We start from the raw sequence: 113,670 nt of genomic DNA on the forward strand, positions 1-113,670 counted from the left end.
TGTTCGGATGAATCATGCCCGAACCTTTGGCGATACCGGTCGCGCGGACTGTGTGTTTCTCGCCGACCAAGCCTGTGCGTGAAGCAGCTTTCGGTACAGTATCCGTCGTCATGATGGCACGAGCCGCGTCCGACCAGAATGCAGGGCGAACTTGCGGCAAAGCGGCCACGATTTTATCCACAGGCAATGGCTCTAAAATCACGCCGGTTGAAAACGGCATAATCTGATTGGATTGGCAGCCGACCTGTTCTGCCGCCGCCGCGCACACTTTAATCGCGTCCAGACGGCCTTGTGCGCCGGTACCCGCATTGGCATTGCCCGTATTGATGACTAAGGCACACACGCCGTCTTGGTCAAACAGATGCGACTTGGCGATATGCACCGGCGCGGCGCAGAAACGGTTTTGCGTAAACACCGCGCCCACCGTATGTCCGCCGCCCAACACCATCAGCGTCAAATCGTCGCGGTCTTGTTGCTTGATGCCGGCACGACCTGTAAACAGACGGATGCCGTCGATTTCCAACAATTCGTCTGCACGTTTTTCAGTCAAATTTACAGCCATATCATTTTCTCCTGTTTACACTATTTTCAGACGGCCTAAACGCTATACGCCCAATAAGGGAATCAAGATAGGCACCAATATCGCCGTCAACACACCGTTGAGCGTCAAGCCCAAGCCGGCATATGCGGCCATACGGCGGCCGTATTCCAAAGACGCCGCAATACCCATCGCATGTGAGGCTGTCCCCAAAGACATTCCCACTGAAGAAGGCATATACAACGCCCCTTTCAACACTTTATATCCGGCCATCTGTCCAAAAAGCCCGGCAATAATCACCGTTGCCGCCGTAATCGCCGGAATACCGCCGATAGACGCCGTGATTTCAATCGCAATCGGGTTAGTCACTGATTTGGGAGCCAGCGACAAAATCACTTCGCGCGAAGCACCCAGCCATTTGGCAAAATACACGCCTGTAACAATGCCTGTCACGCTGCCCGCCAACTGCGACAACACCACCGGCAACCACTGGCTGCGGATACGGTCCCAATTTCGATAAAGCGGCACGGCCAGCAACACGACTGCCGGTTTCAACCAAAAATCAATAAATTGCGAAGCAGAATGGTATAGCTCGTAATCGATGGCAAATACCTTCAAATACCCCATCAACACCAGCGTACTGATCAATACCGGATTACACAGCACATTCCCCGTACGCGCCCGAATCTGCACCGCCAAAGCATATACGGCCAAAGTCAGGAACAGCATGACCGAGGGCATGCGCAACAACCCGTCTATATTCATCACATCCGCCTCCTGACCCACTCATGCACTTTGCCGGTCACCAACAATACGCAGATCGTACTGCCGATGGTGGCCGTCAAAATCGAAAACCTGTCGTTTGCAATCACATCCAAATAGCTGATGACGGCCACGCAAGGCGGCACCAAAAATAAAGTCAGGTTTGCCATCAAAATGTCTGCCAGTTCTCCCACCCAAGACAATTTGACCCAGCCGGCCTGAAGCGCGGCAAACAGCAAACCCATGCCGACAATGCTGCCCGGCAGCTTCAACCCCAAAATCCAAACGGTTGCCTCGCCCAAAGCTAGGCAACCCAATACCACCAATAAGGCACGAATAATATTCATTAAGCCGGTTTCTCCTTATCCTTTTTCAGACGGCCTCAAAAAATTTATTAATCATTGAATCATATCGTGCCACAGGCCGTCTGAAAAGGGCAGAAACGCCTTCCTTCAAGTTTAATGAAAGATAAGTATGATTACTCTAGCGGATTGGCTTAGGCAATGTCGAAACCCCTACCCTGCTTTTTGTCTTTAACGGCCGCTGCAAACCGGGCATTCGGGATTGTGTCTCACCCCGTATTGCTGCCATTTTCCGCTCAATGCGTTATAGGTAGAAAGTTTGCCGTGCGACGGCGTACCGATACCAATCAGCACTTTAAGCGCTTCGGCGGCTTGGGTCGTTCCGATAACGCCGACCAACGGCGAAAAAACGCCGAACAATGCACAAGCGCCGTCGCTGGCTTGTTCGCCGTCAAACAGACAGGCATAGCAAGGCGTATCGGGAAGATCGGGACGGTACACGGCGATTTGTCCGTCAAAGCCGACGGCCGCGGCGGAAACCAAAGGCGTGCGCGTGGCAACGGCGGCGCGGTTGACCGCCTGGCGCGTGGGATAATTGTCGGAACAATCGAGGATGATGTCGGCGGCGTTTGCCAATTCGACAAGCCTGACCTCATCGAGAAATTCGGCAATGGCTGTAATGTGTGTTTGGCTGTTGATCTGTTTCAGACGGCCTTGCATGACCAAAGCCTTGTTTTTACCGATGTCGGCTTCGGTAAACGTGATTTGGCGTTGAAGGTTGGTCTCGTCGATGGTATCGGCATCGGCAATCGTCAGGCTGCCGATACCGGCGGCGGCAAGATACGGCAAGGCCGCCGCACCCAGCCCGCCGCAACCGACAACAAGCACATGGGCGGCCAAGAGTTTTTCTTGGCCTTCGATACCGATTTCGTCAAGCAAGATATGGCGGCTGAACCGCAGGAGTTGTTGATCGTTCATCATATAAATAAGGCCGTCTGAAACCCAATGTTCAAACGGCCTGAATGGTTTAGAAATTAATATTTTCGTATGCGTTGTCAAACAGGAAAGGACGGCCTTCGCTGCTGGTTTCGGATTCGAGGCGGATGCCGCTGAGCATCATATTGCGGTCAACGTCTTTCATCATGTCGTAAACGCTCAAGAGCGCCAAATTGAGGCCAGTCAGGGCTTCGGTGGCAATGCTGCCGTTGCTGTTCGCTTGGACGGTCAGCGTGGCCTTCAGACAGGCCAGCTCAACGTTAATATCGAAATCAACCTGCACGCCGATGATGCGACCGGGCAGGTGCAGCGGAATCAGGTTGGCGGTCTGTTTGATGCTCTGAATGGCGGCAACGCGGGCGATGGTCAGGATACTTGCCTTTTCGGTGGCATTCTCTATCAACACCCGTATCGCCTGCTGGCTCATGTTGACGGTACCGACGGCGACGGCGGTGTGTTGCTCAGGAAAATCGGGCTGGTTGGGGAATTCGATCATGGGGTTCTCGCCTCTGTTTTGACAGTCAATATTTTACGGCATTTTACAGACACCGGCCACGCGGCGGATACGGACGGCTGTTTTCTGGTTTGAAATGTATCGGACGGCAGCATTGGCAGTTTACAAAAATTTGCTATACAATGGATTCAGGACAAACCCAAATTAACATTTAAATAAGAGAAAAATCATGCAACTGCATATCTTAAATAATCCAAAAGATGCCGCTTTGGCAGCGGATGCGGAATTTTTAAAACAGTCTCTGTTCAATCTGCTGCATGAGGAAGCGTCGCCTTTGGTGGTCGAAACCGTTAAGTTATTATCGACTTCAGACGACAGCGCTGCCTTGATTGAGAAGGTGTTGCCGCAATTGGACGAACAACAAACCCACGATTTAACCTTGGCCTGCGGCCTGTTCGCACAGATTTTGAACATCGCCGAAGACGTGCACCACGAACGCCGCCGCCAAATCCACGAAGAAGCCGGACACAACAGCGCCGAAGGCAGCCTGACGGAAACCGTGCGCAAACTCAAAGCCGGAAAAATCAATGGCAAAGCGGTGCAACAACAACTGGACAATACAGTCGTTACCGCCGTTTTGACCGCGCACCCGACCGAAGTGCAACGCCAAACCGTCTTGAGCTTCAACCGCCGCATCCGCGCGCTGCTGCCGCAACGCGAACGCTGCACCAACCCCGAAGCACTGGCTCAGTTGCGCCGCGAAATCGACACCGTGCTTTTGGGCCTGTGGCAGACCAGTGAAACGCGCCGCCACAAACTCAGCGTCAACGACGAAATCAACAACGGTGTATCCATCTTCCCAATGAGCTTCTTTGAAGCCCTGCCCAAGCTCTACCGCACAATGGAACGCGATTTTCAGACGGCCTACCCCGGTGTCCGCGTTCCGAATATCCTCAAAATCGGCGGCTGGATCGGCGGCGACCGTGACGGTAACCCGTTCGTTTCTGCCGAAACCTTGCGTTTTGCGTTCAGACGGCATGCCGACGCAGTGTTCCGTTTCTATCGCGGCGAACTCGACAAACTTTACCGCGAATTGCCGCTCTCCATCCGCCGCGTCAAAGTCAACGACGACGTGATGGCACTGGCAGCCCTCTCGCCTGATGAAGAAATCGCCCGTACCGAAGAACCCTACCGCCGCGCCATCGCCTACATCATGGCACGCGCCATGGGCAAAGCGCGCTCACTCGGTTTGGGCATGGGCTGCAAATTCGGCTTCCTCGAGCCTTATGCCACGGTTGAAGAGTTCCTCAACGACCTGAAAAAACTGCAACGCTCGCTCCAGGAAAACGGCAGCCAACTGCTGGCAGAAGGCCGTCTGGCCAATATTATCCGCAGCGTGTCCGTATTCGGCTTCCACATGATGCCGCTTGACCTGCGCCAACACGCAGGCAAACACGCCGATGTGGTTGCAGAGCTTTTCCAACACGCAGGCTTGGAAGACTACAACAGCCTGAACGAAGAGCAAAAACAAGCCGCCCTGTTGCGCGAATTGAGCCATCAACGTCCGCTGTACAGCCCGTTCATCACATACAGCGACCATACCCGTCACGAATTGGCAATTTTCAACGAAGCGCGCAAAATCAAAGACGAATTTGGTGAAGATGCCGTTACACAAAGCATTATTTCCAACTGCGAACAACCCAGCGACCTGCTCGCCTTGGCATTGCTGCTGAAAGAAAGCGGCCTGTTGGTGGTGGAAAACGGCAAACCGCACAGCCGCATCAATATCGTGCCTCTGTTTGAAACCATTGAAGCGCTCGAAAACGCCTGCCCGGTCATGGAAACCATGTTCCGCCTCGACTGGTATGATGCCCTGCTCGAAAGCCGCGGCAACATCCAAGAAATCATGCTCGGCTACTCCGACTCCAACAAAGACGGCGGCTACGTTACCAGCTCATGGTGTCTGTATCAGGCAGAGTTGGGCTTGGTCGAACTCTTCAAAAAATACGATGTCCGCATGCGTCTGTTCCACGGCCGCGGCGGCAGCGTAGGTCGCGGCGGCGGCCCTTCTTACCAAGCCATTTTGGCGCAACCTGCAGGCAGCGTTGCCGGACAAATCCGCATTACCGAGCAAGGCGAAGTCATTACCGCCAAATACGCCGACCCGGGCAATGCCCAACGCAACTTGGAAACCTTGGTTGCCGCGACGTTGGAAGCCAGCATCCTGCCGGATAAAAAAGACCCTGATGCCAAACTGATGCAGGATTTGTCGGACGTATCGTTCAAATACTACCGCGAACTGATTACCCACCCCGACTTCATCGACTACTTCCTGCAAACCAGCCCGATTCAGGAAATCGCTACCCTCAACCTCGGCAGCCGTCCCGCCAGCCGCAAAACCCTGGCGCGGATTCAAGACTTACGTGCAATTCCGTGGGTATTCTCATGGATGCAAAACCGCCTCATGCTGCCGGCTTGGTACGGTTTCGGCAGCGCAGTGGAAACCTTGTGCGAAGGCAATCCCAACACACTGGCCGCCCTGCGCGAACACGCCCAAAGCAACCCGTTCTTCCAAGCCATGCTCTCCAATATGGAGCAAGTGATGGCGAAAACCGACATCACCTTGGCGGAAAACTATGCCGGCTTGAGCGAATCGCCCGATAAAGCAAAAGTCATCTTCGGCATGATTAAGGAAGAATACCAACGCAGCCGCAAAGCACTGCTCGACTTGTTGCAAACCGAAGAGCTCCTGCGCGACAACCGCAGCCTCGCCCGTTCGCTTGCCTTGAGGATTCCATACCTGAACGCCCTCAACGGCCTGCAAGTCGCCATGCTCAAACGCCTGCGCAAAGAGCCCGATAATCCGCACGCCCTGCTGATGGTTCACTTGACCATCAACGGCGTGGCGCAAGGTTTGCGTAATACCGGTTAAGGCAGTACGGAAAAAAGGCCGTCTGAAACAATTTTCAGACGGCCTTTTATCATAAAAACACACCAGCATTGCGGCTGTTTTGAGTACCTCCACAATATGCTATAATCCGCCGTTAAACTTTTATCTTTTCAGGAAAAACCATGAGCTTGAAATGCGGCATCGTCGGTTTGCCCAACGTCGGCAAATCCACCCTCTTTAACGCGCTGACCCAATCGGGTATCGAAGCGGCAAACTATCCTTTCTGTACCATCGAACCCAACGTCGGCATCGTTGAAGTCCCCGATCCGCGTATGGCTGAATTGGCAAAAATCGTCAATCCGCAAAAAATGCAGCCTGCCATCGTCGAGTTTGTCGATATTGCCGGTTTGGTTGCGGGCGCGAGCAAAGGAGAAGGCTTGGGCAACCAGTTCCTCGCCAACATCCGCGAGACTGACGCGATTGTTAACGTTGTACGTTGCTTTGACGACGACAACATCGTTCACGTTGCAGGCAAAGTCGATCCGATTGCCGACATCGAAACCATCGGCACCGAATTGGCACTGGCCGACTTGGCCAGCGTCGAAAAAGCCATCGTCCGCGAAGAAAAACGCGCCCGTTCAGGCGACAAAGACGCGCAAAAACTGGTCGATCTGTGCAAAAAACTGCTGCCTCATCTGGACGAAGGCAAGCCTGTACGCTCCTTCGGTTTGGACGCAGAAGAACTCGCCATGCTCAAACCGCTGTTCCTGCTGACTGCCAAACCTGCCATGTATGTCGGCAACGTTTCCGAAGACGGTTTTGAAAACAACCCGCACCTCGACCGCCTGAAAGAATTGGCTGCAAAAGAAAACGCGCCGGTTGTGGCCGTTTGCGCCGCGATGGAAAGCGAAATCGCCGAATTGGAAGAGGACGAAAAAGCCGAATTCCTCGCCGAAATGGGCTTGGAAGAACCGGGCCTGAACCGCCTGATTCGTGCAGGCTACGACCTCTTAGGCCTGCAAACCTACTTCACCGCCGGTGTCAAAGAAGTCCGCGCTTGGACCATCCACAAAGGCGACACAGCCCCACAAGCTGCCGGCGTGATTCACACCGACTTTGAACGCGGCTTCATCCGCGCCCAAGTTATCTCCTACGAAGATTTCATCGCTTTAGGCGGCGAAGCCAAAGCCAAAGAAGCAGGCAAAATGCGTGTGGAAGGCAAAGAATACGTCGTACAAGACGGCGATGTGATGCACTTCTTGTTTAACGTATAAACTCAGCGTACCGCTTTTTTCAGACGGCCTTTTCTAAGATTAAGGCCGTCTGAATTTATTTTCAGACGGCCTCATGTCTTGAAATATCAACAAAACATCATCTCCATAATAAGTGCGGGCATAGCCCGTAATTTTTCTTTCTTAAAATCTCTCTTTTCTTACCGACACCTTACCTAAAAATAGCGCAAGATTACATCATCAATAACAATACCATTGATATGACAATAAACAATTAAACAATACCACATCGTATTGATTCATTATAAAAACAACATATTAAATATTGTATTGAAACTATCAACTGTATTTCTACTCTAATCCATTACTATTCAAACGCATATCACCAGCAATCATTCCAAGAAGGCAAACAAACTGCCCAGTACTGACAAACGATGGCCGACCTCCGAAATGCTGCCATTCTCAGCAGGAATCACTTTTCAGACGACGCCATTAAAATAAAAATTTTTAAAATCAAAATATTATGAGCAAAGTTTTATCTTACCGCCCAGATATTGATACATTGCGTGCCGTTGCTGTTCTATCCGTTGTCGTTTTCCATATTGAAAAAAACTGGCTGCCTGGCGGCTTTCTTGGTGTTGATATCTTTTTTGTCATTTCCGGCTTTCTGATCACAATGATTATCCATCGTGAAATGAGCAGCAGGATTTTTTCGTTCAAAAAATTTTACATCCGCCGTATCAAGCGGATACTGCCCGCATTTTTTACCGTATTGACGGTAACGCTGGTATGCGGCTTTCTTTTATTCACCAAAGATGATTTCTTCCTTTTATGGAGGACAGCCCTGTCCACCTTGGGATTCATCTCCAATATCTTTTTTGCAAAGGGTCAGGGCTATTTCGACCCCATACAAGAAGAAAAACCTTTGCTTCACATTTGGTCTTTATCGGTCGAAGAACAGTATTATTTCGTCTTCCCGATATTGCTGTTACTGGTTGTCCGCAAAAGCTGGCGCACTCAGTTTGCCTTTCTCATCACGCTATGCATATTCAGCATTTTGGCTTCTTTTATGCCGACTACACTGGATAAATATTACCTTCCCCATCTGCGCGCCTGTGAAATGCTGATCGGCTCGTTGACGGCAGTGTGGATGCAATACCGGCAACAACAAGGGCTGGATACCGGCAAACAATATGCAGCGGCAGGCGCATTACTTTCCGTATGCGTACTGTTTGCCTGCCTGTTTACCTATACGGAAAAAACCGCCTATTTTCCGGGGCCAGCCGCCATCATTCCTTGTTTAGCCGCCGCCGCATTCATTTATTTCAATCAATTTGAACACCGGCTGAAAAAATTTTTCCAATGGAAGATTACTGTCGGCATAGGCTTGATTTCCTATTCGCTGTATCTGTGGCATTGGCCTGTATTGGCTTTTATGAGATACATCGGTTCAAATAATCTGCCTTCGTATTCGACTGCGGTCGCGATTGCCATCATGCTCGCACTCTCTCTGCTTTCTTATTATTTTGTCGAGAAGCCGTTTAAACACTGGAAAGGCTCTTTTGCCCAATCTGTGACATGGGTTTATGCCGTCCCCATGCTTGTTTTGGCCATTACGCCTTTTCTTGCCATGAAGCTCCCGTTTATGCAGCAATACGACCGTATGGGATTGGCACGTTCCTACACTTCTTGTCACAACAATACCGACAAACAGTGTGTGTGGGGCGATACCGACAAACAGCCGGAATTACTGATTCTAGGCGATTCGCATGCCGACCAATATAAAACGTTTTTTGATACCGTCGGCAAAAAAGAAAACTGGTCGGCAGCGATGGTTTCTGCCGACAGTTGTGCCTATGTAGAAGATTATGCCGCCCCCGTATTCAAGCAAAACGCCTCCTGCCGTGCCGTTTATCAGTATGCCAAAGAGCATCTGTCCCAATACTCAAAAGTGCTTTTGGCCATGCGCTGGGGCAGCCAAATGCCTGAAAACAGCCACTCCCTTGCTTACGATGCCGATTTTTTCAAAAAATTCGACCTCATGTTGCAAAAATTTTCTTCGGAAAAACAAGCGGTTTACCTGATGATAGACAACCCTAATCTGTCATACAACGGCTTGCGCGCCTATATTCTGTCTTACCGCATACCGGGATTTAGTCAAAATCTTGCCATTGATGAAACAGTCACTTCAAAAGGAAATGAACGCATCAAAGAATTGGCAGAAAAATATGCCAATGTGCACATTATCGATGCCACTGCCTATATTCCGGAGAACTTCAAAATCAACGGATTGCCGGTTTATTCCGATAGAGACCACATCAACCCTTACGGCGGCAGAGAACTGGCCAAGCGTTTTTCTGAAAAACACACGCTTCTTCAATAAGCCATAGCCATTCATCCGATGAAATTTGTTACAATTAGCAGTTTGTAAAACTGCTAATTTTTTTGGAAGATATCAATGAGCGTCATCAAAGACCTACAATCGCGTGGCTTAATCGCGCAAACTACCGACATCGAAGCCTTAGACGCTTTGCTAAACGAACAAAAAATTTCCCTCTATTGCGGTTTTGACCCGACAGCCGACAGCCTGCACATCGGCCACTTGCTGCCTGTATTGGCATTGCGCCGTTTCCAACAAGCCGGCCATACGCCGATTGCTTTGGTGGGCGGTGCGACCGGCATGATTGGCGACCCAAGCTTTAAAGCCGCCGAACGCAGCTTGAATTCTGCCGAAACCGTTGCCGGCTGGGTAGAAAGCATCCGCAACCAACTGACCCCTTTCTTAAGCTTTGACGGTGATAACGCGGCCATTATGGCCAACAACGCCGACTGGTTCGGCAGCATGAACTGCCTCGACTTCCTGCGCGACATCGGCAAGCATTTTTCCGTCAACGCCATGCTGAACAAAGAATCCGTCAAACAGCGTATCGAACGCGACGATGTGGGCATTTCCTTTACCGAGTTCGCTTACTCCCTGCTGCAAGGCTACGACTTTGCCGAGTTGAACAAACGCCACGGCGCGGTTTTGGAAATCGGCGGCTCCGACCAATGGGGCAACATCACCGCCGGTATCGACCTGACCCGCCGCCTGCACCAAAAACAAGTATTCGGCCTGACCCTGCCTCTAGTAACCAAATCAGACGGCACCAAATTCGGCAAAACCGAAGGCGGCGCGGTATGGCTGAACGCGAAGAAAACTTCTCCGTATCAGTTCTACCAGTTCTGGCTGAAAGTCGCCGATGCCGATGTGTATAAATTCCTGAAATACTTTACCTTCCTGTCCATCGAAGAAATCGATGCCATCGAAGCGAAAGACAAAGCAAGCGGCACCAAGCCAGAAGCGCAACGTATCCTCGCCGAAGAAATGACCCGCCTGATTCACGGCGAAGAGGCCCTTGCCGCCGCCCAACGCATTTCTGAAAGCCTGTTTGCCGAAGACCAAAGCCATCTCACCGAAAGCGACTTTGAGCAGCTGGCACTCGACGGCCTGCCGACTTTTGAAGTTTCCGAGAGCCTCAACGTGGTGGAGACTTTGGTAAAAACCGGTTTGGCGTCTTCCAATAAAGAAGCGCGCGGTTTTGTAAACAGCAAAGCGGTTTTGCTCAACGGTAAACCTGCTGAAGCCAATAATCCGAACCATGCCGCTGAAAAACCTGACGATGCCTACATGCTGACCGACGAACACAAACGCTTCGGCAAATACACCATCGTCCGCCGCGGCAAACGCAACCACGCTTTGTTGGTTTGGAAATAATCTTTAAACATTAAACACATTGTTTAAAAACAATCATGCCGTCTGAAATTAGCCACGCTTTTTTCAGACGGCATTTTCTATTGATGATATTCAATATTTCCAAAAAGAAAGGACAGGTATTACACCTGCCCTTCTATTAAGCCAATTTCCTGAAGAAACTTTTATCCCGTGCTTACTGCAAACGCTCATTTTCTTGACGGACGGCATTCACCACATCCGCGCCAAACAAAGCGTTGACATCAGTTTCATCAAACACATACTTGGTATGGCAGAAATCGCAATCGATTTGAATGCTGCCTTGTTCTGCCACCACGCCTCCGACTTCCTGACCGCCAAGCATCAACAGCATATCGCTGACTTTGCCGCGAGAGCAGGTGCAGGCAAATTCAATGGTCTCAGGTTCAAAAACGCGAGGCGGGGTTTCATGGTAAAGGCGGTAAAGGGCGTGATGCGCATCCAAACCGGTCAATTCTTGCGGAGTAAGCGTTTGCGCAAGCGTAGTCACATGCTCCCACGCGGCATCATCCAATTCTTCTTCCGGCAGACGTTGCAGCAATAATGCGCCTGCAGCTTGGTCGTCGGCGGCAAGCGTAATATAGGTATCGAGCTGCTCGGAACGTTTCATATAGTTGACCAACATTTGCGCAATGCTGTCGCCTTCCAGCGGCACAACACCTTGCCAAGGGTCGGCATCTTTAGGCTGATGGGTCAAAACGAACACGCTGTTTTCGCCCAACAGCGCAGTCAGGCTTTCGTCATCATGGATTTCAGCGGTTTCGTCCCAACGCGCGGTAGCACGGACAGTATTTTCAGAAGTTGCTTCCACCACCAACATTTTCAGACGGCCCTGACCTTGAACTTGAACAATCAGCGTGCCTTCGTTTTTAAGATTGGCAGACAATAAAGAACCGGCAGCCAACAATTCGCCCAATGCGCGACGGATGGCGACAGGATAATGTTTTTGGTTGACGATGTGGTGCCAAACCTTTTCAAGGCGGATGTGCATACCGCGGATAGGCATATCGTCGAAGATAAAGCGTGTACGGATATCGCTGTGATTTTGTGTCATGTCAGTCTCTGAAAATAAATCAATGAATGCCACTTATATGGTTGCAGCGTCGGATAAATCAAGCGAAACCGCATTTAATGTTTTTCTAGTTTGTTTGGAAACAAGGGTTTAACGCAAAATAACAGCAGTTTTTTTGCCAAAAAGACGGTTTTTGAATACAATCAAGCAGATAACAAGAGAATGATACGGGATAACATCTCAGAAACCGGCAATGTGCCTGCAATCGGCAGGGAATGCCTTCTGAAACGGAAGTTTTTATAATGAATTTTTTACTCCGGCTCGCAGCAGTTTGGACTTCGGTCGCCATGCTCGCGAGCGTCAATTTTTCTTACGCCGATGATTTGGAAAACCTGATTACCACCCGTCAGCATGTTTTAAACCAATTCAACGACAATGCCAACGTTTACGGCAATACGCGTCAGGCAACCCCTGTCCACCCCGTCAATACACGTCCAGCCCCAAGCAACAATACGCGCGCACCTTCAGGTAATTCAGACGAATTGATCGGCAGCGCCATGGGCTTACTCGGCGTGGCCTACCGCTACGGCGGCACATCGGCCTCTACCGGCTTTGACTGCAGCGGCTTCATGCAACACATCTTTAAACGCGCCATGGGCGTGAACCTGCCGCGCACATCTGCCGAACAGGCGCAAATGGGCGTTGCCGTGAGCCGTTCGGAATTACAGCCGGGCGACATGGTCTTTTTCCGCACCATGGGGCGCGGCCGCATTTCCCACGTCGGTCTTTACATCGGCAACAACAATTTCATTCATGCGCCGAGAACGGGCAAACGTATCGAAATTACCAGCCTCAGCCACAAATATTGGAACGCGAAATACGCCTTCGGCCGCCGCGTGAAGAAAAACGATCCATCCCGTTTCTTGAATTGAGGTGCATAATGGCGATGCCGCAAATGCCCAAATGGTATGACGACGACGGTCAGATTGTTTCCTGCACCGAAAAAGTTAAAGTCATGACCGAAAACTTGAACGAACTGTACCAAATAGCGCAGGACGCATTTGAAGATGCGCTGCTGATGGGTTGCTCCGAAAAACAGTTGCGCGAATACTTCCGCGACTTAATGGCCGGACTGGAAAACCCTTATCAAAAAAACGGTTAGTTATTCGATCCATACAAAAAAAGGCCGTCTGAAAGTTTCTCAGACGGCCTTTTTTTATCGGGCATATCCCCTACCCTATTGCTAACATTCCACCACGCGCACGGATACTGGTATGGCTTTTTTCTGCAAGGTGATAGCCAGGCCTGCGAGTGAGGTTTCTTTGTAGGTTGCCTTCATATCGCGGCCGGTTTGCAGCATGGTTTGAATCACTTCATCAAGTGAGACTTTTTTATCTGTGCCGTCTTCCAAAAGCGCGAGGGTGGCGAGCTTGAGGGCTTTTTCGGCGGCGATGCCGTTGCGCTCGATACAGGGGATTTGCACCAAGCCGCCGACAGGGTCGCAGGTCAGGCCCAAGTGGTGTTCCATGGCCATTTCGGCGGCGTTTTCCACTTGTTTGGGCGTGCCGCCGATAACTTCGGCGTATGCGCCCGCCGCCATGGAACACGCTACGCCGACTTCGCCTTGGCAGCCGACGTCCGCGCCGGAAATAGACGCGTTGGTTTTATACAAAATACCGATGGCACCGGCAGTCAGCAGGAAATCTTCGACACGCGATTGGTTGGCGTGCGGATTAAATTTGCGGAAATAGTGCAAGACGGCAGGAATAATGCCTGCCGCGCCGTTGGTCGGTGCGGTTACAACGCGGCCGCCGGCGGCGTTTTCTTCATTGACCGCCATAGCGTACACCATCGGCCAAAGTTGGGTATTGACGATTTCGCTCTCGCGCAGGACTTTGAGTTTGGCTGCCAATTGCGGCGCGCGGCGGCGGACATTCAAGCCGCCCGGCAGCTGCCCTTCCGCACCCAAGCCGCGCTTGATGCAGTTTTCCATCACATCGGCCACAGCAGCCACTCGGCGGCGCACTTCCACCTCATCGCAACCTGCCAACGCCGCTTCATTGGCCAACACAACTTCGGAAATATTCAACTGGTTCTGACGGCATTGTGCCAGCAACTCGTCACAGTTTTTGTAAGGATATGGCACGTCCGAATTTTCCTGGGCTTCTTGTGCAAACCCTTCGTCTGTTACGATAAAACCGCCGCCGACCGAATAATAGATCTGTTCTTTCAGCTTCAGGCCGTCTGAATTGTAGGCGATAAAGTTCAAACCGTTCGGATGTTTGGGCAACACTTTGTCGCCGCGAATATCCAAATCTTTTTCGGGATTGAAGGCCATTTCACGGCCGTTGAGTTTTAAAACGTGCTGCGTGCGGATGCGTTCTAAGCGCTGGGGGATGTCCGCAAGCGGGATATCGTGCGGCAGGCTGCCTTCCAAACCGAGCAGCAATGCGTCAAATGTACCGTGTCCGATGCCGGTCAAAGCAAGCGAGCCGTACACTTCAATGACAATGCGCGCCACTTGTGTATCCAAGTTTTCGGCATGCAGCAAATCGGCAAAAGCGGCCGCGGCCTTCATCGGGCCTACGGTGTGCGAGCTGGACGGGCCGATGCCGATTTTGAAAATATCAAAGATACTGATCATAAGGTTTTCCTATCATTGTGTGTGCGGGCTGGCTGTTTTTCAGACGGCCTTAAGTCCTAAAGAGGAATCTTTCGCGCCGCTTGCCAATGCAAGTACCAAATGTCCGACAACCATCAAAGGATCGCCTGCTTCCGGCGAGGTGTATTTCAGCGTCAGCGGTTTTTTACGCAAGGGTTCGTAATGACTGACTTCACACTGTGAAGCCTCTAAACTTGTAGAACCGGCACGGTATTTGTACGCCAACAGCCGTAAATTGTTCAAGTCCATCTTCATGCCGTTATCCAGCAATTCGCGCAATTGGTTTTCCCAGGCAATATCGGTGCTTCCATCTTTAATGGCAATCAGGATGGACTTTTCAAGGATTTTTTTGATGTGCTGATTCAAGGAGCGGATTGGGAAATGCCCCAGCCACAACAAATCGGTTTCTGCAAATTGGGCGGAAAACTGCTCTATAAACCAAGAATGTAAGCCTCGATAATCCGGCGAATGAAACAGGGTTGATTTAACCTTATTGCCATCTTTATCCAACATATAATGGCTGCCGATAATCATGCTGTAAGATTCAGCAGCCCATCTGGGAATAATGACTTTGGGGGTAAAGAGCGTTTCGAGGCGTTGCTCGGTAAATTGTGTGGTGAAATCGGGGTTGTATTGCAACGATGTCGGCAAATAGCCGCGCCAAAGGTACATACCGATCCTGTTTTCTCCGATGACATCCAAGAGTTGTTCCAGCATGGTACGGCTAGGACATGAAATAAATTCGTCCGCATCCAGCGGAAAAACGAAATCTATCGCTTCATCTTTTGCGACAAGCTGCTTCATAAGCAGGTTTACCAATTGCTCATGATTGAACTTGAGCGCTTGATATTGATAGATAAATATCGGTAAACCTTCTTCTTTCAATTGAATCAGAATTTCCCTTGTACCATCGCTGCTGCCATGATCGATGATGTGCATTTCATCCATCAGCTCGAGATTATGACGGACAAACGATTCGATAACGTCGTTTTCGTTGCGCACCATACTGATGCTGATTAATTTTTTTCTCATAAATTACGCAATGTATTGATATGTTTTCATATTTTTCAGATGGCTTCTATCCAACCGGCAATGCGTTTTTCAACGGCTTCGGCATTCAGCCCCAGATCGGCTAAAAGTTTTTTCGGATCGCCGTGTTCGGTGACTTTGTCTTCTACACCCAGCAGCAATACCGGTTTACAAATGCCGTGTTTCGCCAACACTTCCAACACCGCGCTGCCTGCGCCGCCTTGTTCGGCATTTTCTTCGGCGGTAACGATGTAATCGTGGCTTCGGGCAAGACAGACGATAAGTTCTTCATCTATCGGTTTGACAAAGCGCATATCGGCAACGGTCGCATTCAGCTTGTCGGCGGCGGTCAATGATGGGGCAACCATGCTGCCAAACGCAATAACGGCAATTTTCTCGCCTTCGCGACGGATGATGCCTTTGCCGATTTCAACGGTTTCCAGGCCGTCTGAAACGGTTGCGCCCGTGCCTGTACCGCGCGGATAACGGACGGCGGACGGCGAATTTGCCTGATAGCAGGTTGAGAGCAGCAGGCGGCATTCGTTTTCGTTGCTGGGAGCGGCAATAATCATGTTCGGCACGCAACGTAAAAAACTCAAGTCGTATAAGCCGGCATGGGTCGGGCCGTCTGCACCGACAATACCTGCGCGGTCGATGGCGAACAAAACAGGCAGGTTTTGCAAGGCAACATCATGTACCAACTGGTCGTAAGCGCGTTGCAGGAAAGTGGAGTAAATCGCCACGACAGGCTTAATGCCTTCGCATGCCAAACCGCCTGCAAAGGTAACGGCGTGTTGCTCGGCGATGCCGACGTCGAAATAGCGGTCGGGGAATTGCTGTTCAAACTCAACCAAGCCGCTGCCCTCGCGCATGGCAGGCGTGATGGCAACCAAACGTTCGTCCGCCGCCGCTTGGTCGCACAGCCATTGGCCGAATACTTGCGTATAAGTCGGTTTCGCCGCGGCAGGTTTAACTTCCGGAGCAGGTACTTCGCTCGGCAGCTTGGCGACAGCGTGGTATTTGACGGGGTCGTTCTCGGCGAATTTGTAGCCGTTGCCTTTTTTGGTGATGACGTGCAACAACTGAGGGCCTTTTCGGCCGCGCAAGTCTTTTAATACGTCCACCAGATTTTCAACGTTGTGGCCGTCCACCGGGCCAGTATAACGGAAACCAAAGTTTTCAAACAAAGACAGCGACTGCTTGGCGTGCTCCGCTTCGCCTGCCAAGGTTTTGATTTTGTTTTCGACTTTTTGGGCAAGCTCCATCGCGCCGGGTAATTTGTCCAACACTTTGCTCGATTGGGCTTTGATGGTGCTCAACAGGCCGTGCATATCGCGCACGACGTTGCTGGCAAGGTATTTCGGCAACGCGCCGACATTGGGGGAAATCGACATTTCGTTGTCGTTAAGGATAACCAGCAAATCGACATCCATATCGCCTGCGCAGTTCAGGGCTTCAAATGCCTGACCTGCCGTCATGGCTCCGTCGCCGATGATGGCGACGCTGCGGCGGTTGTTGTCCAACTGTTTGTCCGCAACGGCCATGCCCAATGCCGCGCCGATGGATGTGGAAGAATGCCCCACGCCGAAGGCGTCGTATTCCGACTCGCTGCGTTTCGGAAAACCCGCCAAACCGCCGTATTGGCGCATGGTGTGCATTTGATTTTTGCGGCCGGTCAGGATTTTGTGCGGATAGCTTTGATGGCCGACATCCCAGACCAGATGGTCTTCGGGCGTGTCGTACACATAATGCAGTGCCACCGTCAGCTCGACCGCGCCCAAGTTACTGGCGAAATGGCCGCCCGTCTTACCGACGGAATCCAACAGAAATTCGCGCAATTCGGCGGCGACTTGCGGCAGCTGTTTTTTCTCCAGACGGCGCAAATCCTGAGGCGTATCGATAATATCGAGCAAAGGGCTTGGGTTCATGATTTTTGGCGGTGATTTTTTGTGTAACGGACGATTATATCAAGAGATTGCACAACTTGTTACAAATGCTTTCAGACGGCTCGAACCTTTATCCTTTATAATACTGCCAACTGAAAACACAAGGCCGTCTGAAATGACCCAAAACGCAAACAATCTCTGCTGGCTCGATATGGAAATGACCGGCCTCAACCCGGAACACGACCGCATTATCGAAGTCGCCATGATCATTACCGACTCCAATTTGAACGTACTGGCGCAATCGGACGTTTACGTCATCCATCAAAGCGACGAATTGCTCGACAGCATGGACGAATGGAACACCGCCACCCACGGCCGTACCGGCCTGACCCAACGCGTGCGCGAATCCAAACTGACCGAAGCCGAAGTCGAGCAAAACCTGCTGGACTTCATGTCCGCATGGATACCCGAGAAATCCACGCCCATGTGCGGCAACTCCATCCATCAAGACCGCCGCTTCATGGTCAAATACATGCCGCGCTTGGAAGCCTATTTCCACTACCGCAACTTAGACGTATCCACGCTGAAAGAATTGGCCAAACGCTGGAATCCGGCCGTCGCCAAAAGCGTGGTCAAACGCGGTTCGCACAAGGCATTGGACGATATCCTCGAAAGCATCGAAGAAATGCGCCATTATCGCGAGCATTTCCTCAAACTCCCTTCCGAACAATAATCCCAAGGCCGTCTGAAACCGGTTTGACACCGTTCAGACGGCCTGATCGGCTTCCCTCATCTCATGAAAATCACCAAAATCTTTACCTTCGATTCTTCTCACATGCTCGACGGGCATGACGGCAAATGCCAAAACCTGCACGGCCACACCTACAAACTCGAAATCACCGTCTCCGCACCCGTTATCCAAGGCGGCGCAAAAGACGGCATGGTGATGGACTTTACCGACCTGAAAGCCATTGTCAAACAACACATCACCGACCCGTTCGACCATGCCTTCATCTATCACGGCAACAACGAACGCGAAAGCCAAATCGCCGCGCTTTTGGAAGGCTGGAACATGAAAACCCTGCGCCTGCCCTGCCGCACCACCGCCGAAAACATGAGCGTAGAAATGTATGGCCGTCTGAAAAACGCCGGTGTCAAAGTGTGCAGCGTGAAATTATGGGAAACGCCGACTTCGTGTGCGGAATATGAAGGGGAATAAACCGGCATTTTGTATTTTTCAGACGGCCTGTTCCCCAAACACGCCCATCCGCTAAACATCAAAAGGAATCTTCATGAAAATCATCTCCACCCTCCTCGTCCTCTTCGTCGCTGTCGAACACTTCTACATCGCTTGGCTCGAAATGACGCAAATCCCAAGCGAAAAAGCGTCAGAGCTGTTCAACATGCCTTACGAATTTATGGAACAAAAACGCGTACAAACCCTGTTTTCCAACCAAGGCCTGTACAACGGCTTCCTCGCCATCGGCTTGGTATGGGCGCACTTTGCCGCACCCGACAACGCCGTTTACGGCGCGACCATCCTGTTCCTCGGCTTCGTCCTCATCGCCGCCGCATGGGGCGCGTTTTCATCCGGCAACAAAGGCATTCTGCTCAAACAAGGCTTGCCGGCATTTTTGGCCGCCGCAGCCGTCATTAACGCTTAAACACACCAGCCATTCTTTCCCCTCGAACTAACAGAAAGAATGGCTGCCTCAACCGATTTCTCAAAACGCTTCACCACAACAATTAAAACCCGCACACCCAATATTCATGACCATTCAAATCACACCAAACAATCCCCAATACCGCATTGTCGAAATCTTTGAAAGCCTGCAAGGCGAAGGCTGGAATACAGGCATGCCCGCCGTTTTCATCCGTTTGGGTAAATGCAATCTCGCCTGCAGCTGGTGCGATACCGACTACCTTAAATTCGGCATGATGAGCCTGTCCGATATTTTAGGCCGTCTGAAAACCTACACGGCGCGCAACATCATCATTACCGGCGGCGAACCCACCATTCAACCGCATTTGGATACCCTGCTCAATGCACTCAAAGCCGAAGGCTATTTTCTGTGTATCGAAACCAACGGCCTCAACCCCGCGCCGCCGCAAATCGACTACGTTGCCACCAGCCCTAAAGCCTGCTATGCCGCCAAATATGAATCTAGCTGCATTGAGAAAGCCGACGAAGTGCGCATTGTTGCCGACGGCGATGTCGTTGCGTTTTGCCAAGAGATGGAACGCAAAATCCGCGCCCAACATTACTACCTCTCACCTTGCGAGCAAGACGGTGTGATGAATATCTACGACACCATCCGCCAAATCGGCGTATTAAACAGCCGACCAGACGCTCCTGTTCATTGGCAACTGAGCGTACAAACGCATAAATGGGCAGGAATAGAATAATTCGTTTGAAATCAATTAAAAACAAAATCTTTACAAAATATTGAATGTAAATACCATTCGATATTCGACCAAATGCACTACTGGCAATGCTCTCAGGCCGTCTGAAAACCCAATTTCAGACGGCCTTTTTTGTTACAAACCTCTTGACCGATTACATAAGATTACGTAAAGTGTGCAACAGTTTTCATAAATTGGTAAAACCAATTTACCTGATAACTGGTTGCATCTAAAAAGGTGGCAATCCTTATTCGAAAAACATCTATTACTCAACACATCGCATCAAACCGCCATTGATTCACGGTTATGATGCTTGTTGCCCCGAGGATAATCCCATGGCTCTCTTTCTCAGTATTTTTCCCATCGTGCTGCTGATCTGGCTGATGGTTAAGAAAAACAGTATGCCGTCCTACGTCGCACTGCCGATTACTGCCGCGCTGATTTATGCCATCAAACTGTTTTATTTCGGCGACAACGCCATGTTGCTCAACGCAACAGCCGCGTCCGGCCTCGTCTCTACCCTGACCCCGATTACCGTAATTTTCGGTGCCATTATGTTTAACCGCATGATGGAAACCACCGGCTGTATCGACGTCATCCGCAAATGGCTGGCTACCATCAGCCCGAATCCGATTGCCCAGTTGATGATCATCGGCTGGTCTTTCGCCTTTATGATTGAAGGCGCATCCGGTTTCGGTACGCCTGCCGCCATTGCCGCGCCAATCCTGATGAGCTTGGGCTTTAACCCGTTAAAAGTAGCCATCTTCACTTTGGTCATGAACTCCGTACCCGTATCCTTCGGTGCAGTAGGTACCCCGACTTGGTTCGGCTTCGCGCCTTTGGGCTTGGATCAAAAGAGCATTATGGAAATCGGTATGCAAACCGGCGTAATGCACTTCTTTGCTGGTTTCATCATCCCTGTTATCGGCTTGAGCTTCATCGTACCTTGGGCTGAAATCCGCAAAAACTTGGGCTTCATCGGCATCGCCGTATTCTCCTGTACCCTTCCTTATGTTGCATTGGCGATGGTCAATGAAGAATTCCCATCTCTGGTTGCCGGCGCAATCGGTCTGATGGTGTCCGTATTCGCGGCCAACCACGGCTGGGGCTTGAGCAAAGACCATCCGAAAGACCCGAATGCCGAAAAAGTACCTTTCGCCCAAGTTGCCAAAGCACTTGCCCCTCTGGGTATGCTTATCGGTATGCTGGTGGTAACCCGCATCAAACAGCTGGGCATTAAAGGCCTGCTGACCAGCAAAGAAGAATGGTTCAGCTTCCAACTGCCGTTTGATTTGTCCAAAATCACCGTCAGCGACTCTCTGACCATTACCTTCGGCAACATCTTCGGCCAAGGTGTCAACGCTTCCTACCAAACCCTCTACGTTCCGGCATGGATTCCGTTTGTCTTCACCGTTTGGATTTGCATCCTGCTGTACAAAACCAAATTCAAAGATGCGTGGTCTTTCTACGCTGCAACCTTCAACCAAACCAAAAAACCTCTGCTTGCCCTGATGGGTGCGCTGATTATGGTTCAACTGATGATGGTTGGCGGCGACGACTCCATGGTGAAAATCATCGGTAAAGAATTTGCCAATATGGCCGGTGAACATTGGGTGTACTTCTCCCCATACTTGGGCGCAATCGGTGCATTCTTCTCCGGCTCCAACACTGTATCCAACCTGACCTTTGGCCCGATTCAACAACAAATCGCGCTTGATACCGGCCTGTCCGTTACCCTCATCCTTGCCCTGCAATCTGTCGGTGGCGCAATGGGCAACATGGTCTGCATCAACAACATCATCGCCGTGTGCAGCGTGTTGAACGTAAACAACGCCGAAGGTGCCATCATCAAGAAAACTGTGATCCCAATGACCATCTACGGTATCATTGCCGTGACTGTGGCTGCAATTTTCTTCTTGTAAACTGCTTCATATCAAAGGCCGTCTGAATATTCAGACGGCCTTTTTTGTATTCTTTCGCTATATTTCTTAAAGAATCATTAATGTATATATTCCGCAACAACCCGCATAACTACTTTGCAACACCAAATTACAAACAACTTTCTATTAATAAACAATCGGGTAAGCATAAGTAAACACTGTTTTGCAATTTACCTAATTGCCACTACCGACAAAACGCCTAAAATACGCTTCATCTGCAAACGGAAACCCTTTCTCACTTTGCAAGATAACACACAACCCTCATATGGAGCTTAGATCATGAAATTACTTTCTGTTATCACTGCAGCCGCATTGGCTACTGTTTCCTTCTCCGCTGCCGCTGCACCTGCCGGCTTCGTTTCTTACAGTTGTGACGGTGGCAAATCACTGAACGTGATGTACGGCTTTGACCGTAGCGGCCGTGCAGTTACTGCCGACGTAAACGCCGGTGGCAAAAAAGCCTCTTTGGTTGTCGACAAAAAACGTTCTGACAGCACTGGCACCACTTTCACCAACCGCCGCGGCTATACAATGTCTGCCGGTTTCATCGACAAAAACACCCACACTACTTCTGAAGTAGTTGGCGTGAACGCCCCTAACGGCTCATTCCTGGTGAAAAACTGCGAACCACGTCCACGTTAATCCCAGTTTTCCTATTTAACCGAATCATCCCGGTTTGATAGAAAGGTCGTCTGAAAAACAATTTTCAGACGACCTTTTGATTCAAGCCTATAAAAAAGAGCGTGTACCGTACACGCTCTTTTTGTTTGTTTACACACCAATTAAATACGCATCGGCATTACGATGTATTTGAAGTTCGGATTATTCGGCATAGTAAACAGCGTTGAACGGTTGGCATCGCCGAAGGCAAGCTGCATATCGTCGGAGTGGATGTTACGCAACACATCCATCAGGTAGCCGATATTGAAACCGACTTCAAGTTCTCCGCCTTGGTAAGCAATTTCCAGCTCTTCGCGCGCTTCTTCCTGCTCGTTGTTGCTACATACGACACTCAGCAAACCAGGCTGCAGGAACAGTCGCGCACCGCGGAATTTTTCATTGGCAAGAATGGCGGCACGCTCGAGCGCACCCAAAAGCTGGGTACGGGATACAAGGAAAATCTTGTCGTTATCCAAAGGAATCACGCGGTTAAAGTCAGGGAATTTGCCATCGATGACTTTGCTGACAATGGTTGTACCATTGCATTGGAAGCGTACTTGATTGTCCAAAAGCTCAACGGTGATGGACTCGGACGGATTGTTCAACAGTTTAAAGAGTTCCAATACCGTTTTGCGCGGCAGGATCACTTCCGTTTTCGGCAGTTCTGCTTCAATTTGGCTGGCCGCATAAGCAAGGCGGTGGCCGTCGGTTGCAACAAGGCGCAGCTGGTTTCCTTCAACCTGCATCAGCAAGCCGTTGAGGTAATAGCGGATATCTTGAACCGCCATGCTGTATTGCACTTGCGAAAGCATGGTTTTGAAGGTTTCTTGAGTCAGCGAGAAAGTCGCGCTGACGTCGCTGCCGACGTTCATCAACGGAAAGTCTTCAGCAGGCAGGGTTTGCAGGGCAAAACGGGATTTTCCCGCGCGCAGAGTCAAACGGTTGTCCGCCCAATCCAGTGACACCAGCGCACTGTCAGGCAGGGCGCGCAGGATGTCTTGGAATTTTTTAGCGTTGGTCGTAATACGGAAATCGCCTGCCTGACTTTCAGGGCCGGCGGTATTGATTTGGATTTCCAAGTCGGTTGCCAAAAGTTTGGTTTGTCCGTCTTTGCTTTCCAGCAACACATTGGACAAAATCGGCAGAGTATGGCGACGTTCGACAATACCGGTAACGGCTTGCAACGGCTTGAGCAGACTGTCGCGATCGGCTTGTAAAATCAGCATGTTCCATTCCTTTGAATTTGAAATCGGTTGATTTGGATATTTTAAAATATTTTTTGTTTTCAGACGGCCTCATATTGACATCAGGCCGTCTGAATATTGCATTGGGTCAGTTCTGAATCAAAATCAGCAGTTTTTCGTAGTCTTGCGCCAATTCGGGATCTTCTTCACGCAGTTTCGCCACCGCTTTGACGCCGTGCATCACAGTCGTGTGGTCGCGGCCGCCAAAGGCATCGCCGATAGAAGGCAGGCTGAGCGTGGTCAGCTCTTTGGTCAGGCTCATGGCAACTTGACGCGGACGGGCAATATTGCGCGTGCGTTTTTTGCCCAATATATCGCTGATTTTAATACGGTAGTATTTGGCTGTCGCATCGATGATGATGTCGGCGGTAATGACTTTGTGTTTCTCGGCAATAATATCCTGCAAAGCCGTACGCGCCAAATCCATGTCGATGACAGGACGGTTCATAAAACGGCTGCTGGCACTGACACGGTTAAACGCGCCTTCCAGCTCACGCACATTGGAGCGGATCAGATTGGCAATAAACAGAGCGGCTTCGTCTTCGATACTGATACCGGCTGCTTCTGCCTTTTTCTGCAAAATCGCCACGCGCATTTCCAATTCGGGCGGTTCGAGTTCCAAAGTCAACCCCCATGAAAAACGGGACTTGAGACGGTCATCCATACCCTCGATTTTGGCAGGCAATACGTCGCACGTCAGGATCAGCTGTTTTTTCTCGTTGTGGAAATGGTTGTATAGATAGAAGAATTCTTCCATCGTACGGTCTTTGCCTTTGATGAACTGGATATCGTCAATAATCAGCAGGTCATATTGTTTGTATTGTTGCTTGAACACATCATAAGTGTTGTTGCGCACAGCCTTCATAAAGCTGCGGATATAGTCGTCCGAGTGCATATAGCGCACTTTGGCATCAGGACGGTTTTTCAACAATTCGTTGCCGATGGCTTGCACCAAGTGGGTTTTACCCAAACCGGTACTACCGTATAAGAAAAACGGGTTGTAGCCCTGCCCCGGATTTTCAGCAATCGCTTGGGCGGCTGCGGCGGCAAGGCGGTTGCCCTTACCTTCTACCAAAGTTTCAAATGTATAGTCACGTGACAGATTGGTCTGTTCGTAGCGTGCTTCTTCCGCATCGTGTTGCGCGTCGGTTTTGGCTTTAGCAACTGCTTTAGACTCAGCCGGAGCGGCAGTTTGCACTTGAGGCTCATGCGGCAGGTTTTTCATTCGTTGCGCCAAAATCTCGGCAGCCGTCATAGCAGCGGCAGGTTTGGAAACCGTTTCAGACGGCCTATCTTCCTCCATTGGCGCAGCAGTTTGCAAAGGCATTTGGACAGGCTCTACACACTCTTCAACTTCAATGACTTCTTGCACTTGCACCGGCGCAACAGTCTGAGCCGCCATTTCATAATGCGCACCTACGCCCGGCTTAAACGCGAAAGCAGCCTGCTGAGGCACCAATTCGGCACGCACGGCATCAATTTTGGCGGCAAACTGGCTTTTAAGCATATTGCAGGCAAATTGGTTTTTACCATACACCACCCATACGCCGTTTTCTTCGCCCACGGTCAAAGGCGCAATCCATTGCGCAAACTGCCCGGCAGGCAACATTTCGTGAAGGCGGCGAAGGCACAGCGGCCAAAATTCAGCTAACGTCATGAGATTAAGCTCGGAAAATGGAAGATTTGGGAAATACAAGAAGGCAGAGCAGACAGGCAATCCGATAAAAATCAAATTCTTATGATACTCCTACTGCTTTCAGACGGCCTTGCGCACAGAGAAAAGCAAGGTTGGGCGATTATACCCATTCCGCTCTTTTTTATCCACAACTGCCGCAAAATTTTATCCACAAATTCTATCAATGCATAAAACCCGTTGTCACACTTTGGCCAACGAAAAGTTTTTATATTGATTGACAAAAGCAGCAAATTGGAGTGTAATTCACGGTTTAATTATCTACCAATTTTTAGGAAACATCATGAAACGCACTTATCAACCTTCCGTTACCAAACGCAAACGCACCCACGGCTTCTTGGTTCGCTCCAAAACCCGCGGTGGTCGCGCAGTATTGGCTGCCCGTCGCGCCAAAGGCCGCAAACGCCTGGCTGTATAATTTTGAATTACGGCTTCTCGAAGCAGTATCGCTTATTAAAAACGGATGATTTTTCATCCGTTTTTGCGTTGAAAAACCGACGCAGCCGCGATTTGCTGCAAGTCTCCCAGTCCGCAGACAATGCGCTCGGCCATCCGCGCCTTGGCTTGGTCGTCAGCAAAAAGACCGCCAAACGCGCCCACGACCGCAATTATATGAAGCGCGTCATCCGCGACTGGTTCAGACTGAATCAACACCAGCTGCCGCCGCATGATTTTGTTGTGCGCGTGCGTCAGGCGTTTAATCGGGAAACTGCTCCGGAAGCCCGAAACCAACTTGCCCAGCTGATGAAAAAACGCCGATGAATACCCTGCTTTCCAAGCTCTTCCTTGCACTCATCCGCTTTTACCAATACTGCATCAGCCCCCTCATTCCGCCGCGCTGCCGCTATACCCCGACCTGTTCACAATATGCAGTCGAAGCCGTCAAAAAATACGGCGCATTCAAAGGCGGATGGCTGGCAATCAAACGCATCGCACGATGCCATCCTTTCGGCGGACACGGACATGACCCTGTTCCATAATGCTGCTGTCAACCATTTAAAGAACACGATTTCCTTTAATTTCCCGTCGGTTTCTATATAATGCCGTCTGAAGCAGTTTTCATCTCGATTACCTATCCGTCAATTCCAGGAATCTCTTATGGATTTTAAAAGACTAATGGCGTTTTTTGCCATTTCAGTGGCAATCTTTGCCGGCTGGGAACATTTTTTCCCCAGCCCCAAACCTAATCCGGCGCAACAAGCCGCGCAACAGCAAACGGCTGCCGCTCCGGCAAAAGCCGCTACCGAAGCCGCGCTTGCCCCAGCCTCTCCCATTACCGTTACCACAGACACGGTTAAAGCCGTCATCGATGAAAAAAGCGGCGACCTGCGTCAGCTGACCCTCTTGCAATACAAAGCAACCGGCGACGAACACAAACCTTTCGTCCTGTTTAACGACGGCAAAGAATACACCTACGTCGCCCAATCCGAGCTTTTAGACGCACAAGGCAACAACGTTCTGAAAGGCATCAGCTTTACCGCTCCGCAAAAACAATACAGCTTGGAGGGCGACAAAGTTGAAGTCCGCCTGAGCGCACCTGAAACCAACGGCCTGAAAATCGACAAAGTTTATACTTTTACCAAAGGTAGCTACTTGGTTAACGTCCGCTTTAACATTACCAACAGCAACGGCCAACCTGTCAACCTGAGCGCAGACTACCGTATCGTCCGCGACCACAGCGAACCTGAAGGCCAAGGCTACTTCACCCGCTCTTATGTCGGCCCGGTGGTTTACACTCCTGAAGGCGGCTTCCAAAAAGTCAGCTTCTCTGATTTGGACGACGATGCCAAATCCGGCAAATCCGAAGCCGAATACATCCGCAAAACTCCGACTGGCTGGCTCGGCATGATTGAACACCACTTCATGTCTACTTGGATTTTGCAGCCTAAAGACGGCCAAAGCGTATGCTCTGCAGGCGAATGTAACATTGACATCAAACGTCGCAACGACAACCTGTACAGCGCAAGCGTCAGCGTGCCTTTAGCCGCCATCCAATCCGGCGCAAAAGCTGAAACCGCCATCAACCTGTATGCCGGTCCGCAAACCACTTCCGTTATCGCCAATATCGCCGACAAACTGCAACTGGCCAAAGACTATGGCAAAGTACACTGGTTCGCCTCCCCACTCTTCTGGCTCTTGAACCAACTGCACAACATCATCGGCAACTGGGGTTGGGCAATCATCGTTTTGACCATCATCGTTAAAGCCGTACTGTATCCATTGACCAACGCCTCTTACCGCTCTATGGCAAAAATGCGTGCTGCCGCACCTAAATTGCAAGCCATCAAAGAGAAATACGGCGATGACCGCATGGCGCAACAACAAGCCATGATGCAGCTTTATAAAGACGAGAAAATCAATCCGCTGGGCGGCTGTCTGCCTATGCTGTTGCAAATCCCCGTCTTCATCGGTCTATATTGGGCATTGTTCGCCTCCGTAGAATTGCGCCAAGCGCCATGGTTGGGTTGGATTACCGACTTGAGCCGTCCGGATCCTTTCTACATCCTGCCTTTGATTATGGCGGTAACCATGTTTGCACAAACTTATCTGAATCCGCCGTCAACCGACCCAATGCAGGCGAAAATGATGAAAATCATGCCTTTGGTTTTCTCCATCATGTTCTTCTTCTTCCCTGCCGGTTTGGTTCTGTACTGGGTAGTCAATAACCTCTTGACCATCGCCCAACAATGGCACATCAACCGCAGCATCGAAAAACAACGCGCACAAGGCGAAGTCGTTTCTTGATAAAGGTTTAGGCAATACAAAGACCGTCTGTTGTTCAGACGGCCTTTTTTTATCTCCTCAAATACAGTTTGAGATTGAACCTAATCCAGTTTTACGCGGCATGCAACACAAAAATCGTCGGGCGTTTTTTCAAATTCGGCATTTCTTTTCTTTTTCGCCACTGCGCAATCGTCTGGCTGATGATTTCCTGTGTCGGCAAGGTCAAGTCCGTAGCCACACATAAGCGCGTTTCAGGATGCAGGTTTTCCACCGCATCAGCCAACAACGCATCGTTGCGATACGGCGTTTCGATAAACAGCTGCGTTTCATTCTGCTGGCGTGAACGTTGCTCCAAAGCCTTCAAACTCTGAATCCGCTCATTTTTTTCAGACGGCAGATAACCCTTAAACGTAAAGTTCTGCCCATTCGCACCCGAAGCCATCAGCGCCAGCAACAAGCTGGACGGGCCGACCAAAGGCCGTACTTCAAAACCGTGTTTATGCGCCAATGCCACCAAATTCGCGCCCGGATCGGCTACAGCCGGGCAACCTGCCTCACTGACAATACCCATGCTACGTCCCTCTTGCAAAGGTTTCAGCAATTCCGGCAAAGTCTTCAAATCCGTGTGTTCATTCAGCGTTTGCAGATTCAGCTCGCGGATAGGCGTAGTCACACCCAAATGTTTCAAATGCGCACGCGCTGTTTTTTCCGCTTCCACAACAAAATCCGTCAGCCCGACAATCGCCTGTTGTTCATGCGGCAACAGGCATGGCGTATCAGGCGCACCCAAAGGGGTAGGAATCAAATACAAAATCGGTTTCATTCTTGCAACTCCAAAAAATCTCAGGCCGTCTGAACACATTCAGACGGCCTCAAACTATAAAACTTCCACACCTTCGTTTTTCAAAAAATCAATCAGACGGAAAATCGGAAGGCCAATCAAAGCATTTGGGTCTGTACTTTCAATCCGCTCCAACAAAGCGGCGCCCAAACCCTCGCTCTTCGCCGCACCGGCACAATAAACCGCATCCGGCTCGCGTTCCAAATATCGGCAGATTTGTTCCTGCGTCAACTGTCGCATGGCAACCACCGTATGATCGACATGATGCTGAACCTTGCCCGTAGCAGTATTCAAAAGCACAATTGCGCTGTAAAATTCAATCCGTTTTCCGCTTAAGTCCGCCAGCATCTGTTGTGCATTTGCGACGTTCATCGGCTTGCCCAACTGCCGTCCTTCGCACCATGCGACTTGGTCTGCACCGATAATCAGCGCGGCAGGGAAAGTTGCCGCCAATGAACGGGCTTTGCCTTCCGCCAAACGCAGCGCCGTCTCGCCTGCATGCTCGCCCGCAATAGGCGTTTCGTCAAAATCAGGCGATGCCGTCTGAAAATCGATACCCAAACGGCGAAGCTGTCCGCAACGGAAAACCGAACTCGACCCTAAAACCAAAGGCAGTTTTACTTCCATATTTTTACTTAAAAACATTGACGTTAGACTGCCGAAATTATATCATACTCCGTTTATGTCATACCCTAATTTGATTGACCCAGAAGTTTTCGCCGCCGAAGGGCAGAATCTGCAAGGCAGCTTCCTGCTCGAAGAATTGGATGAACGAGTCAGTTCGCACGATTATCCGGCCGACAAACAGACACGCGTGTCGTTTACGCTGCAAGGCGGTCGCGACCGGCTGCAACGTCTGTTTCTCGATTTAAACGTCAAAGCCGACATGCCCCTGATTTGCCAGCGTTGCATTACGCCCATGCCGTTTCTACTCGATGAAACCAGCCGTATCGTCCTGTTTGCCGATGAAGAGAGTTTGGACGAAGCCATGCTTGCCGATGAAGAATTGGAAGGCATGCTGCTCGAAAAAGAGCTTGACGTGCGGACTCTGGTTGAAGACCAAATCCTGATGTCGCTCCCTTTCTCCCCTCGACACGAAGACTGCGGCAACAATGGAACACTGGACGAAGTCAATCGGGACAAACCAAACCCCTTTGCTGTTTTAGCAGGTTTGAAAAGCAGTTAATTAGGACACAGTTTATTTATCTAGGAGCTTGAAATGGCCGTTCAACAAAACAAAAAATCCCCTTCTAAACGCGGTATGCACCGTTCACATGACGCTCTGACTGCGCCTTCTCTGTCTGTTGACAGCGCAACCGGCGAAGTGCATCGTCCACACCACATTTCTCCAAACGGTATGTACCGTGGCCGTAAAGTGGTAAAAGCTAAAGGCGAATAATCCGTTCGTCTGACTGAAAAAGCCAGAATATTGCCATGCAATGACTGGCTTTTTTGCATTGCACCCTGTATTTTCCTCTTCGGAAGCACACCATGAAACGTAAAATCTGGTACACCTACGACGACATCCACCGCGTAATCAAAGGATTGGCGGAAAAAATCCAAAACTCCGGCACCAAATACGATGCCATGATTGCCATTGGCGGCGGTGGTTTTATCCCTGCCCGCATGTTGCGCTGCTTCTTGGAAATTCCGATTTACGCCGTCACCACAGCCTACTACGACAGTGATAACGAAGGTCAAGTTACCGAGGAAGTGAAAAAAGTCCAATGGCTTGATCCCGTTCCAGATGCCCTGAAAGGCAAAAACGTACTGGTCGTTGACGAAGTGGACGATAGCCGCGTTACCATGGAATTCTGCCTGAACGAATTGTTGAAAGAAGATTTCGGCACTGTCGGTGTGGCAGTATTGCATGAAAAAATCAAAGCCAAAGTCGGTAAAATTCCTGAAGGTATCCCTTATTTCAGCGGCATCACCGTTGAAGACTGGTGGATCAACTATCCTTGGGACGCGCTGGACATTGACGAACACAACAAATTGGCCGCGCAAAACCAATAAATTTGGTACGACCGTCGCAACAAGCCTTTTCATCTGATTTTCAATTCAATTTCCTGAAAATCAGATGAGAGTGCTTGTCCGATTATTTGAGGCCGTCTGAAACACACAAACCGGAGAACAACATGATTACACTGGCCGTAGATGCCATGGGCGGAGATGCAGGCCTTGCGATGACCGTCCCCGGTGCAGTGGATTTCCTGAAACAGCAATCCGATGTACATCTGATTATGGTCGGAGATGAAGCAGCAGTCCGCCAAGCATTAAGCTTGGCAGGCGCGCCTATGGACCGCATTACCGTCTGCCATGCAGCGCAAGTCGTCGAAATGGATGAAGCGCCTCAATCCGCGCTGAAAAACAAAAAAGAATCATCCATGCGCATCGCCATCAACCAAGTCAAAGAAGGCAATGCGCAAGCCGCCGTATCGGCAGGCAATACCGGCGCACTGATGGCGACCGCCCGATTCGTCCTCAAAACCATTCCCGGCATTGAGCGCCCTGCCATCGCCAAATTCCTGCCTTCCGACAGCGAACACGTTACCCTGGCTTTGGATTTGGGTGCAAATGTCGATTGCACACCCGAACAACTGGTTCAATTTGCCATCATCGGCAGCGAGCTTGTACACGCTTTGCACCCCGAAAAAGGCAGCCCGCGTGTCGCCCTTTTGAACGTCGGTACAGAAGACATTAAAGGCACGGATGCCGTCAAACAAACCTTTAGACTGTTGAGCAGCAGCAAACTCAACTTTATCGGCAATATCGAAAGCAACAGCGTTTTGTATGGCGAAGCCGATGTCGTTGTCGCAGACGGATTTGTCGGCAACGTTATGCTCAAAACCATCGAAGGTGCGGTTAAATTCATGAGCGGCGCCATCCGCCGTGAATTCCAAAGCACCCTGTTCAACAAACTTGCCGCCATTGCCGCCCTGCCCGCGCTCAAAGGTTTGAAAGGCAAACTGGATCCGCGCAAATTTAACGGCGCAATCCTGCTTGGCTTACGCGGCATCGTGATTAAGAGCCACGGCGGAACCGACGCAGTCGGCTTCCGTTATGCTTTGGAAGAAGCCTATCACGAAGCCAAATCTGCCGGCCTCGCTCAAATCGAACAAGGCGTAGCCACCCAGTTGGCCGCTTTGGAAGCTGCCAAAGCAGCAGCCGAATTGGAAGAAACCGCTACTCCAGCAACGGAAGCTTAAGGCTGATATACACAGGCCGTCTGAAACTTCAAAATGTTCAGACGGCCTGTTTTTATCTTTGATTACCGGCTCCATTCTTAATATTGGGAATTTTCCCATTTTCGCTTACAATACCCGACTATCTGAATTAACTCTCTAAAAAGGCCGTTCTCATGCAATATGCTAAAATTTCCGGTACAGGCAGCTACCTTCCTGCCAACCGCGTCAGCAATGACGACCTTGCCAAAAAAGTGGACACTTCCGACGAGTGGATTACCACGCGTACAGGTATCAAATTTCGCCATATTGCAGACGACAGCGAAAAAACCAGCGACTTGGCCGCCGAGTCAGCACGCCGCGCCTTGGCAGATGCCGGTTTGCAGGCTGACGATATCGATCTGATTATCGTCGCCACAGCCACTCCCGATATGCAATTCCCTTCTACGGCAACCATCGTGCAGCAAAAATTGGGCATTGCCAACGGTTGTCCCGCCTTTGATGTACAAGCTGTGTGCGCCGGTTTTATGTATGCTCTGACCACTGCCAATGCCTACATCAAAAGCGGCATGGCGAAAAACGCTTTGGTTATCGGCGCGGAAACCTTCAGCCGCATCGTCGATTGGAACGACCGCACCACCTGCGTTCTCTTTGGTGACGGTGCGGGGGCGGTTGTCTTAAGCGCATCTGACGAACCAGGCATCATCCACAGCAAACTCAAAGCCGACGGCAACTACCTCAACCTTTTGAACGTCCCCGGACAAATCGCCAACGGCCAGATTTGCGGTTCGCCCTACATCAGCATGGACGGCCCCGGCGTATTCAAGTTTGCTGTCAAAATGCTGGCAAAAATTGCAGATGACGTCATCGAAGAAGCCGGTTACACCGCTGATCAAATCGATTGGATTGTGCCGCACCAAGCCAACAAGCGCATTATCGACTCTACCGCCAAACACTTGGGCTTAAGCATGGACAAAGTGATCTTGACTGTCCAAGACCACGGCAACACTTCCGCCGCCTCCATTCCGCTAGCACTGGATGTCGGTATTAAAAACGGCCAAATCAAACGCGGACAAAACCTCTTGCTCGAAGGCATCGGCGGCGGTTTTGCCTGGGGTGCGGTTCTGGTGAAATATTAATGTTTAGGCCGTCTGAACATCCCTTTCAGACGGCCTATTCTGCTCAAACCCATGAAATCCCTAACGTTTGCACTCTGCATCAGCATCTTATTTTTAGGCGTAACGTTTATGGTATTGCCCAAACTGGCAATCGCCTATCTCGCACTGAGTGCATACGTTTTCCTGCTTTACTACCTAGACAAACAGCGCGCACGCAACCACGGCAGACGCATACCCGAAGCAAAATTGCACCTACTCAACCTGCTTGGCGGCTGGCCGGGCGGTTATTGCGGCAGCCTCGCATTCAGGCACAAAACCAGCAAACCCAGTTTTGTCCGCACCTTCCGGCTGACCGCCGCAACCAATACTGTCGCCACCCTCCTTCTGCTGGCAGACACCCTCAAACATTCAAACCAATAAGGAATTACCATGTCTTTCGCATTCTTCTTCCCCGGACAAGGCTCACAAAGCCTAGGCATGATGAACGGCTTTGCCGAGCAAGCCATCGTTAAAGCCACATTTGACGAAGCTTCCTCCGTATTGGGTCAAGACCTGTGGGCAATGATTAACGGCGAAGATGCCGAGTTAATCGGACAAACCGTCAACACCCAGCCCATCATGCTGGCTGCCGGCATTGCCACCTACCGCGCCTACTTGGAAGCCGGCGGTAAAACCCCTTCCGTCGTTGCAGGCCACAGCCTCGGCGAATACACCGCCCTCGTCGCTGCCGGAGCATTGGATTTCACAGACGCGGTCAAACTGGTCCGCCTGCGCGCCGAACTCATGCAATCTGCCGTACCGCAAGGCGTAGGCGCAATGGCCGCCATCTTGGGTTTGGAAGATGAACAAGTCAAAGCCATTTGTGCCGAAGCTGCACAAGGCGAAGTCGTTGAAGCCGTCAACTTCAACTCCCCAGGCCAAGTCGTGATTGCCGGCAATACCGCCGCAGTCGAACGCGCCATGGCCGCCGCCAAAGAAACCGGAGCCAAACGCGCCCTGCCGCTGCCTGTTTCCGTTCCTTCACATTGCAGCCTGATGAAGCCTGCAGCGGAAAAACTTGCCGAAGCATTGAAAGACATCACCATCAAACAACCGCAAATCCGCGTCATTCATAACGCCGATGTTGCCTCTTACGATGATGCCGACAAAATCAAAGATGCCTTGGTACGCCAACTGTACAGCCCAGTGCGCTGGACAGAAACCGTCAACGCGCTTGTTTCCGAAGGCATCACCGAATCCGCCGAATGTGGCCCCGGCAAAGTCCTCGCAGGCCTCGCCAAACGCATCAACAAAGAAGCCGCGTGCAGCGCATTGACCAATGCCGACCAAGTGGCTGCATTTATCGAAGCCCACTAAAACGTTTTCAGACGGCCTTATCCTGTCAGGCAAGGCCGTCTGAAAAATCAGTCCACTCCAATCCGAATACATTATGAAAAAAACCATTATTCTTGCCGTTCCCTACATATACGGACTGGATCAATGTATCGAAAAAAATCTGCGTTTTCTTGGTTTTGATGTCATTAATCTTTGCTATGACGACCGAGATTCCTATTATCCGAACTTAGGCAGCAGACTCAAAAACCTCTACCACAAACACATCACCAAAAACGGCAACTATAAAAAATACCTCAAATACAGCCGTCACCTCGACGACATTCAGCAAAAATTGGCCTTGCTAAACGGCAAAAAAGCCGATTATGCGCTCTGTATCCGCGCCAATATTTACCCCAAAGAAATTATCGCCACCATCCGCGAACACAGCAATGTTTGCGTGAATTATCAATGGGATGGCGTAGGTCGTTTCCCAGACATTATTGAATATTTGGATTATTTTGACCAATGCTGGGTTTTCGACCCCGATGATATTCAAAAATATCCACAATGCCATTTCAAAGCCACCACCAATTTTTACTTTGACTTTCCTGTGGCAGAATATGCACCCACCAACAAACTCTACTTTTTAGGCGGCTACGAACTCCGACGCGAAGAGCAAACCAAACGCTTTATCCAAGAAACCGAACGCCTCAACCTGCCCTTGGATTTTCATATCTACTGCAAAGACGACAGGGCTGAAAAAGCTTTTGGACACAACGGCATCCGCTATCTCGACCGCAGCAGCATTCTCAGCTTTGAAGAAAACCTCAGCCAAGTGCAAAGTTGCGGTGCGGTCGTCGATTTTGCACAATTCGAACATTACGGCTTATCATTCCGTATCTTCGATGCGTTGCGTTTCGATAAAAAACTGATTACCACCAACAAACATATCTTGGAAACCGACCTATACCACCCGGACCGCGTGTTCGTATGGGACGGTGGTAATTTAGACGCATTGCCTGAATTTTTGGCAGGTCCGTATCAGCAACCTGCCCCTGAAATCAAAGCCTATTATTCGTTTACACAATGGCTAAACCGCCTGCTCGGCATTGATTAACCTTATTGCCTATGGCAAATATACCTGCCTGACAAAATATTATATTGAATACATTATGAGTAAGAAAAAAGTCATTCTCGCCATGCCGGAGCTCTTCAAGATCCACGAACTCATTATTGAGAACTTGGAGAAATGCGGATTTGAAGTGCTGTCCCTGACCTATGAAGAAAAAGAGTTCAAATACAAAAATGTATTTCAACGGCTGAAAAAAATTTGGTATCGAAATATTCTTGGACAAAAAGACTTCAAAAAACGGACCATGTTCCGCGCCGTAGAAGAACGCCTCAATACCCTGTTAAGCGAACATCCCGAACAAGCGGATTATTGCTTCATGATTTGGCTGGGCGCCTATCCGAAAGACTTCATCGCCAAGCTCAGAGCGCATTCAAAATTAATGGTGTATTACAACTGGGAAGCCCTGACCTTCTTAAAAGAAGACTTCGACAATATCGAATTTTTCGACAAATTTTACTTTTTCGATCCGTTTGACCAGGGCAAACATCCTGAATACACCGAAAAACTCATTCCAACCACCAGCTTCTACTTTGACAGCTTCAGGCCGTCTGAAAACCCGCAAAACAAAATCTTGTTTATCGGCTCGTACGCTGCCGACCGTAACAATGACATCCGTGCATTTTGCGAAGCTGCGCGTTCAATCGGTTTAAAAATAGATTTCCGCTTGGCCAGTAAGAAAATTGAAGAAGAAAAAGCGGCTTTAGGCATTCCCGAAGTCGAGTTCTTCTCATTTGAAAACGCCCTCTCCTATCGTCAAAACTTAGAAGAAGCGGCCAAATCCTCCGTATTGGTGGATTTCCTCAACCGAAAGCACTACGGCCTCTCTTTGCGGATTTTCGAAGCGATCGGTTTAGACAAAAAACTGATTACGACCAATCCGACCATCGTACATTACGATTTTTATCACCCGAACAATATGTTCTACTGGAATGGAAGCAACCTTGACGAACTCAAAGTCTTCCTAACCTTGCCATATGTACCGCTTGCCCCCGGCCTGAAACACAAATACAGCTTCAGCAACTGGATCAGCTGCGCATTTGATATTGAACCGAATATCCCTATCGGATTACCAGAAATCGATAGAGAAGTTGTGGAGAATTTAAATGTTTGACAAGGAAAAGCTGCTGACTTCTGTAATTCCTATCAGGACACACCAGCCAGCAGCAACCGTGCAACATATTGTCTATGCGGCCGATCAAAACTACATCCGCCACATCGGCACGTCCATGCTCTCCGTTTTGGCAAACAACCGCTTTCCTATTCATTTTCATCTCTTGGTCAGCGGTTCGGAAAACTATGACTTCAATATTTTCAACCAACTAGAAAATATCAATCCAAATTACGCCGTAACGGTTTATCACCTGAATACAGATTATTTTTCTACCCTGCAGACAACCAGCTATTTCACCATCGCCATGTACTACCGGATGTGCATACCTGCCATACTTGGCGATATAAGCGATACTGCACTCTACTTGGACACAGACGTTCTCTGCTTAGGCGATATATCAGAACTGTTTACCGTTAACTTTGACCGCAAACTTCTCGCAGCCGCTCCAGAAACAACTCTTTACCGTGCCTACATCAACAAATTGAATGTATTCGGTTTTAGAAGTACAGACCCCTACTTCAATTCAGGCGTACTGCTGTTCAACAACAAATTTTGGAACGAATCATCCGCTTACACTATCCTAAGTGAGAAAATACGTCAGGTCGAACTCAGCAAATTTATCTTGGCATGTCCGGATCAAGATCTGCTCAATCTAAGCTGTAAAGGCAAAGTAGAGTGGTTGCCGGAATCTTACAACTGGATACATTGGCACCATCAAGGAAACGAGCTGAACACCAACCCCAACAATATCCGGCTTGTTCATTTTATCGGCGGCACCAAGCCTTGGCACCATCTTGGCTTCCATCCTGTTTATGATTCTTTTTATAGAAAGTCTCCTTGGTATGATGGTTATCTCCATCAAAAGCCCAATATCGACTTACCCTTCCCGAATCCTCATCAGAGATACAAACAAGCTGCAAAACGCCTATTTAAACAAGGCGATAAAAAACAAGCCTGGCTATATTACCGAACATATTTGTTAACAAAATTTCTAGGCCGTCAAAAGCAACCTTATCTTTCAGAAAAACCAATTTATTAAAACAGGGCAGCCTTAGCACGCAAAACATTTACAGACGGCCTGCAGACAAAAGTTAGATTAAAACAACTATGCGTGGTATAAGGCCGTCTGAAACCATTTTTACAATCGCAATTAAGGAATAAAACATGAGTACACAAGATTTGAGCGGCAAAATCGCTTTGGTAACCGGCGCATCGCGCGGTATTGGTGCGGCGATTGCCGATACTTTGGCTGCGGCCGGTGCAAAAGTTATCGGTACAGCCACCAGTGAGAGCGGTGCGGCTGCAATCGGCGAACGCTTGGCACAATGGGGCGGCGAAGGACGTGCATTGAATTCTGCCGAACCTGAAACCATCGAAAACCTGATTGCCGACATCGAAAAAGAATTCGGCAAACTGGATATTCTGGTCAACAACGCCGGCATTACCCGCGACAACCTCCTGATGCGCATGAAAGAGGAAGAATGGGATGACATCATGCAGGTTAACCTCAAATCCGTCTTCCGCGCCTCCAAAGCCGTATTGCGCGGCATGATGAAACAGCGTGCCGGCCGCATCATCAACATCACATCCGTTGTCGGCGTGATGGGCAATGCCGGCCAAACCAACTATGCAGCCGCAAAAGCAGGCTTAATCGGCTTCTCCAAATCTATGGCACGTGAAGTCGGCAGCCGCGGCATTACCGTCAACTGCGTTGCCCCCGGCTTTATCGACACCGATATGACCCGCGCCCTGCCGGAAGAAACCCGCAAAACCTTTGAAGCGCAAACTTCTTTGGGCAAATTCGGTGAAGCGCAAGATATTGCCGATGCAGTCTTGTTCTTGGCTTCCGATCAGGCAAAATACATTACCGGTCAGACACTTCATGTCAACGGCGGCATGTTGATGCCTTAAACCATTTGTTTATTTAAAGGCCGTCTGAATATTTCAGACGGCCCTTTTTGTCAACCAAAACACTACTTTACATTCTATCTTGATATAATCTTAATAATCCGTTAGATAACGCTCGAAACAGTAAGTCCAAATAAGCATGATACGGGAAATTAAATCGCAGAAATGAAGTTCGTTCTGTGCGTTTTTATTTGGGTTTGCTGTCGGTTTTCGACGTGTTTCAGACGGCCTATATAACAATAGCTACTTTTAACGAAAGGCCGCCCACTCTATGCACGAATTCTCCCTCGGTCCCATTGTCATTGTCCTGTTGGTTTCCGTCATTACGGTTATCTGCTGTCGCAAGTTCAACATTCCTTCCATGCTCGGTTATCTTTTGGTCGGTTTTATTGCCGGTCCGGGTATGTTCAAACTGATTCCGCAAAGCCACGCTACCGACTATTTGGGCGAAATCGGCATTGTGTTCTTGATGTTCAGCATCGGTCTCGAATTCTCCCTGCCCAAACTCAAAGCCATGCGCCGCCTCGTATTCGGCTTGGGCGGTTTGCAAGTCATCATTACCATGCTCTCGATTATGGGCATTTTGATGGCAATGGGCACGCCGTTTAACTGGGCGTTTGCCACTGCGGGCGCACTGACCATGTCGTCCACCGCCATAGTCAGCCGCATTCTGTCGGAGAAAACCGAGCTGGGTCAGCCGCATGGTCAAATGGCCATGGGTGTTTTGCTGATGCAAGATATTGCCGTTGTACCGCTGATGATTCTGATTCCGGCACTGGCTGGCGGCAGCGAAGGCAACTTGTGGGTAGAGCTGGGCTTGGCCGGTTTGAAAATGTTGCTGACCTTGGGCATTTTGTTCGTTATCGGCAGCCGAGTGATGTCGCGCTGGTTCAGGCTGGTTGCCAAACGCAAATCGTCCGAACTCTTCATGATCAACGTTTTGCTGGTTACTTTGGGCGTGGCCTATCTGACAGAGCTTGAAGGCCTGTCTATGGCATTGGGCGCATTCGTCGCCGGTATGCTGCTTTCCGAAACCGAATACCGTATTCAGGTGGAAGACGACATCCGTCCATTCCGCGACATTCTGTTGGGCTTCTTCTTCATTACCGTTGGTATGAAGCTGGATATTCAGGCACTGATCGGCAACTGGCAGCAAATCCTGGTTTTGTTGGCAATCCTGTTGGTCTTGAAAGCACTGGTCGTCTTCATCATCGCTTTGCGCATGAAAAACCCTGTGGGCGACAGCCTCAAAAGTGCGCTTTATTTAGCGCAAGGCGGCGAGTTCGGCTTTGTGATGCTGGCCATTTCCAGCAAAATCAATATGGTTTCGCCCGAATTGGAACAAGCAGCCACTGCAGCGGTCTTGCTTTCCATGATTGCCGCACCATTCATTTTGGGCAGCAGCGATGCCATCGTCAGCCGCTTCGTTAAATCCGACTGGGACATGAAAGCCTTGGACTTGCACTCCATGCTGGTGGAAACCATGAGCAAATCAGAACACGTCCTGATTATCGGTTTCGGACGCGGCGGTCAATCGGTTGCCCGTGTATTAGCGCAAGAAGGCATCCCCTACTTTGCCCTTGACTTGGACATTGCCCGCGTACAAGTGGCACGCAACGCAGGCGAACCGGTTTCCTTTGGCGATGCCAAACGCCGTGAAGTCTTGGAAGCCGCCGGCTTGGGACGCGCCAAAATGGTGGTCATCACGCTGAACAATATGCACGAGACCCAACATGTTCTCGGCAACATCATGTCCATGCATCCGAGCATGCCGGTTTATGTTCGTGCCACGAATGACGATTACGTCAAAACCTTTACCGAAATGGGTGCGGAAGAAACCGTCTCCGATACCAAAGAAACCAGCTTGGTACTGGCAAGCTATGCCATGTTAGGCCACGGCCTCTCCTACAACCATGTTTATCAAACCATAACCCACATCCGTCACAGCCGCTATGCATCATTGCAAGACTTGTTTGTCGGCAGTGATGATGACAGCTTCTCTGACGAAGACAGCAAGGCCGTCTGCCGCCATGCCTTCCCATTGCAAGGCGAGGCACACGCCATCGGTAAAACCATCCGCGAATTGCCATTGGCAGCGCATTATTTAAAACTATTGTTTATCCGCCGCAATACCGGAAAAATCCAAGACCTTGACCCTGATTTCGTTCTGGAAACTGGCGATATTTTGGTTGTCGCAGGCAAGCAGGAAGAAATTATTTCCTTTGAAAACTGGTGCTTGCAGGGAGACATCTAATTATCGGCAAATAAATCTTGCGCGCATCAGGATTTTTTGGTTTAATAGCGTCTTCGCAATTTTGCGCATGGGTGATTAGCTCAGTTGGTAGAGCGTCTGCCTTACAAGCAGAATGTCGGCGGTTCGACTCCGTCATCACCCACCACTTTCCTTTTCATTGTCTTTGACAGTGGATGCGCGGTGGTAGCTCAGTTGGTTAGAGTACCGGCCTGTCACGCCGGGGGTCGCGGGTTCGAGCCCCGTCCGCCGCGCCATTATTTAAAAATACTGATTCTTCAGTATCTCCCTTTTTCGGGTGATTAGCTCAGTTGGTAGAGCGTCTGCCTTACAAGCAGAATGTCGGCGGTTCGACTCCGTCATCACCCACCACTTTCCTTTTCATTGTCCCTGACAATGGATGCGCGGTGGTAGCTCAGTTGGTTAGAGTACCGGCCTGTCACGCCGGGGGTCGCGGGTTCGAGCCCCGTCCGCCGCGCCATCAAGTTAAAAATAAAAAATACCGGTTTTTACCGGTATTTTTTTCGTCTGTACCCTATGCCTTTTTATAAAAAATCGAGCTTTTTAGATAGTATAAACAGGACAGCACAATAAAGCAGACATACGGTTTAAATCCTGAAAGATCATCCGCCTCAAGCTGCTTCACACCAAACGCTTATTCATCAAATCCCTAAATCATCTTTCAAAATAGACATAAATACTTACCTCACCTTCTTACACAAAGGCCGTCTAAAAACGTCAATACATTTTCAGACGGCCTTTTTTAGCTTATCAAGCCTGATACCTAATCATGCAGGAGGCCTTAGCATCAATCCAATGTTCGCCACCGGGCTGAACAATTTTAGACACCAGCTTATCCAAGTCGCGTAAATAATCGGTTGATTTTTGGCTGTTGATAATGACGACAACCAGCAACGGCTTTTCGCCCAACCAATACCCTGCCAGCGCGCGGACATCTTTAAGCGTACCGGTTTTGAGGCGCAGGTTTTCACCGGGCTGTTTCAAGCGTGTTTTAAGCGTGCCGTCTTTACCGGCAATCGGCAGCGTACTGATAAACTCGTTTTTAAACGGGCTGAAGTAGGCTTTTTCCAACATTTGCGCCATCATGCGTGCATTGAGCCGTTCTACGCGAGACAGGCCTGAGCCGTTTTCCAACACCAGCCCTTCCGTATTGATACCGGCAACCGCCAGCTCGCTTTTTACGATAGACGCGGCCTTGGCCTGCGCCAGCTTGTAATCAGACATATTTCCGGCAAATTTAAGGAAAACCGAACGGGCAATCAGATTATTGGAATGCTTGTTCATATCGGTGAGGATATCGGTAAGCGGTTTGGATAGATGGCTTGCCAACACATGCGCATCATGAGGCGCGACACCTACCGTCAGGCCATCTGAAACCGTACCGCCTTGTTGGCGCCATTGGTTCACAAAACTTTTACCGACATATTCTTTCATGCTGTACATATTCAGATACAGCCCTTGACCCAAGCAGCTTTCCGGCAGCTTGCCCGATACGGTCAGCGTATTGTTTTTATAGGCAGTCTTCATGTGGTTTTTTAAAACACCGCACTTCCCTTCTTTATTCTCAAGCGTCAATTTGTTTTGAATGTTCAGATTCGGCAGCGGCGGATTGGTACGGATGACCAAATCTCCGTCTTCTTCTTTTTCAGCACGGAGTTCAACGGTTTTATACGCCAACATATTGGGATCGGGCGGCGTCATAAAGCTTTCGGCAGAATCGGAAGCAAAATCATCCGGATTCTTCACATCGCCCCACAGGCTGCGGTCGAGTATCAGATGTCCGTCAATATGGCGTATGCCCTTATCACGCATCTGTTGCTGCATTTGCACCAAATCATGCTGGTCAAACACAGGATCGCCGCTCCCCACCCAATACACGTTGCCTTTCAACGTATCGCCTTTGATTGAGCCGTTGGTTTTAAACTCAGTTTTCCAACGATAATCGCCGCCCAGCATACGAAACGCGGTAAACGCCGTTACCAGCTTCATGGTCGAAGCAGGATTACGCAATTCATCGGCACGGTGTTCGGCAATCACTTTGCCGCTGTCCAATTCCTGCACATAAACAGAAATCTCATTTTCAGGAATACGCCCGAAATCCAAAGCCCATGACGGACAAACCGCCATCATCAGGCCGATTGATAAAATACTTTTTAACTTCATTGTGTTACAAAATCTTATAAATTCTTACGAGGTACTGAGGCCGTCTGAATGTTTCAGACGGCCTTTTTATTTATTTCTGATGCGCTTTCAAACGCAAAGCAAACATGACGACCACAACACCGACAACCAAAGCGCAACCCATCGCCAAATGGATACCGTCCAGCATTGCTTGTTGCGGCATATCTGCACTGGAAAGTTTCTCGCCGATATTGGTCGCACCGACAAAAAACGCCGCGCCGATGGCACCGGCAATCGGATTAATAGTAGTCAGAATCGCCGCACCGTGCGGATTAAGCGTTTTCGGCAACGCGTTCAGACCATGGGTTTCGCCGGTTACACAAGCAGACACGGAAAGCGCCAATAGCGTAAACATCGCCGTCAACATCACCACTTGCGTATCAATCCGCAAAAACAGCCACAATACTGCCAGCGACACCACCAGCATCACTGTTGCTGGCAAGACGACAAAACGTCCACCCTTTTTGTCCAACAATTTGCCGAACAAAGGCGCGGCAACCGCTTGGGCAATGCTGGCAGGCATCAGAATCAGACCGGTTGCCGTACCGGTCAGCATCAACACTTGCTGCGTGTACATCGGTACCATCAGCTCCAAGCCCAAAAACAGGAATACCGCACCGGCCAAAATCACAACGCAATATCTGAACTGTTTGTATTCAAACGCACGAAGGTTCAACAACGGCGTAGCCAAACGGAACTGCCGGTGCGCAAACCAACCCACCAGTACAACGGAAGCGGCAAAGAGCAGGATAAATTCCAGCAGCGGTATATGGGCAAAATTACTGCTCGCATAAACCAACCCGCCGAAACCCGCAATCGACAGCACAGCTGACAACATATCGATTTTTGGACGGCTGATGTTGCTTAAATTGACTGTCAAATATTTACCCACCAGCACCATCGCCGCCAACATAAACGGCGCAGTAAAACCGAACAGCACGCGCCAATGCGTATGGTCGATGATGATGCCCGACAGCGTCGGCCCCATTGCGGGCGCGGCGGTAAACATCATGGTAATCACACCCATCGCCGTTCCGCGCTTGTTGGGCGGAAAAATCGACAACACGCCGTTAAACAGAAGCGGGACAAAGAACGCGGCAGACACTGCCTGCACCATACGCCCGACCACCAATACGCCAAACGTCGGTGCAAACGCGCAAATCAGCGATCCTGCTAAAAACGTTGCCTGCGTAAACAGCACCATTTTGCGCGTTTCAAACCATTGAATCACGCCTGCCGTAATCGGCGTAAATGCCCCCATGACCAGCAAAAAGCCCGTCGTCAGCCATTGGACCGTGGTCTTATCGACACCAAAATCTTTCATAATCGGCGTGAGCGCGACATTCAGCAGCGTGTCGTTGAGATAGCCGAAAAATGCGCCGATGAATAAGGTGGCGACAATGGTTTTAGCAGGAAAGTCGGGATTGTCGGCGTAGTATTCGTGTGCCGTTTCGCCCTCTTGCGAATCAGAAGCGTGCATAATAATTTGAAATATCAGCGAAACCGTTATTTTAGCATAAACCATTTTGACAGGCCGTCTGAAACCTTGACCGCTTCCCCAGATAACACTAAAATTTAGAATTGTTTTCATTTTTATTATTAAACAGGAGAAAAACATGTCAAAGAAAGTCAGCATCTTGGTCGGCAGTCTGCGTAAAGGCTCGTTTGCACGAAAAATCGCACAAAACGTCATTTCCATGTTCCCCGAAGGCTACGAAGCGCAAATCGTCGAAATCGGCCATTTGCCTTTATACAACTTCGACTACGACGATCCTGCCGTTACCGACTTCCCTACTCCGTCCAGCTATACCGAGTTCCGTGAAACCATCAAAGCCTCTGCCGGCGTATTGTTCGTAACTTCCGAAAACAACCGTACCGTCCCCGCCTGCCTGAAAAACGCCATCGACATCGGTTCCAAACCCAATGCCGATGTTGCCTGGAAAAAAACACCTGCCGGCATCATCAGCCATTCTGTCGGTAAAATGGGCGGCTATAGCGCGCAAAAAAATCTGCGCCTTGCCCTTTCGTATTTCGATATGCCATTGACCGGTCAACCGGAAGTGTTCCTCGGCAACTCGCCTACCCTGTTTGACGACAACGGCCAGCTCATCGAATCCGCGCGCGGCTTTGTTCAAGGCTATATCGACCAATTGGTTGCCTTGATTGAGAAAAACCCTAAATAATCGGAATTGAAGCATACAGGCCGTCTGAAAAACGAATTTCAGACGGCCTCATCTTTTGCAAAAAATCAGTTTTTCAACCCTTCCTAAATTTTTACTAATTGAGTGCGGTTATAATCACTGTCCACCCATCCTCACGGAGAACTTCCATGCGCGTATTATTGGTTGAAGACGATGCCATGATTGCCCAAGCCGTCAGCGCCAACCTGAAAGACAGCGGCTACGCTGTCGATTGGGTCAGCCGCGGTTCGGAAGTTGCCGCAGCAGTGGCTGCGCAAGCATACGATTTGCTGCTCTTGGATTTGGGTTTACCCGGCAAAGACGGTTTGGACGTATTGGCACAAATCCGCAACGGAGGCTGTACCGTCCCCGTCTTAATCGTGACCGCGCGCGATGATTTGCACAGCCGACTCAACGGCCTAGACGGCGGCGCAGACGACTACATCGTCAAACCCTTCGACATGGCGGAACTGCAAGCCCGTATGCGCGCCGTATTGCGCCGACACGGCGGACAGGCGCAAACGCTGCTGAGCAACGGCATCATCACGCTCAACCCTTCCACCCATCAGGCGGAAGTGGTCGGGCAGGAACAGGCCATCATGCTCAGCAACAAAGAATTTGCCGTCCTCCAAGCCCTGCTGCTGCGTCCGGGCATGATTCTGTCGCGCAGCGATTTGGAAGACAAAATTTACGGCTGGGGCGAAGAAGTCGAAAGCAACGCCGTTGACTTCCTGATTCACGCCTTACGCAAAAAACTCGGCAAAGAAGCAATTCAAAACGTCCGCGGGGCTGGCTGGCTGGTTGCACAAAACAACCAGGCCGTCTGAAAAACCACAACAATATCAACACACAAACCATGCAACGCCTTATCCACACCATCAAACAATCCCTGCAAGTTAAGATCAGCCTCGCCCTGATCTGTATGCTCCTGCCCCTCTCCATTCTTGCAGGCATATTTTCATATTACGATACTTATCACGAGACCCAAGAGGTTCAAGACGACCTGTTGCGCCAAGTCGCGAACTATCTCGATCCGAGTGATGCCGATGACGAAAATCACTCGCTCGACAACGACAACAAGATTTCCGTTCAATTTCCCAATACGCCCAACCCCATTGTCAGCCTGCCTAAGCAGATTTCAGACGGCCTGCACACCATTCAGGCCGATGACGACGACGATTACTACCGCGTTTATACCCGTAATACCAAGCAAGGCCGCATCGCCGTCATGCAGGAAAGCGACTATCGCGAAGAGCTGGCCGAAATGGCCGCCGTGCAGAGCATCCTCCCCATGCTCCTCGCCCTGCCTCTGATTATCCTGCTCACCGTCTGGATTACCCACCGCGCCATGCGTTCTGTCAAAATCCTGTCCAACGATTTGGAACAGCGCCAAATCAACGACCTCTCGCCGATGGACACGCAAAACATTCCCAGCGAAATCCAAGGCTTTGTCGTCGCCATCAACAATCTGTTGCAACGTACCGATGAAAACGTCCGCCAACAGCAACGCTTTATCGCCGATGCCGCACACGAATTGCGCAGCCCTATGACTGCCCTTTCCCTTCAGGCAGAGCGGCTCAACAATATGCAGCTGTCCGCCGAAGCACGCGAGCAGTCCGCCCTGTTGCAACAAAGCATACAGCGCAACCGCCACCTGCTCGAGCAACTCCTTTCCCTCGCACGCGCCCAAGCACCCGAAACCCAACGCCCCAAAACCCTGATCAGCCTGCAAAACCAGTTCCGCCGCGTCTTGCAGGAACTCATGCCGCTGGCGCTGGCCAAAGGTCAAGACATCGGCGTCGCCGTTGAAAACGACTGCCAAATCCACGCCGACGACACCGAAATCTACACCCTCATCAAAACCTTTACCGACAACGCCATCCGCTATACCCCCAAAGGCGGCCGCATCGATTTGGGCTTTGATGAAACCGCCGAATACCTCAACATCTGGGTGGAAGACGACGGCCCCGGCATTCCCCCAAGCGAACGCCAACGCGTTATCGACCCCTTCTACCGCATTCTCGGCACCGAACAACAAGGCACCGGCCTGGGGCTTTCCATCGCAAACACTATTGTCAAACGCCATCAAGGCCGTCTGAAACTGGCCGACTGCCGACGCTTTGACAGCGGCTTGTTGATTATTGCCGAGTTGGATAAAAAGACGCTTTAAATAATCGACCCGCTCAAATTGATTTATCTAGCTTTAACCCGATAAATGAAAACGTTTTAAAACCAAAGACCGTCTGAAAATACCTTTCAGACGGCCTTTTTTATATTTTAAAGCAAACCTCATTCATTCTTCACAAATACGGCTGCAAGGTTTGGCGGAGGATTTCCATATCGGTAATTTCGGTGATATTGGCTTTGCCCAAGTATTCCAAACCGACAAAACGCATGATGCCGCTGCTGACTTTTTTGTCGTGGCTCATGTGTTCAATCCATTTTTCAAAGGAGAAAACAGGCGGCGCAGACGGGAGGGAAGCGGCTTCCATTAAAGCGGCAATGCGGTCGGTATCGGCTTGTTGGGTTTTGCCCAACATTTGCGACAAACGGGAAGCAAGGACGCAACCGGCGGCAACGGCTTCGCCGTGCAACCATACGCCGTAACCCATTTCGGCTTCGATGGCATGGCCGAAAGTGTGGCCGAGATTAAGCCATGCGCGGATGCCCTGCTCGGTTTCGTCTTGGGCAACAATATCGGCCTTCATTTTGCAGCAATGATAAACGGCTTCTGCCATTTTTTCTTGATGTTGCGCCATCAGGTCGGCCATATTTTCTTCCAACCAAGCAAAAAATTCAGCATCGCCCAATGCGCCGTATTTGATGACTTCCGCCATACCTGCAGAAAGCTCGCGTTGCGGCAGCGTTTGCAGGGCGGTCAAATCGGCTAAAACGGCTTGCGGCTGGTAGAACGCGCCAATCATGTTTTTACCGAGCGGATGGTTGATAGCGGTTTTACCGCCAACCGAGGAATCAACCTGGCTGAGCAATGTGGTCGGCACTTGGATAAAAGGTGCGCCACGCTGATAAGTCGCCGCGGCAAAGCCGACCATATCGCCTATCACACCGCCGCCCAAAGCGATTAAAGTGGTTTTGCGCTCGGCACGGTTTTGCATCAAGCCATCGTAAATCAGGTTGAGCGTCTGCCAGTTTTTATATTCTTCGCCGTCGGGAAGGATGATGCTGAAATGCGGCATGCCCAGTCTGTCTAAGGCCGTCTGAAGCTGTTTGAGATAAAGCGGCGCAACGGTTTCGTTGGTAATGATGGCTGCTTTTTTGCCTAAATAGGGCTGAAGCAGCGTATCGGCCTGCTCAATCAGTTTATGCCCGATAAAGATGGGATATTGATGGGACGGGGTTTGGACAGTCAGGGTGCGCATGATGTTCCTTTGCAAAGCGTGTTTATTCGCCTAAAGCCTGCATCAGGCGTTTGAGCGTTTTGTGGCAGCTGTCGGATTCGATGACGAGATGGGCGGTTTGACGGTACAGCGTATCGCGTTGATCATACAGCTCTTGCAGTTTGGCCAAAGGGTCGGCAACTTGCAACAGCGGCCGGTTGCTGTCGTAACGGGTACGCTCCAGCAAGGTTTCGGGGCTGGCATGCAGATAAACAACCATACCGTTTTGGCGCAAAATCTGTCTGTTTTCACTGCGTAATACGGAGCCGCCACCAGTTGATAAAACAATATTGCGCCGGGAAGCGAGCTTCTTCAGCATATTGGTTTCGCGGTTGCGGAAGCCTTCCTCCCCTTCCATCTCAAAAATAGTCGGAATGGATACGCCTGAAGAAGTGCAGATTTCGTAGTCGCTGTCGTAAAACGGGCATTCAAACATTTGGGCAAGCTGCTTGCCTAAAGTGGTTTTACCCGCGCCCATCAGCCCGATTAAAATTAAATTACCGTTGATTTTTTCCATGTGGGTCATTTTATACGATATGGTGGTTTCGTGGAAAAGTTCGTCGTTTTTCAGACGGCCTTTTCATCTCAGGCCGTCTGAAAACCAAAACAGGCATACCTTTGCAGATATGCCTGTTTGTCATTTTAAAAATCAGTAACGCAGATTGTTACCCACATTATCCATGATGCGCGGCGTGATGAAGATCAACAGCTCACGGCGGTTTTCACGTTTACCACGTGATTTGAACAGATTGCCGACAACAGGAATATCGCCCAAAACAGGTACTTTGTTCACTGCATTGGTGCTTTCTTCTTCGTAAATACCGCCGACAATCAGCGTACCGCCATCTTCAACCATGGCTTGGGTATTCAAGTGTTTGGTGTTGATACACTTGGTTGTCAGAGAATCCACGGTACAGTCGATCGGGGTATCGCGATTAATCTTCACAGTCATGATGATTTGACCGTCAGGCGTAATGTTCGGCGTTACGGTCAAGCCTAAAACGGCTTTCTTGAAGGTAATCGAAGTCGCACCGCTGGAAGAAGCCTCTTGGTAAGGAATTTCCGTACCGGATTCAATTTTGGCTTCTTTGCGGTCTTGTGTCAGCACGCGCGGATTGGAAATGGTTTTGCTCTTACCTTGTTCTTCAGACGCGCTGATTTCCAAGCCCAATGCGCCGGACGAGAACGCACGCACCAGCGCAATACTGTTGACTGCGGCTGCGGTCGGCAGACTGACGTTCGGATCCAAAGTCCATGTGCGGTAGCCTACGTCGCCACGATTAAATGAGGCATTGGTATTGTAGTTGGTTTGTGCATTGCTCCAGTTGCTGCCCCATGCGTTACGGCCACTTGCACCACCGGAACCGAATTTAACGCCCAAGTTGCGGAAGAAGGTATCTTCAGCTTCCACAATACGCGCTTCCACCATCACTTGACGGGTTGGAACATCCAATTCATCAATCAGTTTGCGGAATTTCTCAATCACGCCGCGGTTGTCGGTCACAATCAGCGTATTGGTGGCTGGATCGATTAAGGCGCTGCCTCGGTTGCTCAACAGAGTGTTGCGGGTATTGGAATTATTGCTGTCGTATTCTTCCAGACGCAGAATTTTGCGGAATTCTTCCACGTTTTTGTATTTCAACTGGAAGGTTTGAGAATACAGCGGACCCAATTCGGCAATCTCTTTTTCAGCCTGCAAGAAGGCTTTGTCTTTTGCCAACAATTCATCGCGAGGCGCAATATTGATAATGTTGCCTTGACGGCGCATATCCAAATTACGCGCCTGCATAACCAAGTCTAAAGCCTGATCCCAAGGTACATCTTTCAGGGACAAGGTCATGGTGCCTTTGACGGTATCGCTGGCAACAATATTCACGCCGGATTCTTTCGCCAAAATCTGCAAGATGGTACGAACTTCTACATCTTGGAAATCCAAAGAAATTTTACGGCCTTTGAACGATTTGTTTGCATTTTGGTTCAAGCCGCCGGATTCGGTATTGGCAGCTTTAGGCGATACTTCAAATACAAAACGGCCGGAAGAAGCTTTGGTATTGATGTCCCAATTCGCATTATTGTTGCGGATAATGAGCTGGGTAGAATTGCCGATACGTTTGAGCGTAACGTTTTGTACAGGGGTATTGAAGTCAGCCACATCCAAACTGCGTTGCGCTTGTGTCGGCAGCGTATGGTTTTTCAAGGTCACAACCACACGGTCGCGCTGCTGTTTAATATCCGGCTGCTCGCTGAAACCAGGGGCGGACAATTCAATAATGCCGGAATTGCGTGCGCCTTTGCGAAAATCGATATTGGCTGCTGAAACAGCTTGATAAGTCTGAGCAGCGCGCGCGGTAGACGGCGTAGCCGCACGTTCATTTACAACGGCCGCATTGGTTTGGTCAGTAGATTCGTTTACAAATACCCAAACTTCGTTGCCGCGAATCTCAGTATTGTATTGGCTGATTTTGTTCAGGCCCAAAACCACGCGTGCTCGGTCATTGTTTTGCGCCGCAGTAATTTGATTCAGCAATGGGTCGGCATATTCCAAAACAGGCTGAGGCAAACGGATATTGGTGTTGGCAAAATCCAATGCGATACGCGCCGGAGTAGATGTTACAAAACCATGAGGTGTGGTGACGTCTTTGTCGAAACGGATTTTGATGATTTTTTGGTTGTCAGGCAAAGTGGAAACGTTGATATCGGTAATATTGCCTGCAAAGGCCGTCTGAACAGCGAGGGCAACGCTGAAGCCGGCAAATAATTTTGTCATGTGCTTGGTTTTCATAATCGAGTGAGACCCCTAAATTAATTTGAATTCGAACTATCTGAGCTATTGGAAGAATCTGCCTCTTTACTGCTCAATGGCAATTCGGCCTTCCGGTACACCCAGTTGCCGTAGCTGTCTTCAACTTGCTCGGTCAAGATAATTTTATCTTCGGTAATACTTTGGATTCTGCCGTAATTCTGACCGATATAGTTTCCTGGATAAACGGTATAGACATGGTCGTTGACCTTGATAAATCCGGAAACTTTGCCGCCGCTTTGAAGCGTTCCGACGAAGGCCATGTTTTCCAAACTGAAGGCTTCCAATGTTTCTTTCGGACGGTTCACATCCGGCGCATTGCCGCCTTTAGGGGCAGTGTCCAAACGGCGTGAATCAAACGCATTTAAGCCTTTAAAGTTCGGCGGGCTATACGGCTTAGGCAATGTAACCGTCGGCTCTTCAAACGGAATAATCTTGGATTTTGCTTCCTGACGGGTTTGCGTCATCCATTGAGTCAAATCTTCATAGCTTTGCGTACAGGCTACCAAGGGAAGAAGACTTAAGAGTAAGATGATTTTTTTCATGATTTCCCTATTCTTTTATTTTTGCTCATTCTCGGCAGGTTTGCCTTCTTCTTGTGCCTGTTGCGCAGCCAATTCGGCAGCAATCTCTTCGGCCGGACGTGCTTTGTAAGTCGTCGCAATCGCGCTCAATGTCAACTCGCCTTTATTGCCCTTGCCTTCTTTGTCCTCGCCTGCATTCACGAGTTTCAAAGAATCTAAAGTAATAATACGCGACAAATCGCCTACATCACGGGTAAATTGGCTGATTTGAGAGTATTTGCCTGTGATGGAAATCTGATAAGGCAGTTTTTGAATCGGACCATCGTTTTCAGGTTGGAGCGGCGCAACGCTGTCCAAACGCAGTCCGTTGGTTGAACCTGCCTGATGCAGCTCTTGAATCAGGTTCGGAATTTCTGCATCGGTCGGCAATTGTTTCAACAAAACGTCAAATGCAGAACGGATCGAAGCCAATTCAGCCTTCAAATTGTTCAAGCTTGCCGCCTGAATGCTTTTACGCGTAAAGGTTTCCTTCAGCTCTTCTTCTTTGGCCTCCTGCGTATTCAAGGTTTCAATCTGATCTTTAAATACGCCGACATAGCCCAAAGCCAACATACCGACAATCAATAAACCCGCCAGCAAAAGTTTTGAAGGCATATTGAGCAGGTACAGGTTTTGTACGTCCAATTGTTTCAGGTTTTTAGATGCCATTATTGAGCCTCCGGAGCAGGTTCTGCCACAGGTTCGGCCGTTTCACCGCTGCTTTGGGCAGTCGGTGCAGGAGCCGGCGTATTCACTTGGTTGATTGAAGATTTCAAAGTAAATTCTTGGTAGTTATCTACTTTTTTAATGCTCAACAATTCAGGCTGCAAGAAAATACCTGTGCTTGGCAGGGAGCGCATCATAACGGCGATTTTATTGTCGCTGATGGCATGGCCGCTGATTTTATAGCTGGTCGGGCTTTCTGCTTCCAACGCAGTCAAATAAGTATTATCGGGCGTAAGCGCATTCAAAGAATCAAGGATATAAGCCGCTTGATAGCGTTTTTCCTGCAACTCTTCCACTTTCAGCTTCTTGGCCAAAAAGGCTTCTTTTTCTTGCTGAAGTTTATCGATTTCGCCCAATTCTCTATCAAGTCTGTCGATTTCGGTTTGCAGGAAGTTGTTGCGGCCTTCTTGATTGCTGATGGCGCTGTCAATACCGAGATAGGTAGCGGCCGCCAAGCCCAAACCCACTGCAAAAGCACCAAGCATCAATATTTTGAATTGCTGCTGCTTGCGCTGTTTAATCTCTTCCCGATACGGAAGAAGGTTGATTCTGGTTAATTCGATCATGTTCTCAAAGTCCCCTTAATGCCAATCCGAACGCCAAAGTCAGTGACGGCGCATCAATTTGAAACTGCGGCAATTCTACTTTTGCACTGCGCTCCACATATGAAATCGGATGCAGATATTCTGTTGCCGTATTGGTTTGCGAGAAAATGCTTTCTGCCAAACCTGCCTGTTGCGCGGTAAAGCCGGTCAGCAGGATGTGTTTGATATTGGCGAAAGAATCAGTGGCCTGCGTGGTATAGTAAAATTGCAAAACACGCTGAACTTCTTGCGCAACCTGCACATTAAAACGGTCGGCAATCTGAGACTGGTAGTCGGAAGGCTTGTTTTGAGAAGCCATCATTTGCGCGGCTTTTTCTTCCGTCACCTGATAAGTACGCTGAATCAGCTGATTGAGCTGCTCTGTGCTGACCGGTGTTTCTTGTTTATAGAGAATGCGGCCGTTTTGCAAAATCAGTGCATACATTTGTGTCGCATGAATGCCGAACACGGCAACTTTTTCCTCTGCCATTTCGGGAGCATGCGTATTCATCCAATAAACAAAGGCATTGCGTTGCGCCAACAAGTCCAAATCCAAAGCAGACAAAGGCAGGCCCGCATTTTCAAACATTTCAATGCGCGGCTCGACATCGTCTTTTTTGGCGGCAACAGCTAAAACATGCTGGCCCGAACCGACTTCTTCGGCTTGAAAGTCGTAGTTCATTTCTTCAATAGGCGCAAATTGGCCGACTTCCGCCTCGACAAACTCTTCCAAGTCCAAATCGGTATCACGCGGGTTGTAAATAATTTGCTCGACTGTCGCCAAATTTTGTGGCACAGCCGCAACAATATTTTTGCAAGAACTGCGTAATTGTGTGTAAGTATGTTGGATGTAAGTAGCAAGCTGATCGTAGTCTTGAATTTTGTTGCCTTTGACAATATTTTTAGGCAATTTGGTAATAACGTATTTTTCCAGCTGAATTTGGTTTAAACTACGGCCTGTCAGTTGTACCATCTTAATGGCATGTTGGCTGATGTCGACGCCGATGGCAGAGCGGTTGTTCAATCCGCTAGAAGCCTTGCCTGTTTTGGTATCTTTCGTGCTTTTAAATAAGCGCATGATTTGACTTCCCTGTATCATTTAGGAGTGAGTAACTGTTTCGTTATCCGTAAAGGACTTCTTATTCTTTACACAGTATTGACTGTGGCTGATAGAAATCGTTTCCCATTTTACTTTATTTATCGCCATTAATGGCAAAATTATTACTTAGTCATGATTAAAAAGATTATAACGACCTGCATGGGTCTCTTATTAGGACTGGCTCTTTTTGGTGTAGGTCTGATTGCAATTGCAATTTTGGTAACCTATCCAAAACTGCCGTCTTTGGACTCTTTACAACACTACAAACCAAAAATGCCGCTGACGATTTATTCTTCAGATGGCCAAGTCATTGGCGTTTACGGCGAACAACGGCGTGAATTTACCAAAATCGGCGACTTCCCGAAAATTTTGAAAGACGCCGTGATTGCCGCCGAAGACAAACGCTTCTATGACCACTGGGGCGTGGACGTTTGGGGCGTGGCACGCGCTGCGATCGGCAACGTCATGGCCGGTGGCGTTCAATCCGGTGCCAGTACGATTACGCAACAGGTTGCCAAAAACTTCTACCTGAGCAGCGAGCGTTCGTTCACCCGTAAGTTCAACGAAGCCCTGTTGGCCTACAAAATCGAGCAGTCTTTAAGTAAAGACAAGATTTTGGAGCTGTACTTCAACCAAATCTATTTGGGTCAACGTGCTTATGGTTTTGCCTCCGCCGCCCAAATTTATTTCAACAAAAATGTTAATGATTTAACATTGGCCGAAGCCGCCATGTTGGCCGGCTTGCCTAAAGCACCTTCCGCCTACAATCCGATTGTAAACCCTGAGCGTGCCAAACTGCGTCAGGCTTATATTCTGAACAATATGCTGGAAGAAGGCATGATTACTCTGCAGCAACGCGATCAGGCTTTGAAAGAAGAGTTGCATTACGAACGTTTTGTACAAAACATTGATCAAAGCGCCCTGTATGTTGCCGAGATGGTGCGTCAAGAACTGTTTGAAAAATACGGCGAAGATGCTTATACACAAGGCTTCAAGGTATATACCACCGTCGATACCGCACACCAGCGCGTGGCTACCGAAGCCCTGCGTAAAGTTCTGCGCAACTTCGACCGCGGCAGCAGCTACCGCGGTGCAGAAAACTACATCGACCTGAGCAAAAGCGACAACGTAGAAGAAACTGTCAGCCAATATCTTTCTACACTTTACACCGTCGATAAAATGATTCCGGCGGTTGTTTTGGAAGCCTCACGCAAAGGTGTACAGATTCAGTTGCCGAGCGGCCGTAAAGTAACGCTGAACAGCCACGCTTTAGGCTTTGCCGCCCGTGCCGTCAACAACGAAAAAATGGGCGAAGACCGCATCCGTCGCGGCTCCGTCATTCGTGTTAAAGGCAGCGGCGATACCTTTACCGTCGTTCAAGAGCCTTTGTTGCAAGGCGCATTGGTGTCTTTAGATGCGAAAACCGGTGCAGTCCGTGCATTGGTCGGCGGCTACGACTACCACAGCAAAACCTTCAACCGCGCAACTCAAGCCATGCGCCAACCCGGCTCGACGTTCAAACCGTTCGTTTATTCCGCCGCTTTGGCAAAAGGCATGACTGCTTCCACCATGATTAACGATGCGCCGATTTCCCTGCCGGGTAAAGGTGCAAACGGTAAAGCGTGGAACCCGAAAAACTCTGACGGCCGCTATGCTGGTTACATCACGCTGCGCCAGGCTTTGACCGCGTCGAAAAACATGGTGTCCATCCGCATCCTGATGTCTATCGGTATCGGTTACGCGCAACAATACATCCAACGCTTCGGCTTCAAGCCGTCTGAAATCCCTGCCAGCCTGTCTATGGCTTTGGGTACAGGCGAAACCACGCCGTTGCGTATTGCAGAAGGTTACAGTGTCTTTGCCAACGGCGGTTACAAAGTATCTGCCCACGTCATCGACAAAATCTACGACAGCCAAGGCCGTCTGAAGGCGCAAATGCAACCTTTGGTAGCCGGTGAAAATGCACCTCAAGCCATTGACCCGCGCAACGCCTACATTATGTACAAAATCATGCAGGACGTTGTCCGTGTCGGTACCGCACGCGGTGCAGCCGCGCTCGGCCGCTCCGACATCGCCGGTAAAACCGGTACCACCAACGACAACAAAGACGCATGGTTTGTCGGCTTCAACCCTAGCGTTGTGACTGCTGTCTATATCGGCTTTGACAAACCGCGCAGCATGGGTCGTGCAGGTTACGGTGGTACAATCGCCGTACCGGTATGGGTAGAATACATGCGCTTCGCCCTGAAAGGCACCAGCGTCAAACCGATGAAAGCCCCTGAGGGCGTGGTTTCGAACGGCGGCGAAGTGTATATGCGCGAACGCATGACCACCAGCTCCGACCTGGCCTTGGACAACAGCGGCGTTGCACCTCGCCCCGCTCAACCTGCCCGTCGCGCGGTTCCGAATGAAAACCGCCGCCGCACCGAGAGCGGCAATGCGCCAGCCCGTGAAGAATTAGACGAAACCCCAGTTCTGCCAAGCAATACCGGCAACAATAACAAACAACAACTGGACTCTCTGTTCTAACAAATCAAGGCCGTCTGAAACGTTCAGACGGCCTTTTTTGAGAAAATTCAAAGCAAAACCATGATTGATTTACACTGCCATTCGACCGTTTCAGACGGCATGCTGTCCCCAACCGAAATTGTCCGACTCGCCCGTCAAAACGGTTGCACCCTGCTCGCCCTGACCGACCACGACCATACCGGCGGACTTGCCGAAGCACGCGCAGAAGCCGGTACCCTCGGCCTCCCCTTCGTCAACGGCGTGGAAATATCCGTCACTTGGCGCGGCCGCACCATCCACGTTGTCGGCTTGGACTTTGACGAACACAATGAAGCCCTGCAAAACCTGCTTGCCGAAGTCCGCAAAGGCCGTCTGAAACGATTGGAAGCCATTGCGGCCAAACTGGAGAAAAAAGGCATAACAGGCGCGTATGAAGGCGCGCTGGCATTGGCCGCCAATAAAGAGATGGCCAGCCGCACCCACATTGCCGAATTCCTCATCCGCGAAGGCCATGTCAAAAACAAACAGCAGGCATTTACCAGATATCTGGGCGACGGCAAATCCTGTTCCGTCAGACACGAATGGACCACACTGGAAGACTGCGTAGCCGCAATTACAGGCGCAGGCGGCATGTCCATTATCGCCCATCCGATGCGCTATGAATTATCCGCCACCGCCAAACGAAACCTGTTTCAAGAATTTAAAAACCTCGGCGGCGCAGGAATTGAAGTGCACAGCGGCAACTGCTGTAAAAACGACCGCCTCAACTATGCCCTGCTTGCCGACCGTTTCGACTTTCTCGCCAGCGCAGGCAGCGACTTCCACCGCCCCAACGACTTCAGCGGCGGCATACTCGGCGCCTGTCCCGACTTACCCGAACAATGCCGTCCTGTATGGAAACACTTTAAGGCCGTCTGAGTTTTTCTAAATTTTCAAAACGAAAATACAGCCCCTAGTTTTTAAGCAACCTGTTTCCATTCAGCTAAAGTTCAATATTCTTAAAATCAGCGTTTCCATCATAAATCAGGCCGTCTGAAAAATACTTTCAGACGGCCTGTGCATTTTTATTTCTGTTTACCGCAAGTTAAAACGACCTCACCAGCGACAAACCGACTTCGTTTTGTTTGTAGCTGTACAGCCAGTCGGTGTTGCCGTTGACGCGGCGGTGTTTGTAGCTGAGGACGGGCTTAAGTCCGGCGAATTTCCAGCGGTCAGCGCCTATGCTGAGGCGGTAGGTTTGTTCTTTGTCGCGGCGGCGTTGCTCGAGGACGGCGTTTTCTTCGCGGTGGCTGCGGATGCCGAAGGTGGCAGATACGGAGGCGTCGAAGCCTGCTTCAAACATTTTCGCCGCGCCCAGCCGTGCAGAAATTTGGTGATAGCTGTCCACAGGGTCTTTCGTTTTACGCTGTTGCCAGTCCATGCCGCCATAGAGCATCAGGTCGCCACGAGGGAAATAAGACAAGGTGTTGTAAACGGAGAGGAGGCTGCCGTCGAGCAAACGGGTTTTGTCTGCATAAGAAAGATGTTCCCACGCGGCTTCCGTGTTCCACGTCCAGCCACCCTTGTCGAGGTTCCACTCGCTGCGCACACCATAGGCGCGGTTGAGGGTTTTGCCGCCACTGCCGTTCCATTCGACGAGCGGAGCGAGGGCGAAAGTGTAGCGCTGGTTTTCAAACTGGTAGCCTGCACTGAGGTTGAGCGCGTGTTCGTTAAAGTTCCGATGATCACGGTAGAAGCGGCCGTAGCCGAGCGCGCGGGCGGCGATGCCGTGGTGTCCTTTAACCTGCCAGCGGCGGACGGCGGCAGCTTCGTATTTGATGCCGTTAGCGGAAATGGGTTTGTCGCCGGAAAATTCTTCCCAGCATTCGCCGTCGATTTCGGTTTTGCACCACACTTTGCCGCTGCCTTCATTGATGTTGCTGTTGTGGACGGCACCGACGGAAAGGCTGTCCTTCCAGCTTTGACGCTGGTTCAAGGCATCTTGGAAATGGGCAATGTTTTCTTTGACGGCTTCAGGCAAGTCTTCGTTTTGAAGGCGTGCAAATTCAGAAGAGGCTTCGCGGTTCAGACGACCTTCAAAAAGCAGGCGTGCGTAATCCAGCCGTCCGCGTGTGAAGTCGGGATGACGTTGCAACAGGGTTTCGTATTCTTGTTTGGCGGCTTTCCACTTGCCTTCGCCTCGAGCCAACGAGGCGCGGGCAAACGAAGCAATATCGGGATCGTATTCGCTTTGCTGGGTATAACGCTCCAGCAGCGGACGAACGGTTTGCCAATCGCTGCGGTTGACGGCGTTAAACAATGCCTCGCCTTGGTCGGCTTCGGAATCGCTCTCGGCTGTCTGCCCGGTATGCGGAGCAGAAATATCGAGATGATATTCACGCACTTTTTGTTCCTGCTCCTGCATGGTTTGGCGGGTATCCTGCCACAGACGAAGCGTTAGCACAGAATTAGCAGTCCTAAAAATCTCCAATAATGCGAAAATCTTTATTTTTAATTCGATACAGCCTGTATCACCTACCCAAAAACGGCAAAGAATATATTGAAACTGCCTGCCCGATACACCATAATGACCCTATAAATACCCAAAACAAAGGTTAACGCCATGTGCCAACTGCTCGGCATGAATTGCAACACTCCCACAGACATCATGTTTTCTTTTGAAGGCTTCCGCCGCCGTGGCGGCATTACCGACCACCATGCCGACGGATTCGGTATCGGTTTTTTCGAAGGCAAAGGCGTGCGTTTGTTTCACGACGACAAGCCCAGCGCCAACTCGCCCGTTGCCGACTTGGTACGCGCCTACCAAATCAAATCTGAAAACGTTATCGCCCATATCCGCAAGGCCTCACAAGGCCAGACCTCGTTGGCGAACACTCACCCCTTCATGCGCGAGATGTGGGGCGAATATTGGCTGTTTGCACACAACGGCCATTTGATTGATTTTTTCCCCGAGCAGGGAGAGTACTACCACGCGGTCGGCACGACCGATTCCGAACGCGCGTTCTGCTTTATCCTCAACCGCCTGCGCAGCCGCTTTGCCACCAAACCCGAACCTGAAGTTTTGTTTGATGCCATTGCCGGCCTGACCCATGAAATCCGCCGCTTCGGTTTGTTCAACTTTGTGATGTCCAACGGCGACTGCCTGTTTGCCCATGCCAGTACCTTGCTGCACTACATAGTACGCAAAGCCCCGTTTGGCAAAGCTCGCCTACTGGACGATGATGTGATGGTCGATTTTTCCACAGTGACCACGCCAAACGACAAGGTCTCCGTCATCGCCACCCTGCCCCTGACGCGTGACGAAACTTGGTCGCAGTTGGCAGTCAATGAATTGGTGATGTTTCAAGACGGCGATATCGTCCGCAGCGACCGCCCCGAGAATCCTGTTTACATGAGCGCGGAAGAAGGTTTGGAAATCGCCCGCGCCGTCGGCGTATCGGTTTAACGGTTGATTGACTGAAAAACTCAAGGCCGTCTGAAAAGATCAACTTCGCTCAAGTTGCCCTTTCAGACGGCCTTTTTATACTTAATCCATAGTCAAAGCCTTTACTATACGAAAATAACGCAATCCGCTACAATAATAGTTCACAAACAATAAATTCAATTGCTTAGCGACCTTGCCGAGCGTATGACAAGGAAACCCGATGAAGTGTCCGTTTTGCCAACACCCTAATACACAAGTAACCGACTCGCGATGGTTGGAAGACACCAACAGCATCCGTCGCCGTCGCAAATGCTTGGAATGCGGACAACGCTTCAGCACTTTTGAAACCGTTGAAATGCGGATGCCGCAAGTCATCAAATCCAACGGCACACGGGTTCCCTTCAATCCGCACAAACTGCAGACCAGCCTTGAGCGCGCGCTGCACAAACGCCCTGTCACACAGGAACAAATCGATGAAACCGTTGCCCTTATCGAGCAGCGTCTCTACCGCTTGGGCAAAAAAGAAGTCGCTTCGCGCATCGTCGGCGAAATGGCGATGGAAGAGCTGGCAAAAATCGACCAAGTCGCTTATGTCCGCTTCGCGTCCGTCTATAAAAGCTTTAAAGACGTTTCCGAATTCACCCAAGTCATTGCCGAATGTAAAGCCAAATAAGGCCGTCTGAAACCATGTTTTCCGCACTTGATACCCAAATGATGCAAACCGCCCTCGAGCTGGCCAAGCTTGGGCGGTTTTCTACTTCCCCCAATCCCCGCGTCGGTTGCGTGATTGCACACGGCGCACAAATCGTCGGACAAGGTTTCCACGTCAAAGCAGGCGAACCACACGCTGAAGTTCACGCGTTAAGGCAGGCCGGAGCGGCGGCAAAAGGTGCAACAGCCTATGTCACACTGGAACCTTGCAGCCATTACGGCCGCACGCCGCCATGTGCCGAAGCGCTCGTTCATTCCGGCGTAACGCGCGTTGTCGCCGCCATGACTGACCCTAATCCGTTGGTCGCAGGTAAAGGCTTGTCTATGTTGGAAGCCGCCGGAATCCGTACAGAAAGCGGTTTGCTGGAAGCTCAGGCACGCGAACTCAACCGCGGTTTCCTGTCGCGTATCGAACGTGGCAGACCGTTTGTCCGCCTCAAATGCGCCGCCAGTTTGGACGGTAAAACCGCCCTTTCAGACGGCCGCAGCTTTTGGATTACCGGCGAAGCAGCGCGCGAAGACGTACAAATTCTCCGTGCCGAAAGTTGCGCCGTTTTGACCGGTATCGGTACCGTACTTGCCGACAACCCGAAACTCAACGTCCGCAGCTTCCCCACCCTGCGCCAACCTGCGCGTATCGTCTTGGACAGCCGACTGCAAATCCCTTTGGACTGCCACCTCGTTACCGATACAGAAAGCCCGACCGTTATCGTTACCCTTTCCTCAGACGAACAACGTTTGCAGGCTCTAAGCGCATTTGAACACATCCGCATCATCAGGCCGTCTGAACACATCAACGGCTGCATCAATCTTCTTTCACTCATCCCGCAACTGGCAGAGCTTGGCTTTGGCGAAGTTCTGGTAGAAGCCGGCTCAACACTTGCTTCAGCCTTCCTGAAGGATGACTTGGTGGATGAAATCGTCCTCTACCAAGCACCGAAACTGTTAGGCGCAGGCAAACCTCTTTTCTCCCTTCCTGAAAATCCGGCCGCCCTACTTTCAGACGGCCCTTGGCAAAGTCAATCGGTGGAAATCATCGGGCAGGACATTAAATGGGTTCTCCGAAAAAAATCCGTCTAATTGCCTCAGTTTAATAATTAAATCATATTCAATAGAGTATATTTATCATTTATATAGCAATAAATGTAATTTTTTCGTCAATATATTATAATGACTATAGCGTATTTCAATTTAAAACTTTGACTTAAGTTAACTATCCTCAAGCAGATTGTCGACAAGTTCTCCTTTTTTTCATCACGAAATAATAGATTATTAAGATAGGTTAAGCCACGAAAATTTATTAAAAGTTTTTATTCTAGGAGGGTTTTAAACGGCATAAACGGTAGTTTAACTTCATGAACCATACATTTGACAAAGCAATATCTAAAGTCAAAACATGTAGTTGAATGTAACTTCTAAAAATTTAATATTCAAAAATACCGTTTCCATACCACAGAGGTCGTCTGAACGACCGTTAAACTTTTTCGATTGAGACGAATCAGATAAGTGCTTATGATTTTGTCTAATGTAATTATAAGTATGGTTTTAAGGCTTCACACGATACGGCAGCCGACTATGGCTATGCGGCAGCAGCAAACAACTCAGGCATCGGGCAAACACTCCCGATTTACTCATTCATTACACGAAAGACATCATGAAAAACATTACGATACAAAAATTTGCCGATAAGACCGCAAAAATCGGCATCGTCGGCTTAGGCTACGTTGGTTTACCACTGATGCTGCGCTATGTGGACATCGGTTACCAAGTTTTGGGTTTCGACATCGACAAAACCAAAGTCGACAAGCTCAACAAAGGCGAAAGCTACATCGAGCATATTCCTTCCGACAAAATTGCCGCCGCTTCCAACAGCCTGTTTGAAGCCACCACCGACTTCTCCCGCATCGGCGAAGTAGAAGCCGTGATTTTGTGCGTACCGACTCCGCTGAACAAATACCGCGAGCCGGACATGAGCTTCGTTATCGACACTACCGACGCGGTCAAACCTTACCTGCGCGCCGGTCAAGTGCTGTCTTTGGAATCCACCACCTACCCCGGCACTACCGAAGAAGAATTGCTGCCACGCATGGAAGAAGGCGGCTTGAAAGTCGGTCAAGACGTGTTCTTGGTTTACTCTCCCGAGCGCGAAGACCCGGGTAACCCTAACTTCGAAACCCGTACCATCCCCAAAGTCATCGGCGGCCATACCCCTGCTTGTTTGGAAGTCGGCCTGGCGCTGTACCAACCTGCCATCGATAAAGTTGTTCCGGTAAGCTCCACCAAAGCTGCCGAGCTGACCAAACTTTTGGAAAACATCCACCGCGCCGTAAACATCGGCTTAGTGAACGAGATGAAAATCGTTGCCGATAAAATGGGCATCGACATTCACGAAGTCATCAATGCCGCCGCAACCAAACCGTTCGGCTTCGTTGCTTATTACCCGGGCCCCGGCTTGGGCGGCCACTGTATCCCTATCGACCCGTTCTACCTGACTTGGAAAGCCCGCGAATACGGCGTAAACACCCGCTTCATCGAGCTGGCAGGCGAAGTGAACTCCCACATGCCCGACTACGTTATCGAAAAAGTCGGCCTGGCTTTGAACGACCACAACCGTTCCATCAAAGACAGCAAAATCTTGGTATTGGGTATCGCCTACAAGAAAAACGTAGACGATATGCGTGAAAGCCCGTCTGTGGAAGTGATGGACCGTCTGCACAAACTGGGAGCAGTGGTTTCCTACTCCGACCCGCACGTTCCAGAATTCCCGCACATCCCCGGCCACCACTACTTCGACCTGAAGAGTGAAGCGCTGACCCCTGAAACTGTCGCCCAATACGACTGCGTGGTTCTGACCACCGATCACGACAAATTCGACTATGACATGATCACCGAACATGCCAAACTGATTGTCGATACACGCGGCAAATTCCCAGTGAAAAATCCTAAAGTCATCAAAGCATAATCTTGCTTCAGACGCATCCGGCTGCCTCCGGTTTCCCCACCGGGACGGCGGCCGGTTTCCCAAGGCCATTTGTTTTTCAGACGGCCTTGGGAAACCGGCAACGGTAACAACGCATCTCTTACGAAAAACGCTCAGCTCGAACTTCCGGCCGTCTGAAAACAAATAATATGAACGCGAAAAAAATCCTCGGCTACGCATTGGGCCCGATAGGAAGCGCCGCTTTCGGCCTGCTTTCCCTGCCGCTCATCTCATGGTACTTCCCTGCGGAAGACATCGGCCGTATCGTACTCTTGCAGACCATTGCCGGACTGAGCATCCTGTTGCTGGGCCTGGGGCTGGACCAATCCTATATTCGCGACTATTACGCCGTTAAAGACAAGGCCGCGCTGTTCAAATCCGTTTTTTTATCGCCATTGATTCTGACGGTGGCGGTTGTGGTTTTAGTGTTGCTGATAAACGCATCATGGCCGTCTGAAATCATTTTCGACATCCCCAGTGCGAATTTGGGGATTCTCTTCCTGATTTTCTTGGCCACCACGCTGATTATCCGTTTTTTAGCCTTGATTTTGCGGATGAAAGAGCAGGCACTGGCTTTTTCACTCAGCCAGCTTGCGCCGAAATTTTTGATTTTGGTGTTGGTTTTTGCCGTGATTGCTTCCGGCCTGCCCGCCAATACCACTTCGCTGGTTTTTGCCTACACCGCCGCCCAAGTGCTGACCGTTGCGCTGTTGATTTATCAACTGCGCCGAGACCTGCAAGCCGTTTCCCATGCGAAATGGTCGCCTGAGCTGCACCGGGACGGCCTGCGCTACGGCCTGCCGCTGGCATTCGGCAACTTGGCCTATTGGGGCCTGACTTCGATTGACCGCTTTGTCCTCAAGAATATCTCGGGCTTGGACGAGTTGGGCATTTATTCGATGGCAGTCAGCTTTGGCGCTGTCGCCTTGATTTTCCAAAGCGTGTTCTCCACCATTTGGGCGCCTTTGGTGTTCAAATGGGTGGAAGAAAAAACCAATCTGGACAAAATCGGTGACATCACACTTTCCATGACCGTCCTCATCAGCGCAATGATTTGCCTCATCGGGATTTTCTCGCCGATGGCGACTTGGATACTGCCGGAAAAATACACGCAGGTTCAATTTATACTGCTCTCGTGTATGCTCTTCCCCCTGTTTTATACGCTGACCGAAGTCAGCGGCATCGGTTTGAACGTCGTCCGCTCGACTTGGCTGATTACCGTCATCAACATCGTTGCCTTTATCGCCAATACCGCCCTGCTCTATCTGCTGGTACCGAAATTTGGTGCAAAAGGTGCGGCCATGGCCAGCGCAACGGCTTTTTGGCTGTTTTTCATCTTGAAAACCGAATTCTCTTCACGCCTGTGGCAACCTTTGCCGCGCCTGAAGATTTATATCAACTCAACGCTCTGCCTGATAATCTGCCTTGCCTATACTTGGCTGGGTACGCGCGACAACTACATCTGGTTTGCGCTGGCATGGGCAGTCGGACTGGGTTTCCTGTTCCTAAAATACAAACACGCACTATTTGCCGCGACCGAAAAAATCAAAGCCAAATTAAACCGTTCGGCAAAATAGCCAATCTGAGATTCACGTCTCTACGATAACAACAGAACGACTATGAAAATAAAACGTCTGAACTTATACACTTACATCCTATACATCATGCTCTCAGCCTATATGCTGGGGCCTGCGCTGTCCTTTAAGGTCGGCGTACCGCGTATCGACAACCCGCTGACCCTGATATTTGTACTGCTTGGTTTTGTCGTATTTTTTCTGGAAAGCAAGCATATTCCGCGCAAGATTTTTGCCATGCTCTGCGCCCTGACCGCCATGTGCATCTGGCCTGCTATCCACATGGGCATTACGTCGCTGACGCCGACGCAGTACATGGATATTTTGTTTTTTATGGCGGTTCCAGCTTTCTTCTACTTGTTTTACCAAGTATTGAAGCGCGCCGACGACCCTTTGGGAACAATTCAGAAATTCCTTGTCGTATTTACGCTGTTTATCGCCGTACCGCCGTTTGCAGAGCTGGCCACCGGTATTCAGTTTGTGAGTGCCAGCGATGAATTGGCCATTGATGAAGGCTCGCTCAAGGGCTTGTTCTTTAACCCGAACAACCTTGCTGCTACCGCAGTCTGCCTTGCGCCTGCCATTTTGTTTTTCTTCCAACTCCAAGGACGGAAACACAAAGAAAAACTGCTGGGCTGGAGTTTGTTCCTGCTGTTGGGCATGGCCATTTTCGCCAGCGTATCGCGTACCGCCATCGGCTGCTACCTGTTGATTTTGTTGGTTTATACAGCCTATCGCAAAAACGGTTTTATTACGGTCGGCGTAGCTGGTTTGCTGGCATTGGTGTTGTCGATGATTCCGTCACGCGCGATTGCGGAATTTTTGCTGTCGCTCAATGGCAACCAGTTTTTAGAACGCTTTTCCAGCCGTGTGTACCTCTTCCTGTACGACTTAGGCAGCGACAACTCCGTGTCCTACCGTCAGGAGATTTACAACTACTTCTGGAACAATCCGCCCCTGCTGCTGACCGGCTACGGTCCTAAAAACTTCCGCGAATATTTCGGCGGACATTTGAGCGGCAGCTTGGGCTTTGAAAACCCGCACAGCTTCATCATCGAGCTGTATCTGGGTTTCGGCATGATTTCCTTGCTCGGCTTTATTGCTTTTGCGGCGTTTTATTTCCTTTACATCGCCTCAAACCGCGCAGTAACAGGCAAATCGCGCGTTTTAGCTTGGGTTGCCTTGGGCATTTTCCTGCTGGCCGGTTTTATTCCGTCCACCATTTTGCGTATGCCGTTTATTTGGCTGCCCTGCCTGCTGATTTTTATTTACAGCGTATTTGTTGCGCCCAAGCTGAAAGATATGGCCGCTTACGCATACAACGAAACACTATACGATACGAAGAAACCATCATGAAAATCATCCTGACTACCTCCATGTCCGGCCTCGGCGGCACTGAAAACGCCACTTTCCGCCTCGGCCGCCTGCTCAAACAACGCGGACACGATATCGTATTGGCCTCTTCAGACGGCCCTTTGATTCAGGAGGCGCAAGCATTGGGCATCCGTTGGCAGCCGATTGATTTTTACCAAGGCGGTCTTTTGGGTTACGTCAAAGGCATGTTTGCCTATATGAAACTGCTGAAAAAAGAAAAACCTGATGTAATTCACTGCCAAATGGCGCGTATCGTTCCGGCCTGCGCCATTGCGGCCAAGTTTGCCTCGCCGAAAACCAAAGTGTTCTACCACGCGCGCGGCCTTGATCCGGAAACTTATCCGAAAATTGCCAAGCTTTTCGACAAGCTGGGCGTGTACATCATCGGCAACTGCAAACATGAACGCGAAAAACTCATCCGTTACGGTTTCCCTGCCAACCGCATCACCTACACTTACAACGCCCTGCACAAAGCAGATTTCGTTCCTGAAAAAACGGTCAAAGACTATGTCCAACTGGGCACGCTTTCCCGTTTGGACACCGTCCGCGCCGTGCATCTGATGTTGGATATTTTGAAGAAAATGGTTGACCGCGACATGCCTGTCCGCCTCAACGTTGCAGGTATCGGCGAAGAAATGGACAACCTCAAAGCCCAAGCCAAACGTTTGGGCATTGAAGACAAAGTCACCTTCCTCGGCGGCGTCCGCGACTTGACCGGCTACTTCAAAGAAGTCGATATTTTAGTGAACACGCCACATTGCGTAGGCGACCACGGCGCAGGTGTCGGTAACAATATTTTGGAAGCCGGCCTTTACGACACACCTGTCGTGACCTACAACATGGCGGGCATTTCCGAAATGGTCATTACCGGCCAAACCGGCTACTGCATTCCTTTCGGTGATGACGAAGCGTTTATCGAAGCCGTCGATACACTCATCAAGCATCCAGAGTTGCGCGGTCAAATGGGCAAAGCCCTGCACAAACACGTCGAAACCTTATGCTCCGACGACGAAATATACCGCACCACCATGGCTGCGTACGAAATGTAAGGCCGTCTGAAACATGAACATTACCATCGTCGCCCCTTATTGCTCGCTGCCTTCCGAGCCGCATTTCAACCGCTTCTGGTATCTTGCCGAGCTGTTGTCGCAGTCGCATGACGTGTTGCTGATTACCAGCAACTTCAAGCACTACGACAAATCTTTCAGACGGCCTGAAGATGCCGAAGCCGCCTCACAAGGCCGTCTGAAAGTCATGCTGTTGGAAGAAAGCGGATACAGCAAAAACGTGTCTTTGGGACGCGTGACCAGCCATCACCGCTTCGTCAAACATTTTGAAAAATGGTTGGAAAACTGCCGTCCTGGCGAACAAGACGTCGTCTTTTCCGCCTATCCGCTGATTGCAACCAACCTACTGTTGGGCAAACACAAAGCGCGTTTGGGCTACAAACTGATTGTCGATGTGCAGGATGTATGGCCGGAGTCTTTCTCCTCGGTCGTACCGTTTTTGAAAAAAGTACCGCACAACCTGCTGCCCTTTGCTTCACGCGCCAACCAAGCCTACCGCTACGCCGACGCGCTGGTTGCCGTATCGCAGACTTATCTCGACCGCGCCAAAGAAGCCAATCCGAACGTACCCGGCGAAGTCGTCTATATCGGCGCCGACTTTCCCAAACTCGATGCCGCGCCTGCCAAAGATTTTGGCGACAACAAAACCCGCTTTTTCTACTTGGGCACGCTCAGTTACAGCTATGACGTGGAAACCGTGTGCAAAGGCGTTCGCAAGCTGTTGGACGCCGGCGAAAACGTCGAGTTGCACATCATGGGCGGCGGTCCCGATTTGGACAGGCTCAAACAATATGCCTGCGACGGCATCAAGTTTTACGGCTACATTCCTTACGCCGAAATGATGTCGGTCGCCAAAGGCTGCGACATTTCCGTCAACGCTATCCACTCTTACGCCATGCAGTCGATTACCAACAAACTTTCCGACTATATGGCTTTGCAAAAACCGATTCTGAACAGCCAGGTCAACGACGAAGTTGCCGAAGTCCTCACCCTGCTGCCGCATGCGAACTACCGTTCCGGCGATGTGGAAAGCTTCGTTAAAGCCGCCAAAGATATTTTGAAGCGCAAAGACGATCCTGTTCAGTCCGAAGAAATCGTCCGCCGCTTCAAGCGCGACGTTGCCTATCAAAAAATCGTCAACCTGATTGAAAGATTAGCTCATGAATAAATTTTTCAAACGCCTGTTTGACATTGTTGCCTCCGCCTCAGGGCTGATTATCCTGTCGCCTGTGTTTTTGATTTTGGTGTACCTCATCCGCAAAAACCTAGGCTCGCCCGTGTTCTTCATCCAAGAGCGGCCGGGCAAGGATGGCAAGCCGTTTAAAATGATTAAATTCCGATCCATGCGCGATGCAATCGATAAAGACGGCAACCCGCTACCGGACAGCGAACGCCTGACCGATTTCGGCAAAAAATTACGTGCCACCAGCTTGGACGAACTTCCTGAATTATGGAATGTCTTAAAAGGCGAGATGAGTTTGGTTGGCCCTCGTCCGCTGCTGATGCACTACCTGCCGTTGTACAACGACTTCCAAAACCGCCGCCACGAAATGAAACCGGGCGTAACAGGTTGGGCGCAAGTCAATGGCCGCAACGCTATTTCATGGGACGAAAAGTTCGCCCACGATGTTTGGTACATCGACCACTTCAGCTTCTGGCTGGATATTAAAATTTTGTTCCTGACGGTTAAAAAAGTCTTCGTCAAAGAAGGCATCTCAGCCGAAGGAGAAGCCACTATGCCTTATTTCACGGGTAATAAAACTGATGAAAAAAAATAACATACTGATTCTGTCGGCAGGCCGCCGCGTCGAATTGGTGCAGGACTTCCAAACCGAAGCCGCACGTTTTTCAGACGGCATCGGCGTGTTTGCCACCGACCTCAATCCCCACATGTCTTCAGCCTGTCATGTCGCCGACCGCGCTTTCAGCGTACCGCGCATCGACGCAGCCGAATACATCGACAGCATTTTCGAACTGGCCAAACAACACAACATCGGCCTGATTGTGCCGACCATCGATACCGAACTGCTCAAGCTGGCCGAAGCACGCGACCGTTTTGAAGCCGAAGGAATACACATCGTCATTTCCGACGCCAAACTGATTACCCTGTGCCGCGACAAGCGCCTGACCGCAGGCCTGTTTGCACAATACGGCATCCGTTCGCCTGAAATTTACGAACGAGACAGCCTGGCCTTCCCGTGTTTTGCCAAGCCTTATGACGGCAGCCGCGCCATCGGTGCGAAAAAAATCAACACACCGGCCGATCTGACCGCCGACATTGCCGAAGATCCGAAAATGATGTTCGCCCAATACATCGATATTGAAAATGCTTTTTCCGAGTTCACCGTCGATATGTATTACGACCGTCAAGGCCGTCTGAAATGCGCCATTCCTCGCGAACGTTTGGAAGTGCGCACCGGTGAAGTCAGCAAAGGCGCAACCCGACGCAATGCCCTGTATGAAGAGTTGGTTGAAAAAATGGCCGTATTGGAAGGCGCACGCGGCTGCATTACCGCTCAATTCTTCGTCAGCAAAACCGACAATACGACCTACGGCGTGGAAATCAACCCGCGTTTCGGCGGCGGTTTCCCACTGACCTACGCCGCAGGCGGCAACTATCCGGGCTGGCTGATTCAAGAATACATCGGCGGCCAAGACATTCCCTTCTCCGACGACTGGGAAAACAATTTAATCATGCTTCGTTATGATGCTAAGGTTTTGGTAAGAGAACATGATTAAGCCGGAAGAATCCGTCATCGTTTTTGACCTTGACGATACGCTTTACTCCGAACATGACTACAAATGCTCCGGAATACGGGCAGTTGTAGAGATGATTACGTCGCTTTATCCGCAATACAATGCCGGCGTACTATATGAAATTGCCGACAATAAAAGTAAAGACTGGCTCGACAATTTGTGTCATCATTGCAAATTAAACGAATCAGAGAAACAATCACTCTTGTGGCAATATCGACTGCATCGGCCTGCCATCCGACCCTATGTCGAACCGTCTTTTTTACGGAAGCTGATGCGCCCTTTTGCCGCACGCGCCCTGATTACAGACGGCCGCAGCCTGACACAGCGGTTGAAAATACAGGCCTTGGGCCTGACCGATTTGTTTGACGACATTTTGATTTCGGAAGCCATGCAATCGGAAAAGCCCGACGATAAGCGTTTTGTCTTCCTGCAAAACAAATATCCGGCCGCAAAACGTTTTATTTACATCGGCGACAACATCAAAAAAGATTTTGTCGCACCCAACAAACTGGGTTGGCTCTCCATAGGCATCATGCCTAAGCCGCACAATATTCATCAAGCCGAGCCCGAGCAATACGGCCGTGAATACCAGCCCACCCTTTGGATAAACACCCTGGAAGAATTGACTACACTGACAACTTCCGCCACCGAAAAAGCAAATGCATAAGGGACATTTCTCCATGAAAATCTTATTTATGGGTCGTAAACAGGTTTCCGCTAACCTGCTTCGTTTTTTGACCAAACAAGACCATATCGAAATCGTCGGCGTCTTGACCGACAGCCATCTGCAAGGCTCGCCGACCACGGCTGCCGCGCAGGAATTGGGCCTACCCCTGTACACCTTCGATACGGCTTTGGAAGCAATGCGTGAAGGCCGTCTGAAATACGATTTGGGCTTGTCCGTCCTTTACTGGCGCAAGCTGCGTGATGAATTCCTGAGCATTCCGACTTTGGGCACGATCAACTTCCACCCTGCGCTGTTGCCCGAATACAAAGGCACAGGCGGCTACAACCTGGCCATCATGGACGAACTGGACCAATGGGGCAACACCGCCCACTACGTCGATGCCTCCATCGACACCGGCGAAATCATCGAAGTGGACCGCTTCCCCATCGACGCCGAAACAGAAACCGCCCAATCGCTCGAACGCAAAACCATGCAGGCGCTGGAGCCGTTCGCACAACGCATCATCGCCCGAGCCATCGAGTCGAAAACCAAATTGCCGACCACGCCAAACATCGGCGGCCGCTACGTCAGCCGCGACGAAATGGAAGCCATGAAGCAAATCCTCGACGGCGACAATATCGAGAAGAAAATCCGCGCCTTCTGGTTCCCGCCTTACGACGGCGCATACGTCGAAATCAACGGTCAGAAATACACCCTGATCAACCGCCAACTGCTGGAAGAAATCGCCCCCAAAGGCTCAACCAGTCTTTTTGCAGGAAAAACAAATGCTTAATACATCACTCTCCCCATGGCCAAGCTTTACTCAAGAAGAAGCCGATGCCGTTTCCAAAGTCCTGCTGTCCAACAAAGTCAACTACTGGACAGGTACGGAATGTCGCGAATTTGAAAAAGAATTTGCTGCCTTTGTCGGCACGCAATACGCCGTCGCCCTTTCCAACGGTACGTTGGCTTTGGACGTAGCCCTCAAAGCAATGGGCATCGGCCAAGGCGATGATGTGATTGTCACTTCACGCACCTTCTTGGCTTCAGCGTCCTGCATCGTGACTGCCGGCGCCAATCCGGTTTTCGCCGATGTCGATTTAAACAGCCAAAACATCAGCGCCGAAACCATCAAAGCCGCGCTGACGCCAAACACTAAAGCCATCATCGTGGTTCACCTTGCCGGCATGCCTGCCGAAATGGACGACATCATGGCTTTGGCCAAAGAACATAACTTGTGGGTTATCGAAGACTGCGCCCAAGCGCACGGCGCCAAATACAAAGGCAAATCCGTCGGCTCTATCGGCCATGTCGGCGCATGGTCGTTCTGCCAAGACAAAATCATGACCACCGGCGGCGAAGGCGGCATGGTGACCACCAACGACAAAGAGCTGTGGAGCAAAATGTGGTCGTACAAAGACCACGGCAAAAGCTATGACGCCGTGTACCACCGCGAACACGCACCCGGTTTCCGCTGGCTGCACGAAAGCTTCGGTACCAACTGGCGCATGTTGGAAATGCAGGCGGTCATCGGCCGCATCCAGCTCAAACGCATGCCCGAATGGACGGCGCGCCGCCAAGAAAACGCCGCCAAACTGGCTGAAAGCTTGGGCAAATTCGCCAGCATCCGTTTGGTTGAAGTGGCCGACTACATCGAACACGCGCAATACAAGTTCTACGCCTTCGTCAAACCCGAACACCTGAAAGACGGCTGGACGCGCGACCGCATCGTCAGTGAACTGAACGCGCGCAAAGTCCCCTGCTATCAAGGCAGCTGCTCCGAAGTGTATTTGGAAAAAGCCTTTGACAACACGCCTTGGCGTCCGAAAGAGCGGCTGAAAAACGCTGTCCAACTGGGCGACACCAGCCTGATGTTCTTGGTGCACCCAACCCTGACCGATGAAGAAATTGCGTTCTGCAAAGAAAACATAGAAGCCGTATTGACTGAAGCCACGGCATAATCATTTTCAGACGGCCTGCAATTTCAGGCCGTCTGAAAAAATAAAACAACCTGCTTCAAACAATCCGTACCAAGCCACATTACAACACTCAGACACAAGAAATATAAAATGAACTTGGAAACCCTGCTGGCTCTGCCGCGCAACCTTAAAAAAGCCTTCTTCGTCATCCACGATATCTTGATGATATTCGTGGCGTTTTGGTTTGCCCAAAGCCTCAAAGTGCAATATTCCGACGAATGGTTGAGTATCGCCAACTGGCTGGCTTTCGGCAGCACCGCTGTGCTGACCATCATCCTTTTCATCCGTATCGGCCTCTATCGCGCCGTCACGCGCTTCGTCAGCATCCGCGTCCTGACCGCCGCCGCATTCGGCAGCATCATTTCAGCGGTCTTGTTCTGCCTGACTACCCTGATTTTTGAACAAAAACTGCACCTTGCCCTGCCCATCGTCTATTTCTTGGTTCTGGTGGTCGGCGTAACCAGCTCGCGCATGATCCTGCGTGCGATTCTGACCGATCATCACCGCAAACAGATGACCCCCGTCATCATCTACGGTGCAGGTCAGTCCGGCCGCCAGTTGTTGGAAGCCATCAAACAGGTTAACGAATATTCAGCCATTGCCTTTGTCGATGACAACCCAAAAATCCAACGTACCGTCATCTATGACCTTGCCGTCCACAACCCCAACGAAATCCCGATGCTGATCAGCCGTTACGGCGTCCGCAAAATCCTGCTGGCGATTCCAAGTTCTACGCCAGAAGAACGCAAAGACATCATCCGCCGCCTCGAAGCATACAAATGCGAAGTCCTGACCATTCCGGGCATGAAAGATTTAGTCGACGGCAAAATCAACGTCAGCTCATTGAAAAAAATCTCTGTGGTCGATTTGCTCGGCCGCGCCCCTGTGACACCGCGCCCTGAATTGATGAGTGCCGACATCAGCGACAAAGTCGTGATGGTGACCGGCGCAGGCGGCTCTATCGGCTCCGAACTTTGCCGTCAGATTCTCAACTGCCGTCCGACCAAACTGCTATTGTTTGAATTGTCCGAATTTGCCCTGTACAGCATAGACAAAGAATTGCGCGAAACCCAAGCAGCGCAAGGCAGCCAAGTCGAAGTCGTACCGCTTTTGGGCTCGGTTCAAAACAAAGAACGCCTTAGCAGCATCATGAAGACCTATCACGTCGACACCGTTTATCATGCTGCGGCCTACAAACACGTCCCTATGGTCGAGTTCAACACCATCGAAGGCATTCAAAACAACGTGTTCGGCACACTCTGCTGCGCACAGGCTGCCGTAGATGCAGGCGTTTCCACCTTTGTTTTAATTTCCACCGACAAAGCCGTCCGTCCGACCAACACCATGGGCGCCAGCAAACGCATGGCCGAACTCTGCCTACAAGCGCTTGCCGCCGAGCCGGAACAAAAAACACGCTTCTGCATGGTGCGTTTCGGCAATGTATTGGGTTCGTCCGGCTCCGTTGTCCCCGTATTTGAAAAACAAATTGCCGAAGGCGGCCCGATTACCCTGACCCACCAAGACATTACCCGCTACTTCATGACCATTCCCGAAGCGGCGCAACTGGTTATCCAAGCCGGCGCAATGGGTAAAGGCGGCGACGTATTCGTCCTCGACATGGGCGAATCCGTCAAAATCATCGACCTTGCCCGTCAAATGATTGTCCTCAGTGGCCTCAAAGTCAAAGACGAGCAACATCCCCACGGCGACATCGAAATCAAGATTACCGGCCTGCGCCCGGGCGAGAAACTTTATGAAGAACTGCTCATTGGCGACGAGGTGCAAAAAACCACTCATCCCCGTATTATGACCGCCAGTGAAGTAATGCTTCCATGGGCGCAATTATCTGACATACTGTCGGAACTCCAAACCGCTTGTCTCCAAAGCGACCAAAACAGCCTGCGCCAGCTTCTGTTACGCGCACCGACAGGCTTTGTACCCAAAGACGGTATCTGCGACTTGGTTTGGCAACAAAACAATAAGGCCGTCTGAACATTTTCAGACGGCCCGGACACCATCCCGCAAGGACTACTACATGAAAAAAACGCTCTCCCTGCTTACTCTATTGGCACTGACTGCCTGTAACAGCACGACAGTCATTCCCGGTTCGACCATCAAAACCAGAACCAAAACCATTGTTTACACCGATACCGACACCGCAGCCGATACCAACCTCGACAGCCGCGTTGCCGTTTACCCTATCACGCCCACCCTGATTGAAAAAATGCGCAAGCCACCTGTACTTTCCCAAAACAACCAAGGTTTGGAGCAAAGCAAAAGCGCTTACCGCTACCGCATCGGCAGCGGCGACGTCCTCAATATCATGGTTTGGGCGCACTCCGACCTCAACTCCCCTATCCAGCAAAGCAACCCGCAAACCAACCAAGTCAGCCGCGGTGCCTGGGTAGATGAGGGCGGTTACATCACTTACCCGTTGGCAGGCAAAATTCAAGCCAAAGGCAAAACTTTGGATGAATTGCAAAACACCCTGACCAACCTTCTGAAACGCTACATCAAAAACCCTCAAGTAGCCATCAACGTTACCGAATTCCGTTCGCAACGCATTTCAGTATCCGGTGCCATCAACCAAGCAGGTCAGCTGCCGATTACCAATATCCCGATGACCATTTTGGATGCCATCAACCAAGCAGGCGGCGTTACCCAAAGTGCCGACACCCAGCACATCAAATGGACGCACAACGGCGTCGACCGCACCATCTCCCTGCAAGACATGCTGCAATACGGCGATATGTCGCAAAACCACCTCCTCAGCCATGGCGACATCGTTTACGTTCCTAACAGCAGCAACAACAAAATCTACATCATGGGCGAAGTCGGCAAACAAGCCACCCTGCCGATCGGCAACCACGGTCTCAACCTGACCCAAGCGCTTGGCGAAGTGGGCGGCATGAACCAAGCCTATGCGGATGCAACCGGCGTATTCGTGATCCGCCGCGCACCTGAAGATGCGACCAAACCTATCCACATCTACCAGCTAAACCTGAAAGATGCGACTTCTTACGCACTGGGCAGCGAATTCAAACTGCGTTCGGAAGACACCGTTTACGTTACCGCCGCCCCGGTTACCCGTTGGAACCGCGTAATGTCACAAATTACCAACTCCATCAGCAACGTCAACACCCTCGACAATACGTTCAAATAAACAGTGGTTCCTGCTGTCAGACCCTTGTTTGACAGCAGGATACAAAATCACGCACAATCCAAACCAATTACATAAACGGCATACAAAAGCCGTACACACCGCACAAACGGGAAAGCAGTACCTTATAGTCTGACTCACGCTTTTTTTCAGACCATAAACCGAAAACAATATCATGTACCACAACATACTCATCGTCTGCCTAGGCAACATCTGCCGCTCCCCCACCGCAGAGCGGATTATGCAGAAAAAACTACCCGGCCACCGCATCAGCAGCGCCGGCATAAAAGCACTGGCAGGTAAGGATGCCGATTTCCAAGCCATCAAAACTGCACTCAAACACGGCGTTATCGTTGCAGGCCATACAGCACGCCAACTGACCGCCCAAATGTGCGAACAGGCCGATTTGATTCTCGTCATGGAACCCTGTCAAATCGACATGGTGGCCGACATCCACCCGCCGGCACGCAGCAAAACCATGCTGTTTGCCCAATGGTTGCCGAAGAAAACCGTACCTGACCCATACAAACAAAGCAGCGAAATGTTTGAAGCCGTTTTCGAACAGCTCAATGCTGCCGCAGACACTTGGAAAACCAAACTAAACGGAAAAACTCAACCGGTATAAAACCGGCATGAACAAGAAAGCAAGCAATGAAAAAAACGACCTACACACCTTATAGCGCAGACAACGACGAAATCGACTTCGGCCAACAGCTCCGCGTCATTTGGATGCACAAATACAAAATCCTCGCCGCCCTGCTTGCAGGCGGCATACTCGGCGCAGCCTTCAGCCTGGCATCCACCCCGCAATACCGCGCCGACGCCATGCTGGAAATCGAAACGCGGCAAAACCAAATCCTGACCGAAATCAACAGCATCTTCAACAACCAAACCACGCCGTCTGAAGCAGAAGTCGAGCTGGTTCAATCACGCCTGGTGCTGGGTAAAACCGTTGACGACCTCCAACTCGACCAAGAAGTCAAAGCCAAATACACGCCCGTTATCGGCAGCCTGATGCACAATCTCAGCGGCAACCCCGATCCCAAACTGACCGTCGGCAACTTTACCGTACAAGAAGAATGGTTCAACAAAACCTTCACGCTGACCGTCAAAAACAACAAAGCCTATACCCTCACCCTTCCCGACAAACACGTCGTCGAAGGCAAGGTCGGCGTGCCTCTGAAAATCAACAACCAAACCATCCTCAAAATCGATCAAATCCTGGCCGATCCGGGCCAAGAGTTTGCGTTGACCAAATTCTCACGCATCAGCGCCATCGAAAACATCCAAAGCAAACTGGCGGTCATCAGCAAAGGTAAAACCAGCCCCATCATCAACCTTACCTTTACCGGCACCGACCCTAAACGCACCAGCGTCATTCTCAACAGCATTGCCGACAACTATGTTGCGCAAAACCGCGAACGCGACGTCCAAGTTGCTTCCAGCGGCTTGGCTTTCATCAGCGAAGAATTGCCACGCTTGAAAGAAACCTTGCAAGACGCTGAAAACAAACTCAATGCCTACCGCCAACAATCAGGCTCCCTCGACATTCCGCTCGAGTCCAAAGGCGCATTGGAAAGCCTGACCGGCATCGAAACCCAAATTACCCTGCTCAAAACCGAAGAAGCAGGTTTGGCCGAGCTGTACACACCGGAACACCCTTCCTATAAAGCCGTATTGGACAAACTCTCCGTTCTCGAACGCGCCAAAAACAAAATCAACCAACAAATCGCCGAATTGCCCAATACCCAACAAGAAGTCATCCGCCTGACCCGCGACGTAGAAACCAACCAAGCAACCTACGTCCAACTGTTGAGCAAACAACAAGAACTCAACATCATGAAAGCCAGTGCGCAAGGTAATGTCCGCATCGTCGATTATGCTTACGTCCCTGAAAACCCGGTTGCACCGCGCAAAGCCGTCATCACGCTCCTGAGCGCACTTGCCGCAGGCTCGTTGACCGCTTTGTGGCTGATGATCCGTAACCGCATGAAAAACGGCATCACTTCATCCGAAGAAATCGAAAACCTCAATTTGGAAGTCGTCGCTCTTGTTCCGCATTCCAAAACCCAGCAAAAACGTGACTTCTTCAAAAACAAATTCAAAAAAACCGGCGGCCGTTCCAACTATCTGCTGGCCAGCGAAGACCGTACCGATACGGCCGTCGAAGCCATCCGCGCCCTGCGCACCAATATCTACTTCTCCATGCTGGACGCGCCCAACAACGTCCTCATGATTACCGGCGCCGCGCCTGAAGCAGGCAAGTCCTTTATCTCCGCCAACCTCGCCGCCGTAATGGCGCAGTCGGGCAAACGCGTCCTGCTTATCGATACCGATATGCGCAAAGGCTATCTTGACCGACTCTTCGGCCTTACCCCCGAGTTCGGCCTGTCCGACATCCTAAGCGGTAAAGCGGCTCCGGCCAAAGCCGTACAAGAGACCGGCATTGAAAACCTCCACCTCATCAGCAGCGGCAGCTATCCCAGCAATCCGTCCGAGCTTTTGATGGACAACCGCTTCAACGAGTTGCTCGCCCACGCGCGCCAACGCTACGATTACGTCATTTTGGACACGCCGCCCGTATTGGCCGTGACCGACGCCGTCATCATCGGCCAACATGCCGGCACCGTCCTGATGATCAGCCGTTATGCGCACACCCGTGCACGAGAGCTTGAAGCCAGCGTCGAACGCCTCAAACAAAACCACATCAATATCAAAGGTGTCGTCCTCAATGGCATGAAGCGCGAAGCCAACAACAGCTACGACTACTACGCCTACGATGCCTACCATTCCGGCAACAATAAATCATAAACCGAAGCAGGCCGTCTGAACTTTCAGACGGCCTGAGGCTTTTTAAACAGCACAAAATGTTTTTCACAAACGCCGCCCTTGCACCCCAAAGCCGTTTGTTTTAAAGTAAGCCCCGTTCCCATATGGAAGAGAAACATGAAAATTACCGTCATCGGCGCAGGTTCGTGGGGTACAGCTCTCGCGTTGCACTTTGCGCACCACAACAATGAAGTCGCCCTTTGGACACGCAATCCCGACCAAATCCGCACCCTGCAAGCAGACCGCGAAAACAAACGCGGCCTGCCCGGCTTCCCTTTCCCTGAGTCTCTGACCGTTTATGCCGATTTGAGTGAAGCGCTGAAAGACAGCCAACTTGCCCTGATCGTTACCTCCGTAGCCGGCCTCAGAAGCAGCGCCGAGCTGCTCAAACAACATAACGCCGCCGACATTCCCGTTCTCGCAGCCTGCAAAGGTTTTGAACAAGATACCGGCCTTTTGACTTTCCAAGTACTGAAAGAAGTCCTGCCAAACAATAAAAAAATCGGCGTTCTCTCAGGCCCGAGCTTTGCCCAAGAACTGGCCGCCCAACTGCCTTGCGCCGTCGTACTTGCCTCCGAAAACAAAGAATGGGTGGAAGAAACCACCGCCCAACTGAACACCAACGTAATGCGCCTGTACGGCAGCACCGACGTCATCGGCGTTGCCGTGGGCGGTGCCGTTAAAAACGTCATGGCGATTGCCACCGGCCTTTCAGACGGCCTCGAATACGGCCTCAACGCACGCGCAGCCTTAGTAACACGCGGCCTTGCCGAAATCACCCGCCTTGCCATCGCCATGGGCGCGCAACCCAAAACCATGATGGGCTTGGCAGGTATCGGCGACCTTATCCTGACCTGTACCGGCGCACTCTCGCGCAACCGCCGCGTCGGCCTCGGCCTCGCAGAAGGCAAAGAGTTGCATCAAGTGCTTGTAGAAATCGGCCACGTTTCCGAAGGCGTCAGCACCATCGAAGAAGTCTTCAATACTGCCGCCAAATACCAAATCGATATGCCCATCACCCAAACCCTGCTGCAACTCATCCGCAAAGAAATGACCCCGCAGCAAGTCGTTGAACGACTGATGGAACGAAGCGCGCGCTTCGAATAAACGGTCGCGCCGTCTGTCATTCAGACGGCCTGACGCACAATATGACGGCCATCAGGCCGTCTGAAGGGAAACACATGAACCAATCACTGAACAATCTGGAAATCAACGTTTACCAACTTGTCCAAAAATTTGAAACGCTGGTTTCAGAAAACCGCCGTCTCAACGAAGAAATCGACAGACTCAAACTCGAGCAAGAGCAACAAAAACGCCAACACGACGCGGCCATTGACGAACTCAGCGAAGCCTTGCTGGTTCAAGTCGGCAAACTCAAAGAAGACCTGCAAAGCAAAATTGACAGCCTGACCGTCGAAAAAGAAAACTACCGCAACGCACTGGCCCAAAGCGCAGACCAAATCCGCAGCCTCATTGCCCGATTGCCCCAAGAAACACAACAATAAAAGGACGCCCCGTGAGTATCGAACAAGTCAATCTCGACATCATGAATGTCAACTTCACCATCAACACGCCGAGTGAAGAAAAAGCCACCCTCCTGCAAGCCGTTGAAATGCTCAACAAAAAAAGCGACGCGATTAAAGAAAGCGGCCGCATCGTCGGCACGGACAAAATCGTCGTCATGGCAGCCCTCAACGTCGTACACGACCTCTTGAAAACCACCCTCAACGACGATTTGGCAATCGGTGAATTTGAGCGTAAAATAACCGACATGAACAACGCGTGCCAAAAAGCACTGGCGCGCTTGGAGCAAAACTAATTTCCCCTTTTCCCTGCGGTGTTCGCGAAGGCATATATTCCTTTGAACCAATACGTTCGCTTTAGGTTGCCGGGAGCTGTAGTGGGCGCGAGCGTCCGTTTGCCGGACGCACCCGAAACTACCCGAGGTGACCGCCTTGTCAGCAAGGTTCAAGCGGATTCAGCCCAAACGGCACTCGTGGGGATTCCCTAAAAAAGCCATACCGAAAGGTGTGGCTTTCCCCTTTATAAGTAAAGACTTTCGTAAAGATTTCCGGCCGTCTGAAAAAACCGCATATTCATGCATCAAACACGCTCAATTAAGATTGACAAAAACCAATCTCCTCTTTAAAATCCATAACTTTCTATATATATCTGGATTCCAACCATGAAAACCTTCTCTGCAAAACCCCATGAGGTGAAGCGCGAATGGTTCGTCATTGACGCAGAAGACAAAGTTCTGGGTCGTGTCGCAGCCGAAGTCGCACACCGTCTGCGCGGCAAACACAAACCCGAATACACCCCTCACGTTGATACCGGCGACTACATCATCGTCATCAATGCAGACAAACTGCGCGTGACCGGTGCTAAATTCGAAGACAAAAAATACTTCCGTCACTCTGGTTTCCCAGGCGGCATCTACGAGCGCACTTTCCGCGAAATGCAAGAGCAATTCCCTGGCCGCGCTTTGGAACAAGCCGTAAAAGGCATGTTGCCTAAAGGTCCTCTGGGCTACGCCATGATCAAAAAACTGAAAGTGTACGCCGGTGCCGAACACGGCCACGCTGCACAACAACCTAAAGTTTTGGAACTGAAATAATAAGGACACGACATGAACGGTAAATACTACTACGGCACAGGCCGCCGCAAAAGTTCAGTGGCTCGTGTATTCTTGACTAAAGGTACCGGCCAAATTATCGTAAACGGCCGTCCCGTTGACGAATTCTTCGCACGTGAAACCAGCCGCATGGTTGTACGTCAACCTCTGGTTCTGACTGAAAATGCCGAATCTTTCGACATCAAAGTTAACGTAACCGGTGGCGGCGAAACCGGTCAATCCGGCGCTATCCGTCACGGCATTACCCGCGCCCTGATCGACTTCGACGCAGCCCTGAAACCAGCTCTGTCTCAAGCAGGCTTCGTTACTCGCGATGCTCGTGAAGTTGAACGTAAAAAACCAGGTTTGCGCAAAGCACGTCGCGCAAAACAATTCTCCAAACGTTAATACGTTTTCAGAATCGAATCAAAAAGCCTTGCTCTGCAAGGCTTTTTTCATTTATAAAACAATAATCCAATATTCCCGCAATATATGATGAAAACCCTGCTCCACTACGCCAAATCATTGCTTCAGGCTGTGATTATCTTCATCTTCTTATCCCTGGTTGTCGACTGGGTGCGCAAGCCTGACCAACCCTTGCAGTCGGCAGCACAAACCATCACTTTAACCAATGGACAAACCACCTCCCTTCAATCCTTCAGCCAAAATCGGGTTGCCGTCGTTTATTTTTGGGGCAGCTGGTGTCGTATTTGTTCATACACATCATCCACCATAGAAAAGCTGCACCAAGACAATATCCCAACACTGGGCGTAGCCTTGCGCTCCGGAAGCGATGCGGATATTGCCCACCATATGCAACAAAACAATCTATCCTTTCCAAACTTCAATGATTCAGACGGCCTGATGGCTCAAAAATGGAACATAGCCGTCACACCGACCATTATCATATTAAAAGATGGCAAAATGATTCATCACACATCCGGACTTTCCAGTTATATCGGCTTAAAAATCAGAATTTACTTGGCAAATATCTTCAGCTAAATTCATTGAAAATCCGCCAAAAATAGAGAATCTAAAGAATAATTTCACCTAAATATATTCAACCAATTCCATTTCATAAATAAATAAACTATCTCTTTCCCAATAACATATGATTTTGTTGAGATTATAAAGAAAATAGACTAAGATATAACCATAAGAACAATTGGAAACATTATTATCAAAACAAACTGTTAGAGATCTTCATCTAATATTGTGGCAGTGATGCTTTTGTTCCCATGACCCGGCTGCCGACGGCAGCCTTAAAACAGCAATATTCGCCTTTATCAATCTACCTACGCTTCAACGGTTTGATTTTTGATAACACCGGAGACTTAGTAATGCCCAACCAATCTAAACATGCATCTATCAATATCGGTCTGATTCAGGCGCGGGAAGCATTGATGACCCAATTCCGCCCTATTCTGAACCAAGCCAATATTACCGACCAGCAATGGCGTATTATCCGGCTCTTAGCGGAAAACGGCACACTCGACTTTCAAGATTTGGCCAATCAGGCCTGCATCCTTCGCCCCAGCCTGACCGGCATTCTGACCCGCTTGGAAAAAGCAGGGTTGGCCGTCCGCCTGAAGCCTTCCAACGACCAACGCCGTGTTTACCTGAAACTGACGCCCGAAGGTGAGAAACTCTATGAATCCACCGGCGCATTGGTTGACGAACGCTACGATGCGATTGAAAAAGTTCTGTCCAAAGAAAAAATGGCACAACTCAAAGAACTCTTAGCAGAGCTGGCAAAAATCGAACAGGCATTAAAATAAAGAAAGCCGGATGACAGACTCAACACACACATTCAAGAGACCATTTCGAGATGCCATGGCCTCCTGTGCCGCCGGCGTGCACGTCATCACGACAGACGGCGAAGCAGGACGCTATGGCATTACTATGACTGCCGTCACTGCCGTTACCGACGAGCCGCCGACGGTCATGCTGTGCATCAACCGCCAATCCGCCATCATTCCCATTCTGGAAGGCAACCGTGATTTATGCATCAACACACTCAACGACAGCCAGCAGGATGTCGCCGAACACTTTGCCGGACTGACCGACCTCTCGCCCGAAGAACGCTTCGAATACCATATTTGGCATAGAGGGCAAACCGGACAGCTCGAAGTCGAAGGCGCACTGGCGCACCTGCACGGCAGCATTGTCGATCAGCGCGAAATCGGCACGCATTACGTCTTTTTCGTTCAGATCAACGAAATCCGCAATACCGACACGCAAGCACCGGCATTGCTGTATTTCCGTAGGCAATTTAAATCGTTGGCATAAATAAAGGTCTCAGGCCGTCTGAAACATCGGTTTCATTTTTCAAACGGCCTGAGACCTTTTCTGTTTCACACATTATAGGCACACCCATGAAAGCAATGATACTGGCCGCCGGTCGTGGCGAACGCATGCGCCCCCTGACCGACCACACGCCCAAACCCTTACTCGAAGTAGCAGGCACGCCGCTTATCGGCTGGCACTTGCGCCGCCTGCAGCAGGCCGGATTCACTGAAATCGTCATCAACCATGCCTGGCTTGGCCAACAAATCGAAGATACTTTGAAAGACGGTTCGGACTACGGCGTGCACATTGCCTATTCTCCAGAGCGCGCCGGAGGCCTGGAAACCGCCGGCGGCATTGCCACCGCCCTGCCTCTTTTGGGCAACGAACCGTTTTTGGTCGTCAATGGCGACGTATTGACCGACATTGATTTCCAAGCTGCACAACTGGCTGCCAAGCGTATGCAGGAACACAACCTTCTCGCCCATTTGTGGCTGGTGGATAATCCGCCCCATCATCCCGAAGGCGACTTCGGCCTGCTTTCAGACGGCCTGGTTTCCGCCTCATCCGCAGACGGCCAAGCCCTGACTTTCAGCGGCGTGGGCGTTTATCATCCTGCGCTTTTCAAAGACACCCCGGCGCACCAGGCTGCCAAACTTGCCCCGCTGTTGCGTCAGGCCATGAGCCAAAGCCAAATCAGCGGCGAACACCACAACGGCCTTTGGTTGGACGTCGGCACAGTCGAACGTCTGCAAGAAGCCGACCGTATCGCCCAAAGCTGGTAAAACAAAAGGGGCGTATCCGATACGTCCCTTGCAATATCAAACCTTAATTTATCATTAAACTTTGACCAATTTCTTTTCTTTCTTCATCCCCAACAAGCCATTGACGATCATCACGCACAATCCCGACCAAATCAGGCCATAGCCGATTAATGCGCCTTTTTCTACCGGCTCGCCCAGCCATACAATCGACACGATAAAAAGCAATACAGGTTCCAAATAGCTCAACATACCGAACACCGCAACCGGCAGTAACTGATTCGCCTTCAAATTCAAATGCATGGATATTGCGCTATTGAAGCCTAGCAACACAATAAAAAAGATTAATGCCGGTTTGGCCGCAATCATCGCCGGCGTATCTGTTGCCAGCAAAATATACGCTAACGCAAACGGCGTAATCATCACTAAATCAAAGGTCAGTCCGATTAAAGAAGGCACGCCCAGTTTTCGGCGCAGCAGATAATAAAACGGATAAGTACCGAACACCCATACAGTCGTCCACGAAAACGCACCCGACCGTACCAATTCACATGCCACACCTGCACAGGCCAACACAACGGCAACCGTCTGCAATCGGTTTAAACGCTCTTTAAACCAAATCCTTCCACCCAGCATCATCGCCAAAGGAAACAGGAAATAACCCATGGCGATGTTTACCCCTTCCCCGTTGACCGGCCCCCAGACAAACAGCCACAACTGGTTGGCAAATATCGGCGTCGGCAATACAATCAACAGCCACCGCTTCCAATCGCGGCCGATATTGTTCGCAAACCGCGCCGCCGCCTGCCAACCGTTGACCATCGTCATCAGCACGCATAAAGCCGACAGCATCGCCACCATACGCCACGCAAAAATTTCCGTGCCGCTCATCGGCTGCATCCATATGCCGTACAAAAACAGCATGGCAAACAATGCATTGGACGTTATGGCCGCCAGCAAACCTTTGGATAAATTCGTCATTTCAGACGGCCTTCCTCGATAAATCAATATTGATATTGTAAAGAAAATGTGTGAAAAAATTTCTCATATTTTTTTATATAATAAAGATAATTTTTCTATTATGATTAGAAAATCAAAAAATATTACATTCAAAGGCCGTCTGAAATGGAACTGGACAAACTCAACCGCAATATCCTCAACATTCTCCAAACTCGCGCAGACATTCCGCTGAAAGAACTGGCCGCACAAGTGCATTCGTCAATCGCCACTTGCCAGCGGCGCATCAAAAACCTGACCGAACAAGGCGTCATCATCCGCCAAGCCGCCATTGTCTCGCCGCAGGCAGTCGGCTTGAACATCAGCGTCTTTGTCCAAGTTGACCTCGAACGCCAGTACCACGATGTGCAAGAGGCATTTGAACGCAGTATGCAGAGCGAGCCGCAAGTTGTCGGGTGTTATGAAATTTCCGGTAATTATGATTTCTTGCTGTTGGTACATTGCACCGATATGCCCGCCTATCACGCCTTTACGCGCCGCGTGCTTACGTCCGTCAACAGGGTGCGCAATTTCAAAAGCCAATTTGTGATGAATTTCGCCAAAACGGAAACCAAAATCGAAATTCCAGGATAACTGCTCTTCTTCGTTTACAAAGAGACTTCACAACATAAATCCATTTAGTTAAAGGCCGTCTGAAAACCATATTTTCAGGTTTTCAGACGGCCTTTCATTGCATCGAAGCAGTCTAATGCATCAACCCTGCTTCACAATATCTGACAGCGGCCAGCGCGGCTTGACATTAAATGCGCCGACAGCCTGACGCTCGGCAAGACGCATCGCGCCAGCAAAGGCAATCATTGCGCCGTTGTCGGTGCAATATGCCATCGGTGGGAAATAAACATTGATTTTTTCTTCCTGCGGTTTGGGTTTGCCTTTTTCAGACGGCACTTTGACGGTTAAGCGCGAAAATTCATCACGCAGTTTCCAGTTTGCACCCACACCGCCGGCAACCACCAAAGTTCTGAAGCCGGTATCCAACAACGCTTTTTGGGCTTTGGCCGCCAATACGTCAACTACCGCATCTTGGAAAGCGCGGCAAATATCGTTGCGTGTTTGTTCCGGAATTTCATCGCTGCTGGTTTCGGCACGGACTTTTTCGACAGCGGTTAAAACGGCGGTTTTCAAACCGGAAAAGCTCATCTGCAAATCGTGCGAGTAGAGCATGGGGCGTGGGAATGAGAAAGCATCAGGTGTGCCGAGTTTGGCCAACTCGGACAATTTGGCACCGCCGGGATAAGGCAAACCCAAAAGCTTGGCCGTTTTGTCAAAAGCCTCGCCTGCCGCATCGTCTACGCTCTCACCCAGCAAGGTGTAATCGCCGATACCGCGTACAGCCATAAATTGCGTATGTCCGCCCGACACCAGCAAAGCGACAAATGGAAATTCAGGCTTATCGTCTGCCAACAAAGGCGAGAGCAAATGGCCTTCAAGATGATGGATGGGGATAACGGGCTTGCCGATGGCAAATGCCAAGGCATTGGCAAAGCCTGAACCGGCCAGCAATGCGCCGCCCAAGCCCGGGCCTTGCGTAAAGGCAACCGCGTCAATATCGGCATAGCCTACGCCTGCTTCTTTCAAGCAACCTTGCGTCAACGGCACGACACGGCGGATATGGTCGCGGCTGGCCAATTCGGGGACAACGCCGCCGTATTCGGCGTGCATCGCCATTTGTGTGTGCAAATGATGCGCCAACAGGCCGCGCTCGGTATCGTAGAGCGCAACGCCTGTTTCGTCGCAAGATGATTCAATTCCTAATACCAACATGGTTTGAGGCCGTCTGAAAAATGATTAAAACGATTCAGACGGCGTTTTCTCCGAAAACGGAAAAAGGCCGTCTGAAATAAAGTGCGGGATAGGCTGCTTACAAAGTGCCGTAAGAATGCAGGCCGCTTAAGAACATATTCACGCCGATAAAGGCAAAGGCGGTAATGATCAGGCCGATGACCGCCCACCAAGCCAACACCCTGCCACGCCAGCCTGCCACCAGCCGCAAATGCAACCAGACAGCGTAATTCAGCCAAACGATAAATGCCCAAGTTTCCTTCGGGTCCCAGCTCCAATAGCGGCCCCACGCATCGGCCGCCCACAATGCGCCGAGAATGGTGGCAATCGTGAAGAACAGGAAACCGACGGCAATCGCTTTGTACATGACTTCTTCAATGACCTGCGAGTGCGGCAGCCATGATTTTTTGCCTGCATCTTCTTTTCTGAGTGCCAACAGTTCGGCAATACCCAGCATGGCGGCGATACAGAATGCGCCGTAACCGATAAAGTTGGCCGGAACGTGGATTTTCATCCACCAAGACTGCAAAGCAGGAATCAGCGGCTGAATGGCATGCGCCTCGCGTGAAACGCTGTACCACAAGACAAATCCGACCACAATCGCCATAAAGCTGAAGACGAAGCCGCCCAGTTTTTGTACGGCAAAACGACCTTCGTAATGGAGGTACATCAGCGCCGTAATGACCAAGAACAAGATAAATACTTCGTAAAGGTTGGAAACCGGAATATGGCCGGCATCGGGACGCAGCAGATAGCTTTCATGCCAGCGCACCAGCAAACCGACAAAGCCCGCCACCGCAGAAACCCATGCAAACACGGTACCCATGTCCAAAAGCGTATTGGACGGCACATTTTTGCGTACCGCCGCTATCGCGCCGACGATATAGGCAAACAAGGCGAAGAACACAAACGCGCATTGCCACATAATCGCCGACTGGCTGCTTAACAGGTATTTGAGCAGGAATCCGTCTGCACGTTTGATGTCGCCGCCATACAAATCAACGGCCAAATACGCCAAGCACACGCCCAAAGGGATAAACCAGCGCATCGGTTTGAAAAACCAACCCAGAAAAACGGCAATACCGCCACTCGCCCACAAAATCACCATTTCGTAGATGTCCATGTGCAGACCGGCCTGGGTTTGGGCAATAAACGCGCCGACTGCAATCAGCAGCGCGAATGCCCAGTCGAAAAGGTTGAGGTTTCGGATAAATGATTTGTGTGTCAGAAGCTCATGCTCGGGCAAGGCCTGATGTTTGTTATTCATGGTTCAAATCCTTGGCAAGCTGCTGCAATTGCCGTGTGTGTTGCGGAAATTCTTTCTGCAAGTCGCGTTCGTTGCGGCTGGAAGACATGGCAAAACGGATACGGCCGTCTGAAAACAGCAGCCAAGCACGTTTTTCACGAATATAGAACATAAACACCGTACCCAACACCAGCAATACCGAACCCAAATACACCAAGAATGCGCCCGGCGAACGGGTCATCTGCAGGCCGGAAGAGCGCACTTCGGTAAAACTTTCCAGTTGCAGCAGCATCGGCGCGGGATATTCGGTCAAACCGGTGTAAGCATCCATTGCATGCAGCAGGAAGCGGTTGCGTTTTTCATCTTGCGGCCAAGCCGGCAGATCGTATGTGCTGATCGTATCTTCCAGAGCGGCATTCATCACGCCATAGAGCATCTCATAGAAATAGCCCTGCATTTTTTCCTGCTGCTCTTTCGGAATATTGGTGGTAACAAATTCGTCCAAAGCCAAATAGCCGCCTTTGGCAAAAATAGACAAGGTGTTTTCCGCCGCCGCCATGAATTGCTCACGGATTTCGGCAGGTGCGCCTTTAACAGCATTGGCAACGGTTTTACGGCGTGCCGCATCGTCTTTCAGATATTGGCGCAAAGCCATAAAGGTGTCGATTTGGCCGTTTTTATCCATCGGAATGCGCAACCAGCGGTATTGCTGCGCCAAGCCGCTGCGTGTGCCGGTAATGAAGAAATAGTCTTCATCTTGTTTTACCGGCAGCATATAGTTTTTATATTCAACCGCCTGCCCTGCTTTGTCGCGGATACGGTAAACGATAGATGGGCCGATATTGGTGTATTTTTTACCTTCTTGGCGGACGGAGCGAACATCGTTGAGAGCGGATTTCAAGTTTTGCTCTTTTTCAGACGGCTCGCTCATGTCTTCGACGTTCATCGAAGTAAACTGGTCAAATTCCAGTTTATAAGAAGCTTTGCCCAAATCCAGCGGAAACTCGCGCATGGAAGTCGCTTTGAGCTTGACCGGAGTACGGTCGGCATCAGCCAGATTCCACGCTTTAAACGTCAAGTCAGAGCCGCCGTCAGCAAAACTTGCCTGATAAACCGTAATACCGTGCAGCGTCAAAGGATGGTTGACGCGGATAGTGTGTTCGCTGACTTTGCCGGTCGCCTTGTCCGTTACTTCCAAGTCACTGGCAAAATCACGCGGCATACCGGTATCGTAAAAGTCGATATGGAACTTCTTCAATTTGACCGAAAACGGCAGGTCTTGCACCAGCATGCCGTTATCCGCATTCAGAAACACCACGTCCGCACTCTGCCCTTCCGCGATATTGACATTGCCCCTAAACGACAGGTTGGATTCACCCAACACGCTTTCTGGCTTAAAGTCTTTGGCATAAACCGCAGTATTGTCCGGCACGACTTGGCCAGTAAGCATACCGATTTTCAGCAGGATATTGCTGTCTATCAAACCGCCCAAACAAATCACAATCAGCGCGGCATGGGCAAAGATATAGCCCCATTTGTTCATTGCGCCTTTTTTCGCCGCCACCAAAACCGAACCGTCTTCACGCGTAACGGTTTTGCAGCCGTAGCCTTGTACTTCCAAATACCGTTGCGCGACTTCGGGCGTCACCTGTCCGTCTAAAACGATGGAATGGCGCATTGCCGCCAGCGATTTTTCCTTCGCGTTTTCACGGAACGAACGAATTTCGCGCAAAAACGGCGGAACATTGCGAATCAGGCACAATCCGGTGGAAATCACCAAAAACATCATGATGACAACGAACCACGCCGAGGCGTACACGTCATACAGACCCAAAAAGCCGAAAATCTGCGACCAAAACGGGCCGAATTTCACCAAATAATCGACTTGTGGCTGGTTTTGTTGCAAGACCGTACCGATAATCGAAGCCACGCCCAACAGGCTGAGCAGGGCGACGGCAAAACGCATGGAGCTGAAAAAGGCAAACCATGGTCTACGGATAAGTGGGACGGATGATGAAGATTTACTCATGTCTCAAATGTCGGCTGGGGGCAATCCGATCGATGGAACGGACTGCAATGACGTGCGATGCGAAAGGAAGAATACTGCATATTGTAGTAAAAATCTTGCTGTCGCTATTTGAAAAAAACAATCAGGCTTATCGGCCTATATTGGCTAAGGCCGTCTGAAGGGTTTTCAGACGGCCTGTATCAATAAGCTCGTTTCAAAACGAAATTAGTGCAAACCTTGGATGAAGTTGGCTACTGCATTCAACTCTTCTTCGCTCAGGCGGTTGGCAATATCGGCCATGATGGCGTTTTTGCGTTGGCCAGATTGGTAAGCTTTCATTTGCTCGACAACGTAAGCTTTGTGTTGGCCGCCCAGACGAGGATAGGCTTGGATTTCAGTACCGCCGCCAGGGATACCTGCGCCGCTAGGACCGTGGCAAGACATACATGCCGGCAGTTTTTTAGCGCTCAGGCCGCCGCGATAGATTTTCGCGCCCAGCTCTGGGTTTTCTTTAGGATTGGCTTCGCCCGGTTTGCCTTGTTGTTTAGCGTAGTAGGCGGCAGCGTCGCGGATGTCTTGTTCGGACAAGTTCATCACCATCGGTTTCATCACGCCGGCAGCACCGTGGGTACGGGTACCGTCTTTGATGGCCATGGTTTGACCGTAGGTGTAGGCCGCAAACTGACCTGCCAGTTTAGGATAAGTTGCGATACCGCTGTTACCATCGGCTGCGTGACACGCCGCACAGATAGTAGTCGCTACCTGTTTGCCTTTTTCAGCATCTGCTTTAGGGGCAGCGGAAACCGCGCCGGCAGCCAATACCAAGGCCAATAAAGTCAATCGTTTCATGGAGTGCTCCTGATTACAGCATTGCGTACCGCGTCAATGCCTTTTTTATACTCAAATACCGGGGAATTTTCCCGATTAAAACCGATAATTCTATAAACGTGCTATTCTATACCAAGTTTACATTAAATTACTACTCAAATTACCAAACTGCTGCAACATAAATGCCCGATACAAATTATGATGTTGCAGTTTTGTTTCCATGCAAGGAAATACTGATGAACCTTTTTCAAAACGCCAAATTCTTTACGACGGTCAACCATCTGAAAGACCTACCCGACACGCCGGCTGAGATTGCCTTTGTCGGCCGAAGCAATGCAGGCAAATCCAGCGCCATCAACACCTTAACCAATCATGTGCGCCTTGCCTACGTTTCCAAAACACCGGGCCGCACCCAACATATCAATTTCTTTGAACTGGAAAACGGCAATTTCATGGTCGATTTGCCCGGCTACGGCTACGCGCAAGTACCGGAGGCCATTCGTGCGCACTGGGTCAAACTCTTGGGCGACTACCTGCAACAACGCCGCCAACTGATCGGCCTGATTTTGATTATGGACTCGCGCCATCCGCTCAAGGCTTTAGACATTCAAATGCTGGACTTCTTCCACATCACCGGCCGCCCTGTGCATATCCTGCTGTCAAAAGCAGACAAGCTGTCTAAAAACGACCAGATTAAAACGTTGGCCGCAGTAAAAAAATCACTCAAACCCTACACCGAACGCCAAAAAATCAGCGTTCAACTGTTCTCCAGCCTGAAAAAGCAAGGTATGGACGAAGTCAATCAAGTGGTCGGCTCATGGTTTGACGCGCATCTCGAAGAAATCGAGAATCTTGCAGGCGAAGCATCTCCTGAATGATTGTAAAACAAGGCGGAATGAGATAAGTTGACCAACCGCAAATCTTATTCCGTCATTTGGTTTCTCACTACCGCGCTTACCATTTAATTCGGGGCATGTCTCACACATGCCTTTTTTTCATCACGCTTTTTTTTGTTTTCACACGCAAACCACAATCTGCGCCAAATATGCCATCACAACATATCAGCAAGGCCGTTTGAAAGCGCGGCTTCGATCTCCATTATTATTAAAGTGTTAATTTTAGTATTGCAACCCATTACACATCTTAGCGTTTTGCTCATGTTCAGCTAATTGTTGAGGCATAGAATACATTCATCGTTCAACAACACAGTAGGAAAGAAAATCATGAAACGCATTAACGCTTTTATTTCAAAAAAACTCATCATTGCCGGTATTATTGCTTCAAGTTTGGGCGTTGCCGGTGCGGCAGGTACCATGGCTTTCAAAGAAGGTATGTTTGCAAAGGTTTCCGGCCAGCAAGCAGCCGCAGCAGCGGTAGCAGAAGTGGGCGGCGTCGTTAAAGATGTCGATTACAAATACAAACAACATTTGGGCGGCCGTTACAAAGTAGAAATCTTGAAAGACGGCGTCGAATACGAAGCTTTGGTTGATGCTCAAAACGGCAAAGTATTGGCAGTAGCACAAGATGACGATCAAGACAAACGACACTTTGGTAAACATGATAAGCATCATAAACATGATAACTATGACAATGCCGAGCCCTCTTCATCGCAAAATACAGATTATCAGGCTCCTGCAGATGCTGCACCTGGCACACCTGAAAATGTAACCGCTTCCGAGGTAACACAATCTTAATTTAAACTTTAAAAAAGCCAATGCCGTCTGAAACTTTCAGACGGCATTGGCTTTAATGCAGCATTGTTTGAAACACAGCTCCTATCAAGCCCAATCGTTTTCAGACGGCCTTTGCCTCATCTTCGCCATCACTCCAACCCGCTTCTTTCAATTTCCGCTGTTGCGCGTCATAGCGTGCTTTTTCCGCCCAATACATTGTCTGAATACAGGCATCACCGCATTCGCTGCCGCAACATTCCCACGACTCGGGGCGGATAGGTTCATATAAAAGAGGCTCGCCCAAGATGGCTTCGGCTTTATTCTTCAGGGTCGTATCCATCGGCAATTTCCAAGCGTGCGCCGTCAAACTCAATCACTTCGCCGCCGCGTATTTTGGCGGTTTTACGGGTTTCAGTTTCGCCATTACGCAACACCAGCCCTTCGGCGATAAACGCTTTTGCCTGTCCGCCGCTTTCGGCAAGACCAGCCAATTTCAACAGGTCGCATAAAGCGATGTATTCGTTGTCTTCAAGATAGACAGTTGCTTCCATCATTTAATCCTTTTCAATAATAGCGATATTTTAACATGGCCGTCTGAAAGAAAGCCCCCTTCTGTTTGATTTGCTTTATCCAACCCCATTACATTTAGTTTTCAGACGGCCTTTAGCTGCCAACCCTGCTACAATACGCCTTTTATTGTTCACGCCGATTTTGCCATGACCGAGCCGACCTACATCCCCCTGCGCCTGCATACCGAATTCTCGATTACCGACGGTATGGTGCGGATTAAAAAACTGATTGCCAAAGCGCAGGAATACGGTTTGCCTGCTTTGGGCATCAGCGATTTGATGAACGAATTCGGCTTGGTGAAATTCTATAAAGCCTGCCGCGGTGCAGGGATTAAGCCCATCGGCGCGGCGGACGTATGGATAGGCAATCCGAATGCGCCCGACAAGCCATTTCGCGCCATGCTGATTATCCGCAACGATGCGGGCTATCTGCGCTTGAGCGAGCTTTTGACGGAGGCTTATGTCGGCAAAGACCGCAATATCCATCATGCGGAACTCAACCCCGAATGGCTGGACAACGGCGACAACAGCGGCTTGATTTGTTTGAGCGGCGCGCATTACGGCGAAGTGGGCGTGAATCTGTTGAACGGCAATGAAGACGCGGCACGTGCGGCGGCGTTGAAATATGCGGCGTGGTTTCCCGATGCGTTTTATTTAGAGCTGCAACGCTTGCCAGAACGCCCTGAATGGGAGGCTTGTGTTTCCGGCAGCGTGAAGCTGGCAGAGGACTTGGGTTTGCCGGTGGTGGCGACGCATCCGACGCAGTTTATGAGCCGCGACGATTTTAACGCGCACGAGGCGAGGGTGTGCATCGCAGGCGGCTGGGTATTGACGGACAAGAAACGTCCGCGCGATTTCACACCGAGCCAATTTTTCATTCCGCCGGAAACCATGGCCGAACGTTTCGCCGATTTGCCTGAAGCCTTGGAAAACACGGTAGAAATTGCCAAACGCTGTAATCTGCACATCACATTGGGCAAAAACTTCCTGCCGCTCTTCCCTACCCCGGACGGCCTGTCGCTGGATGATTATTTGGTGAAACTGTCCAACGAGGGTTTGCAGGAACGCATGATTCAGCTTTATCCCGACGAGGCAGAACGGGCGGCAAAGATGCCGGAATATCAGGAACGTTTGGATTTTGAGCTGAACATCATTATCCAGATGAAATTCCCCGGCTATTTTCTTATCGTACAAGACTTTATCAACTGGGCAAAAACGCACGGCTGTCCAGTGGGGCCGGGCCGTGGTTCGGGCGCAGGCTCACTGGTGGCGTATTCATTGAAGATTACCGACCTCGACCCGCTGAAATACGCGCTGCTGTTCGAACGTTTCTTAAACCCTGAACGCGTTTCCATGCCTGACTTTGACGTCGACTTCTGTCAGGCAAACCGCGGCCGCGTGATTGAATATGTGCGCGAGAAATACGGCGCGGATGCGGTCAGCCAGATTGTTACCTTCGGCACGATGTCGTCCAAAGCGGTGATTCGCGACGTCGGACGCGTGCTGGAGCTGCCGTTTATGCTGTGCGACAAACTGTCCAAGCTGATTCCGTTGGAAGCCAACAAACCTCTGAGTTTAGAAAAAGCCATGGAGGCCGAGCCGCAGATTCAGGAATTAATCGAAGCGGAAGAAGCGGACGAACTGATTACACTGGCGAAAAAGCTGGAAGACCTGACGCGCGGTTTGGGTATGCACGCGGGCGGCGTGTTGATTGCGCCGGGCAAGATTTCCGATTACAGCCCCGTGTATCAGGCGGACGAATCCGCATCGCCCGTATCCATGTACGACAAAGGCGACGTGGAAGACGTGGGTTTGGTGAAATTCGACTTTTTGGGTCTCCGCAACTTGACCATTATCGAAATGGCGCAGAACAACATCAAAAACACCACCGGCGATATCGTCGATGTCGGCAAGATTCCGCTTGACGACCAGACCGCCTACCAAATCTTCCGCGATGCGAACACCACCGCCGTCTTCCAGTTCGAGTCAACCGGCATGAAAAAAATGCTGAAAACGGCGCACACCACCAAGTTTGAAGAACTCATCGCCTTCGTGTCGCTCTACCGCCCCGGCCCGATGGACAACATCCCTGACTTCGTCGCACGCATGAAGGGACAGGAATTCCAATACATCCATCCGCTGCTCGAAGGCATCCTCGCGCCGACCTACGGCATTATGGTGTATCAGGAACAAGTGATGCAGGCAGCGCAGATTATCGGCGGCTACTCGCTCGGCGGCGCGGACTTGCTGCGTCGCGCCATGGGTAAGAAAAAGCCCGAAGAAATGGTGAAACACCGCGAAATATTCGCCGAAGGCGCGGCAAAACAAGGCATTTCGCGTGAAAAATCCGACGAAATCTTCAACTACATGGAAAAATTCGCCGGCTACGGTTTCAACAAATCCCACGCCGCCGCCTACGCCCTGATTTCCTACCAGACCGCATGGCTCAAAGCACATTACCCCGCCGAATTTATGGCGGCAACCATGTCGTCTGAATTGGACAACACCGACCAGCTCAAGCATTTCTACGACGACTGCCGCGCCAACGGCATCGAGTTCCTGCCGCCCGACATCAACGAATCCGACTACCGCTTCACACCGTATCCGAACATGAAAATCCGCTACGCACTCGGTGCGATTAAAGGCACGGGTGAAGCCGCCGTCGAATCCATCATCGCCGCGCGGCAAAGCGGTGGCAAGTTTACCGGCCTGTTGGACTTCTGCGAGCGCGTCGGCAAAGAACACATGAACCGCCGCACCCTCGAAGCTCTAATCCGCGGCGGCGCGTTCGACAGCATCGAACCCAACCGCGCCATGCTCTTGGCAAACATCGACCTTGCCATGAACAACGCCGACCAAAAAGCCGCCAACGCCAATCAGGGCGGGCTCTTCGACATGATGGAAGACGCCATCGAACCGGTGCAGCTCGTCGACGCGCCCATGTGGAGCGAATCGGAAAAACTCGCCGAAGAAAAAACCGTCATCGGCTTCTACTTGTCCGGTCACCCGTTCGGCCCGTATGCCCAAGAAGTCCGCCAAATCGCCCCGACCAAATTAGGCCGTCTGAAACCGCAAGACAGCGTGCGCCTCGCCGGATTCGTGACCGCCGTGCGCACCATGATGGGCAAACGCGGCAAAATCGCCTTCGTCAGCCTTGAAGATTTGAGCGGGCAGATTGAAATCATGGTCAGCGGCCACACGCTGGAAAACTGCGCAGACTACCTCAAATCCGACCAAGTGCTGATTATCGAATCCAAAGTCAGCCGCGACGACTACGATGGCGGCGACGGGTTGCGCATCATGGCCAACCAAGTCATGACCCTGCAAATGGCGCGCGAACGCTACGCCCGCAGCCTCAGCCTCGCCCTCACCCCCGGCCACGACATCGCACACCTCGCCGCCATCCTTACCGCCCACCGCCTGCCCGACACGTCGCACATCCCACTGCAACTGTCGTACAGCAACGGCAAAGCATCAGGCAAATTGAAAATTGCACCCAAATGGATGGTAACGCCAAGCACCGCCTTGTTTGACGAACTGGAAACATTGCTCGGCAGTAGGGCTGTTCGTGTGAATTGGTAAGACTAAAGGCCGTCTGAAGCTACACGTTCAGACGGCCTTTAATTTAAAAAACGCTTTAAAAACATAAATCAAATAAAGATTCGGCTTTCAGACGACCTTATTGTATGGAGAGTTTATCTGAAAAGTTTATTGCACAAAGCCTTTGGCCAATAAGGAAAGGTAGCCCAAAACAAAGGGAAGCGACAATGCCGAAACCATGCCAAGCACCCAGTAAATACATTGGTTCAGTACAGTTTTTGAGGCGGTAAGCCGCAGCAGTTTGAAATACAGGGCAAACCAAGCAAAGGGGGTGAAAATACACCCCCTTTTCCTACAGATGCCCCATATTAAAGGCCGTCTGAAAAACAGTTTTATTTAACGATTTCAACAGGGCCGTGGTCGTCGCAGTGATCACCGTGTTGGTGGTGCAGACGGCCGTTGACGATGTAGTCAACGTGATCACCGTGCGGTACGGCTTCGTGGCCGCAACCTTCGCCGTGAACGTGGCCGTGGCAGGTGTCAACCGGATGACAGCCGTCAGGGTTGGTTTCATTGACACTCAGGGCGTGTTCGTCGTAGTGGCCGTTGTGCTCATGGTGTAGGTGGCCGTCGTGCAGATAATCGACGTGGCCTTCGTGTTTGATGGCAGTGTGGCCGCAGTTTGCGCCGTGGACGTGGTCATGATGTTCGTGGGTTTTACAGGTCATTTTTTCTCTCCTAATGTTCAGTGAATAGCAATCTTTCGCGATTGATTCTTTCATTTTATCTTTTTTTTGATACAAACGTAAAAAATTTTACAGTTATTAATATATTGTTACGATATATCATCTGTTGATATATAAGCCTATTTTATTTTTCAGACGGCCTTTCATCTATAATTCATTTATTTTCAGCGAGAACTTCAAACCCTTCCGGCAATGTAAAATATCGAATTTTTCAGCCGTAACAGGTAACATGGAAACAAAGGGATGGATTCTTCAAACAAACAGGTACTGCAATGGGAAAACAAGCCAGACTTTATATGGTTCGCAGCACGCAAGGTGCGCTTTATGATGTATTTTTCGAGCGCGGCGTGGCGGCGTTGGCCTGGCCCATGCTGGCCGAAGCGGCGGCCAAGGGTTTTGGCCGTGAGAAACTGACGGATATTTACCGTTCGGCCGTGCCGGATGTGAAATTGAGAACAGCGCAATCGGGTGCGGCTCAGATGTGGCGGTTTGCCAACGAGTTGGCCGATGGAGATGCCGTACTGACCTACTCGCCTGCCCTGCGCCGTTATCGGATCGGCAGGATTACAGGCGGCGCAGTACATTGTCCGCAATGGGACGATGAGAAAATGTCGCTGGTGCGGCCGGTTGAGTGGCTGGGCGAAGTATGTCGCGACGATTTGAGCGTGGCAGCACAACGGGCTTTGGGCAGTGTGGCAACTTTGTTTGCGGTATCGGAAGCGTGTGCGGCAGAAATTTTTGAACGCGTGGGTTTTCAGACGGCTTAAAAAGGGAAAGGAAACAGTATTATGTGGAACACCATACAGGAATGGCTAAACGCTTTGCCTGTCAGTGAAGAAATCATCAAATCGGCTTTGATGATTGTGGCCATCATTGCCGGGCGCAGCATTTTACTCTCGGCTCATTTTCGCAGCCATCCGGATTTAAGCATTGAAAACAAACGCCGTTCGCTGGTGGTCAGCCGCAACATCACCATGCTGCTGCTCTTGTTCGGGCTGGCGATGATTTGGGCGGCGCAGATTCAAACGTTGGCGTTGTCGATGTTTGCGGTAGCCGCAGCGATTGTGGTAGCAACCAAAGAATTGATTATGTGTTTGTCCGGCAGCATCCTGCGCTCGGTGACTAAACAATATTCCATCGGCGATTATATCGAAATCAACGGCCTGCGCGGACGGGTGGTCGATATCAATATGCTGAACACGCTGATGATGCAAATAGGCCCAAATCCGTTGGTTGGCCAGCTTTCCGGCAAAACGCTCTCGTTTCCCAACAGCTTACTTCTAAGCCACCCCGTGCGCCGCGACAATATTTTGGGCGATTATGTAATTCATACAGTGGAAATCCCCGTGCCGATTCATTTGGATTCGGACGAAATCATCGGCCGTCTGAAAGATGTTCTTGAGCCCTTGTGCGAGCCTTATGTCCCTGCCATCAAGCAGCATTTGGAAAACGTGCAAACCCAAAAGTTGTTTATCACGCCCGCCGCACAACCGCGTGTATCCCGCGTGCCACATGATGACAAGGTGTACAACATCATCGTGCGCTTTGCCTCGCCCGTGGCCAAACGCTTGGAAATCCAACAGGCGATTTTGGACGAATTCTTGCGCACGCAATGCCGATTAATCAATAAATTAAAATAGCCCAGTTTATATATACTATCAAATCCCTTACAATACCCAAATTCACAATCAACAATAAGGAAAACTCATGTTGCCCGAATCAGCCCTTGCCGAAATGTACCCTGTAATCATGACCCCCAGCCATGACGGCAAATATTTCCACAACTATACCCTCTCACTTCTAAACATCGTCCACACCAACGCCTCCCTCGGCCTGCCGCTTCAAGTGATGATGCAACGCGGCGAAAGCCTGATTACGCGCGCGCGCAACAACTGCGTGGCCAGATTTTTGGAAAACAAAGAATGGACGCATTTATTTTGGATTGACTCCGACATCGGCTTCTCTCCCGATTCATTCTACCGCCTGCTTTTGGCCGACAAAGACGTTGTAGCCGGCGTTTATCCGCTCAAACGCGAGAATTGGCCTGAAGCAGGCCTTCCGGCCGGCATGACCCAAGCCGATTTTGAGCGCATGTACACTTCTTACACCGTCAACACCAACGACAAAAACGAAAACGGTGAAATCGTCCTGAAAGTGGATGAAGAAGGCTTCATGAAAGTTCATGACGCGCCAACCGGCTTCATGGTTATCAAACGTAGCGTATTTGAAAAAATGATAGAGGCCTACCCCGAGTTGAACTACGTCTCCGACAGCGACTACAGCCCGGAAAACAAAGGCCTGCACTACCGCTTCTTCGACTGCATGGTCGATCCTGAAAGCAAACGCTACCTGTCCGAAGACTACACCTTCTGCTACCTCTGGCGTCAAATCGGCGGCGAAGTGTACGTCGACGTACAATCCAACCTGACCCACCAAGGCGCAAAAGTGTATCGCGGCTCGTTTGCCGAATCCCTGCAAACCAATGTTGCCAATGCGGTTTATGCCCCAGAAGGCACCACCATGCGCCTCGAGCTGGCTGCGCCATTGCACGCCAATCCGCGCGGCGCAGAATAAGATTGGCCGACAGGCAGGCGGAATACTTTAATTCTGCCTGTCTGCCACCATATAACGCCTATCGTTTTCTTTTCAGACGGCCACAAGGCCGTCTGAATCCATCTTATTCAGGAGAAACCATATGAACGACAACGTCCTGCTCCACTTGGGCGAAGAACCCCGTTTCGACCAAATCAAAACCGAAGACATCAAACCCGCCCTGCAAACCGCCATCGCCGAAGCGCGCGAGCAAATCGCCGCCATCAAAGCGCAAACGCACACCGACTGGGCCAACACCGTCGAAAAACTAACCGACATTACCGAACGCGTCGGCCGCATTTGGAGCGTGGTTTCCCATCTCAACTCCGTGGTCGATACGCCCGAGCTGCGTGCCGTATACAACGAATTGATGCCTGAAATCACCATTTTCTTCACCGAAATCGGTCAAGACATCGAGTTGTACAACCGCTTCAAAATCATCAAAAATTCTGCCGAATTCAACACCCTCTCCCCTGCGCAGCAAACCAAGCTCAACCACGACTTGCGCGATTTCGTCCTCAGCGGTGCCGAATTACCGCCCGAACAGCAGGCAGAACTGGCGCAACTGCAAACCGAAGGCGCGCAACTGGGTGCCAAATTCGCACAAAACGTCCAAGACGCGACCGACGCTTTCGGCATTTACTTTGACGATGCCGCGCCGCTTGCCGGCATCCCCGAAGACTCCCTCGCCATGTTTGCCGCCGCCGCGCAAAGCGAAGGCAAAACAGGCTACAAAATCGGCCTGCAGATTCCGCACTACCTTGCCGTTATCCAATACGCCGACAACCGCGAACTGCGCGAACAAATCTACCGCGCCTATGTTACCCGTGCCAGCGAATTGTCTGACGAAGGCAAATTCGACAACACGGCCAACGTCGAACAAACGCTTGCAAACGCGTTGAAAACCGCCAAACTGCTTGGCTTCAAAACCTACGCCGAGCTGTCGCTGGCAACCAAAATGGCGGATACGCCCGAACAGGTTCTGAATTTCCTGCACGACCTTGCCCGCCGCGCCAAACCGTTTGCCGAAAAAGACTTTGCCGAAATCAAAGCCTTTGCACGCGAGAGCCTGAATATCGAAGATCCGCAATCTTGGGATTTGAGCTACGCCGCCGAAAAACTGCGCCAAGCCAAATACGCCTTCAGCGAAACCGAAGTGAAAAAATACTTCCCTATCAGCAAAGTATTGGCTGGCCTGTTTGCCCAAATCAAAAAACTCTACGGTATCGAGCTGGCTGAAAAAACCGTCCCCGTTTGGCACAAAGACGTGCGCTATTTCGAGCTGAAACAAGACGGCCAAACCATCGGCGGCGTTTACATGGACTTGTACGCACGCGAAGGCAAACGCGGCGGCGCATGGATGGACGGCTATAAAGGCCGCCGCCGTTTCGCCGACGGTACGCTGCAACTGCCGACCGCCTACCTCGTCTGCAACTTCACCCCTCCGGTCGGCGACAAAGAAGCGCGTTTGAGCCACGACGAAATCATCACCCTCTTCCATGAAACCGGCCACGGCCTGCACCACTTGTTGACCCAAGTTGACGAAGTGGGCGTATCCGGCATCAACGGCGTCGAATGGGACGCGGTCGAGCTACCTAGCCAATTCATGGAAAACTTCGTTTGGGAATACGACGTATTGGCGCAAATGTCCTCGCACGAAGAAACCGGCGCGGTATTGCCAAAAGAGCTGTTCGACAAAATGCACGCGGCCAAAAACTTCCAACGCGGTATGTTCCTCGTCCGTCAAATGGAATTTGCCCTCTTCGACATGGAAATCTACCATCAGGAAGATGAAGGCCGTCTGAAAGAATGGCCGCAAATCTTGGACAAAGTGCGTCAAGAAGTCGCCGTAACCCAACCGCCGGCATACAACCGCTTTGCCTTAAGCTTCAGCCACATCTTCGCCGGCGGCTACGCCGCAGGCTATTACAGCTACGCATGGGCGGAAGTTTTGAGTGCAGACGCTTACGCCGCTTTTGAAGAAAGCGACGACGTTGCCGAAACCGGCCACCGCTTCTGGAAAGAAATACTGGCTGTCGGCGGTTCGCGCAGCGCAGCAGAATCCTTCAAAGCCTTCCGCGGCCGCGAACCAAGCCTGGATGCCCTGCTCCGCCACAGCGGTTTCGACAACGCAGCTTGATTTGAAAATCCGCCGTTTTAATTGCTGATTCAATGCTAAAGGCCGTCTGAAATGTTTCAGACGGCCTTTTTATAATCAATTCAATATTTTCAGCAAAACAAATATAAAACCATTCAGCCGATAAACCCACCCAGCGCGGAACGCCACAATGATTGCCAAGCTCAATATTTCCCTAATGCAGACCAACCGCCCATAAAAACAGGGCATGTTCCCATGCCCTATCATTTGAATTTCAGACGGCCTTTCGGTTGCCAAAACTGATTAGGAATAATAAGTAAGCCCTGTCCCTAACAAGACTTCGAGAAAAACAGAAGTCCGCATTTCAAACTCCTGTCTCCCCATGCCCATCGCTAAAATTAGTTTTTACCATTTTTATCGCCGGCTGCCAAACGCATATTGATAAATTCCATCATCAAATCTTTTTTCATCCAGAAAAAGGTTTTCATTTTTTCCAAAGAATAGATTTTCCGAATCATCGCCGGCAATCCTGCATGAACGATGGCCGCGACTTCGCCATTGGTTGTTTCGTTGTCCATGGCGGCTTTGAGGTTTAGATTGCGCGTATTCAGGTAGTTGCTAAGCTCTTTCCTGACGCTGTTGCTGATTTCAAATTGTTTCATGTTTTCCGTCCATAATGTTTTTATAATTAAATAGCATAGGATTTTAACAAGTTTTTTGCATTGTGCGTATATCAACTTGCATATTGTTGCGAAATTTACAATTTGGTTTTTGGGTAAAATCGCGCCTGCAACACATTGTTGTGGCGAACTAAATCAGATTGTTTTGACTATTTTATTTTGGCTCGGGCCGTATTGCGGATAAAATAATGGTTTTAGGTTTTGGGGCCGTCTGAAATGTATTTGTGGTTTAAGCTGTTACACATATTTTTTGTGATTTCTTGGTTTGCCGGACTGTTTTATCTGCCGCGGATTTATGTGAATCTGGCGCAATTAGAGCCTGGTAGCGTGGAATATGTACGGCTGACGGATATGTCGCGCAGGCTGTACCGCTTTATGTCGCCTTTGGGCTGGGGAACGCTGATATTTGGCGCGGCCATCGGATTTGTAAACAATTGGTGGGGCAACGGCTGGCTGGCGGTTAAATTATTGTGCGGCCTGTTGCTCTTGGCTTACCAGCTTTATTGCGGCCTGCTGCTGCGCCGTTTTCAAAACGGCAGCAATGTGTATTCGCACCGCTGGTATCGGGTATTCAACGAACTCCCTGTATTGATGATGGTGGCCGCGCTTTATATGGTGGTTTTCAAGCCGTTTTGATCTTCAGACGGCCTGTTTGGTAAATAAGGAAAGAATTCATGACGGTCGAAATCGAACGCCGCTTTTTGCTGGCGGATGACAGTTGGCGCGAAGCGGCAGGCGAGCCGCTGGTGTTGCAACAGGGCTATTTGAGCGTGGAAAAAGAGCGCACCATCCGTGTGCGGATTATCGGCTCGCAAGCCTGGCTGACCCTGAAAGGCTATATTTCCGACATGACGCGCAGCGAGTTTGAATACGAAATTCCGTTATCTCACGCGCAGGCGATGATGGCGGACATGTGTCCGTTTAAAATGGAAAAATACCGCTACCGGGTCGAATTTGAAGGCTTTGTGTATGAAATCGACGAATATTTCGGCGACAATGCGCCATTGATTGTGGCGGAAATCGAATTGCCGTCTGAAGATACCGAGTTCCCAAAACCGTCTTGGCTGGGCAAGGAAATCACGGCAGACGGTAAATTCACCAATGCGTATTTGAGCAAACATCCGTATTCGTCTTGGACGGAATAAGGGCGACAACTGCACTGCACATACAAAAAAGGCATGTATCGAACATGCCTTTTTTCTTTTCAGACGGCCTGATTTGCCTTACCGATATTTGAATCAAGTTGCTTTTGACATACCATTTCAAATATTAGGTAAGCCCGTGTGTTTTATCAGTTGAACCTTATGCCGGACGGCAGGCAACCATATAGTTGACCTCGGTCGAGTCACACAGGGAATAATGACCGCTCAACAAATTATAGGTCATGCCCTTGCTGCCAACGGTATCCAATCCGGCTTGGCGGCACATACGCGCGAGTTCTGCCGGCGTGATGAATTTTTTCCAGTCGTGCGTGCCTTTGGGGACAAATTTCAATAGATATTCCGCACCGACAATCAGATGCAGATAAGATTTGGGATTGCGGTTGATGGTGGAGAAAAACACCATGCCGTCGGATTTGACCAGTTTCGCACAGGCTTGAACGATGGCGGACGGATCGGGAACGTGTTCCATCATTTCCATACACGTTACCACGTCAAAGCTGTGCGGTTGCTCGGCGGCGAGATCTTCGACACGGATGCAGCGGTAATCGATATTGGCAACATGTTGAGCGGCCGCATGGGCAGCGGCGGTTTGCAGGGATTTTTCCGCCATATCGATGCCGGTCACGTGTTCTGCGCCGCGTTTGGCCATGCTTTCCGACAAAATCCCGCCGCCGCAGCCTACATCCAGCACGCGTTTGCCTGCCAATCCGGCATAGCCGTCGATATAGTCGAGGCGTAAGGGGTTGATGTCATGCAGGGGCTTGAATTCGCCGTTTTTATCCCACCATTTATCGGCGATTTGGCTGAACTTGGCGATTTCGCCGGCATCTACGTTGTCGTGTTGATTGCTCATGGTTTGCTCCTGCATAAAATAATTCGCCTGATTTTAGCCGATTGTGCTTCAAAATAAAATGTTTCAGACGGCCTTTGCCTGTTTATCGGCCCTATTTCAACTTTCATCCGTCTGCCTATAAAAAACGCACCTTGTTGCAAGGTGCGTTTCAATCGGTGCGATTTAGAATTTAGCGCCGGATTCGTTGGCCATGTAGTCAACTGCGGCTTTCACTTCGTCGTCGCTTAAGCTGCCGTTGCCGCCTTTGGCAGGCATGGCTTGGAAGCCTTCGAGGGCGTGTTTGTGCAAGGTGTCTTTGCCTTGTTTAATGCGAGGCGCCCAGTCTTCTTTTTTGCCTACTGCAGGAGCGCCGGGAATCAAGCCGCTGTGGCATGCTTTACAGTTCGCTTCAAAAACAGCTTTGCCGTCCACTTTGGCGGATTCAGCAGGCTTGGCCTCAGCGGCAGGCGCTTCGGCTTTCTCTTCAGGCTTGGCAGCTTCTTCAGGTTTAGCGGCTTCCTCTGCTTTGCTGGCAGCGGCTTCGACTTTATCGGCAGCTTCTTGAGCGGCAGACGCAGCAGTATCAGCAGCAGAAGCAACTTCGTTTTTAACTTCAGATGCAACGGCTTGAGCAGCCTCTTGAGTCTCCTGTTTAGCCTCTTGGGAACAAGCTGTCAAACCAGCCATCATCATTACGGCAATCAGTAATTTGTTCATGTTCTGTCTTTCCTTAGTTTTAGTTTAAATCACTGTTTTATATAAACAGCTTAAAAATTCTAGCATAGAAACTAATACCTTCGACCTACACTATAATAAATATTGGCATAAATCAGATTTTGTCACAAAAACAGGAAAAACATATTGACATCACACCTCTACTCAGATAGAAATCCACGCCCATTTGTCATTTGGCGTGATAATTTTCATTTTATTGTTCAATCAGTTATACTCTTAAATCTTAATGTTTCTTTTTAAATTCAATTTTTTACAAACTTTCTAGATAATACCATAAGCATTAAACCGCCTCTTATCCTAAAAGGGCCGTCTGAACCCAAATCAGGTTTCAGACGGCCTTTTTGAATCATGTTAATAAATATTTGCCGCTTGCCTATGCAAAAGACACCAGCAGGCTTACCTATTTATGTGGTTATTCATATCCCGACTACAATTTAATCCATTGCCGCCATTAACCTTTTGCCAATGTTTCAGCTTCAGCCCATAATCCCCGCTTCTGCTCTGCCGTCAATTTCTTAATGCCGATTTCCCGTTTCAGCGCTTCACTTTTGTTCAGGCCGTCTGAAACGATGCGCATCTCGACAGGCTTGTTCAACCTCGTGTATTTCGCGCCTTTTCCTGACAAATGCGCCGCAAATCGCTCTTGCGGACGGTTACTGATGCCGCAATAAAACGCGCCGTTTTCGCACAAAATCAGGTAAACGCGCCAATTTTCCGCGTTCATAAATCCCCTTCCTTGGCAAAACTCTCGGTAAAAATGCGCACGGCAGCCTCGGTTTTGGCAGACTGCACACGATAAGGCGTCACCAAATAAAGGCTGATCGGCGGCAATGTCCATTCCGGCAAAACCACTTTCAGACAGCCCTGTTCAATTTTTTCCCTCACTTCGCCGCCTACTTGCAAAGACAAACCGAAACCGCTTTCGGTCAGGCTGCGGACGGCGGCAAGATGCGTGCAGGCAATGCTGTCGGCGACATCGAGAAAATAGCTTTCTTCACCGTTTTGCAAGGTGGTGCGGACAGGTAAAAAATGCAGCCAGCGGTGCGCATGAAGCTGAGAGGGATGGGTAATGGGCGGATGCCGGTTGAGATAATCGGGCACGGCGCAAATCATATACGGCCACGTCACGAGATGGCGCGCAACCAAGTTGGGATCGTCCAAAGCCCGATCACCGCCGCGTATGGCGATGTCGGTCTGATTGTGTTGCAGGTCGTCCAAGGTATCGCTGAAATTGAGGACGGGGCGGATTTTTGGGAACTCGGTTTGCAATCTTGCAAACGCCGTCTGAAAAGCACGGGATTCGATGACCGTAGACGTCAAGGAAATCTGCAATTCGCCGACGGGTTCGGTTTTCAGATTGTCGATAACGGTACGCGTATCGGCAAGCGTGGCGGCGAGGCGGCGGCAGTATTCGCCCAAGGCGCGGCCGGCATCGGTAGGCGCAAGGCTGCGCGTGCTGCGGTTTAACAGCTTGATGCCGTGCAGGGCTTCGAGGCGGTTGATGTGCTGGCTGACGGCAGACGGAGTCATGCCCAACGCGGCAGCGGCGGCGTTCATGCTGCCGTGTTCGAGGACGGTAGCGAAAACAAGTAAGGGTTTGATGTCTTGCATTTGGAAATAATTATTTAGTTTAACTTCACAATAATAACAGCAAAACAAGGATTATCAAGCGTTTCAGACGGCCTTACAATGCACTCATCTAATCAATCACATCCCCACAAGGAGTTAAATATGAAAATCGCAGTTATCGGTGCAACAGGTTATGTCGGCAACGCAGTCGTTCAAGAATTGGCAGGTCGCGGTCATGAAGTAACCGCTTTCGCCCGCAACACAGACAAAGTGTTCCAAGCGCAAAATGTTGCCGCTGTCTCCGCAGATGTCAACGCAGCAGATTTTGCCGACAAACTGGCCGGTTTTGATGCCGTGGTCAGCGCGTTCAATCCGGGTTGGAGCAATCCCAATATCGGCGCGGATTTTACACGCGGCGCAAACAGCATCGTCGAAGCGGCAAAAGCAGCGCAAGTGCCTTATTTATTGGTAGTTGGCGGCGCGGGCAGCCTGTATGTAGCACCCGGTTTGCAACTTATCGATACGCCTGACTTCCCGAAAGAAATTTTCGACGGCGCCAATGCCGCACGCCATCTCTTGGCAGAACTCCTGCCGCGCCGTGAACTGGTCTTTCGTTTCCCCTCCGGCACGACTGGGCACGGACGGCGGCTTCAGCGAAGACAAAACCGGCAAATACCGCTTGGGCAAAGACGATTTGCTGATGGACGGTGAAATTCCGGCAGGCATCAGCGTGGCCGATTTGGCAGTCGCCATCGCCGACGATGTGGAAAACAAAGCGCATTTGTTTGAACGCTTTACCGTCGCCGCTGTTTAATCATCTTAATTTAAAGGCCGTCTGAAACCCAAAGTTTCAGACGGCCTTTTCATATTCGGATCGATAGAAATAAATATTTAATTACAATTTTGCTATAGCAAACATAACTAACTTCCGATATTTCAAGGCTTCCAACCTCGTCAGTCCCACCTGCGCGGAAATGACGGCAATAGGTATTGCGTATCGAAAATAAAGTAATTGGGCTATATAAAACAAAAACCACCGTTTCCACCCACCTCAAACGGCAGGCGGTTTTAATTCAATTTGATTTTTCGAGCCACCACCAATTTCGTTATCTATAAAATCATTGAATTGTTGACGGAACTCCATTGGTCGAGCGATATAAGGAATCGGAGCATGACTGCCGCCCGTCCCTCTGACCACTACGGAGCCATAATTGAAAATCCTGCCCCAAAAACCTTGATTTACCGAAATACTTTCGATACGGTTGATATTTATCTCAATTGTTTGCCGGCGGATAAAGCCAAACTTAGCGATAACCCTTTTGTTAGTTAAAGCAAGCTCGGTTGTCATTACATTCAATACCGCGAACACTATAAATACGATACCGATTACCCACATCAACAGCAGGATACCGAAAAAAATCCTCCAGAATTGGGAAAACCACGATACTTGCGCTTTATAAACAATACGTTCACCTCGCCCTAAAGAGCTTTCAATATAACTTGCCATTTAACGTTCTCCACATTAGATATTTTCTAAAAATACGGATTATAATCCGTGGATAAATAAGCGTCAAAATTGGATATTTTGAGATTTGTGAAGACAAATCTCATGAGTAAAATCAGTGTATTGATAGGTATAAAAATTCGAGAAATCCGCAAACAGTCCAATATCAACCAAGAAAGCTTAGCCTTACTTGCCGATATAGACAGAAGCTATATGGGTAGAATAGAAAGGGGGGAGGTCAACATAACGGTTGATAAACTATATCAACTGTCTTCTGCTTTAAACTGTTCCGTACACGACTTACTGCCGGATGATTTGGAAATTAAAAATACTTGAACCATTCAAGTAGTACGCCCACATTTCCAATCTGCTAAAAAGGTCGTCTGAAACCCCAAAACCCAAAGTTTCAGACGGCCTTTTGCTATAATACGCCCATTAAATTTATCTATACGCGAGTTCTCATGTCCGCAACCCAACCCACCATCGCCGCCATCGCCACCGCCCCCGGACGCGGCGGCGTCGGCGTTATCCGTCTTTCCGGCAAAAACCTGCTGCCTTTGGCGCAAACCCTCAGCGGCGGCAAAACGCCCAAACCGCGTACCGCGCTTTACACTGATTTTCTCGGCGGCGACGGGCAGCCGATAGACAACGGCATCCTGCTCTACTTCGCCGCCCCCGCCAGCTTTACCGGCGAAGACGTGATTGAATTGCAGGGGCACGGCGGCCCCGTCGTGATGGACATGCTGCTCTCGCGCTGCCTCGAACTGGGCGCGCGCATGGCGGAACCGGGCGAATTTACCAAACGCGCCTTCCTCAACAACAAACTCGACCTTGCCCAAGCCGAAAGCGTTGCCGACCTCATCGACGCCTCCAGCAAGTCCGCCGCACGCATGGCGTTGCGTTCGCTCAAAGGCGCGTTTTCCCAACACATACACGAGCTGGTGGACGACCTTATTACTTTGCGGATGCTGGTCGAAGCCACACTGGACTTTCCCGAAGAAGACATCGACTTTCTCGAAGCCGCCGACGCGCGCGGCAAGCTTCAAGCCCTGCAAGGCCGTCTGAAAACCGTCCTCGCCAGTGCGGAACAAGGCGCGATTTTGCGCGAAGGCATGAACGTCGTCCTCGTCGGCGCGCCCAACGTCGGCAAATCCAGCCTGCTCAACGCCTTGGCTGGCGACGACATCGCCATCGTAACCGACATCGCAGGCACCACCCGCGACACCGTGCGCGAACAAATCACCCTCGACGGCGTACCCGTCCACATCATTGACACCGCCGGTCTGCGTGAAACCGACGACGTGGTCGAACAAATCGGCATCGAGCGCAGCCGCAAAGCCGTTTCTGAAGCCGATGTCGCCCTGATTCTGATTGACCCGCGCGAAGGTGTGAACGCCAAAACCCAAGCTATTTTAAACAGTCTGCCCGAAGGTTTGAAAAAAATCGAAATCCACAACAAAGCCGACCTGACCGGCGAACCCGTCGCCGTCCGTTCAGACAGCCTCGCGCAAACCGGCGCAGAAAGCGTTATCAGCCTGTCCGCCAAAACCGGCGCCGGCCTCGATTTGCTCAAGCACACCCTGTTGCAGGAAGTCGGCTGGCAGGGCGAAAGCGAAAGCCTGTTCCTCGCCCGCAGCCGCCACCTCAACGCCCTGCACGAAGCCGAAGCCGAGCTGGAAAACGCCGCCCTCTGCGACAACAACCAAATCGAGCTTTTCGCCGAACACCTGCGCCTCGCCCAAAACGCGTGCAGCGAAATCACAGGCGAATTTACCGCCGACGATTTGCTGGGCGTAATTTTCTCGCGCTTCTGTATCGGCAAATAAAACAGTTTGCCATCAAATACAAAGGCCGTCTGAATGTTCAGACGGCCTTTTTTATCACCAAAACAAGCTTAATTTTACTTGCGTTTATTTATTGGCAGCTTCTGCCATATTTTTTGCGATTTTGGTTGCGCCAACTGTCAAACCGGACATGCCGATCAAAGAAGCCGCAGCCAATTTGATTAATGTTTTCATTTTAACTCTTTTCTGTGTATTTAAGGGTGTGTTGTGTATTTTTTTATTTGTCGGCATCAGCCATATTGTGGGCGATATTGGTTACGCCGACGGTCAGGCCGGACATACCGATTAAAGAGGCGGCTGCCAGTTTGATTAAAGTTTTCATTATTTGTCTCACTTTCTTGTCTGTCGGCCGAAAAACGGCCTAAGTTGCGTTTTCTGAAGTATTGTAATCAATTCGTTTATAATTGAATTATTTGTGTACTACCGTTTCAATATTGTAGGCGACGCCGAGTGCGGAGGCCGGTATCCCCGACATGCCGATTAAAGAAGCGGCGGCAAGCGTTATTAAATGCCCCATTTCAAGTAGTCCTTTTTCATAGATACAAAATGTTATTTAACAACATACACATTTTTTCGCCGGCATCTGCGCTGCCGACAAGACGAATCATACCGTGTTAATCGTTAATTAATACAATATTTCCGTAAAGATAAAATACTAAAAACATACATAATAAAGATTTTCGTTAATTTATATTTTGTTTTGAAAATGACACCGATGTCTTTTTCAATGACACCGATGTCTTAATTACATACACACTACAAACGTATCTTGCTGCGCCCATAAAATCCCTCCTATTTTGTTGCAAATTTGCACTCTAAATTAAATATATTTTTAAATTCAAAATGTTATAAACATATCTTTTTCTCAAACCAAATCTTCAATTAGTCAAAACCAATACCTTTGATAGCTTCTTTTAAAGAAAACACTCGTTTCTAGCACCTATCCGACCATAAAATGCGCTGCAAATATATGATATAGTGAAACATTCTGCGTATTGACTATTTCCAGCATGAACAACATCCTAATCCTGACCGGCGCGGCCGCATTTTTTATCGGCGCGCTGTTTGCTTGGCTGATAACACGCTACCAAGCCCAAAGCCGACACTTTATTGTTTTGCAAGAATTAGCCGAAAGCCGCCGCCTGCATGAGTTTGCCGAACAGGTGCAGGTTCAAACTGCGGCGGATTTGGCGCAAAGCCGCCATACCGTGCAGGAATTGCAAGACGAATTGCAGGAGACGGGCAACCGCTTTGCCGCAGCCGAAAAACAAATTGCCTATCTGCAAGATTGCGAGGCCGAAGCCGAAGCTTTAAAACACGAATGTGCAAAATGGCAGCAAAGCGCGCAAAACCTGCAAATCAACAACGAGCGCCTAAACACGCAACTGGTTCAAGAACAGGCATTGAGTGCGGATAAAAATACGCTTTTGCAACAACAAGAAACGGAAAAAGGCCGTCTGAAACAAGACTACGATACGCTGTTAGAGCAAAACCATGCGCTGCAAGTCCAAAACGAACGCCTCTCCACACAACTGACGCAAGAAAAAGCCAATATCGACGAAAAAAACAGCCTTTTACAGCAACAGGAAGCCGAAAAAGGCCGTCTGAAACAAGAATACGCCGCCCTTTTGGAGCAAAACCACGCGCTTCAAGTCCAAAACGAGCGCCTCAACACCCAATCGGAAAAAGACCGTCAGGCTGCCGAAGAAAAGCTGGCCCTGCTGGCAGATGCGCGTAAAAACTTGAGCGACCAGTTCCAAAACCTCGCCAACACTATTTTGGAAGAGAAAAGCCGCCGCTTTACCGAACAAAACCACGACCATCTCCAGCAACTGCTCAATCCACTCAACGAACGCATACACGGCTTCAGCGAGCTGGTTCAGCAGACTTATGAAAAAGAAGCCAAAGAGCGCCTGACCATCGAAAACGAGCTCAAACGCCTGCA

At 50.3% G+C, this 113,670-nt stretch carries 109 protein-coding genes, 4 tRNA genes, 1 other RNA gene and 1 pseudogene (2 of these 115 only partly in view); 78 read left to right on the plus strand and 37 right to left on the minus strand.

Annotated elements, in window-relative coordinates; genetic code table 11:
* The 5 genes from argJ to ACTHS8_RS06865 all read right to left on the minus strand — a co-directional run.
* On the minus strand, positions 1-562 hold the beginning of the coding sequence (argJ, locus tag ACTHS8_RS06845) for a bifunctional glutamate N-acetyltransferase/amino-acid acetyltransferase ArgJ (RefSeq protein ID WP_440373324.1). It extends 659 nt beyond the left edge of the window; only the first 562 of its 1,221 coding nucleotides appear in the window; its start codon is at positions 560-562; the stop codon falls past the left edge of the window.
* 42 nt (positions 563-604) lie between these two features.
* Positions 605-1,303, minus strand: a complete 699-nt coding sequence (locus ACTHS8_RS06850; RefSeq protein ID WP_284675849.1) for an LrgB family protein — start codon at positions 1,301-1,303, stop codon at positions 605-607.
* On the minus strand, positions 1,303-1,647 hold the full coding sequence (locus ACTHS8_RS06855; protein ID WP_440373325.1) for a CidA/LrgA family protein: 345 nt from the start codon (positions 1,645-1,647) through the stop codon (positions 1,303-1,305). Before ACTHS8_RS06855 ends, ACTHS8_RS06850 begins: the two co-directional genes overlap by 1 nt.
* Before the next feature lie 186 nt (positions 1,648-1,833).
* The gene (locus tag ACTHS8_RS06860; protein WP_440373388.1) at positions 1,834-2,580 is read right to left on the minus strand and encodes a HesA/MoeB/ThiF family protein; all 747 of its coding nucleotides are present in this window, start codon (positions 2,578-2,580) and stop codon (positions 1,834-1,836) included.
* 49 nt (positions 2,581-2,629) lie between these two features.
* Positions 2,630-3,094 (minus strand): cyclic pyranopterin monophosphate synthase MoaC, encoded by a 465-nt coding sequence (locus tag ACTHS8_RS06865; RefSeq protein ID WP_004519536.1) that lies wholly within the window; start codon positions 3,092-3,094, stop codon positions 2,630-2,632.
* Positions 3,095-3,281: 187 nt separating this feature from the next.
* Between ACTHS8_RS06865 and ppc the strand changes: the two genes are divergently transcribed.
* From ppc to tyrS, 4 genes are all read left to right on the plus strand, one after another.
* Positions 3,282-5,984 carry a phosphoenolpyruvate carboxylase gene (gene ppc / locus ACTHS8_RS06870; protein ID WP_440373326.1) on the plus strand — a complete coding sequence of 901 codons (2,703 nt, stop codon included), beginning with the start codon at positions 3,282-3,284 and terminating at the stop codon, positions 5,982-5,984.
* Positions 5,985-6,124: 140 nt separating this feature from the next.
* Positions 6,125-7,216: a redox-regulated ATPase YchF gene (gene ychF, locus ACTHS8_RS06875; RefSeq protein ID WP_002227634.1), complete on the plus strand. Its 1,092-nt coding sequence runs from the start codon at positions 6,125-6,127 to the stop codon at positions 7,214-7,216.
* 481 nt (positions 7,217-7,697) lie between these two features.
* Positions 7,698-9,557 carry an acyltransferase family protein gene (locus ACTHS8_RS06880; protein WP_440373327.1) on the plus strand — a complete coding sequence of 620 codons (1,860 nt, stop codon included), beginning with the start codon at positions 7,698-7,700 and terminating at the stop codon, positions 9,555-9,557.
* Between the two features lie 75 nt (positions 9,558-9,632).
* A complete protein-coding gene (tyrS, locus tag ACTHS8_RS06885) occupies positions 9,633-10,928 on the plus strand; it encodes a tyrosine--tRNA ligase (protein WP_070713573.1) in 1,296 nt (431 codons plus the stop codon).
* A gap of 172 nt (positions 10,929-11,100) precedes the next feature.
* On the opposite strand, the gene hslO is transcribed toward tyrS, so the two are convergent.
* Complete coding sequence (gene hslO / locus ACTHS8_RS06890) at positions 11,101-11,997, minus strand: Hsp33 family molecular chaperone HslO (RefSeq protein WP_440373328.1); 897 nt, start codon at positions 11,995-11,997, stop codon at positions 11,101-11,103.
* A gap of 260 nt (positions 11,998-12,257) precedes the next feature.
* Here hslO and ACTHS8_RS06895 point away from each other — a divergent pair, with 260 nt between their 5' ends.
* Both ACTHS8_RS06895 and ACTHS8_RS06900 read left to right on the plus strand, forming a co-directional pair.
* Positions 12,258-12,887, plus strand: a complete 630-nt coding sequence (locus tag ACTHS8_RS06895; protein ID WP_440373329.1) for a C40 family peptidase — start codon at positions 12,258-12,260, stop codon at positions 12,885-12,887.
* A gap of 8 nt (positions 12,888-12,895) precedes the next feature.
* Positions 12,896-13,117, plus strand: a complete 222-nt coding sequence (locus tag ACTHS8_RS06900; RefSeq protein WP_004519529.1) for a hypothetical protein — start codon at positions 12,896-12,898, stop codon at positions 13,115-13,117.
* A gap of 81 nt (positions 13,118-13,198) precedes the next feature.
* Here the strand turns inward: ACTHS8_RS06900 and ACTHS8_RS06905 are convergent, their stop codons facing one another.
* From ACTHS8_RS06905 to dxs, 3 genes are read right to left on the minus strand one after another with little or no spacing between them, the layout of a single operon-like run.
* On the minus strand, positions 13,199-14,599 hold the full coding sequence (locus ACTHS8_RS06905) for an L-serine ammonia-lyase (protein ID WP_440373330.1): 1,401 nt from the start codon (positions 14,597-14,599) through the stop codon (positions 13,199-13,201).
* Positions 14,600-14,638: 39 nt separating this feature from the next.
* Positions 14,639-15,649 (minus strand): glycosyltransferase family 2 protein, encoded by a 1,011-nt coding sequence (locus ACTHS8_RS06910; protein ID WP_440373331.1) that lies wholly within the window; start codon positions 15,647-15,649, stop codon positions 14,639-14,641.
* 35 nt (positions 15,650-15,684) lie between these two features.
* A complete protein-coding gene (gene dxs / locus ACTHS8_RS06915) occupies positions 15,685-17,574 on the minus strand; it encodes a 1-deoxy-D-xylulose-5-phosphate synthase (RefSeq protein ID WP_440373332.1) in 1,890 nt (629 codons plus the stop codon).
* 133 nt (positions 17,575-17,707) lie between these two features.
* Here dxs and orn point away from each other — a divergent pair, with 133 nt between their 5' ends.
* The 6 genes from orn (at position 17,708) to ACTHS8_RS06945 (ending at position 22,517) form a co-directional block, all read left to right on the plus strand.
* Positions 17,708-18,265, plus strand: coding sequence for an oligoribonuclease (gene orn, locus ACTHS8_RS06920; RefSeq protein WP_440373333.1), 558 nt, complete (start codon positions 17,708-17,710; stop codon positions 18,263-18,265).
* A gap of 63 nt (positions 18,266-18,328) precedes the next feature.
* The gene (gene queD, locus ACTHS8_RS06925; protein ID WP_003748900.1) at positions 18,329-18,751 is read left to right on the plus strand and encodes a 6-carboxytetrahydropterin synthase QueD; all 423 of its coding nucleotides are present in this window, start codon (positions 18,329-18,331) and stop codon (positions 18,749-18,751) included.
* 73 nt (positions 18,752-18,824) lie between these two features.
* Positions 18,825-19,196: a DUF1304 domain-containing protein gene (locus ACTHS8_RS06930; RefSeq protein WP_440373334.1), complete on the plus strand. Its 372-nt coding sequence runs from the start codon at positions 18,825-18,827 to the stop codon at positions 19,194-19,196.
* A gap of 106 nt (positions 19,197-19,302) precedes the next feature.
* The gene (locus tag ACTHS8_RS06935) at positions 19,303-19,938 is read left to right on the plus strand and encodes a 7-carboxy-7-deazaguanine synthase QueE (protein WP_440373335.1); all 636 of its coding nucleotides are present in this window, start codon (positions 19,303-19,305) and stop codon (positions 19,936-19,938) included.
* Positions 19,939-20,270: 332 nt separating this feature from the next.
* Positions 20,271-21,857, plus strand: a complete 1,587-nt coding sequence (locus tag ACTHS8_RS06940; RefSeq protein WP_440373336.1) for an L-lactate permease — start codon at positions 20,271-20,273, stop codon at positions 21,855-21,857.
* Between the two features lie 297 nt (positions 21,858-22,154).
* The gene (locus ACTHS8_RS06945; RefSeq protein ID WP_049328541.1) at positions 22,155-22,517 is read left to right on the plus strand and encodes an ACP-like domain-containing protein; all 363 of its coding nucleotides are present in this window, start codon (positions 22,155-22,157) and stop codon (positions 22,515-22,517) included.
* A gap of 140 nt (positions 22,518-22,657) precedes the next feature.
* On the opposite strand, the gene dnaN is transcribed toward ACTHS8_RS06945, so the two are convergent.
* Complete coding sequence (gene dnaN / locus ACTHS8_RS06950; protein WP_003682174.1) at positions 22,658-23,761, minus strand: DNA polymerase III subunit beta; 1,104 nt, start codon at positions 23,759-23,761, stop codon at positions 22,658-22,660.
* A 106-nt stretch (positions 23,762-23,867) separates the two neighbouring features.
* Positions 23,868-25,436, minus strand: a complete 1,569-nt coding sequence (gene dnaA, locus ACTHS8_RS06955; RefSeq protein ID WP_440373337.1) for a chromosomal replication initiator protein DnaA — start codon at positions 25,434-25,436, stop codon at positions 23,868-23,870.
* A 319-nt stretch (positions 25,437-25,755) separates the two neighbouring features.
* Between dnaA and rpmH the strand changes: the two genes are divergently transcribed.
* From rpmH to yidC, 4 genes are all read left to right on the plus strand, one after another.
* Positions 25,756-25,890 carry a 50S ribosomal protein L34 gene (gene rpmH / locus ACTHS8_RS06960; protein WP_002214728.1) on the plus strand — a complete coding sequence of 45 codons (135 nt, stop codon included), beginning with the start codon at positions 25,756-25,758 and terminating at the stop codon, positions 25,888-25,890.
* Positions 25,891-25,892: 2 nt separating this feature from the next.
* The gene (gene rnpA, locus ACTHS8_RS06965) at positions 25,893-26,234 is read left to right on the plus strand and encodes a ribonuclease P protein component (RefSeq protein ID WP_003748912.1); all 342 of its coding nucleotides are present in this window, start codon (positions 25,893-25,895) and stop codon (positions 26,232-26,234) included.
* Positions 26,231-26,452 carry a membrane protein insertion efficiency factor YidD gene (gene yidD, locus ACTHS8_RS06970; RefSeq protein ID WP_003684591.1) on the plus strand — a complete coding sequence of 74 codons (222 nt, stop codon included), beginning with the start codon at positions 26,231-26,233 and terminating at the stop codon, positions 26,450-26,452. The genes rnpA and yidD overlap by 4 nt, the downstream gene beginning before the upstream one ends.
* Positions 26,453-26,570: 118 nt before the next feature.
* Complete coding sequence (yidC, locus tag ACTHS8_RS06975) at positions 26,571-28,217, plus strand: membrane protein insertase YidC (RefSeq protein WP_440373338.1); 1,647 nt, start codon at positions 26,571-26,573, stop codon at positions 28,215-28,217.
* A 91-nt stretch (positions 28,218-28,308) separates the two neighbouring features.
* On the opposite strand, the gene ACTHS8_RS06980 is transcribed toward yidC, so the two are convergent.
* Both ACTHS8_RS06980 and ACTHS8_RS06985 read right to left on the minus strand, forming a co-directional pair.
* Positions 28,309-29,019 (minus strand): SAM-dependent methyltransferase, encoded by a 711-nt coding sequence (locus ACTHS8_RS06980; protein ID WP_440373339.1) that lies wholly within the window; start codon positions 29,017-29,019, stop codon positions 28,309-28,311.
* A 54-nt stretch (positions 29,020-29,073) separates the two neighbouring features.
* Positions 29,074-29,664, minus strand: a complete 591-nt coding sequence (locus tag ACTHS8_RS06985; protein ID WP_440373340.1) for a Maf family protein — start codon at positions 29,662-29,664, stop codon at positions 29,074-29,076.
* Between the two features lie 55 nt (positions 29,665-29,719).
* Between ACTHS8_RS06985 and ACTHS8_RS06990 the strand changes: the two genes are divergently transcribed.
* The 16 genes from ACTHS8_RS06990 (at position 29,720) to ACTHS8_RS07065 (ending at position 41,537) form a co-directional block, all read left to right on the plus strand.
* A complete protein-coding gene (locus ACTHS8_RS06990) occupies positions 29,720-30,223 on the plus strand; it encodes a YceD family protein (RefSeq protein WP_004520416.1) in 504 nt (167 codons plus the stop codon).
* 33 nt (positions 30,224-30,256) lie between these two features.
* Positions 30,257-30,436 carry a 50S ribosomal protein L32 gene (gene rpmF / locus ACTHS8_RS06995; RefSeq protein WP_002240035.1) on the plus strand — a complete coding sequence of 60 codons (180 nt, stop codon included), beginning with the start codon at positions 30,257-30,259 and terminating at the stop codon, positions 30,434-30,436.
* Between the two features lie 92 nt (positions 30,437-30,528).
* Positions 30,529-31,053 carry a phosphoribosyltransferase gene (locus tag ACTHS8_RS07000; protein WP_003684500.1) on the plus strand — a complete coding sequence of 175 codons (525 nt, stop codon included), beginning with the start codon at positions 30,529-30,531 and terminating at the stop codon, positions 31,051-31,053.
* A gap of 122 nt (positions 31,054-31,175) precedes the next feature.
* Complete coding sequence (gene plsX / locus ACTHS8_RS07005; RefSeq protein ID WP_250580872.1) at positions 31,176-32,246, plus strand: phosphate acyltransferase PlsX; 1,071 nt, start codon at positions 31,176-31,178, stop codon at positions 32,244-32,246.
* 152 nt (positions 32,247-32,398) lie between these two features.
* Positions 32,399-33,361 (plus strand): beta-ketoacyl-ACP synthase III, encoded by a 963-nt coding sequence (locus ACTHS8_RS07010; protein ID WP_070633040.1) that lies wholly within the window; start codon positions 32,399-32,401, stop codon positions 33,359-33,361.
* Between the two features lie 51 nt (positions 33,362-33,412).
* A complete protein-coding gene (locus tag ACTHS8_RS07015) occupies positions 33,413-33,760 on the plus strand; it encodes a DUF1294 domain-containing protein (protein ID WP_440373341.1) in 348 nt (115 codons plus the stop codon).
* A gap of 9 nt (positions 33,761-33,769) precedes the next feature.
* Positions 33,770-34,696, plus strand: coding sequence for an ACP S-malonyltransferase (fabD, locus tag ACTHS8_RS07020; RefSeq protein ID WP_440373342.1), 927 nt, complete (start codon positions 33,770-33,772; stop codon positions 34,694-34,696).
* Between the two features lie 73 nt (positions 34,697-34,769).
* Positions 34,770-35,771: a hypothetical protein gene (locus ACTHS8_RS07025; RefSeq protein WP_070591468.1), complete on the plus strand. Its 1,002-nt coding sequence runs from the start codon at positions 34,770-34,772 to the stop codon at positions 35,769-35,771.
* A gap of 55 nt (positions 35,772-35,826) precedes the next feature.
* Positions 35,827-36,897 carry a hypothetical protein gene (locus ACTHS8_RS07030; RefSeq protein WP_440373343.1) on the plus strand — a complete coding sequence of 357 codons (1,071 nt, stop codon included), beginning with the start codon at positions 35,827-35,829 and terminating at the stop codon, positions 36,895-36,897.
* A complete protein-coding gene (locus ACTHS8_RS07035) occupies positions 36,890-37,936 on the plus strand; it encodes a glycosyltransferase family 8 protein (RefSeq protein ID WP_063076640.1) in 1,047 nt (348 codons plus the stop codon). Before ACTHS8_RS07030 ends, ACTHS8_RS07035 begins: the two co-directional genes overlap by 8 nt.
* Before the next feature lie 125 nt (positions 37,937-38,061).
* A complete protein-coding gene (fabG, locus tag ACTHS8_RS07040) occupies positions 38,062-38,808 on the plus strand; it encodes a 3-oxoacyl-ACP reductase FabG (protein ID WP_003682193.1) in 747 nt (248 codons plus the stop codon).
* Between the two features lie 268 nt (positions 38,809-39,076).
* Positions 39,077-41,059 (plus strand): monovalent cation:proton antiporter family protein, encoded by a 1,983-nt coding sequence (locus ACTHS8_RS07045; protein WP_063076639.1) that lies wholly within the window; start codon positions 39,077-39,079, stop codon positions 41,057-41,059.
* A gap of 69 nt (positions 41,060-41,128) precedes the next feature.
* Positions 41,129-41,204: transfer RNA gene (locus tag ACTHS8_RS07050), tRNA-Val, on the plus strand.
* Between the two features lie 32 nt (positions 41,205-41,236).
* Positions 41,237-41,313, plus strand: a tRNA-Asp gene (locus tag ACTHS8_RS07055).
* A 39-nt stretch (positions 41,314-41,352) separates the two neighbouring features.
* A tRNA-Val gene (locus ACTHS8_RS07060) sits at positions 41,353-41,428 on the plus strand.
* A 32-nt stretch (positions 41,429-41,460) separates the two neighbouring features.
* Positions 41,461-41,537, plus strand: a tRNA-Asp gene (locus ACTHS8_RS07065).
* 290 nt (positions 41,538-41,827) lie between these two features.
* Here the strand turns inward: ACTHS8_RS07065 and dacB are convergent.
* On the minus strand, positions 41,828-43,240 hold the full coding sequence (gene dacB / locus ACTHS8_RS07070) for a D-alanyl-D-alanine carboxypeptidase/D-alanyl-D-alanine endopeptidase (RefSeq protein WP_440373344.1): 1,413 nt from the start codon (positions 43,238-43,240) through the stop codon (positions 41,828-41,830).
* A gap of 70 nt (positions 43,241-43,310) precedes the next feature.
* Complete coding sequence (locus ACTHS8_RS07075; RefSeq protein WP_440373345.1) at positions 43,311-44,738, minus strand: MFS transporter; 1,428 nt, start codon at positions 44,736-44,738, stop codon at positions 43,311-43,313.
* A 136-nt stretch (positions 44,739-44,874) separates the two neighbouring features.
* On the opposite strand from ACTHS8_RS07075, the gene ACTHS8_RS07080 reads away from it, so the two are divergent.
* From ACTHS8_RS07080 to ACTHS8_RS07090, 3 genes are all read left to right on the plus strand, one after another.
* Positions 44,875-45,441 (plus strand): NADPH-dependent FMN reductase, encoded by a 567-nt coding sequence (locus tag ACTHS8_RS07080; protein ID WP_049328898.1) that lies wholly within the window; start codon positions 44,875-44,877, stop codon positions 45,439-45,441.
* 146 nt (positions 45,442-45,587) lie between these two features.
* The gene (locus ACTHS8_RS07085; RefSeq protein WP_440373346.1) at positions 45,588-46,265 is read left to right on the plus strand and encodes a response regulator; all 678 of its coding nucleotides are present in this window, start codon (positions 45,588-45,590) and stop codon (positions 46,263-46,265) included.
* 29 nt (positions 46,266-46,294) lie between these two features.
* Positions 46,295-47,608, plus strand: coding sequence for a sensor histidine kinase (locus tag ACTHS8_RS07090; protein WP_219088957.1), 1,314 nt, complete (start codon positions 46,295-46,297; stop codon positions 47,606-47,608).
* 130 nt (positions 47,609-47,738) lie between these two features.
* Here ACTHS8_RS07090 and aroB read toward each other — a convergent pair whose 3' ends face one another.
* The 7 genes from aroB to pilM all read right to left on the minus strand — a co-directional run bounded on the left by aroB (position 47,739) and on the right by pilM (position 54,587).
* Positions 47,739-48,818, minus strand: coding sequence for a 3-dehydroquinate synthase (aroB, locus tag ACTHS8_RS07095; protein WP_219088959.1), 1,080 nt, complete (start codon positions 48,816-48,818; stop codon positions 47,739-47,741).
* 22 nt (positions 48,819-48,840) lie between these two features.
* On the minus strand, positions 48,841-49,353 hold the full coding sequence (locus tag ACTHS8_RS07100; RefSeq protein WP_283122435.1) for a shikimate kinase: 513 nt from the start codon (positions 49,351-49,353) through the stop codon (positions 48,841-48,843).
* 132 nt (positions 49,354-49,485) lie between these two features.
* On the minus strand, positions 49,486-51,618 hold the full coding sequence (gene pilQ, locus ACTHS8_RS07105; protein ID WP_440373347.1) for a type IV pilus secretin PilQ: 2,133 nt from the start codon (positions 51,616-51,618) through the stop codon (positions 49,486-49,488).
* Positions 51,619-51,638: 20 nt separating this feature from the next.
* Positions 51,639-52,181 (minus strand): pilus assembly protein PilP, encoded by a 543-nt coding sequence (locus tag ACTHS8_RS07110; protein ID WP_440373348.1) that lies wholly within the window; start codon positions 52,179-52,181, stop codon positions 51,639-51,641.
* 15 nt (positions 52,182-52,196) lie between these two features.
* Positions 52,197-52,868, minus strand: coding sequence for a type 4a pilus biogenesis protein PilO (locus ACTHS8_RS07115; RefSeq protein WP_004520855.1), 672 nt, complete (start codon positions 52,866-52,868; stop codon positions 52,197-52,199).
* Entirely contained in the window at positions 52,868-53,491 is a 624-nt protein-coding gene (locus ACTHS8_RS07120; RefSeq protein ID WP_295708523.1) for a PilN domain-containing protein, read from the minus strand. Before ACTHS8_RS07120 ends, ACTHS8_RS07115 begins: the two co-directional genes overlap by 1 nt.
* 4 nt (positions 53,492-53,495) lie before the next feature.
* Entirely contained in the window at positions 53,496-54,587 is a 1,092-nt protein-coding gene (pilM, locus tag ACTHS8_RS07125) for a type IV pilus assembly protein PilM (RefSeq protein WP_070825873.1), read from the minus strand.
* Positions 54,588-54,740: 153 nt separating this feature from the next.
* Here pilM and ACTHS8_RS07130 point away from each other — a divergent pair, with 153 nt between their 5' ends.
* Complete coding sequence (locus ACTHS8_RS07130; protein ID WP_440373349.1) at positions 54,741-57,137, plus strand: penicillin-binding protein 1A; 2,397 nt, start codon at positions 54,741-54,743, stop codon at positions 57,135-57,137.
* 60 nt (positions 57,138-57,197) lie between these two features.
* Positions 57,198-58,034 carry a PHP domain-containing protein gene (locus ACTHS8_RS07135; protein WP_440373350.1) on the plus strand — a complete coding sequence of 279 codons (837 nt, stop codon included), beginning with the start codon at positions 57,198-57,200 and terminating at the stop codon, positions 58,032-58,034.
* A gap of 166 nt (positions 58,035-58,200) precedes the next feature.
* Here ACTHS8_RS07135 and ACTHS8_RS07140 read toward each other — a convergent pair whose 3' ends face one another.
* A complete protein-coding gene (locus ACTHS8_RS07140; RefSeq protein WP_440373351.1) occupies positions 58,201-59,559 on the minus strand; it encodes a surface lipoprotein assembly modifier in 1,359 nt (452 codons plus the stop codon).
* Positions 59,560-59,718: 159 nt separating this feature from the next.
* On the opposite strand from ACTHS8_RS07140, the gene ACTHS8_RS07145 reads away from it, so the two are divergent.
* The 27 genes from ACTHS8_RS07145 (at position 59,719) to murU (ending at position 85,323) form a co-directional block, all read left to right on the plus strand.
* Positions 59,719-60,561: a class II glutamine amidotransferase gene (locus ACTHS8_RS07145; protein WP_315112124.1), complete on the plus strand. Its 843-nt coding sequence runs from the start codon at positions 59,719-59,721 to the stop codon at positions 60,559-60,561.
* A 199-nt stretch (positions 60,562-60,760) separates the two neighbouring features.
* On the plus strand, positions 60,761-61,213 hold the full coding sequence (gene nrdR / locus ACTHS8_RS07150) for a transcriptional regulator NrdR (RefSeq protein WP_003748978.1): 453 nt from the start codon (positions 60,761-60,763) through the stop codon (positions 61,211-61,213).
* A gap of 14 nt (positions 61,214-61,227) precedes the next feature.
* Positions 61,228-62,331 carry a bifunctional diaminohydroxyphosphoribosylaminopyrimidine deaminase/5-amino-6-(5-phosphoribosylamino)uracil reductase RibD gene (gene ribD, locus ACTHS8_RS07155; RefSeq protein WP_440373352.1) on the plus strand — a complete coding sequence of 368 codons (1,104 nt, stop codon included), beginning with the start codon at positions 61,228-61,230 and terminating at the stop codon, positions 62,329-62,331.
* A gap of 574 nt (positions 62,332-62,905) precedes the next feature.
* The gene (locus ACTHS8_RS07160) at positions 62,906-64,213 is read left to right on the plus strand and encodes a nucleotide sugar dehydrogenase (protein ID WP_036492804.1); all 1,308 of its coding nucleotides are present in this window, start codon (positions 62,906-62,908) and stop codon (positions 64,211-64,213) included.
* A 167-nt stretch (positions 64,214-64,380) separates the two neighbouring features.
* A complete protein-coding gene (locus ACTHS8_RS07165; protein ID WP_440373353.1) occupies positions 64,381-65,808 on the plus strand; it encodes an oligosaccharide flippase family protein in 1,428 nt (475 codons plus the stop codon).
* A 42-nt stretch (positions 65,809-65,850) separates the two neighbouring features.
* On the plus strand, positions 65,851-67,161 hold the full coding sequence (locus ACTHS8_RS07170) for an O-antigen ligase family protein (RefSeq protein WP_440373354.1): 1,311 nt from the start codon (positions 65,851-65,853) through the stop codon (positions 67,159-67,161).
* Positions 67,158-68,228 carry a glycosyltransferase family 4 protein gene (locus ACTHS8_RS07175; protein ID WP_440373355.1) on the plus strand — a complete coding sequence of 357 codons (1,071 nt, stop codon included), beginning with the start codon at positions 67,158-67,160 and terminating at the stop codon, positions 68,226-68,228. The genes ACTHS8_RS07170 and ACTHS8_RS07175 overlap by 4 nt, the downstream gene beginning before the upstream one ends.
* A gap of 13 nt (positions 68,229-68,241) precedes the next feature.
* The gene (locus tag ACTHS8_RS07180; RefSeq protein WP_440373356.1) at positions 68,242-69,414 is read left to right on the plus strand and encodes a glycosyltransferase; all 1,173 of its coding nucleotides are present in this window, start codon (positions 68,242-68,244) and stop codon (positions 69,412-69,414) included.
* Complete coding sequence (locus ACTHS8_RS07185; protein WP_036492790.1) at positions 69,407-70,024, plus strand: sugar transferase; 618 nt, start codon at positions 69,407-69,409, stop codon at positions 70,022-70,024. The genes ACTHS8_RS07180 and ACTHS8_RS07185 overlap by 8 nt, the downstream gene beginning before the upstream one ends.
* Positions 70,011-70,985, plus strand: coding sequence for an ATP-grasp domain-containing protein (locus tag ACTHS8_RS07190; RefSeq protein ID WP_049322613.1), 975 nt, complete (start codon positions 70,011-70,013; stop codon positions 70,983-70,985). Before ACTHS8_RS07185 ends, ACTHS8_RS07190 begins: the two co-directional genes overlap by 14 nt.
* Positions 70,978-71,670, plus strand: a complete 693-nt coding sequence (locus ACTHS8_RS07195; RefSeq protein ID WP_036492784.1) for an HAD family hydrolase — start codon at positions 70,978-70,980, stop codon at positions 71,668-71,670. The genes ACTHS8_RS07190 and ACTHS8_RS07195 overlap by 8 nt, the downstream gene beginning before the upstream one ends.
* Positions 71,671-71,683: 13 nt before the next feature.
* Positions 71,684-72,463: a methionyl-tRNA formyltransferase gene (locus tag ACTHS8_RS07200; RefSeq protein WP_049333556.1), complete on the plus strand. Its 780-nt coding sequence runs from the start codon at positions 71,684-71,686 to the stop codon at positions 72,461-72,463.
* Positions 72,456-73,631 (plus strand): DegT/DnrJ/EryC1/StrS family aminotransferase, encoded by a 1,176-nt coding sequence (locus ACTHS8_RS07205; RefSeq protein ID WP_440360686.1) that lies wholly within the window; start codon positions 72,456-72,458, stop codon positions 73,629-73,631. Before ACTHS8_RS07200 ends, ACTHS8_RS07205 begins: the two co-directional genes overlap by 8 nt.
* Before the next feature lie 108 nt (positions 73,632-73,739).
* Complete coding sequence (locus tag ACTHS8_RS07210; protein WP_440373357.1) at positions 73,740-75,641, plus strand: polysaccharide biosynthesis protein; 1,902 nt, start codon at positions 73,740-73,742, stop codon at positions 75,639-75,641.
* Between the two features lie 43 nt (positions 75,642-75,684).
* The gene (locus ACTHS8_RS07215) at positions 75,685-76,812 is read left to right on the plus strand and encodes a polysaccharide export protein (protein ID WP_440373358.1); all 1,128 of its coding nucleotides are present in this window, start codon (positions 75,685-75,687) and stop codon (positions 76,810-76,812) included.
* Between the two features lie 172 nt (positions 76,813-76,984).
* Complete coding sequence (locus ACTHS8_RS07220) at positions 76,985-77,434, plus strand: low molecular weight protein-tyrosine-phosphatase (protein WP_004520878.1); 450 nt, start codon at positions 76,985-76,987, stop codon at positions 77,432-77,434.
* A gap of 26 nt (positions 77,435-77,460) precedes the next feature.
* The gene (locus ACTHS8_RS07225) at positions 77,461-79,620 is read left to right on the plus strand and encodes a polysaccharide biosynthesis tyrosine autokinase (protein ID WP_036492774.1); all 2,160 of its coding nucleotides are present in this window, start codon (positions 77,461-77,463) and stop codon (positions 79,618-79,620) included.
* A 135-nt stretch (positions 79,621-79,755) separates the two neighbouring features.
* Positions 79,756-80,745: an NAD(P)H-dependent glycerol-3-phosphate dehydrogenase gene (locus ACTHS8_RS07230; protein WP_063076614.1), complete on the plus strand. Its 990-nt coding sequence runs from the start codon at positions 79,756-79,758 to the stop codon at positions 80,743-80,745.
* Positions 80,746-80,819: 74 nt separating this feature from the next.
* Positions 80,820-81,143 carry a hypothetical protein gene (locus ACTHS8_RS07235; RefSeq protein WP_036492772.1) on the plus strand — a complete coding sequence of 108 codons (324 nt, stop codon included), beginning with the start codon at positions 80,820-80,822 and terminating at the stop codon, positions 81,141-81,143.
* 11 nt (positions 81,144-81,154) lie between these two features.
* Positions 81,155-81,457, plus strand: coding sequence for a cell division protein ZapA (locus tag ACTHS8_RS07240; protein ID WP_003681511.1), 303 nt, complete (start codon positions 81,155-81,157; stop codon positions 81,455-81,457).
* A 7-nt stretch (positions 81,458-81,464) separates the two neighbouring features.
* Positions 81,465-81,645, plus strand: a non-coding RNA gene (gene ssrS, locus ACTHS8_RS07245) — 6S RNA.
* Between the two features lie 178 nt (positions 81,646-81,823).
* Positions 81,824-82,255: a 50S ribosomal protein L13 gene (rplM, locus tag ACTHS8_RS07250; RefSeq protein ID WP_003684605.1), complete on the plus strand. Its 432-nt coding sequence runs from the start codon at positions 81,824-81,826 to the stop codon at positions 82,253-82,255.
* Between the two features lie 12 nt (positions 82,256-82,267).
* Positions 82,268-82,660 (plus strand): 30S ribosomal protein S9, encoded by a 393-nt coding sequence (gene rpsI, locus ACTHS8_RS07255; protein WP_003681515.1) that lies wholly within the window; start codon positions 82,268-82,270, stop codon positions 82,658-82,660.
* An 84-nt stretch (positions 82,661-82,744) separates the two neighbouring features.
* Positions 82,745-83,254 carry a protein disulfide oxidoreductase gene (locus ACTHS8_RS07260; protein WP_197459453.1) on the plus strand — a complete coding sequence of 170 codons (510 nt, stop codon included), beginning with the start codon at positions 82,745-82,747 and terminating at the stop codon, positions 83,252-83,254.
* A 338-nt stretch (positions 83,255-83,592) separates the two neighbouring features.
* Positions 83,593-84,030 (plus strand): homoprotocatechuate degradation operon regulator HpaR, encoded by a 438-nt coding sequence (hpaR, locus tag ACTHS8_RS07265; RefSeq protein WP_003681518.1) that lies wholly within the window; start codon positions 83,593-83,595, stop codon positions 84,028-84,030.
* Between the two features lie 10 nt (positions 84,031-84,040).
* The gene (gene hpaC, locus ACTHS8_RS07270; RefSeq protein WP_063076611.1) at positions 84,041-84,541 is read left to right on the plus strand and encodes a 4-hydroxyphenylacetate 3-monooxygenase, reductase component; all 501 of its coding nucleotides are present in this window, start codon (positions 84,041-84,043) and stop codon (positions 84,539-84,541) included.
* Between the two features lie 86 nt (positions 84,542-84,627).
* Entirely contained in the window at positions 84,628-85,323 is a 696-nt protein-coding gene (gene murU / locus ACTHS8_RS07275) for an N-acetylmuramate alpha-1-phosphate uridylyltransferase MurU (RefSeq protein ID WP_063076610.1), read from the plus strand.
* 54 nt (positions 85,324-85,377) lie between these two features.
* Here the strand turns inward: murU and rarD are convergent, their stop codons facing one another.
* Positions 85,378-86,280, minus strand: coding sequence for an EamA family transporter RarD (rarD, locus tag ACTHS8_RS07280; RefSeq protein WP_440373359.1), 903 nt, complete (start codon positions 86,278-86,280; stop codon positions 85,378-85,380).
* A gap of 144 nt (positions 86,281-86,424) precedes the next feature.
* Between rarD and ACTHS8_RS07285 the strand changes: the two genes are divergently transcribed.
* The gene (locus ACTHS8_RS07285; protein WP_063076608.1) at positions 86,425-86,889 is read left to right on the plus strand and encodes an Lrp/AsnC family transcriptional regulator; all 465 of its coding nucleotides are present in this window, start codon (positions 86,425-86,427) and stop codon (positions 86,887-86,889) included.
* A gap of 120 nt (positions 86,890-87,009) precedes the next feature.
* Here the strand turns inward: ACTHS8_RS07285 and tsaD are convergent, their stop codons facing one another.
* The 4 genes from tsaD to ACTHS8_RS07305 all read right to left on the minus strand — a co-directional run bounded on the left by tsaD (position 87,010) and on the right by ACTHS8_RS07305 (position 92,201).
* On the minus strand, positions 87,010-88,080 hold the full coding sequence (gene tsaD / locus ACTHS8_RS07290; protein ID WP_063076607.1) for a tRNA (adenosine(37)-N6)-threonylcarbamoyltransferase complex transferase subunit TsaD: 1,071 nt from the start codon (positions 88,078-88,080) through the stop codon (positions 87,010-87,012).
* A gap of 97 nt (positions 88,081-88,177) precedes the next feature.
* Positions 88,178-89,365: a c-type cytochrome biogenesis protein CcsB gene (gene ccsB / locus ACTHS8_RS07295; protein ID WP_063076606.1), complete on the minus strand. Its 1,188-nt coding sequence runs from the start codon at positions 89,363-89,365 to the stop codon at positions 88,178-88,180.
* Positions 89,358-91,310 carry a cytochrome c biogenesis protein ResB gene (locus tag ACTHS8_RS07300; protein ID WP_440373389.1) on the minus strand — a complete coding sequence of 651 codons (1,953 nt, stop codon included), beginning with the start codon at positions 91,308-91,310 and terminating at the stop codon, positions 89,358-89,360. The genes ccsB and ACTHS8_RS07300 overlap by 8 nt, the downstream gene beginning before the upstream one ends.
* A gap of 267 nt (positions 91,311-91,577) precedes the next feature.
* Positions 91,578-92,201: a c-type cytochrome gene (locus ACTHS8_RS07305; protein ID WP_049322625.1), complete on the minus strand. Its 624-nt coding sequence runs from the start codon at positions 92,199-92,201 to the stop codon at positions 91,578-91,580.
* A gap of 215 nt (positions 92,202-92,416) precedes the next feature.
* On the opposite strand from ACTHS8_RS07305, the gene yihA reads away from it, so the two are divergent.
* Together yihA and ACTHS8_RS07315 are read left to right on the plus strand one after the other, a co-directional pair.
* Complete coding sequence (gene yihA, locus ACTHS8_RS07310) at positions 92,417-93,058, plus strand: ribosome biogenesis GTP-binding protein YihA/YsxC (RefSeq protein ID WP_150537175.1); 642 nt, start codon at positions 92,417-92,419, stop codon at positions 93,056-93,058.
* A gap of 345 nt (positions 93,059-93,403) precedes the next feature.
* Positions 93,404-93,874, plus strand: coding sequence for a PepSY domain-containing protein (locus tag ACTHS8_RS07315; RefSeq protein WP_440373360.1), 471 nt, complete (start codon positions 93,404-93,406; stop codon positions 93,872-93,874).
* 100 nt (positions 93,875-93,974) lie between these two features.
* Here ACTHS8_RS07315 and ACTHS8_RS07320 read toward each other — a convergent pair whose 3' ends face one another.
* Both ACTHS8_RS07320 and ACTHS8_RS07325 read right to left on the minus strand, forming a co-directional pair.
* The gene (locus ACTHS8_RS07320; RefSeq protein ID WP_440373361.1) at positions 93,975-94,193 is read right to left on the minus strand and encodes a hypothetical protein; all 219 of its coding nucleotides are present in this window, start codon (positions 94,191-94,193) and stop codon (positions 93,975-93,977) included.
* Complete coding sequence (locus ACTHS8_RS07325) at positions 94,171-94,404, minus strand: RNA-binding S4 domain-containing protein (RefSeq protein WP_002221492.1); 234 nt, start codon at positions 94,402-94,404, stop codon at positions 94,171-94,173. The genes ACTHS8_RS07320 and ACTHS8_RS07325 overlap by 23 nt, the downstream gene beginning before the upstream one ends.
* Positions 94,405-94,569: 165 nt before the next feature.
* Between ACTHS8_RS07325 and dnaE the strand changes: the two genes are divergently transcribed.
* Complete coding sequence (gene dnaE / locus ACTHS8_RS07330; RefSeq protein WP_440373362.1) at positions 94,570-98,004, plus strand: DNA polymerase III subunit alpha; 3,435 nt, start codon at positions 94,570-94,572, stop codon at positions 98,002-98,004.
* A gap of 350 nt (positions 98,005-98,354) precedes the next feature.
* Here dnaE and ACTHS8_RS07335 read toward each other — a convergent pair whose 3' ends face one another.
* Positions 98,355-98,690, minus strand: coding sequence for a hypothetical protein (locus ACTHS8_RS07335; RefSeq protein WP_003684489.1), 336 nt, complete (start codon positions 98,688-98,690; stop codon positions 98,355-98,357).
* Positions 98,691-98,980: 290 nt separating this feature from the next.
* Between ACTHS8_RS07335 and ACTHS8_RS07340 the strand changes: the two genes are divergently transcribed.
* The 4 genes from ACTHS8_RS07340 (at position 98,981) to ACTHS8_RS07355 (ending at position 103,440) form a co-directional block, all read left to right on the plus strand.
* Positions 98,981-99,475: a restriction endonuclease gene (locus ACTHS8_RS07340; protein ID WP_070591536.1), complete on the plus strand. Its 495-nt coding sequence runs from the start codon at positions 98,981-98,983 to the stop codon at positions 99,473-99,475.
* A 21-nt stretch (positions 99,476-99,496) separates the two neighbouring features.
* Positions 99,497-100,348 carry a mechanosensitive ion channel family protein gene (locus ACTHS8_RS07345; protein WP_070591537.1) on the plus strand — a complete coding sequence of 284 codons (852 nt, stop codon included), beginning with the start codon at positions 99,497-99,499 and terminating at the stop codon, positions 100,346-100,348.
* A gap of 67 nt (positions 100,349-100,415) precedes the next feature.
* Complete coding sequence (locus ACTHS8_RS07350; RefSeq protein WP_254342531.1) at positions 100,416-101,282, plus strand: hypothetical protein; 867 nt, start codon at positions 100,416-100,418, stop codon at positions 101,280-101,282.
* Positions 101,283-101,403: 121 nt separating this feature from the next.
* Positions 101,404-103,440 carry a M3 family metallopeptidase gene (locus tag ACTHS8_RS07355; protein WP_440373363.1) on the plus strand — a complete coding sequence of 679 codons (2,037 nt, stop codon included), beginning with the start codon at positions 101,404-101,406 and terminating at the stop codon, positions 103,438-103,440.
* A 356-nt stretch (positions 103,441-103,796) separates the two neighbouring features.
* On the opposite strand, the gene ACTHS8_RS07360 is transcribed toward ACTHS8_RS07355, so the two are convergent.
* Entirely contained in the window at positions 103,797-104,060 is a 264-nt protein-coding gene (locus tag ACTHS8_RS07360; protein WP_440373364.1) for a hypothetical protein, read from the minus strand.
* Positions 104,061-104,294: 234 nt separating this feature from the next.
* Between ACTHS8_RS07360 and ACTHS8_RS07365 the strand changes: the two genes are divergently transcribed.
* Positions 104,295-104,714, plus strand: coding sequence for a CopD family protein (locus tag ACTHS8_RS07365; RefSeq protein WP_004520906.1), 420 nt, complete (start codon positions 104,295-104,297; stop codon positions 104,712-104,714).
* Positions 104,715-104,752: 38 nt separating this feature from the next.
* On the plus strand, positions 104,753-105,223 hold the full coding sequence (locus ACTHS8_RS07370; protein ID WP_440373365.1) for a CYTH domain-containing protein: 471 nt from the start codon (positions 104,753-104,755) through the stop codon (positions 105,221-105,223).
* Between the two features lie 157 nt (positions 105,224-105,380).
* Here ACTHS8_RS07370 and ubiG read toward each other — a convergent pair whose 3' ends face one another.
* From ubiG to ACTHS8_RS07390, 4 genes are all read right to left on the minus strand, one after another.
* Positions 105,381-106,094, minus strand: coding sequence for a bifunctional 2-polyprenyl-6-hydroxyphenol methylase/3-demethylubiquinol 3-O-methyltransferase UbiG (ubiG, locus tag ACTHS8_RS07375; protein ID WP_440373366.1), 714 nt, complete (start codon positions 106,092-106,094; stop codon positions 105,381-105,383).
* Between the two features lie 162 nt (positions 106,095-106,256).
* On the minus strand, positions 106,257-106,790 hold the full coding sequence (locus tag ACTHS8_RS07380) for a c-type cytochrome (protein ID WP_440373367.1): 534 nt from the start codon (positions 106,788-106,790) through the stop codon (positions 106,257-106,259).
* A gap of 469 nt (positions 106,791-107,259) precedes the next feature.
* On the minus strand, positions 107,260-107,532 hold the full coding sequence (locus ACTHS8_RS07385; protein WP_440373368.1) for a GIY-YIG nuclease family protein: 273 nt from the start codon (positions 107,530-107,532) through the stop codon (positions 107,260-107,262).
* Entirely contained in the window at positions 107,529-108,419 is an 891-nt protein-coding gene (locus ACTHS8_RS07390; RefSeq protein ID WP_440373369.1) for a LysR family transcriptional regulator, read from the minus strand. Before ACTHS8_RS07390 ends, ACTHS8_RS07385 begins: the two co-directional genes overlap by 4 nt.
* A gap of 120 nt (positions 108,420-108,539) precedes the next feature.
* On the opposite strand from ACTHS8_RS07390, the pseudogene ACTHS8_RS07395 reads away from it, so the two are divergent.
* Positions 108,540-109,191 (plus strand): annotated as a pseudogene (locus ACTHS8_RS07395) (NAD(P)-dependent oxidoreductase).
* A 237-nt stretch (positions 109,192-109,428) separates the two neighbouring features.
* Here the strand turns inward: ACTHS8_RS07395 and ACTHS8_RS07400 are convergent.
* The gene (locus ACTHS8_RS07400) at positions 109,429-109,884 is read right to left on the minus strand and encodes a PH domain-containing protein (protein ID WP_049344311.1); all 456 of its coding nucleotides are present in this window, start codon (positions 109,882-109,884) and stop codon (positions 109,429-109,431) included.
* Between the two features lie 102 nt (positions 109,885-109,986).
* Here ACTHS8_RS07400 and ACTHS8_RS07405 point away from each other — a divergent pair, with 102 nt between their 5' ends.
* The 3 genes from ACTHS8_RS07405 to rmuC all read left to right on the plus strand — a co-directional run.
* Positions 109,987-110,217 carry a helix-turn-helix domain-containing protein gene (locus tag ACTHS8_RS07405; protein ID WP_049344313.1) on the plus strand — a complete coding sequence of 77 codons (231 nt, stop codon included), beginning with the start codon at positions 109,987-109,989 and terminating at the stop codon, positions 110,215-110,217.
* 125 nt (positions 110,218-110,342) lie between these two features.
* Entirely contained in the window at positions 110,343-111,707 is a 1,365-nt protein-coding gene (mnmE, locus tag ACTHS8_RS07410; protein ID WP_440373370.1) for a tRNA uridine-5-carboxymethylaminomethyl(34) synthesis GTPase MnmE, read from the plus strand.
* A gap of 1,028 nt (positions 111,708-112,735) precedes the next feature.
* A protein-coding gene (rmuC, locus tag ACTHS8_RS07415) for a DNA recombination protein RmuC (RefSeq protein ID WP_440373371.1) crosses the window boundary here: on the plus strand, positions 112,736-113,670 show its 5' portion. Its footprint extends 868 nt past the window's final position; 935 of the gene's 1,803 nt are visible here — the first part of the coding sequence; it begins with the start codon at positions 112,736-112,738; the stop codon falls past the right edge of the window.

This window comes from Neisseria sp. P0016.S008, from assembly GCF_051957775.1.
In the GTDB taxonomy this organism is placed as follows: Bacteria; Pseudomonadota; Gammaproteobacteria; order Burkholderiales; family Neisseriaceae; genus Neisseria; species Neisseria flavescens_B.

What these genes read in the sequence shown, in the direction of transcription:
- ACTHS8_RS06850 (WP_284675849.1), bottom strand. Translation starts at nt 1,303, where the DNA reads ATGAATATAGACGGGTTGTTGCGCATGCCCTCGGTCATGCTGTTCCTG.
- ACTHS8_RS06855 (WP_440373325.1), bottom strand. Translation starts at nt 1,647, where the DNA reads ATGAATATTATTCGTGCCTTATTGGTGGTATTGGGTTGCCTAGCTTTG.
- ACTHS8_RS06860 (WP_440373388.1), bottom strand. Translation starts at nt 2,580, where the DNA reads ATGAACGATCAACAACTCCTGCGGTTCAGCCGCCATATCTTGCTTGAC.
- ACTHS8_RS06865 (WP_004519536.1), bottom strand. Translation starts at nt 3,094, where the DNA reads ATGATCGAATTCCCCAACCAGCCCGATTTTCCTGAGCAACACACCGCC.
- ppc (WP_440373326.1), top strand. Translation starts at nt 3,282, where the DNA reads ATGCAACTGCATATCTTAAATAATCCAAAAGATGCCGCTTTGGCAGCG.
- ychF (WP_002227634.1), top strand. Translation starts at nt 6,125, where the DNA reads ATGAGCTTGAAATGCGGCATCGTCGGTTTGCCCAACGTCGGCAAATCC.
- ACTHS8_RS06880 (WP_440373327.1), top strand. Translation starts at nt 7,698, where the DNA reads ATGAGCAAAGTTTTATCTTACCGCCCAGATATTGATACATTGCGTGCC.
- tyrS (WP_070713573.1), top strand. Translation starts at nt 9,633, where the DNA reads ATGAGCGTCATCAAAGACCTACAATCGCGTGGCTTAATCGCGCAAACT.
- hslO (WP_440373328.1), bottom strand. Translation starts at nt 11,997, where the DNA reads ATGACACAAAATCACAGCGATATCCGTACACGCTTTATCTTCGACGAT.
- ACTHS8_RS06895 (WP_440373329.1), top strand. Translation starts at nt 12,258, where the DNA reads ATGAATTTTTTACTCCGGCTCGCAGCAGTTTGGACTTCGGTCGCCATG.
- ACTHS8_RS06900 (WP_004519529.1), top strand. Translation starts at nt 12,896, where the DNA reads ATGGCGATGCCGCAAATGCCCAAATGGTATGACGACGACGGTCAGATT.
- ACTHS8_RS06905 (WP_440373330.1), bottom strand. Translation starts at nt 14,599, where the DNA reads ATGATCAGTATCTTTGATATTTTCAAAATCGGCATCGGCCCGTCCAGC.
- ACTHS8_RS06910 (WP_440373331.1), bottom strand. Translation starts at nt 15,649, where the DNA reads ATGAGAAAAAAATTAATCAGCATCAGTATGGTGCGCAACGAAAACGAC.
- dxs (WP_440373332.1), bottom strand. Translation starts at nt 17,574, where the DNA reads ATGAACCCAAGCCCTTTGCTCGATATTATCGATACGCCTCAGGATTTG.
- orn (WP_440373333.1), top strand. Translation starts at nt 17,708, where the DNA reads ATGACCCAAAACGCAAACAATCTCTGCTGGCTCGATATGGAAATGACC.
- queD (WP_003748900.1), top strand. Translation starts at nt 18,329, where the DNA reads ATGAAAATCACCAAAATCTTTACCTTCGATTCTTCTCACATGCTCGAC.
- ACTHS8_RS06930 (WP_440373334.1), top strand. Translation starts at nt 18,825, where the DNA reads ATGAAAATCATCTCCACCCTCCTCGTCCTCTTCGTCGCTGTCGAACAC.
- ACTHS8_RS06935 (WP_440373335.1), top strand. Translation starts at nt 19,303, where the DNA reads ATGACCATTCAAATCACACCAAACAATCCCCAATACCGCATTGTCGAA.
- ACTHS8_RS06940 (WP_440373336.1), top strand. Translation starts at nt 20,271, where the DNA reads ATGGCTCTCTTTCTCAGTATTTTTCCCATCGTGCTGCTGATCTGGCTG.
- ACTHS8_RS06945 (WP_049328541.1), top strand. Translation starts at nt 22,155, where the DNA reads ATGAAATTACTTTCTGTTATCACTGCAGCCGCATTGGCTACTGTTTCC.
- dnaN (WP_003682174.1), bottom strand. Translation starts at nt 23,761, where the DNA reads ATGCTGATTTTACAAGCCGATCGCGACAGTCTGCTCAAGCCGTTGCAA.
- dnaA (WP_440373337.1), bottom strand. Translation starts at nt 25,436, where the DNA reads ATGACGTTAGCTGAATTTTGGCCGCTGTGCCTTCGCCGCCTTCACGAA.
- rpmH (WP_002214728.1), top strand. Translation starts at nt 25,756, where the DNA reads ATGAAACGCACTTATCAACCTTCCGTTACCAAACGCAAACGCACCCAC.
- yidD (WP_003684591.1), top strand. Translation starts at nt 26,231, where the DNA reads ATGAATACCCTGCTTTCCAAGCTCTTCCTTGCACTCATCCGCTTTTAC.
- yidC (WP_440373338.1), top strand. Translation starts at nt 26,571, where the DNA reads ATGGATTTTAAAAGACTAATGGCGTTTTTTGCCATTTCAGTGGCAATC.
- ACTHS8_RS06980 (WP_440373339.1), bottom strand. Translation starts at nt 29,019, where the DNA reads ATGAAACCGATTTTGTATTTGATTCCTACCCCTTTGGGTGCGCCTGAT.
- ACTHS8_RS06985 (WP_440373340.1), bottom strand. Translation starts at nt 29,664, where the DNA reads ATGGAAGTAAAACTGCCTTTGGTTTTAGGGTCGAGTTCGGTTTTCCGT.
- ACTHS8_RS06990 (WP_004520416.1), top strand. Translation starts at nt 29,720, where the DNA reads ATGTCATACCCTAATTTGATTGACCCAGAAGTTTTCGCCGCCGAAGGG.
- rpmF (WP_002240035.1), top strand. Translation starts at nt 30,257, where the DNA reads ATGGCCGTTCAACAAAACAAAAAATCCCCTTCTAAACGCGGTATGCAC.
- ACTHS8_RS07000 (WP_003684500.1), top strand. Translation starts at nt 30,529, where the DNA reads ATGAAACGTAAAATCTGGTACACCTACGACGACATCCACCGCGTAATC.
- plsX (WP_250580872.1), top strand. Translation starts at nt 31,176, where the DNA reads ATGATTACACTGGCCGTAGATGCCATGGGCGGAGATGCAGGCCTTGCG.
- ACTHS8_RS07010 (WP_070633040.1), top strand. Translation starts at nt 32,399, where the DNA reads ATGCAATATGCTAAAATTTCCGGTACAGGCAGCTACCTTCCTGCCAAC.
- ACTHS8_RS07015 (WP_440373341.1), top strand. Translation starts at nt 33,413, where the DNA reads ATGAAATCCCTAACGTTTGCACTCTGCATCAGCATCTTATTTTTAGGC.
- fabD (WP_440373342.1), top strand. Translation starts at nt 33,770, where the DNA reads ATGTCTTTCGCATTCTTCTTCCCCGGACAAGGCTCACAAAGCCTAGGC.
- ACTHS8_RS07025 (WP_070591468.1), top strand. Translation starts at nt 34,770, where the DNA reads ATGAAAAAAACCATTATTCTTGCCGTTCCCTACATATACGGACTGGAT.
- ACTHS8_RS07030 (WP_440373343.1), top strand. Translation starts at nt 35,827, where the DNA reads ATGAGTAAGAAAAAAGTCATTCTCGCCATGCCGGAGCTCTTCAAGATC.
- ACTHS8_RS07035 (WP_063076640.1), top strand. Translation starts at nt 36,890, where the DNA reads ATGTTTGACAAGGAAAAGCTGCTGACTTCTGTAATTCCTATCAGGACA.
- fabG (WP_003682193.1), top strand. Translation starts at nt 38,062, where the DNA reads ATGAGTACACAAGATTTGAGCGGCAAAATCGCTTTGGTAACCGGCGCA.
- ACTHS8_RS07045 (WP_063076639.1), top strand. Translation starts at nt 39,077, where the DNA reads ATGCACGAATTCTCCCTCGGTCCCATTGTCATTGTCCTGTTGGTTTCC.
- dacB (WP_440373344.1), bottom strand. Translation starts at nt 43,240, where the DNA reads ATGAAGTTAAAAAGTATTTTATCAATCGGCCTGATGATGGCGGTTTGT.
- ACTHS8_RS07075 (WP_440373345.1), bottom strand. Translation starts at nt 44,738, where the DNA reads ATGCACGCTTCTGATTCGCAAGAGGGCGAAACGGCACACGAATACTAC.
- ACTHS8_RS07080 (WP_049328898.1), top strand. Translation starts at nt 44,875, where the DNA reads ATGTCAAAGAAAGTCAGCATCTTGGTCGGCAGTCTGCGTAAAGGCTCG.
- ACTHS8_RS07085 (WP_440373346.1), top strand. Translation starts at nt 45,588, where the DNA reads ATGCGCGTATTATTGGTTGAAGACGATGCCATGATTGCCCAAGCCGTC.
- ACTHS8_RS07090 (WP_219088957.1), top strand. Translation starts at nt 46,295, where the DNA reads ATGCAACGCCTTATCCACACCATCAAACAATCCCTGCAAGTTAAGATC.
- aroB (WP_219088959.1), bottom strand. Translation starts at nt 48,818, where the DNA reads ATGCGCACCCTGACTGTCCAAACCCCGTCCCATCAATATCCCATCTTT.
- ACTHS8_RS07100 (WP_283122435.1), bottom strand. Translation starts at nt 49,353, where the DNA reads ATGGAAAAAATCAACGGTAATTTAATTTTAATCGGGCTGATGGGCGCG.
- pilQ (WP_440373347.1), bottom strand. Translation starts at nt 51,618, where the DNA reads ATGAAAACCAAGCACATGACAAAATTATTTGCCGGCTTCAGCGTTGCC.
- ACTHS8_RS07110 (WP_440373348.1), bottom strand. Translation starts at nt 52,181, where the DNA reads ATGAAAAAAATCATCTTACTCTTAAGTCTTCTTCCCTTGGTAGCCTGT.
- ACTHS8_RS07115 (WP_004520855.1), bottom strand. Translation starts at nt 52,868, where the DNA reads ATGGCATCTAAAAACCTGAAACAATTGGACGTACAAAACCTGTACCTG.
- ACTHS8_RS07120 (WP_295708523.1), bottom strand. Translation starts at nt 53,491, where the DNA reads ATGATCGAATTAACCAGAATCAACCTTCTTCCGTATCGGGAAGAGATT.
- pilM (WP_070825873.1), bottom strand. Translation starts at nt 54,587, where the DNA reads ATGCGCTTATTTAAAAGCACGAAAGATACCAAAACAGGCAAGGCTTCT.
- ACTHS8_RS07130 (WP_440373349.1), top strand. Translation starts at nt 54,741, where the DNA reads ATGATTAAAAAGATTATAACGACCTGCATGGGTCTCTTATTAGGACTG.
- ACTHS8_RS07135 (WP_440373350.1), top strand. Translation starts at nt 57,198, where the DNA reads ATGATTGATTTACACTGCCATTCGACCGTTTCAGACGGCATGCTGTCC.
- ACTHS8_RS07145 (WP_315112124.1), top strand. Translation starts at nt 59,719, where the DNA reads ATGTGCCAACTGCTCGGCATGAATTGCAACACTCCCACAGACATCATG.
- nrdR (WP_003748978.1), top strand. Translation starts at nt 60,761, where the DNA reads ATGAAGTGTCCGTTTTGCCAACACCCTAATACACAAGTAACCGACTCG.
- ribD (WP_440373352.1), top strand. Translation starts at nt 61,228, where the DNA reads ATGTTTTCCGCACTTGATACCCAAATGATGCAAACCGCCCTCGAGCTG.
- ACTHS8_RS07160 (WP_036492804.1), top strand. Translation starts at nt 62,906, where the DNA reads ATGAAAAACATTACGATACAAAAATTTGCCGATAAGACCGCAAAAATC.
- ACTHS8_RS07165 (WP_440373353.1), top strand. Translation starts at nt 64,381, where the DNA reads ATGAACGCGAAAAAAATCCTCGGCTACGCATTGGGCCCGATAGGAAGC.
- ACTHS8_RS07170 (WP_440373354.1), top strand. Translation starts at nt 65,851, where the DNA reads ATGAAAATAAAACGTCTGAACTTATACACTTACATCCTATACATCATG.
- ACTHS8_RS07175 (WP_440373355.1), top strand. Translation starts at nt 67,158, where the DNA reads ATGAAAATCATCCTGACTACCTCCATGTCCGGCCTCGGCGGCACTGAA.
- ACTHS8_RS07180 (WP_440373356.1), top strand. Translation starts at nt 68,242, where the DNA reads ATGAACATTACCATCGTCGCCCCTTATTGCTCGCTGCCTTCCGAGCCG.
- ACTHS8_RS07185 (WP_036492790.1), top strand. Translation starts at nt 69,407, where the DNA reads ATGAATAAATTTTTCAAACGCCTGTTTGACATTGTTGCCTCCGCCTCA.
- ACTHS8_RS07190 (WP_049322613.1), top strand. Translation starts at nt 70,011, where the DNA reads ATGAAAAAAAATAACATACTGATTCTGTCGGCAGGCCGCCGCGTCGAA.
- ACTHS8_RS07195 (WP_036492784.1), top strand. Translation starts at nt 70,978, where the DNA reads ATGATTAAGCCGGAAGAATCCGTCATCGTTTTTGACCTTGACGATACG.
- ACTHS8_RS07200 (WP_049333556.1), top strand. Translation starts at nt 71,684, where the DNA reads ATGAAAATCTTATTTATGGGTCGTAAACAGGTTTCCGCTAACCTGCTT.
- ACTHS8_RS07205 (WP_440360686.1), top strand. Translation starts at nt 72,456, where the DNA reads ATGCTTAATACATCACTCTCCCCATGGCCAAGCTTTACTCAAGAAGAA.
- ACTHS8_RS07210 (WP_440373357.1), top strand. Translation starts at nt 73,740, where the DNA reads ATGAACTTGGAAACCCTGCTGGCTCTGCCGCGCAACCTTAAAAAAGCC.
- ACTHS8_RS07215 (WP_440373358.1), top strand. Translation starts at nt 75,685, where the DNA reads ATGAAAAAAACGCTCTCCCTGCTTACTCTATTGGCACTGACTGCCTGT.
- ACTHS8_RS07220 (WP_004520878.1), top strand. Translation starts at nt 76,985, where the DNA reads ATGTACCACAACATACTCATCGTCTGCCTAGGCAACATCTGCCGCTCC.
- ACTHS8_RS07225 (WP_036492774.1), top strand. Translation starts at nt 77,461, where the DNA reads ATGAAAAAAACGACCTACACACCTTATAGCGCAGACAACGACGAAATC.
- ACTHS8_RS07230 (WP_063076614.1), top strand. Translation starts at nt 79,756, where the DNA reads ATGAAAATTACCGTCATCGGCGCAGGTTCGTGGGGTACAGCTCTCGCG.
- ACTHS8_RS07235 (WP_036492772.1), top strand. Translation starts at nt 80,820, where the DNA reads ATGAACCAATCACTGAACAATCTGGAAATCAACGTTTACCAACTTGTC.
- rplM (WP_003684605.1), top strand. Translation starts at nt 81,824, where the DNA reads ATGAAAACCTTCTCTGCAAAACCCCATGAGGTGAAGCGCGAATGGTTC.
- rpsI (WP_003681515.1), top strand. Translation starts at nt 82,268, where the DNA reads ATGAACGGTAAATACTACTACGGCACAGGCCGCCGCAAAAGTTCAGTG.
- ACTHS8_RS07260 (WP_197459453.1), top strand. Translation starts at nt 82,745, where the DNA reads ATGATGAAAACCCTGCTCCACTACGCCAAATCATTGCTTCAGGCTGTG.
- hpaR (WP_003681518.1), top strand. Translation starts at nt 83,593, where the DNA reads ATGCCCAACCAATCTAAACATGCATCTATCAATATCGGTCTGATTCAG.
- hpaC (WP_063076611.1), top strand. Translation starts at nt 84,041, where the DNA reads ATGACAGACTCAACACACACATTCAAGAGACCATTTCGAGATGCCATG.
- murU (WP_063076610.1), top strand. Translation starts at nt 84,628, where the DNA reads ATGAAAGCAATGATACTGGCCGCCGGTCGTGGCGAACGCATGCGCCCC.
- rarD (WP_440373359.1), bottom strand. Translation starts at nt 86,280, where the DNA reads ATGACGAATTTATCCAAAGGTTTGCTGGCGGCCATAACGTCCAATGCA.
- ACTHS8_RS07285 (WP_063076608.1), top strand. Translation starts at nt 86,425, where the DNA reads ATGGAACTGGACAAACTCAACCGCAATATCCTCAACATTCTCCAAACT.
- tsaD (WP_063076607.1), bottom strand. Translation starts at nt 88,080, where the DNA reads ATGTTGGTATTAGGAATTGAATCATCTTGCGACGAAACAGGCGTTGCG.
- ccsB (WP_063076606.1), bottom strand. Translation starts at nt 89,365, where the DNA reads ATGAATAACAAACATCAGGCCTTGCCCGAGCATGAGCTTCTGACACAC.
- ACTHS8_RS07300 (WP_440373389.1), bottom strand. Translation starts at nt 91,310, where the DNA reads ATGCGTTTTGCCGTCGCCCTGCTCAGCCTGTTGGGCGTGGCTTCGATT.
- ACTHS8_RS07305 (WP_049322625.1), bottom strand. Translation starts at nt 92,201, where the DNA reads ATGAAACGATTGACTTTATTGGCCTTGGTATTGGCTGCCGGCGCGGTT.
- yihA (WP_150537175.1), top strand. Translation starts at nt 92,417, where the DNA reads ATGAACCTTTTTCAAAACGCCAAATTCTTTACGACGGTCAACCATCTG.
- ACTHS8_RS07315 (WP_440373360.1), top strand. Translation starts at nt 93,404, where the DNA reads ATGAAACGCATTAACGCTTTTATTTCAAAAAAACTCATCATTGCCGGT.
- ACTHS8_RS07320 (WP_440373361.1), bottom strand. Translation starts at nt 94,193, where the DNA reads ATGGATACGACCCTGAAGAATAAAGCCGAAGCCATCTTGGGCGAGCCT.
- ACTHS8_RS07325 (WP_002221492.1), bottom strand. Translation starts at nt 94,404, where the DNA reads ATGGAAGCAACTGTCTATCTTGAAGACAACGAATACATCGCTTTATGC.
- dnaE (WP_440373362.1), top strand. Translation starts at nt 94,570, where the DNA reads ATGACCGAGCCGACCTACATCCCCCTGCGCCTGCATACCGAATTCTCG.
- ACTHS8_RS07335 (WP_003684489.1), bottom strand. Translation starts at nt 98,690, where the DNA reads ATGACCTGTAAAACCCACGAACATCATGACCACGTCCACGGCGCAAAC.
- ACTHS8_RS07340 (WP_070591536.1), top strand. Translation starts at nt 98,981, where the DNA reads ATGGGAAAACAAGCCAGACTTTATATGGTTCGCAGCACGCAAGGTGCG.
- ACTHS8_RS07345 (WP_070591537.1), top strand. Translation starts at nt 99,497, where the DNA reads ATGTGGAACACCATACAGGAATGGCTAAACGCTTTGCCTGTCAGTGAA.
- ACTHS8_RS07350 (WP_254342531.1), top strand. Translation starts at nt 100,416, where the DNA reads ATGTTGCCCGAATCAGCCCTTGCCGAAATGTACCCTGTAATCATGACC.
- ACTHS8_RS07355 (WP_440373363.1), top strand. Translation starts at nt 101,404, where the DNA reads ATGAACGACAACGTCCTGCTCCACTTGGGCGAAGAACCCCGTTTCGAC.
- ACTHS8_RS07360 (WP_440373364.1), bottom strand. Translation starts at nt 104,060, where the DNA reads ATGAAACAATTTGAAATCAGCAACAGCGTCAGGAAAGAGCTTAGCAAC.
- ACTHS8_RS07365 (WP_004520906.1), top strand. Translation starts at nt 104,295, where the DNA reads ATGTATTTGTGGTTTAAGCTGTTACACATATTTTTTGTGATTTCTTGG.
- ACTHS8_RS07370 (WP_440373365.1), top strand. Translation starts at nt 104,753, where the DNA reads ATGACGGTCGAAATCGAACGCCGCTTTTTGCTGGCGGATGACAGTTGG.
- ubiG (WP_440373366.1), bottom strand. Translation starts at nt 106,094, where the DNA reads ATGAGCAATCAACACGACAACGTAGATGCCGGCGAAATCGCCAAGTTC.
- ACTHS8_RS07380 (WP_440373367.1), bottom strand. Translation starts at nt 106,790, where the DNA reads ATGAACAAATTACTGATTGCCGTAATGATGATGGCTGGTTTGACAGCT.
- ACTHS8_RS07385 (WP_440373368.1), bottom strand. Translation starts at nt 107,532, where the DNA reads ATGAACGCGGAAAATTGGCGCGTTTACCTGATTTTGTGCGAAAACGGC.
- ACTHS8_RS07390 (WP_440373369.1), bottom strand. Translation starts at nt 108,419, where the DNA reads ATGCAAGACATCAAACCCTTACTTGTTTTCGCTACCGTCCTCGAACAC.
- ACTHS8_RS07400 (WP_049344311.1), bottom strand. Translation starts at nt 109,884, where the DNA reads ATGGCAAGTTATATTGAAAGCTCTTTAGGGCGAGGTGAACGTATTGTT.
- ACTHS8_RS07405 (WP_049344313.1), top strand. Translation starts at nt 109,987, where the DNA reads ATGAGTAAAATCAGTGTATTGATAGGTATAAAAATTCGAGAAATCCGC.
- mnmE (WP_440373370.1), top strand. Translation starts at nt 110,343, where the DNA reads ATGTCCGCAACCCAACCCACCATCGCCGCCATCGCCACCGCCCCCGGA.